The organism is Caballeronia sp. SL1002, assembly GCF_057814995.1.
Genome location: NZ_JBYMUW010000004.1, coordinates 512,341 through 627,683 on the forward strand (window position 1 = coordinate 512,341; position 115,343 = coordinate 627,683).

Here is a 115,343-nt window from a genome sequence, read left to right on the forward strand (position 1 = left end):
GTCCACGCGCTTCGGTCTATCTCCGCGTGCGCGGAGGAACCTCTACCCCTTAACTCCATGATCCATAAGACAAAACAGCCTTTCCCATCCGTTCCCGCAAGAGGCGAAACCCAACCCTAAAAACGAAAATCAAAACCGCGTCACCAACATCCCGTCGATCTCCACCAGCGTCCGCGGTGGCGATCCCAGATGCTTCAATCCCACGCCGCCCACCGCCTCCAAATCCCGCCAAACCATCACGACACTCCCACGCGGCTCGCGTCCATGCCAGTCCGCCAGCACGCCCCAAGCGCGCTCCCGCACGCCCGGACTCATCCGCGGCGAGATATAGACGCCGGGCGCTACCTCCAGCATCACCGACGCAATAAACCCGCGGAACCGATCCGCGACGTCACGCGTCACCATCATCACCAGCGCCACGGCCTTCCTCCAGTCGCAATACAGCCTTGATTCGGTCGATCATCGACGGAATGAGTTTCCGCTTCCGAAATACACGCGACGCTTCTCGCCGCACGAGCCTGTCGATCGTCTCCTCGCTGTCGGCCGCCTGCCTCGCCGCCGCGAATGCAATCGAGAGGGTGATGTCGTCGCGGAACAGGTCGGCGATGTCGAGCACGAATGCCTGGCCCGAATCCTCGTGGATAAACCCAAGCTGCGGCACGGCCGCGAGCGACTGCACGGCGATAGCCGCCGCGGCCTGCACGGCGGTCGCCGCGTGATTGATGGCCTGATTCACGATGTCCGTGGCGTCGGGGTTCGCGCGGTCGTATTTACGCCCCGCCCAGACGACGCCGAATTCCTGCGCGCGCAGCCGGTACATCGCCTTGACGCGCGAACCCTCGATACCGCGCAATGTGTCGAGATCGCGATGCGGTAGCACTTCGCCCAGCCGCAATGCATACATATGCCGCGCGACGCTGATGCGCCGTCGCGGATTGCCCCAAAGCTCGGCCTGCCGCCGCGCAACGTCGGAACGGTCGGGCAGCAGCGGCGGCGCGGTGTAACTACGCACGCCGTCCATGCCGACCGCCGCGAGCAACGTGCCGTGGCGCGCGAGCAGACGCAGCGCATCGTGCGTGACGCTGCTGCCCGGGCCGAGCAGTATCATCGACACAGCCTGATGCGGAATCTGGTCGAGTTCCGACGCGCCTTGGCCGCTGCCGCGCGCGAAGTGCAGACAACCGTCGATCACCCGCAACTCGCCGCGTTCCAGCCAGAGCAGACCGTGACGATCCGCGTGCGGAATACGCGCGGTTTCGAGTCCCAAGCGACCTTTCAGCACGGCGCTAATCCACGCTCGCCGCCGGTCTGAGCAGCAACATGCCGACGCCAAACGCCCGATGCCGTCCGATCCCGCGCTCGACTTGCCGCGCGAACGCCTCGGGATCGTCGATCTGCAAGTGTCCGGCAAACGTCGCATCGGGGCCGCACACGAAGCGGACCTTGCGCCCTTCGTCCGATCCCTCGATCGCTTGCGTCCGACGCAGCGCTTTCGTTAGCTGAAAACGCGTCATGCTCGCATCGAGCAGACGCGCCGCGCCTTGCGCGCCGAGTTGCTGCGCGAGCCACTCGCGATACACCGTCTCGCGATCCACCGCCGCGCGATCCACCGCCACGCGATCCACCGCCTCGCGATCCACCGCCACGCGATCCACCGCCGCGCGATCCACCGCCGCGTCGCGTTCCGCCTTCTCGATGGCGGGGAGAAACACATCCCGCTCGCGGCCATCGCGTGCGCGCCGCACCGGCCGCACGCGCACGCTGAAGCCGAGGATCTGGCCGGCCTTCCAGCTTTGCGGGAACGCGCGGGTGCGCAAACCCGCATCGAGTCCGAGCGCGCCCGCGACATCCGGCGGCGCGAGCGCGGCGAGTTCGTTCAATTCGTTCTGCGCGACGCGGGTGTAGGCGAGCAGGCCGATGCGCGTATCGGCGTAGCTAAAAGGCTTCGGCGCGTAGTCGCCGAACGCGGCCCGCAGCAGGCCGTGCAGCGCGTAGCCAAGATCGCCCTGCGGTCCAAGCAGATGATGTTTGGTCGCCCAAATGGTCAGCTGACGCGGATCGGGCTGACAGTGCATCAAATAAAACGGATTCATGCGCTGGCCTCCATGGATGTGGCCACCGAGAACGACGCCGCCACGCTGCCTTCGCGCACGGGCCGCCAACCGCCGTGCACGCCGCTCGTCCAGTTGCGTTCGTCGCAAGTATCGACCAGACGGTCGCCGGGCAAACGTCCTTCGCCTTCCGGCCATTGGAGACGCGAAGCATGCGCGGGCGTCTCGACGCTCAGCAGCGCCTGCAGCACGTTCTCCGCCTCGATCGTGCCGTCGAAAAGCCGCGCGCTCGGCACGCACGGCTTCCGGCCGATAAACAGCGGCCGCGCCGGCCGGTCCAGTGCGGCGGCGAGCATTGCGAGCGTGGGCGCTTCGTCGGCGGGTTCGAGGCGCAGCGCAACCCGCGCGTCGAGATCGGCGTGGTAATCGCGATGACGCAAGTGTGGGCTCTCGTACGAGTTCCCTCCGCGACCTTCCGGCCGACCCGACGTCGTCCAGCCGACATCGTTTTTCGCGAGCTGCGCCGTCTGGAAATCCGTCAGCCGGTGACCCGCGTTGTCGAGACGCGTGCCGATCCGCAGCCGCGCCTGCAGCCGGTCGTGCCGCGCGTGATCGCTGCGTTGCCAGCCGAGCGCGTTCGCGAAGAGGCCGGTGATCATCGAAAGCGCGGGAAAGTCGCGGATCACGCCGAGGTTGTCGATGCTTTCGCCGCCGAACGCTATGAGCGGCGCGCGTAGCCGCAGCAGAAGATGGTCGGCCATCTCACGCTCCTTGCGTGATGCGCGTCTGCACCCACTCGGCGAGTTGGGCGAGCGGCAGACGCTCCGCCTGCGGCACGTCCACGGCGTCGAGCGAAAGATAGCGCCGTTCGAGCGGCGTGCCGTAAGCGGCGTCGAGCTTGGCGATTTCTTCGGTGAGACGCGTCGCGGCGGCGACGCGCATCGGCGAACTGGCGAGCGGCAGCGCGTTCTGAAACGCGCCGGCGAGGCTGCGCGGCTGCCAGTCGCCGGTTTCGACGAGCACGAACTGCGCCCATTCGAACGGCGCCGTCGATCCGCGTTTCGCACCCGGGCTGACGGTCGCGATCAGGTGAAGAAGATGATGCACGACACGCGCCGCGAGACTGCGCTCGTCGGGTGACGCGCTGAAACACTGGCCGATCGGAATGCCTTCGAGATTCGCGACAAGCTGCGGCACGTCGATCACCACATAACCGTAATAAAGCCCCGACGCGAGTTCCGTATCGAAAATGCCCGCCGAGGCCTGCTCGCCGGTTTCGCGCAGCAAATCGTCGACGACGGTGAAATAGTCGTTCTCCGTCTGCGCTTCATGGACGGTGAACGCGTGCGCCACGTAGACGGCGGCGTCGCGCCCGCTGAACACGTCGGACGTGACCATCCGGCCGAACAGCGCGGATTCGAGGCCCGCACCGTGGCGAAGGGCGTCGATATTCTTCGCTTCGTCCTTGAGGAACGCGGCGACCGCGGCGCGCAGGTCTTTTTCCTCTGCGTGCGCCTGGCCGAGCGCGGTGCAGCGCGCCACCAGATAATCGATTTCCGCCTCGCCGAGCAGCACGGCCTGACCGGTCTTCGTGGCGTCCTCGCCTTTGCGCAGCTTGCCGCTTTTATCGACCAGCCCGCCTTCGCGCAACGCCTCGACGGCGGTCATCGCGGACTCCGCTGACAATCCCGCCTCGATCAAGCGCGTTCTGATGCGCTCCAGAATGCCGCGCGAGCGCACGGCCATCGGGACGCCGAGCGAGCGGAGGGAAAAATGATCGTCGGCGACGCGCCAGTGACGCTTGAGACACTGCGACGAGATGCGGGTGCGGATGGCGTCGCCGAGCGGGAGACGCTTGGCGAGGCCGGCGTCGTCGCGGTTGAGCAGCGCGGCGGGATAGCTGTGCAAGGTATGGATCTGGATGAAGCGGGGCAGCGACATGGGCATTCCTGGTTATCCGCCGAACGTGGCGAGTGAAGAGAATTCAATGGCTCGTGGCCTTGCGGGCCAGTGAAGAGAAGAAAGCGCCCGCGATACGCAGGCGCGCGCTTTCAGCGATTTGCTGGCGTGCGGTGTCGGCCGCGCTCTCGTTGAGAATCAGCGCGCCGAGTTCTTTCCAGTTCGGTTTGACCGACTTGCTCGCGAGCAGGCGCAAGAGGCGCGGCAATGCCTGAGTGAAGGCGTCGCCGCGTGCGGTCAAAAGCCGCGTAACGCGCGCTTCCGACACGCCTGCGTTCGCCAATTGCTCACCTAGCTGGCCGTTCTCGTGACCCGCGAGCGCGATGCCGTGCGCGATCAGCGCCCAGCGGCGCCATGTTTCGCGTTGCCAGCGCTCGGGTTCGAGCTTGGCGGCGAGCAGCGCGCGGGCCAGCGCGGCCAGTTGATGCGGCATCGGCGCGTCTGGGTCCAGGCGCGCGAGGGCGCTGCGGTCGGCAGTCGACGCGTGCGTGACGAACGTCTGGAGCGCGTAGTAACGGTCGAAAGGCTTGTCCGTCGTCGCGGCGGCATGAGCGTCAGTTATAGACATCGAATGTCTCCTGTGGAATTTTCGATTCGCTGCGCTCGCGATAAAGACGCGCGAGCGTTTTCAATGGCGATTTGTCGCTGCGCAGCGCGCGATCGAACTTGTTAAGCGCGCCGGATTGGGCCCGATATCGACGCATGCCGCTGCGCGGACCGGCGTCGAAGGCAGCGCGCAGAACGGCTCTTGCGCGCTCGGCGAGGTCGAGCAGCCAGCGCTCGTATTCGGCCTCGGGCGTCGCGGATTCGATCTGCAGAACGAGGTCGTCGAAAAAACGCGCGTCCTCGGTTTTTTCGAACGGCTCGGAAAATCGGCTTGCCTGCTTCTTGACCGAATCGGAGGCATCGCTCTCGCCATTGTTGAACAGCGTGCAGAGCGCCAGCCAAAGCTGCTTGCGGATTTCCGCGATTGCATCGATACGCTGCTGCGCAACCTCGGCCACTGCGTCCGTGTTCTTCGTTCGAAACGCGATCCGCATCTGGCGCGATATCGGAATGCGCCGCTCGTGATAGCCCTCGGTCTTGCATTCACCTCGCACGATGGTCCGCGCGAGCATGACGACGCCTTCGTCGCCGTCGTCGTCGAGCAGCGTCTGCGTGGCGGCTGGCCGGTACTTTTTATTCAGCAGCAACTCGCAGACGCCTTCGTCGCCGTCGTCGTCGAGCAGCGTCTGCGTGGCGGCTGGCCGGTACTTTTTATTCAGCAGCAACTCGCACGTGAGCTTGTAATCGAACCCCTCTGCGCGGACGGTGAGCGACTTCCCTTCGGCCGCATCGACCGGTGTCCACGGGTCGCCGGTCACGCCGTTGCGTTCCTTTGCCGCGATCCGCATTGCTTTGCTGGTGGTGCGGTACGCGATCAAATCCGCGCCGTTCAGAGCGAGCCGAACGCGCCTGCACACTTCGATATAGAACGGGTCGAGCAAGGAAAACGCTAGGCTGGTGGTGCCGTCCCACGCGGCGAGCCAGGTCAGCGCGATGCCATCAACTGCCTTCAACTCGTTCATCTCAGCGATTTTTTCGCGAGACTGCAGCAAAATGCGAATGTCCCGCGACCAGCGCCGGCCCCAGCCGCCCGTTGGCATGACGCCGACAGCGGGACGGTTTCCGCGGGCGCGGTTCATTCGCGAAACACCATGGTTACCCGAGCCAAAATAGCCATCCTGCGTCTGCAAGCTGACAAGCGCGAACAACCAGTCTTCTGGCGTAGCTCGCCGCATCCGCGCCGTTTTCAGATCGTGATTTCTCGACGTGACCAGCATGTCGAGTTCATCGGCGGCGAATATCGGGTCTTTCCAGCCGGCGAGATTTCCCGCCGGCACGGGCGGCTGCATGAAACCCGGCTCGCCAGGCGGCGCGACGAGACACCACGGCTCGCCGCCCGGATGCCCGGGCGTGAGCGCCAGCAACGCGCGCCGCCATTCGGACGCGGTCGGAAACGGCGTGGCGCGTCCAGCGGCGTGCATCGCGAGCGCGCCGAGTTGCGTCAGGAACGCGTGCCACGGATGCCGCTGATGCGGTCGCAGTGCCGGAAAGTCGCGCACGGCATCGGCGGCGAGTGCCGCGAAAAGCTCGGGCAAGGTCGCGGCTTCGGCGGCGCCGTGATGATCGCGATAACGAACGAGACGCTCGTCGAGTAACGAATAGTGCAGGCTCATGCAGTTCCTCCTGTCGGATGACCGCCTTCGATGCGTTCAAGGCCGAAGCGGTCATAGTTGAAGCGCGCGCTTCCCAAACTGAACTCGAATCCGCCGGGCGTGACGGCGACATCGGTGGCGCGCGTCTCGGCATCCAAGTCGGCGGGCACGAGGAAATGCCGGATAGCCAGTTGATGCACCGGGCTACCGAACGGCCCGGCGACGGGCGGGTCCAGTTCCACCAGCCGGTCGGCCGCGCCGAGCCGCGTGGCGATCTTGTTGCCGGCGTCGAACGGCAGCAACGCCTCGAAGGGTGTGTCGTAGGCGAGCGCGTGCAAGTGGCCGATTGCCCGCTTCGCGCCGCTTTCGCCTTCGAGCGTTTGCGCCAGTTCGGCCCACGCGCCGCCCAGCTCGGCCTCGATCGCGCGCAGGCAATCGGGATGCGTCGCGCGCTCGACCAGTTCGCGGTTATCGCGTGGAATATCTCGGGAGGTTTGCGCTTCGATCAGCCGCCGCGTGGCCTCGACGATCCGCAGATCCGCGTACACGCCGCCGCCGCCGCGCTGCAAGCCGAGACCGTGCTGCGCGCGCTGCAGATAGGCATCGAAAGTGCCGCTCTCCGGCATCAGCACCCACGCTCGCGCCTTGCTGAATTCGGCGGGTCGCTCAGCGGCCGCGCGCGCATGGCGATGCAGACGCCCGACGCGTTGCAGCAGCACGTCCATCGGACAGATATCGGTAATGAGCAAATCGGCGTCGATATCGAGGCTCTGCTCCAGCGTCTGCGTGCCGATCACGATCGCGCCGCCCACACTGCCGCGAAATTTCCCCATGCGCCGTTCGACTTCCGCATCGAGCAGCGGCCGGTCCTGCCGGCTAAAGCGGCTGTGGTGCAGCGTGCTCACGCCCTGGCCGCCGCCGACATTGAAAAGCCACGCCTTCTCGCGATCCCACTTCTGCGCCGCTTCGACCGCGCGAAGCGTGGCTGCGGCGGCCTTGACCGTATTGCGCACGACCAGAACGCGCGCGCCCCGGGCTGCCGCATCGAGCGCAATCCGGGCGATGCGTGCGGGGTCGTCGATGGCGGGCAGCGTCTGCCAATGCACCTTTTTTTGCGCCGGATTGCCTTTGAGCGCGTGCATGCGGATGCCGTCGGTAAGCGCGGGATAGGGCAGCGCGCAGGCACGATCGAGCGGTGGAACCGGGACGGGCGGCTTGTCCGCGCCTCGGGCGATGGATTGATAACGGGTTCGCGCGCGGGAGCCGAGCGTTGCCGAGAGCAGCAGCGCGTGACCGCCCGCGCCGAGATGCGCGCGCAACAGGTGCTCCAGCACGATGCCCATGTAGTCGTCCGAGGCGTGGACCTCATCCACGACGAGCAGCGCGCGGCTCAGCAACGCGTGCCGCAGATGCGCGTGGCGCACGGTCAGCGCGGCCATCAGCGCTTGATCGACCGTACCGACGGCGATGGTCGCGGCGAGGAAACGTTTCGGCGATTCGGCCGCCCAGCGTTTGGCGGCGGTCGAGTCGTCGGGATGGTCGGACCAGAGGACTTTGTAATCCGCCAGCGCGGTCTTGTCGTTGCCGTCCGCGCTCTCGTACCCGGGCAGCGCGCGCACGACGAGCGGAGTATCGACCGGCCAGAGCCGCGCGGCGAAATCCTGCACGCGGCGGTAGATTTGCGACGCCGCGACCCGCGTGGGCAGCGCGAAGTAGAGGCTGTCCACCGCGCCGCTCGCGAATAGCGATGCGAACCGCCAAAGCGCCGCTTCCGTCTTGCCGCTGCCGGTTTCGGCTTCGAGGATCAGCAACGGCCCGTGTCCGCTTTCGCCGAGCGCACGCTGGATCGGCCGGGCTTGCGGCACGCCGAACGTGGTGGCGAACGACGGCGGGCGATGGTCGAGAAAGGCGCGAAGGTCGGCGGTATCGAGACCGATTGCCGTGACCGCGCGGTTTGCGCCCGCGGTCGCCGCATCCAGACGATCCACGCCTGCGACGCCGTATTCGAAAAAGCGCTCGTCGGAGCCGAGCCAGTCGGCAAGCTGCAGCAGGCCCGCAAACAGATGCGCGAACGCGGGCGCATCGGGCAACGGCGCGCCGCCCGGCTCGAAGGCGAGCGGGAAATAGCGCTGAATCTGCGCGCCCATGTCATGCAGTGTTCGCGCCGGGCTGTAGCCCGCGACCGGCCGCCAGATGGCAGCGTCCGCGCTCAGTTGCTCGACGAGCGGCCGGCCATGATGGCTAAGGCTCGCGCGCCACAGATCCCAGGTGGACGCGCCCCATGTGTCCATTGCGTCGAGCGGCAGACCGGCCAGCAGGTGGTCGTCTTTTATTTTGAATGCCAGCAACGCCTCGCTGCCGTGACCCGCCGGCTCGGGCCAGCCGCGCGGCGCGTTGCCGTCGTTCCAGTAGCGGCGCTGAAAGCCGCAATTCGCCTTGCCCATGTCGTGCAGATAAGCGAGCACGGCAAGACGCGCCAGGTCGCGCGCATCGAGCGCGCGGCCGGCCGTTCGGTGCATCGAGCGTCGTATCGGCTGGCACTCGGCGATCCGAAGAAAGCACGCTGCGACGTCGAGCATGTGATCGCACAGCGGATGAACGCGCACGTCACCGCTGTCGTCGCGCTTCAGTTTTCCCCATGCATTAAAGCATTCCATGTCCGGTTTCCTGCCAGGTGTTGAACGGATCCGTAGCGCTAATGCCGTGTTAAGCAAGCTCGTAAAACCTTATCCGATTAATCCAGCGAAAACGAAAAACAGTTAGAAATCCGTAGTAATATTTTGACGCCGATCTAAAATTCCCAATCCCGCCGCCCCGTCCATCAGATCGTCATCCGTTTTATGATGTCCGGTCCCATGCAACACATCCCCCAAACCCCATGAGTTCCTCCACGCCGCCGCAACAGACCGCGCTGACCGGCAAGCTCGCCGAGTTGCGCCCGCTCCAGTCCGCCGACGCACCCAGCCTGCTCGACGCCGCCGCGGACGGTGAACTATGGAATATGAAACTAACGGTCATCCCCGGACCGGACACCGTCGATCAATACATCGCGAAAGCGCTCGCCGGGCGTGAGGCGGGCACGGTGATGCCATTCGTGATCGTTCGTCGCGATAACGGGCGCGTGGTCGGCAGCACGCGGTTCTGGAAGATCGATTCCGCGAACCGCAAGCTGGAAATCGGTCATACGTGGCTGAGTGAATCGGCTCAGCGCTCAGGCGTCAACACCGAGGCGAAATTCTTGCTGTTCACGCACGCGTTCGAGGCGATGCAGTGCGTGCGCGTCCAGTTCACCACGGACGAACTGAACGAGAAGTCGCGCGCGGCGATTCTGCGGATTGGCGCGAAGCAGGAGGGGATTGTCCGGCATGAGCGGATCATGCCGGACGGCCGGAAACGCAACTCGGTGCGCTTCAGCATCATCGATACCGAATGGCCCGATGTGAAGGCGATGCTGCAGCAAAAGCTGGCGCGGTAGACCCGCGCCGAACGTTCAGCCGCGATTCCGGAAGAACTCGGCCGCCGCTTCAAGCGCAAATTCCACGGCTTGCCGGTCCACGTCGAGATGCGTGACCCAACGCTGCTGCGTCGCGCCGTAAGCCGACGTCAAGCCGATACCCCGCTCGGCCAGATACGCGGCGAACGCGGCAGCGTGCTCGGCGGCGACATCGACGAACACGATGTTCGTATCCGGCGCGGCAACCGAAAGCCCCGGCAGCGCCGATAAACCTTCGGCCAGCGCGCGGGCGTTGGCGTGGTCGTCGGCGAGGCGCGCCACGTTGTGATCCAGCGCATACAGACCGGCCGCCGCGAGAATGCCCGACTGCCTAAGCCCGCCGCCGAGCATCTTGCGCAAACGCCGCCCGCCTGCGATCAGCTTCGCCGATCCCACCAGCACCGACCCGACCGGCGCGCCCAATCCCTTCGACAAACACACGGAAACGCTATCGAACGGCCGCGCGATCGCATCGATCGGCAAGTCGGCCGCGATCGCTGCGTTGAACGCGCGCGCGCCGTCCAGATGGCACGCGAGCCCGTGTTGGCGAGCGAGCGCCGTTGCCGCCTCGACGTACGACTGCGGCAGCACCTTGCCGCCGATCGTATTTTCGAGCGCGAGGAGCCGCGTGCGCGCGAAGTGGGCGTCGTCGGGCTTGATGGCTTCTTCGATCTCGGCGAGGAGCAGCGTGCCGTCGGGCTGATTCGTCAGCGGTTGCGGCTGGATGCTGCCGAGCACCGCCGCGCCGCCCGCTTCCCAGCGGTAGCAATGCGCCTTCTGCCCGACGATGTATTCATCGCCGCGCCCGCAATGCGCCATCAGGGCGATGAGGTTGGACTGCGTGCCGGAAGGCACGAACAGCGCGGCTTCCTTGCCGAGCAGTTCGGCCATGCGGGCTTCGAGGCGCGTGACGGTGGGATCGTCGCCGAAGACGTCGTCGCCGACTTCCGCCTCGGCCATCGCCGCACGCATGCCCGCGCTCGGGCGAGTGACGGTGTCGCTGCGGAAGTCGCTTCGGAAGTTTCGGGTCGTGGTGGTCATGGGTTCTCCGTGCATAAGCGCTGATGGTGACATGTCGTTATGTGCCGGCCTCTACACAACGGCGGCGAATCTGTTACATAACAGATTTTCCAGAAAAAGTGCCGACCATGCCCGCAACCGATTGAAGGGCGCGCTCCAGCAGCCGCGGCGAGCGCTGCGCGACGCGATCCTGCGCTATTTCCCCGACGGCACCGACATCCCCGACATCCCCGACATCACCGACATCACCGACATCACCGACATCCCCGACATCCCCGACATCCCCGACATCCTCGACATCCCCGACATCACCGATCCAGCGGGCGGCTTCGTAACCTGGGCGCGATTGCCGGGCAATGCCAACGGAAACACGCCCCGTCAGCACGCGCCCGATGTTCGAGGCGGCGCGCAGAAGGGATCGGCTTTGCGCCCGGCCATCCGTTCGGACTCGACGGCGCGCACGACGACTGTCTGCGGCTGGACGCGTGAAATCGAGGCCGCCGTCGAGCGGCTCGGCGAGTTGACGAAGATCGCGGTCACACGTACGCCGGTTACTTAACCGCCGGCTCGGCGTCGAAGCTCACATGAAGACGCCGCGCGCGGACCTGAACCCGCAGCCCGCGATGCCGGACGAGATAGCGGATACCGACCGCCGCCGCCGCGATACCCGACAGAGCCGCGACGCCGAGCGCCCAGCGCGGCCCGAACCGGTCGGCGACCCAGCCGACGACCGGCGCACCGAGCGGCGTCCCGCCCATCAGGATGGCAAGCAAAATAGCGACGACCCGGCCGCGCATCGCGGGTTCGGTCGATAGTTGCACGAGGCTGTTGGTCGAGGTGGTGAAGGTTTGCGTACACACGCCGATACACACCAGCACGACGCCGAACAGCCGGTAGTTCGGCATGAGCGCCGCGACCATGCAACCCACGCCGAACACGGCGGCGCTCCCGACCAGCAGCCCGAAATGCGGTCGCGCGCGCCGCGCGGCGAGCAGCGCGCCCGCGACCGAGCCGATCGCCATGACCGAGGTCAGCAAGCCGTATTCGCCCGCGCCCGCGTGGAACGCGGTGATCGCCATGGTCGAGATGTAGATCGGGAAGTTGAGGCCGTACGTGCCGACCAGAAACAGCATCACGAGCGCGGCCATCAGGTCGGGACGCCGCCAGACATAGCGGAAACCTTCGATAAAACTCCCACGCGTTCTGACAGCGGGCGTCTTTTGCTGCAATTCGCCGGTGCGCAGCATCCGCAGCGAGAAGATCACCGCGCCGAACGACACCGCGTTGATGAGAAACACCCAGCCCGAGCCGACCGACGCGATCAGCACGCCCGCGATGGCCGGGCCGATCATCCGCGCGGCGTTGAACGAGGTGGAATTGAGCGCGACGGCGTTCGACAGATCGTCCTCGCCGACGATATCCGCCACGAAGGTCTGCCGCACCGGCGAGTCGAACGCCGTGACGCAGCCAAGTAGAAACGCGAAAACGTAGACCTGCCACAAGCGCACGTGGCCCGCCACGGTCAGGACGCCGAGCGCGAGGGCGAGCGTGCCCATCGCCGCTTGCGTCGCGAGCAGCATCTTGCGGCGGTCGAGGTGATCGGCGGCGTAACCGGTCAGCGGCAGCAACAGAAGCTGCGGCCCGAACTGCAGCGCCATCACGATCCCCACCGCCGTCGCATTCCGATGCGTCAGTTCCGCGAGCACGAGCCAGTCTTGCGCCGTGCGCTGCATCCACGTGCCGATGTTGGAGACGAGCGCGCCGCCCGCCCACACGCGATAGTTGTAGTTGCGCAGCGACCGGAACGTACCTTGCACGATCAGCCGCGCGTGCTGCCGAGGAGCGCCGCGATCTCGTCGGCCGTGCCGGTCTCGCCGAGGCGCGGGAAGATGCGCGTGACGCTGTTCGTGTGCGCGTCGAGATTCATGTCGGTCATCGCGTCGACGGCGAGCGTCACGTTGAAGCCGCGCTCATACGCGTCGCGCGCTGTGGATTCGACGCCGATGCTCGTCGCCACGCCCGTAAGCACGATTTGCGTGACGCCCGCGCCGCGCAGATACGCTTCGAGGTCCGTGTTCGTGAACGCGCCCCAGGTGTGCTTCGTGACGCGTTTGTCGGCGGGCTGGGCGTTCAGTTCATCGACCAGATCCGACCAGCCTGCGGGCGGCGTGCCCGAATTGCGCACCTGGTTAGTCCTGCCCGGCGCGCCGCCTGCCACGTTCACGAGCACGACCGGCAAGCCGTGCGCGCGGAACGCGTCGGCGAGCGCGCGCGATTTGGCGATCACGTCGCCGACCGGATGCGCAGCGGGCAGCGCGACGATGCCTTGCTGCAAATCGATGATGACTAACGCGGTCTGAGCGTCGAGTGTAGTAAGTGCCATGGTGATCTCTAAGGAAAAAGGAAGGTGGCTCGCGCGTATTCGCGAAGCCGTTATCAAGGCTCGATAAGCCGCTTGAGGAGTTCGACCGTGCGCGCGAGGTCCGCCTGTTCGCCGGGCGCGAGTTTGGTGCGGATGGCGCGCAACAGCCAGTCGTCGCGAGCGGCGCGGGCCGTTTCGAGGAGTTCCCGGCAGGCGCCGGTAATGGAGAGGACGGTTTGCCGTCCATCGGAAGGATCGGGCGCGCCGCTCACCAGGCCCGCCGTTTTCAACGTGGAAAGCGTTTCGCCCATCGACTGCGGACGCACGCCCTCGGCCCGTGCGAGGTTCGTCACGGTAGCCGGCCCTTCGCGTTCAAGCCGCGCCAGTACTTGCGCCTGGGACCACGAAAGATCGCCTAAATGCACTTCTTCGCGCAGCCGGCGCTTGATCTGGCCGAGCACCACGCGAAGCTCGCTCGCAATGCCCGACGCCGCAAGCGCGCTTGCGGCGTCGGGATCGCTTCGTTGTTCGGACATGCTTACATCCCGCAAGGTAAGAAGGTAGCCTGCTAAGGCTACCTTCGTATCTGCGCCGATGTCAAGTTTCGCGCCGCATTAGCTTCTCAGCCTTGGCCGCCCGCGTGGTCCATGCTCGCGAGCACGTCGGCGAGTGCTTTCTTGCACGCGGCCGCGTCGGGCTTGTCGGCGCGCAACGCGTCGAGCGCGCGGTCGATCGCGTGATCGACCGTGTGCCAGTCGGCGGCGGCGCGTGGCTTGAGCGATGGCTCCGCTTCGTCCCACGACGTTTCGAGATCCTTGATGCGCGTCTTCGCGCCGGGCAGGTCGCCCTTGTTCACGAGCGCGCTCGTATCGAGCACGATCTTGCGGAACGGCGTCAGATCGCCGAGCTTCGACGGCGACGCAGCGTGCGCCGACGCGATCAGCGAGCCAGCATCGGGATAAGCGGCAAGGTTCATCGCGGCCATGGCAAACGCCGCGGCGATAAAGGTGAAACGAGGTTTTATGCGAGCTCTCCAGTCAGAATAAAAATCGCGATACAGCGTCGATCCTCACAGCGCGCCCGGCGTTTTCGCGCGGCGCGGCGCGAGGCTCACCCAGCCCACCAGCGCGACGATGATCGCGAGGAACGCGATGCTCGTGATGACGGTGCCGAGCCCGAGTCCGCCGTAATCGCGCGCTTGCGAGAGCAGATCGCCGAGCGACGCGCCGAGCGGCCGCGTGAGGATGTAGGCGATCCAGAACGTCAGCACGCGATTCGCGCCGAAGAGCGCGGCGACGCCGGTCATCGCGATCAGCGCGCCGAACGCGACGACGCCCACGCGGAAGCCCAAACCGAGCGCTTCGGTTCCGAGATCGCCGGCCGCGGTTCCGAGCGCGAAGGTCAGCAGAATCGCCAGCCAGTAAAAAAGCTCGCGGCGGCGCGTGATAATCGAGTGGATGGAGAGCGTGCGTTCGGCGCGATACCAGACGACGAACACCGCCGCGAGCGCTACGGCGAAACACGCGGTGCTGGCGTAGAGACTGACGCCGAGGCCGTCGGTGAGCGCGTCGGTAATCTGCGTGCCGACCACGCTCACGAGCACGACCGTCAGCCAGTATTTCCACGGAATGTATTCGCGCGCCCTGACTTGCGCGACGAGCGCGACGATCAACAGGCCGCTCATCAGCGACGCCGTGAGCGCGGTTCCAAGGCCCGCGTGAACCGCGAGATAATCCGCGCCCGTTTCGCCGACCGTCGTGGACATGATCTTGATGATCCAGAAGGCGAGCGTCACTTCCGGCACTTTGTTTTGCAGATAAAAGCGGGCCTTGCCCGTCGATGCGATCATGCGCGGTCTCCCTGGTCGCCCGTTCCGCACCACTATCGCGAGCACGACTTAGTGCGGTCTTAGCGATCCGCGCGCAGCGACCCCGATACGTTGCCGGATACAATTCGGCACGTTCGCTCCAGCGACCTCAACCCTCCATTCGCAATTTATGAGCAATCCAACCCGGGCCTTTCTTCTTGGCCCGCTCCTGAAGGGTGTGTCCCGTTCCTTCTATCTCACGCTGAATGTGCTGCCGGCCGGCATGCGCGACCCGATCGGCCTCGCGTATCTGCTGGCGCGCGCAGCCGACACGATCGCCGATACCGCGCTCATCGCGCCCGCGCGGCGGCTCGACCTGCTGCTGTCGCTTGCGAACCGGATCAACGGCGACTTGAGCGACGCAACGCTTTTGCAGCGCATCGCGGCGCAAGTCGCGGGCGAGCAGGCTCAGGTGGACGAGAAAGTTCTGCTCGAATCGCTCGAACCCGCGCTTGCCGTGCTCGCGCAACTGAATGCCGCCGATCGCGACGCGGTGCGCGAAATCGTATCGACGCTGATGAGCGGAATGGAATTCGATCTGCGGACGTTTCCAGACGAAACCTCGGGGCGGATCGTCGCGTTGCGCGAGCCGGCGGAGCTGGATCGCTATACGTATCTGGTCGCGGGATGTGTCGGCGAGTTCTGGACCAGGATGACCTACGCGCATATGCCGGGCACGCTCAAGGGCGACCAGGCGACGGCGCTGGAGCGCGGCGTGCGTTTCGGCAAGGCGCTGCAGATGACGAACGTGCTGCGCGATTGCGGCAAAGATCTGCGGATCGGCCGATGTTATCTGCCGGCCGCGCTGCTCGAACGCCACGGTTTGACGCCGGAAGCCTTGCTATCGCCGGAAGCATCGCGGCGCGCACAGCCGCTGCTGTTCGAATTGCTCCGTCACACGCTCGATCACTTCCGCGCAGCCATCGATTACACGCTCGCTATTCCGGCCACGTCCGTCCGCTTGCGGCTCGCGTGCGTGTGGCCGGTGCTGATCGGCTTGCAGACGCTCGTTCTGCTCGCCGGCAATGACGACTGGCTCGATCCGGCGAAGGTATCGAAGGTGAGGCGGAACGACGTGTACCGGATGGTTGCGTATTCGACGTGTCTCGTGATGTCGGACAGCGCGCTGCGCGCGTGGACGGGACGGCTGATTGCAAAAATCGAGGGGAAAATCGCGCGCTAGGAGCGCGGTGTATCGAGCACCGACCAGATCCGCTCGCACTCGTCGCCCGTGAACTGGCGGCCGAGCACCGTGCCGCAGTCGTCGCACCGATAATGTTCGAGCGCGAGCGAGCCGTTGCACTCGCCGACGCCGATCAGCGTCAGTCCGTCGAGCCGGTTCGCGTCGCAAGCGCAGCCGGCCACCGAGGTGCATTTATCGCAGACAAGCATCTCGATCTCCTCGAAAGCGTTTCGTCAAGGTTGATCACAAACGGCACCGCGCCGCGCGAGAAAGCGACGAACTGAACAGCGATTGCGTGAGCGCCTAGTATGCGGCGACAAAAAAACGCGCAGGCGGGTTGTGTCTTCTGTGAAACGCGCGAATTGCGTATTTTCACGCGGGATCTCTTAATTATTTCTTCCCTCTAGTATTATTAATCTTTAATGCGTTTTCCAATGCGCAGTTCATCTCACATCGCTTTTCCTTTAATCGAAAAACGAAACGAAGTTTCAAATTTAATTAAAAGTACGGTAATGCGGAAACGCGTTTTAGAAGCGCTGAATAAGCGTCTATTAATGCGAGTGCGCCCCGCGTCTCGCCGCGTATGGAAACGAGCTTTAATCCGATAAATGATGTCTGTGTGCATGACTTACGCTGGGCCGAAGAGAGAAGCCGTTCCATTCAAAAATTATTAGAAAGATCGTGGCCGAGCTCTGAAACGCTCCGCCGCGTTGTTTCGTTCGTGAAGATATTGAAGCTATGACATTTTCGTTTGCTGGAAATAAATTGCGCCCACTGGCGGGCGTGCGCGTCGGCGTGTGGGATCGATACGGTCTTCCGGCGGTTGCGTGGTTCATGCTGGTGACGGCGGGCATCGGCGCGGCGGGTATTTTCTGGCTGTATGAAAGCGACCAGGAAGCGTCCCGGTATCATCAGATTGCCTCGCGCCTGGCTGCTGTGCTCGCGCTCGCCGTGGATGCTGAAACCGCGCAGCGCGGCTATGTGATTACAGGCCGCGAAGAATATCTCGCGCCATATCACGCCGCATTGCCGAAGATCGAAAGCGAGTTGACCGAGGTCGATGCGCTCGTCGGCGCGAGCGACGTCCAGCACGAACGAATCGAGCAATTGCGCGCCCTGCTCGAACAAAAGGAAAGCGAACTCGGACTGGTGATCGCAGCGCGCCGGTCCAGCGGCTTTGCCGCCGCGCAAGACATCGTCAATCAGGATCGCGGCAAGCAGTTGATGGACCGTGCGCGCGTGGCCGTCGCGGACATGACCTCGGTGGCCGCCGCACGGCTCGCCGCGCGTCAGTCGCGCGCGCGCTCGGTGCGCAATTCGGCGGCGGTGGCGGTTTGCGCGTCCGGCGGACTGACGGTCCTGTTGCTGTTCCTCTTCGGCACCTCGACCCGGCGCACCATGCAGATGCGAACGCGCGCCGCCGAGCAGATCGCCGAGCAGAAGGATCTGCTGCAGACGACCATCTCGAGTATCGGCGACGGCGTGGTGGTGACGACCGTCGATGGCCGCGTGATCGTGCTTAATCCGGTCGCGCAGGCGCTGTCGAAATGGCAGGAAACCGCGGCGATCGGGCGGCGTGTCGACGATGTACTGACGTTTCGCCACAAACCGACCGACCGGCCGCTGGAGAATCCCGTGACCGTCGCGCTGCGGGAGCGGCGCAAGGTTGCGCTGCCCGCGCAGACCGTGATGATCGCGCGCGACGGCACGGAGACTTACGTGGAAGACAGTTGCGCGCCGATCGTCGATAGCGCGGGTCACGTGCGCGGCTGCGTGATGGTGTTTCGCGACATCACCGTCCGGCGACGCTTCGACGACGAACTGCGCGCGAGCGATCGCCGGAAAAGCGAGTTCATCGCGACGCTTTCGCATGAACTGCGCAATCCGCTGGCGGCAGTCCGCAGCGCGCTGGACGCCGTGAGGAACGAGCCGGAGCGCGTGCCGGCGAAGGACGGCTTGTTGTCGCTGATGGACCGTCAGGTACGCCACATGGTGCGCATGATCGACGATCTTCTGGACGTCGCGCGCCTTTCGCGCGGCGCGCTGCAACTGCGGCCCGCGGTGATCGACGTGGCGCGCGTCGTTCAGGACGCAGTCGAAACCGTTCAGCCGATGCTGGAGCGGCGTGCGCATCCGCTCGCGATCGACGTTCCGGCACGCGAACTTTATGTGCTCGCGGATTCCGCGCGGCTCGCGCAGGTCATCTCGAATTTACTGACCAACGCCGTGAAGTATTCGCCGATCGGCTCGCAGATCGCGGTCAGCGCCGCGCTGCAAGGCGAGACTGTCGTAATTTCCGTACGCGATTCCGGAATCGGCCTGACGCCCGAAAGCCTGGATGCCATCTTCGATATTTTCGTGCAGGTCGAACCGGCGGCGAACGAGATGAAGGAGGGGCTCGGCATCGGCCTGTCGCTCGCGCGGCAGATCATCACGCTGCACCACGGCAAGATCGAAGCGCGCAGCGCCGGGATCGGGCAGGGCAGCGAATTTCTCATCAAATTGCAGCGCCAGACCGCCGAAACCGGCGTGGAGCGCGGCGCGCCGGTCGAACCGAGCGTCCCGCGCAACGAAGTCCAGAGCGTGCTGATCGCCGACGACAACGAAGACGCCGCCGACGCGCTCGCGACCGTCCTGCGCCTGAGCGGCTTCGAGGTGACCGTGGCGTACAACGGCGTCGAGGCGAGCCGGCTCGCGAACCGGCTGCAACCGGACGCGGTGCTGCTCGATATCGGCATGCCGGGCATGTCCGGCTACGAAGTGGCCCGCTCGATCCGCGACGCCGCGTGGGCCAAGCGCGCGACGCTGATCGCCGTGACCGGCTGGGGGCAGGAAGACGACCGCAAGCAGGCGGCCGCCGCGGGTTTCGACATGCATTTCACCAAACCGGTCGATTTCAGCGTGCTGCAGAACGCCATCCTGACAGCAGGCGCGCAGCAGGAAGCCTGACGCGCGCTACGCGTTTTCCCGGCATGGCGCCCCCGCGCCATCAAGAATGCGCCCGATCGTGCCGATATCTTCGATACGTGCTCGGGGCGCAATCACGCTGATCTGCCGAAGGCGACTTTGCAGCCGCCACCCGACACTGACGCGCAGCGTTTTCGCGGGCCACGCGCCCGCTGCAAACGCGCGCCAATGATCGGTTAATCGCAATGCTGCCAACGTTCCTGACCTGTTTTTATCGATTTCGCCGGACCTCGCTCGCCGCCGCCCAGTGGACCCGGCGCGCCGCGAGCTTGCCCGTGCTCGTCGTGGGCATGGCGACGCTCGTCGATTTCGGCGTCTACCGGTATGTCGTTCAGGCGCAGACCGCCGCGCAGCGCGAGTTGGCGGCGGCGAACGGCGTCGATCAGACGCTCGAAGCCTTGCAATCGTCGCTCTTGATCGCGAACACGGCGGTCTCGACGAGTCTTGCCAAACCCATTCTCGTCGATGAATTCCGCCAGACCGACCTTGCCTTTGCGCACGTGCGCGACGCGCTGGAATCGGCTGCCATCCGGCTCGGCACCGCCGGAAGCGACCGCGAACTGAACGACGCGACGCTCTCGTATCTGGACGCGGCCGAGCTTGCAGCAGCGCAGTCGCGCGGGTCGATCGGCGTTCAGCAGGACGGCAATCTCGGGCTTTTGCGGCTCAATATCCGGCTGGGCATCGCACTCGGCACGATTTCCGATGCCTCCCGCTCCGCCAAAGCGCGCACGCTCGCGGCGAGCGAACGCGCGTCGTGGTGGGCCAATCGCGGCCTCGCGCTGCTGGCGATGTGGGTGCTGGTCGGCAATCTGGTGCTGTTCGTGCTGGCGCGGCGGATCGGCCGGGCCGTAAGCGACAAGACCGACGCACTCGATGCCGCGTCCGCGAGCGAGCGCCGCTATCGCTCGCTCTTCGACCATCATCCGTTGCCGATGTGGATTTTCGACGCCGCGAGCTTCCGGATCGTCAATGTGAACGATGCCGCGCTCGCGCAGTACGGCTACACGCGCGAACAGTTCACGGCGCTTTCCGCGCGCGATCTGCGGCCGCAAACGGCGTACGCGGCGTTCGACGCTTACGTTGCGGCGTTGCGCCCGCCCGCCGAGGGCCATTGGGACGCGGGCATCTGGGACCATCTCCGCGCCGACGGATCGATCATCAAGGTGCATGTGCATCAAATGCCGGTCGAGGAGGCGAACCGGTCGCTCACGCTCGTGATCGCCAAGGACGTGACGGATTTGCTGACCGCGCGCAAGGCCGAAGTCGATCTGACGGAAACGCTCGGCGCCGTGCTCACGCACATGCCGGTCGCGGTCGCGTGGAAAAGCGCGCGCGGCGAATATCACGGTGGTAACGCGCGCTTTGCCCGCAGCGCGGGTCTCGCATCGCCCCAGTTGCTGCGCGGCAAATCCGACGCCGACATGGCGTGGCGCGCGGTATCGGACGAACTCGCCGACGCCGACCGCCACGTCGCCGACACTGCTTTGCCGCACGTGTCCGAAATGATTATCGCGACCGACGAAGGCGCCGAGCGGTGCGTGCGGATCACGAAAGTGTCGATCCCGTCGCTCCTCGACGGCGCGACCGGGATTCTCGTGCTGCAGCAGGACATCACCGATCAGCGCGCGTCCGATCTCGAACTGCGTCTGCTCGGCCGCGCGTTGCAAGACAGCGCGAGCGGCGTGTTGATCTCGCGGAGCAGCGGGGCGCGCGACGCCATCCAGTACGCCAACACCTCGCTCGCGGCCATGACCGGGCGCACCGTGGACGACCTCAAGGGCCACAGCGTGACGAGCATCACGGGCCGCGCGATCGCCCGCACGGTCCGCGATGCCGTCAAGACCGGCGGCCGATACAGCCAGCTCGTCGAGTTGTGCACGGCGAACGGCGAAAGCCTCTCCGTGCAACTAACGGTCACGCTCGTCGCCGACACCCGACATACGGGTACTTACTACGTCTGCGTGCTGACCGACGTCACCGAGCTTGTCGTGTCCCGCGAACTGCTGCGTCGCCAGGCCAACTTCGACGCGTTGACCGGTTTGCCGAACCGGCATCATCTGATGACGCATCTGAGCGCCGCGCTCGACTTGCAGAATCCGGCGCACGCGCGCGGATTCGCGGTCCTGATGCTGGATATCGACGATTTCAAGCTGGTGAACGACACGCTCGGCCACGCAACCGGCGACGCGTTCCTGGTGGAAGTCGCCCGGAGACTGAACGCCGACGTCCCGCGCGAAGTGCTGGTCGCGCGGCTCGGCGGCGACGAATTCGTCATGGTGGTGCCGTCCACGTTGCTGCCCGAACTCGAAACGCTGTGCGCGCGGATTCTGCGGAGCGTCTCGCAGCCCGTCGCGATGGCGGGCGGCGAGCACACGTCGAGCGGGAGTCTGGGCGTCGCGGTGTTTCCGCAGCACGCGACGAGCGCGTCCGACCTGCTCCGTTGCGCCGATACGGCGTTGTATCGCGCGAAGGAGGACGGGCGCGGCTGCGTGCGCTATTACGACGACGAACTGCTGCGGCGCACGAGCCAGAAACTCGCGATCCTGCGCCGGTTGCGCGGCGCCATCAACGAATCGCAATTGTTCCTCGTCTATCAGCCGCAATTTTGCCTGTCGAGCGGCGCGCTGGTCGGCGCGGAGGCGCTTGTGCGCTGGCGCGACGCGGACGGACGGATCGTGATGCCAAGCGAATTCATTCCGGTTGCCGAGGAATACGGCTTCATTTCCGTGCTGGGCGAATGGGTGCTGGAAAATGCCGTCGCGCAGATCGCGCGCTGGGAGCGCGATGGCCTGCTGCCGCCGCCGGTCGCCGTGAACGTCTCCGCGCCGCAGCTTGCCACGGGAAATCTGCCGGAGATCGTGTCGGCGACGCTGGCGAAACATCGGGTTCCGGCGCGTCAGATTGAAGTGGAAATTACCGAAGGCATGCTGGTGAGACGGCCGGCTGCGTCGCGGGCGCAATTGTCGAGACTGCGCCGAATGGGCATTTCCGTCGCGGTCGACGACTTCGGCACCGGTTATTCGAGCCTTTCGTTCCTCGATACCTACGAGATCGACAAACTGAAGATCGACAAGTCATTCGTGGACGATATCGAAAACCGGCCGAGCCGCGCGGCCGTCGTGCGGGCGATCATCGCGCTTTCGACCGAACTGCACTATCGCGTCGTGGCGGAGGGTGTCGAGACGGAGCGCCAGCGCGACTTCCTGGCCGCCGCAGGTTGCCACTTCGCGCAGGGATATTTGTTCGCGCGGCCGTTATCGGCGGAGGATTTCGGCGAATTGATCGCGCGCTCGCGCGAACGCGTGGCCGACAGCGCGGCGAATATCCCCGACGCTATCGGCGTGGACGACTAAACACTTTCTGCGATCAAACCGCGTCGGCGGTGCGGGTTCCCAGCTTGGGCGCGCGCGCCTTCGTGCGCTTCCCTGCAACTTCATCCGAAACGCTCGCGCCCAACCCGGCGAAACGGCCGTGTTCCTGCACGCGCTGCGAAAACTCCGCGGGAAGCAGCGACCCCAGCAAGAAGGTCATGCCCACACCGCCGGCCAGCAACGCAAACGCGATTCCTATCCACATTGCGACGATCATGTTTTGCTCCTCAAGTTCGAAAAAGTTCGATACGGCTTACGCGGCTCGCGCCATATGGGACCGCAGTTCGCCGGTCTTCTGGCTCTTATTTAAGCAGCGACAATCTATAAGCACAAGACAAAGATATTGCGTGTTATAAGCAAATAAATTGATAATAAAAGTGCGTGATGAAGGCGCGTTTTTTCTCGCTCGTGGAGTCTCGTGGACCTCGAACTGGCTCGAACCTTTCTCAAAGTGGCCGAAGCGGGGAGTCTGGTCGCCGCTGCGTCGCGACTCCATGTAACGCAGACGGCCGTCACCGCCCGGATTAAAAATCTGGAAGAGCAATTGAAATGCCGCCTGTTCGAGCGAAGCAAGGCGGGCGCGCGGCTGACGCCCGACGGCGAGCGCTTCCTCGGATACGCGAAACAGATGATCCAGACCTGGGAAGCGGCGCGCCGCGATTTGCCGTTGCCCGCAGGCTACGACGACATGCTCACGTTCGGCGCCACGACGAGTCTTGCCAATCCGATGGTGCTGCTGTGGACCGCGCGCCTGCGCGCGGAGTTGCCGGCGTTCGGCGTGCGCGCGGAACTGGGCGACGATGCCACCGTGCAGCAAAAAGTGCGGAGCGGCGTGCTGGACGCCGCGCTCGTGTATGAACCCGAGTATGTGGCGGGCATCGTCGTGGAAGAGATCGTCGAGGAGAAGCTGGTGCAGATTCGGACTCCGCAGAAACCGGGGCCGTATGTGTATGTCGACTGGGGCGCGGGATTTCGCCGCCAACACGATTCCGCGCTGCCGGAATACGCGCGGTCGCCGCTCTCGTTCAACCTCGGGCCGCTCGCGCTGCAATATCTGTTGCAGTTCGGCGGATCGGGCTATTTCAGAACGCGCGTCGTGCGCTCCTATCTCGAACATGGCGTACTCGAACGCGTGCCTGAGGCGCCTGAATTTTCTTATCCGGTGTATGTCGTGTATCCGCGGTTCTCGAAGCGGCCCGCGCTCAAGGCGGCGATCGATATTTTGCGGGCGATCGCGCAGGAAGACGCCGACTGGTCGCAGCGCTGGGACGTGCTGATCTAGTTCGTGTTCGAGCGCGGATGCACCTTGTTTGCGCCGTCATCCCGGTTCGGAACGTGTATCGAGCGTGCGCCGTGCATACCCGCGTTCAAACGCTTGATCCTCCGATAGGCACAACAATTGCAGCTTTCAGAATGTTGTCGTCCAACCTGAGAGGAGTCTTATCGTGAGTATTTTTTCAAGCATTCTCAACAAGATCTTCCCGCACGACCATCCCGCGAATGCCGCATCCGGCGACGCCGCCGCGCCTGCAGCCGCCGCGCCCGCCGCCACCGCAGCGCCCGCGACGGCATCGACTGCCGCCGCTGCTGGGTCGCAACCGCCCGTCACGCCGATGCCCGTCGTGGATGTCGAAGCCGTGCTCACCGACATGCAGGCCAAAAGTAGCGAGAAGCTGAACTGGCAAACGTCGATTGTCGATTTGATGAAACTTCTGGGTCTCGACAGCAGCCTCGCCGCGCGGAAGGAACTGGCGACGGAGTTGCACTACACCGGCAACACGGACGATTCCGCCACGATGAATGTCTGGCTGCATAAGCAAGTGATGCAGAAGGTGGCCGAAAACGGCGGAAAGGTGCCGGATAGTCTGAAGGACTAAGCATCGCGATTGGACGCCGCCGCGCGCATCGCGTGACGGCCAAAAATTAACTTGGCGGGCGCATTAAAAAACGCAGCGCGCCTGCCGTTAAACAATCATGGCGATCGAATCAGCATTGAGGCCGGATCGCCGGATCGCCGGATCGCCGGAACGCCGGAACGCTCCACACCGTATTTGTGACGAGTTGTTGCTATTTTGCTGAACACTAGCCTGCAAAACGACAGACGGGCATAGAGTTAAAGTGCTTTCTCAAGTTCTGGTTGCAGTGCGGGAGACTGGGCATGAAACGTAAATCTAGCAGGGAACTCGTGGCGCAGCTTTCGGCGCTACGGCATCTCGCGCGGTGCAGCGCGTTGCGGGCATCGGCGGCGGCGGAAGTGATGGGTCCGAATGTCGTGACCCACGCAGAATGTAAGGCGGGACCGAAGCCCAGGCAGGAGCCGGTGCGGGAAATGGCAGGTATCGCGCTGGCGCAATACGTAATCGAGCAGGATCCGTATGTCGGAGCTGGACATGAAAGCCGCAAATAATTATTCGCTGCGCGAGCAAGTAGAAAAATGGCTCGCACCGGGGCCATCCACGCCGGTCCGCGTCACCGAATTCAGCCGTACGCGCCAGAGCGGCAGCCGCTATGTGCGTGTCGAGACGGCGCTGCCGGGCGGCCTTCGGGCGCTCCTTTTCTTCCGCCACGACGATGGTTGCTGGTGCGTATTTCCGCCGACACGCGACAATCGCCCCGCAACAAACGCGCGCTTTTACGATTTACTAGCGTAAGCGCGATAAGCGCAATAAGCGCGCCGCCGTCATCGTGGGCGAAGCTGCGCAAGCACCGTTTCACCCACTTCCACCGCCCGATCCACGACCTGCGTGGCAACCGCGATCTTTCGCTCTTGCTCGACCGCGTCCGCTCGCGCGGGGAGCCGGCGGATCATTCCCGCAACGATTGTCTCCGCGCGGCGGCAGGTCGCCGCCGCGCTGAGCAGCAAGTCGATCAGCGTGTGATCGCCGAGTTCGTTGGCGGTATCGAGCAGCCCGCGCCGGCTCGTCGTCGCGCGCTGCGACAGTTCGGTCAGCATCGCGCGAGTCGTGTCGAGCGTCGCCGCTTCGGACACGGAGATGCCGCGCGTTTTCGCGATCTCGCGATTGACGGATGGATTCATGGATCAGGACGCGAGCGGCGGCGGCGACTGGCCGGCCGCGGGAGCTGCGATCAACGGATCGGCCAGTGCATCGGGGATGGCGGTTTCCCACATTTCGAGCGCGCGTTTCAACGCGGCCGACGAGATGGGTTTGTGCAGATACCCGTCGAACGAGGCGAAATCGTCGCCGCGAAGATCGGTCCGACCGGTCACGGCGATCACGCACGCATCGCGCGAAGCGCCGGTCTCCCGCATCAGCCGACATAACTCGCGGCCATCCACATCGGGCAGTCCTACGTCGAAAAAGACGACATCGAAACTTTGCGTTTCCGTGATTTGCAGCGCGGTTTGTCCGTCGTAGGCCACGGTCACCGAGTGGCTGAGTTCCGATGCAACGGCCGCGAGCGCGTCGGCGGATTCTTGATGATCGTCTATGACTAACACTCGCATGGTGGTCTCCGGGACGCGGGTCGAGGCTTGAAACGGGAATCGCGCTGTCTGCGCCCAGTCAACTAAGCAAGCGAAATGCCAGGCGAGTGTAGGGATGCGTGCGCGGGGTGTCGGCGGCAGCGCGGCGATATTTGCATTTCTGACCGGCACACAATGTTCTTGTGACCGGACCGCTGCAAATCCTGCAAAAAAACGGCGTGATCGGCGCATGCTTGCCGGGCCGGTTCTCGCGCACGCTTACTGTGCGTCATCCTAAATGTCGGAAATGCTGAAAAGCCGGAAAACCCCAGCGCGCGGTCGCATCGCGACCTAAGATCAGACTAGTGCCACCGCGCAACGTGGCCGGGGCACGGCATTTGCAACGCCGTGGCTATCTTTCGACCAAAGAGGGTGATATGACAATTGAATTTACCGGACGCCGCGAAGTCGTGGCCGCAGCGCGTGTTGCATTCGAGGCCACCGTGAACGGGAACGATGTGTGGTGCAGCGTCTCGCTCGACGCTTTGTCAGATCATTTCGGCAACGAGGGGACGTCCTCTCACGATCTCGTCAGCACCTTCGAGGCGAATCGGGCGCAAATCGAAAACGCCGCGCGGCGCGTGCTGGAAAAGAACGGCGGCCAATCGGTCGAACTCGAAACAAACGACTTCCATTGAGCGGAGCGCGGCTGGAAATCTCCAGCCGCATTTACGCAATCATTCAATCGAGTTTTGCGAGGAACGCGAGTACGGCTTGATTAAAGGTGTCCGGCCGCTGCACGGGCGCGAAGTGACTTACATCGGGAAGCAGCAGGAACTCGGCGCCCGGAATCGTGTTCGCCAGATATTGCGCGTGGTCGAGCTTGATGAACTCGTCGTGTTCGCTTTGCACGATCGTGACTGGTACGCGTATTTTCGCCAGATCCTGTGCCGAATAATTGGGTTCGGTGCGCATCATCAGGCTGACTGCGCCGACGAACTGACTGAAATCGTCCGGCGTCGCCGACAAATCCGCGTAGTCCTTCGAATGCCGTTTGAAACACCGGTCGATCACCGGATCCAGCACGAAATCCTTGGTGCCACCCGGGTCCATGTTGCAGCCGAAAAAGAATACGCCCGCGACGCGCTCCGGCGATTGCGCGCCGAGAATCAGCGCGACACACGCGCCGTCGCTCCAGCCGACGAAAGCCGCGCGCTCGATGCTCAACGCGTCCATTACGGCGAGCACGTCGGATGCCATCAGTTCGTAGCTGTACGGACGCGCGTCACGTGTGCTGCGGCCGTGTCCGCGGCTGTCGATGAGCACGGCGCGATATCCCGCGCCGACCACCGCCGGAACCTGATGACCCCAGTTGCCGCCGTGACCCAAACCGCCATGCAGCAGGACCACGGGTTTGCCGTCGCCGAAAGCCGCGTAATGAATGCGCGCGCCGTCGTGTTCGACGTAGCCTTCGTCGGCGTCGGGCGGAAGCGGCGCTGCACCGTGCGCTTCAAAATTCGAGAGGTCGTCGTCGTTTGATTGCATGGCAATGGCTCCAGGCGGCGCGCGAGTGCTCTTCCTCGATCAGGTCTAGCCTGCTTGTTCGACAGGCGCCACCCGGTCGAAGTTTAACCGAGACCGCATGCAATGCCGGATCGATCGGCCATCGCGTGCTCGCAGAAGGAAGAACTTGCCGCAAGCGGTCTATTCATCAAGTAATAGCTGCGCAATCGAGTATTCGCGACAATCGCCCGCGTTCAAAAAGTGTTTCGCGGCGGCGCTTGCCACGAACCGCGGGCCGGATTTTAGTATGATAAAAACGGGGGAATCAGTTGCATCGAGCGGCTTGCTCCAATGAGATCAAGGCGATTCCCGCTCGGCTGTACGTTCGATGATTCAGAACCTTTTTAAAGGCGGAGATGGACCATTCGGAATCGAGCCCACCCGACGATGCGGGCCGGATCGGCGGCGAAGCGACGAGCATCGCCCACGCCGCTAGTCCGCCGGTTCTCACGGCCCGCTTGAAGTCTTCGTTTCTCGCGGCTATCAGCCTGTCGAGTTCGGATCTGCCGCTCGACGCTTACCTCGATCTCGTGTCGAGCACGCTTCTGGAAATGACCGCGGCGACATCCACCGTGATCGAATGGATCGAGGGCGGCGAGCTCGTGTATCGCGCGGCGAGCGGCGCGGTCAAACGCCACGTCGGCACGCGCATGGCTTTGGCGAACAGTCTTTCCGGCCTTTGCATCAAGGAGCGCGCGGTGCTCGTCAGCCCCGACACGAGCGTCGATCCGCGCGTGGACGCCGAGGCGTGCCGCAAGGTCCGCGCGGCCGCGATGGTGGTTGCGCCCGTGATTCACGAAGGCCATGCAGTGGCGGTGCTAAAGCTCATTTCCGACGTTCCCGTCAATTTCTCCGATACCGATATCCAGACGCTCGAAGTCTTTGCGTCGAGTATCGCGAGCACGATGGCGCGGCACCGTACGCGCAGCGAGAAGGAACGGCTGATCGAGGAACGGGCGACGATCGTCGCGGAACTGAACGCGCAAACCTCGTTGCGCGAGGCTTACGAAAGCCGTCTGAGCGACGCGCTTCAACGCCGCCGCACGATCCTCGAAGCCGCGAACGAGGCGTTCGTGTGCGTCGATGCCGACGGTCGGATCATCGACTGGAACCGCGCTGCCACGACCATTTTCGGCTGGCAGGCGGCCGACACGATGGGCCTGGAACTGGTAAGCCTGATCGTGCCGGCCCGCTTTCGCGAATCGCCCGGCCCGCACGGGCAGCACGTGCTCACGCGCGGCGCGTATCCGCTCGACCAGCGCGTTGAAACGGTCGTCAAGCGGAGCACCAGCGAGGAGTTTCCCGTCGAAATCACGATCAGCCGCTTCGATTTCGACGGCGAAATCCAGTTCGCGTTCTTCCTGCACGACATCACCGAGCGCCGCCGCATTGCGGATGCCGACGAGAAATTCCGGCTCATCATTCAGTCGGTGAAGGACTACGCGATCTTTATGCTGAACCCGAACGGAACCATCGCGACCTGGAATTCGGGCGCGCAGGCCATCAAGGGTTACGCGCCGACGGAAATTATCGGACAGCATTTTTCGACGTTCTACACGCCGGAAGATCTCGCCATCGACAAACCCGGTCGCGAGCTTGAAACGGCTGCGCGCGTCGGCCGTGTCGAGGACGAAGGGTGGCGCGTGCGCAAGGATGGATCGACGTTTTGGGCGAACGTCGTCATCACGGCGTTGCGCGACGCGGATGGCAATCTGCAGGGATTCGCAAAAGTCACGCGCGACATGACGCAGCGCCGGCGGCTGGAGGAACTGGAAGCATCGAGCCGCCGCATGAACGAATTTCTCGCGCTGCTCGCTCACGAACTGCGCAATCCGCTCGCGCCGATCCGCAACGCCGTGAGCATTCTGAAGGTGAAGGCGACCGAGGATATCGAGGTCATTCAGAGCCGCAATATCGTCGACCGGCAACTGGCGCATCTGACGCGGCTGGTCGACGATCTGCTCGATGCCGGGCGCATTTCCACCGGCAAGATTCATCTGGGCAGCGAGAGCGTGTCGATGACCGACGTCGTGCGCCTGAGCGCCGAGGGCAGCGAGCCGCTCATCCACGCGCGCGACCAGAAACTCACGCTGCGCTTTCCGGACGAACCGCTGCACGTGATCGGCGACCCGACGCGGCTGGCGCAAGTGTTTCAGAACCTCATCAACAACGCGGCGAAATTCAGTCCTCGCGGGACGGAGATTCTGCTGAACGTGCTCGACGAAGGCGGTTTCGTGGCGGTGCGCGTGGTGGATCGGGGCCGAGGGATATCGGAAGCCGCGCTCGGGTCGATCTTCGATCTCTTCGTTCAGGAACACGCGCCCGGCGCGAATCACGACGAAGGCGGCCTCGGGATCGGACTGACGCTGGCGCGCGCGATTATCGAATTGCACGGCGGGCGGATCGAGGCGGCGAGCCTCGGGCGCAATACCGGCAGCACGTTCACGGTGCGCTTGCCGAAAGCGCGCACGCCCTTGCAAACGTTTGCGCCGCTCGACCGGATGATGATGGAGCACAAGCAAGCGGTGCGCGTTCTCGTCGTGGACGACAACAAGGATTCAGCCGACAGCATGGCAGTCCTGCTCAACGTGCTCGGACACGAGACGCTGGTCGCTTACGACGCGCTGCAGGCGTTGTCGATCGTGCGCGATTTCGATCCGCACGCCGTTCTGCTCGACCTTTCCATGCCGACCATGACGGGTTTCGAGGCGATTGGCCGCCTTCGCGCCGCGACGCCGCGCACGGTCGTGGTCGCGGCCATGACGGGGCTTGGTTCCGACGACGACCGCGCCCGCACGCGCGCAGCGGGTTTCGACCTGCATTTGACGAAGCCGGTGGACCTGCCGGAACTGGAAGGACTTTTGAAAATGGCGTGCGAGGATCGCATGCAGTAAAGTCCGAGGTCCAAGTTCCGCGCAGTCCAACCTGAGACGAAAGGCTTCCATGAGCCGCTTTGCGAGCACGACGTGGGTGCTGGTCGCGACCATCCTCGGTTCGAGCATGGCGTTTATCGACGGAACCATTGTCAATGTGGCGCTCGCCGCGCTCCAGGCGGACTTTCACGCGACCGCTAGCGACCTGCAATGGGTCGTTGAAGCGTATGCGCTCGCGCTGGCTTCGCTGTTGCTGCTCGGTGGATCGCTCGGTGATCGCTACGGCCGGCGCAAAGTGTTTATCGCGGGCGTTTTCGTGTTCGCGGTGGCCTCGGCTGCGTGCGGCGTGGCGGGATCGGTCGATATGCTGATCGCCGCGCGCGCCGCGCAGGGCATCGGCGCGGCGCTGCTCGTGCCGGGCAGTCTTTCCCTCATCAGCGCGTCCTTTCCCGCCGATCAACGGGGCCAGGCCATCGGCACATGGTCCGGCTTCACGGCGATCACCGCCGCAATCGGTCCGGTCGCGGGCGGCTGGATGATCGAGCATCTGTCATGGCGCGCCGTGTTTTTCATCAACTTGCCGCTGGCCGCGGTCGTCGTGTGGAGCGCGCTCGCGGGCGTGCCGGAAAGCCGCAACGAATCGATGCCGCAAAAGCTCGACTGGGCGGGCGCCGTGCTCGCCTGCGCGGGCCTCGGCGCGGTGACGTTCGCGCTGATCGAGGCGTCGCGCGGCGGTGTGCTCATCGCGGCGACCGCGCTGGCGGGCGTGATCGCGCTCGGCGTGTTCGTCGCGGTGGAAGCGCGTTCCGCTTCGCCGATGGTGCCGCTCGCACTCTTTCGCTCGCGCACGTTCAGCGGCGCGAACCTGATTACGCTGTTTCTCTACGCGGGCTTGAGCGGGATGATGTACTTCCTGCCGCTCAAGCTGATCCAGGTCGAGCATTACACGGCGACTGAAGCGGGCGGCGCGCTGCTGCCGCTGATTCTTCTGATATTTGCGTTGTCGCGCTGGTCGGGCGGGTTGATCGCGATTTACGGTGCGCGGCTGCCGCTGGTCGCGGGGCCGCTGATCGTCGCGACAGGTTTTGGCTGGCTTGCATGGAGCGGCACCGGCGGCGGCTACTGGCGCACCGTCTTTCCGCCGATGACCGTGCTCGGCTTCGGCATGGCCGTGAGCGTGGCCCCGCTGACCACGGCCGTGATGAACGCCGTGCCCATCGACGATTCCGGCGCGGCTTCCGGCGTGAACAACGCCGTCTCGCGAATCGCCGGATTGCTCGCCATTGCGCTATTCGGCCTCGTGCTGTCGTTTCACTTCAATCGCGTACTCGACCTGAAGCTCGATACGCTCGCGCTCTCATCGAGCGCACGCCAGGCCGTCGATGCACAGCGCCCGCTGCTCGCCGCCATCACGAGCGACGACCCGCGCGTGCGGCGGGTCGTCGGCGAGTCGTTTGTTGCGGGTTATCGGCTGGTGTTGCTGATCGCGGCTGCGCTTGCGGTGGGCAGCGCGATCACTGCGTGGACGATGCTTGCAAAACCGGTGCCGGCGAAGCGGTGATGGCAACCGGAAGAAGCGTTCCGCGCACCGCCAGTCCAAGAGTCTTGACGATCAAGAGACCGATGATCGCGTTGCCTGCGATGAAAAGCGCTACCGCGAGCCATTCGATCGGACCGGTCGCGCCGCGCTCGACCATCCGCATCGCGAGCGTCGGCAGGGCGGCAACGCCGAAGCTGAACGCCCAGTACGACGGTGCGAACGCTTGCTGGCGGATCCACGGCAGCAGACGCAGCAGCATGAGCGCCTGATAAATCCCGTAGCCGAGCAGCAGATGCGCGAACAGGTCAGGACTGCCGCTCGTCAGACTCATGTACGTCACGCCACCGACGACCGGCGGAGCGAGCTGGATGCCGAGTATCGGACGGAAGCCTTCGGGCGTCGGGTCGTTCACGGCGGCACGATGCAGCAGGATCGATTCGATCGCAAGCCATGACAGCAGCCCCGCGCCGAAGAACCACATGCCCAGTTGCGGGAACCCGAAGGACGCGGCGGCGGTGCCGCCAACGAAACTCGATGCGACGGCGGGCAGGTAGATCGCGGGCGTGATGTGTTCCGGCTTGCGTCCACCTTGCCAAAGCGTGCCGTGCATGAAGACGCCGAGCGCGAGGGCGGCGAGCGCCGCCACGCCGAACACCGCGATTCCCACCGGGCGCGAATAGGGCAGGAGCGCTTGCGCGGCGAGCAGGCTCGACACCGGCAGCAGCGCGGTGAACGACGATTGCACCGGATGGGCGAACTCGGCGCGGGCATCGTCGGCGTGATACAGCCATTTGTGCGCGTAAGCGGCGAGCGCAACGAGCCAGAGGGCCAAACCCGCCAGCGTCATCAGCGTGCCGATTTCCGTCGATACCGGCCAGATTCTGCTGGCCACGCGCCACGCGTTAGCCAGTGCGAGCACACCTACGACGATGCCGAAATACGAGACCGGCATGGGACCGCGATTATTCGTCATCATCAAGCTCCAGTTAGTGTTCGGGCGTTTCTGCTCGTTGAAAGGAATTTACGTGCTGCACGCGTCGCCGAGAATGCTCGCGCGGCTCATCGAACCGCGCGATCGTCTCAAGCTTGGGCTCGAGTTTGGTGCGCGCGGATTCGTCCGATCGTTCGCGCACGCCGCTTGGAATGCGCCGAATCAGGCGGCATCGTTCGCAATCGCATCCATGACGCGCGCCGAATACACCATCGTCGCGCCTGCGTTCATCGCGATGGCGACACCGAGCGCCTCGGCAATTTCCTCGCGCGTCGCGCCGAGCCGGACGGCTTCGGCGCTATGCACCGCGATACAGCCGTCGCATCGCAGCGAGACGGCGAGCGCGACTGCGATCAGTTCGCGCGTCTTGTCGTCGAGGTGCTGTGTCTTCTTTCCGGCGTTGGATAAAGTCTGGTATCCCTTGACGGAATCGGGCGTCAACGCGGCGATTTCGCCAATCCGGCCAGACAGTTGTTGTCGATAAAGTTTCCAGTCCAGCATGGCATCATTCCTTGAAAGTCCGGTGGCCTGGATGGCCTCCGTTGAGAAGCAGTATCGGTTTCGATGGCCGCCGCCGCCACGTGCGGGCGTCTCGTTTCGCGATGCAATCGTCTCAACCGAAAACTTCAAGGTTCCGCCCTCGACCATGCAAGCACTCGACCGTCTTATTCAGCTTTCACGCGTGCAGGGCGCGCTCGACCTGCGCTGCCTGTTCCGCGGACCCGTCGAGATCGATCACGCGCCCGAGCCGCTGGGCGTCGCGGCGTACCACATCGTGCTCGATGGCGAATGTGCGCTGCGCCGCCCCGGTTTCGCCGATACCCAGTTGCGCGCGGGCGACATCGCGCTGCTCACACGCGGCGACGCGCACGTGATCGGCGTCGCGGGCAATGCGCCGCCGCATGCGATGCAAAGCCATTTCAACGGCGCGCTCACGGTGCGCAGCAATCACGGCGGCGAGGGCGCGTCGCTCGATCTGCTGTGCGGACGCTTCGAGTACGCGACGCCTGCGCTTTTGATCGATGCGTTGCCGGATTTCATTCATCTCTCGATGGACGACGCCGCGCTCGCGGCGCTCGTCGCCACCATGCGCCGTGAGTCGGAAGAAGTGCAGGCGGGCGCGCAGTCGATCGTGTCGGCGTTATCGACGGCGTTGTTCACGATGATCCTGCGCGCGTGGCTCACGCGCGACCCGTCGCTTGGCGGTGTGCTCGCGCTGCTCGCGAACCGGCGCGTCGGGCAAGCGGTGATCGCGATGCTCGAAAAGCCCGCCGAAGCGTGGACGCTCGAACGGCTCGCGAGTCTTGCGGCGATGTCGCGGGCCACGTTCGTGCGCGCGTTTTCCGCGCTTATCGACGACACGCCGCTCGTGCTGCTGGGCAAGATCCGCATGCAACTTGCGAGCCGGTTGCTCACGCACAGCACGAAGAGCATCGACGATGTCGCGGCCGAAGTCGGCTATCAGTCCGAAGCGGCGTTCAGCAAGAAATTCAAGGAGACGTTCGGTGTGGCGCCGGGCCGTTTCAGGCAAGGGAACGGACTGGCGTGAGGCAGTGAGGAAACTGCGCTCGCGGGTTTAGAAACTCATCGCGAATCCGAACGAAACGCCGTGGACGTTGCGGCCGAACACGTAGCGGACCATCGCGCGCGTGCGCGTGACGATCACCGGATATTGACTGCTGTCCAGTTCGAGGCCGACGCCCATCGACGTCAGATTGTTGAAGCCGAGCACACCGGCGCTGTCGCCGAAGTACTGCGAGTAAGCCGATTCGAGCACGTAACGCACCGGCTTTTGCAGCGCGGTCAGTCCCGTGGGCGCGCGCCACCTTGCCCACAAACTAAGCTGTTGCGCGCTCGACGATCCCTGCACGCCCGCTGTCGAACTGCCGAAGCTGCGCAGGTAGATATCGGTCGCGCGCAACTCGACGTCGATTTCGTATTTTTCCCGGTAGTGCTCGAAATCCAGCATCAGCGAGCCGCCGTATCCGTAGGCGTTGAGCGCGCCGTCCTTGAGGAACTGGAGGTTGGTGTCCGCCACGTAGTTGAGCACCGTTTGCGCCACGCGCAAGTCGCTTGCCACGCGGCCGATCGTGCCGTTGATGATCGGCCGGAACTTGAGTTCGTCGGTGATCGGAAAATCCCAGCCGATGCCGACCGTCGTGCTTGCCGTGTTCCACTTGACCGGCAAATACCGCTGTTCGGCGCCGTCGGTCGCGACAAACGTCGGATCATATCGGCTGAATGCGAGCGTGCCTTCGAGATAGAGCGGGAACGAACGGCTTAGCGTAAAGCCGCCGCCCAGCTGCGTTTGGCCGAAGCCCGGGTTTCCGGATGTACCGTTGTTGATCGAGAGCGAACTTGTCGTGACGTCTGGGACGGTGGTGTACGACATGATGGCGAGGACGCTGTTCGCCTGTTCCTGGACGTTCGTGTTGAGCCGGGCCTGGGGCGACAACGGCGGAGGCGTTTGCGCACGAGCGTGCAGTGTTAGCGCCGCGGTGACGATCGCGGCCATGGCCACGAAACCGATGGGCTTGTCCGGCGAGAGGTCTAGGCGTTTGACCATCGAAGTGTCGTGGACCTGCGGTTGGCTTTGAGTTTTTCGCTTTGCGCAGTACGCGCAGGATTTGATCAATACAGGAGAAAGAAGTCGACGCCAAGTACGGGGGGGGGTGCTGGCGCTTGGGGGGGGCGGTTGTTCTGCGCTTTCGAGGAACTTGCACGGGGTTTGGTTTGCTGGCGCTTTTGCTTTTGTTTGCCTGCGCTCTTTGGGAACTTGCTTTCGCGTAGGTTTATTCGCACGCGCGCTCTGTGCCGTCACTTTCTTTGGCTAGCTGCAAAGAAAGTATTCAAAGTAAGCACGGGATTCGGCGCCGTCGGGCGGCTTGGGGTGGATGGGTTACACCGTCTGATGCTCGGGCGCTTCTTGGGAACTTGCTTTCGTGTAGGTTTATTAGCACGCCGCTATGCGCGGCAGCAGTCACTTTCTTTGCTGCTGCAAAGAAAGTAACCAAAGAAAGCAGCTTATCCGTCTAAGTGTCCACCACGAACCATATCCGGGAGTGGTGCGCAAGCTGATTCGGCCATCGCACCATACAACAGAGTGGAACCGCTCATCCATCCCGGCAGGCACGAAGTGCCCGCCGGTAAGGCATAACCGAACAAGCGAAACCAACCAACGGTTTTCAGATATGCCCGACGTCCGAGCGCAGCGAGGATGGAACTGACAGGCGCTGTGCCAATTCGAATAACTGCGCGTTACCCGAATCAGCTTGCGCGCCTATCCGCAAGGTTATTCGAGGTGGACACTTAGGCGGATAAGCTGCTTTCTTTGGTTACTTTCTTTGCAGCAGCAAAGAAAGTGACTGCTGCCGCGCATAGCGGCGTGCTAATAGACCTACACGAAAGCAAGTTCCCAAGAAGCACAAGCAAACAAAAGCAAACGAGCGCCAGCAAGACCCAAACCTCGGGCAAGTCCAAAATCCCCCGAACCCCAAGCGCCAGCGACCCCTCAAAATCCCCCGAACCACAAGCGCCAGCGACCCCTCAGAGTCCCCCGAACCACAAGCGCCAGCGACCCCTCAGAACAGTGTTCCCTGCCCCGAAACAAGCACCTGAAACTCATCCCGAAGCATAGGCAAAATCGCATCGGCGATCGGCTGCAACTGCCGGCTCACATAGTGCTCGTAGTCGAGCGCCGACCGCCATGTCTCCAGCGGCTCCGGCCCGGCACCCGTCATCACGTAACTGATCCACCCGCCCCGCTGATACTGCAACGGCCGCCCGCGCTCGCGGTTGTAATCATCGGCGATACGCGCGGCCCGCACATGTGGCGGCACGTTGCGCTCGTAGGCATCGAGCGGACGGCGCAGCCGCTTCCGGTAAACCAGCAGTTCATCGAATTCGCCGCTCAACGTGCGGCGCACATACTCGCGCACGTAATCGCGGTACGGCTCGTCCCTGAAAATGCGCGCGTAAAGCTCCTGCTGAAACCGCTGCGCAAGCGGCGTCCAGTCGGTGCGCGCGGTTTCCAGCCCCTTATAGACGATCTCCTCGCGGCCGTCGGCCAGCACCGTCAGCCCCGCATAACGCTTCTTGCTGCCTTCCTCCGCGCCGCGAATCGTCGGCATGAAGAAGCGCCGGTAGTGCCGCTCGAACTGCAATTCGAGTGCGCTTTCAAGGCCGAAACGCGCGCGGATGTCCTCGCTCCAAAAACGGTTGATCTGTTCGACAAGCGTCCGGCCGATACTCGCCGCGTCTTCTTCGCTATGCGCGTGTTTGAGCCAGACGAAGGTCGAATCGGTGTCGCCGTAGATGACCGCGTAGCCCGCGGCTTCGATCAATTCGCGCGTGCGGTGCATGATTTCGTGGCCGCGCATGGTGATCGACGAGGCGAGGCGCGGGTCGAAAAAGCGGCATCCCGTCGATCCCAATACGCCATAGAACGCATTCATGATGATCTTCAACGCCTGCGACAACGGCGCGTTGCGCTCGCGCTTCGCCGCTTCGCGCCCGGCCCACACTTCGCCGACGATAGCGGGCAAGCTATGCCGCGTCCGCGAAAAACGCGCGCCGAGAAAGCCGGGAACGGACATCGCATCGTCGGGCGTGCGCAGACCTTCCACCAGTCCGACCGGATCGATCAGGAAGGTGCGGATGATCGATGGATAGAGACTCTTGTAGTCGAGTACGAGCACGGAATCGTAGAGCCCCGGGCGCGAGTTCATCACGAAGCCGCCCGGGCTCGCGGCGGCGGCTACGTCGCCCAGGTTGGGCGCGACGAAACCCTGCCGGTGCATTCTCGGCAAGTAGAGATGCGTAAAGGCCGCGACCGATCCGCCGCTGCGATCGGCGGCCAAACCTGTGACGGTCGCGCGCTCAAGCAGGAACGGGAGGATCTGCGTCGCGTCGAAGATGCGCGTGACGAGTTCGCAATCCTTCAGGTTGTAGCGGGCGAGGGCGGGCTTGTCTTCGTCGAAACGGCGCTGGATTTCGTCCATCCGGCTGTAGGGATCGTCGATCGCTTTGCCTTCGCCCAGCAAGGTCTGCGAAACGTGTTCGAGACTGAACGACGGGAAGCTCCAGGTTGCCGATCTAAGCGCTTCGATGCCGTCGATAATCAGACGTCCCGCCGCCGCCGCGAAGAAATGACCCTGTTTGAGACCGTGCTGTCGCCACTCCATGACGCTGCCATCGCGGCCGAGCCGCAGCGGAATGCCGAGACGTTCCGAATGCGCCTGCAGCACGCGCAGATCGAACTGGATCACGTTCCAGCCGATGATCGCATCCGGATCGTGCTGCGCGATCCATGCGTTCAGCTTGTCCAGCATCTGCGCGCGGGTGTCGCAATAGTCGAGCTTGAAATCGATCGGCGCGGCGTCGCCGTTCGGCGGGCCGAGCATGTACACCTGCCGCTCGCCGCAGCCTTCGAGCGCGATGGAATAGAGATCGGTATTCGCGCTCGTTTCGATATCGAGCGAGACGAGGCGCAAATTCGGACGGTAGTCCGGCGCGGGTTTCAGCACGCCGTTCAGCAACGCGCTGCCGTCAGGATTGCCGTGAAACGAGACGGGCGCGGTGATGAAGCGCTCCATCATGTAGCGCTCGGGCGGGACGATATCCGCCTCGAACACATCGATTCCATCTTGCCGCAAGCGCTTGGTCAACGCGCTCAACTGTCGATACTGCTGGCAATAAAGGCCCATGACGGGCCGGTGCCGGAAGTCGTTGAGCGCGAGCGGGCGCAGTTCCGCGCCGGATTCGCCGCGCATGGCGGTTTCTACGCGCTCGCGCGCGTCGGCCGGCACGAACGCCACGGACGGTTGGGCACGCACGCGGATCTGGCGCGCGCCGTCGTCCGTCGCGAGCCAGAAATGGATCTCGGTGCCGCTGGCGGTGTCTCGCCAATGGCGGGTGAGGATGAAGCCCTGCTGATCCCCAGTCAAACGAATACCTTTAGGCCAAAACGGATCACGCGATTTTAAAGGACGCGCAACGCTTTAAGGCGCGGGCCCGGTCGAACCGCGCTCGATCAATTCGACATCGAGCATCGGCGGGTCGTTGCGGCTGCGTCCCGCCAGACGGTCGATCAGATAATCCGCCGCCAGTTCGCCGATCTGCCGGTCGGGGACGCGCACTGTAGTGAGCGGAGGCCGCGTGTGCGCGGCGATTTCGATGTCGTCGAAGCCGCTCAGCGAAAGCGCGCCCGGCACGTCGATCCCCATCTCTTGCGCCTCGAACAGCGCACCGACCGCGAAAATATCGTTGCCGCAAATGATGGCCGTCGGCGCGGGACTCTGGCCCATGATCTTGCGCAAGCTGGCGCGCGCGAACGGAATGCGGCCGACGTTGGAGTTGTCGCTCATCAGCGCGACGTGCGCGGGCCGGAGCGCGAGGCCGTTCTCGGCGAGCGTGGCGCGGATTGCGGCGAGCCGCGCTTCTACGCGGCTGTTCTGTTCCTGCGACTGAAAAATGATGCCGAACCGCGTGTGGCCGAGTTCGAGCAACCGGCGGGTGACGAGCGCGAACGCGTGGCCGTGGTCGAATCCCGCGCACGGGTGATCGCTGCCGACGCGTTTGCCGAACGTCACGACATAGGGCGTACTTTTGGCGCGCAAGTGATCGAACAGGGCGTCGGGATAGTCGTCGCCGAGGAGCGCGATGGCGTCGACGCCGCGCGCCAGCATCCCGCGCGCCTGTCGATACCCTTCTTCGGGATCGTAGGACGAGCACGCCACGAAAACCGCCAGCCCGCGTTCGCCCAGCCGATGCTGGAACGCCTGCAACTGTTGATGAAACTTCTCGTGTTCGAGCGTCGGCACGATTGCGCCGACGGCATAGGAACGCCGCGAGACGAGCGAACGCGCGGCGGCGTTCGGCACCCAGTCGAGTTGCGTGATCGCCGCCTGAACCCGCGCGCGGGTTTTCTGCGTGACTTTTTCCGGCTCGTTCAAAAATCGCGAGACGGTGGCGGTCGATACACCCGCGACACGCGCGACGTCGGCTAGTACTGGCTCGGCCGGAAAAGGCTCGGCCGGAAAAGGCTCGGCGGTGGCGTCTGACGCGGAAGTGGGAAGGTCGGGCATCGTTTGGGCGCGAATGTAAGCGGTACGCTGACGGTAGGTGTTTGCCCGTAATTAGTCAATCGTGGATTGACCGTAGGGCTCCTCTTGAGCAAATATGTAAGCGCTATGCAAATGGACGAATAGGCTTTTAAATAAAGGACAGTGGTTCGAAGTTGAAATGCTCATCGGACCACTCTAAAAAGTCCTGCATAGCGATTACATTCAAGGAGACGCGAGCGTGAACAGCACAACGGCAAATCAATCCACCCCCGCACGGATACGGCACAGCCAGACCGTCGCGCTCGCGCTGCTGATGGTGAGCGGCGTGGTCAACTATCTGGATCGCGGCACGCTCGCGATCGCCAACGACCTCATCCGCGCGGACCTCGGCTTGTCGCTGGGTCAGATGGGCGTGCTGTTGTCGGCGTTCTCGTGGAGCTATGCGCTGTGCCAACTGCCGGTGGGCGCGCTCGTCGACCGGATCGGGCCGCGCTGGCTGCTCGGGATCGGGCTCGTGATCTGGTCGCTCGCGCAAGCGGCGGGCGGATTCGCCTCGACCTTCGGCTATTTCGTGATCGCGCGGATCGTGCTCGGGATCGGCGAGGCGCCACAGTTTCCGTCGGCGGCACGCGTGGTCAGCAACTGGTATCCGCTGCGCTCGCGCGGCACGCCGACCGGCATCTTCAATTCAGCTTCGCCGCTCGGCGTCGCGCTTGCGCCGCTGTGCTTGTCGGTGCTGATCGCGCATTTGAACTGGCGCTGGGCGTTCTTTATCACCGGCGGCGCAGGGCTCGTCGTGGCCGTGATCTGGGTGGCTTTCTATCGCGATCCGGTCCGCTCGACAATGACCGAAGCCGAGCGCGCGTATCTCGATCAGGACGCGCAACCCGCCGCGAAACAAGCGCCTAAACTCACGTTCGCCGAATGGCGCGCGCTCTTTTCCTACGGCACGACGTGGGGCATGCTGATCGGCTTTTTCGGCTCCGTCTATCTCAACTGGGTCTATCTGACATGGTTGCCCGGCTACCTGCGGACCGCTCGGCACATGAGCCTGGCGCTGACCGGCGTGGCGGCGGCCGTGCCGTTCTTCTGCGGATTCGTCGGCGCGCTGCTCGCGGGCTGGGTCTCGGACCGCATCACGAAACGCAGCACGTCGCCGGTCGCCGGCCGCCGTAATTCGGTCGTGGTCGCGATGCTCGGCATGGTCGCGTTCACGATTCCGGCGGCGCTCGTCGATAGCAATACGATCGCGCTCGCGTGCATCTCGGTGGTCATTTTTCTTGCGAACGCGTCGTCGGCGTGTGCGTGGTCGCTCGCGACCGCCGCCGCGCCGTCGAGCCGGATCGCGTCGCTCGGTGCGATCCAGAATTTCGGCGGTTTTCTCGGGGGTGCGCTCGCGCCGATCCTGACCGGCTATATCGCGCAGACCTGGTCGTTCGTGCCGGCGCTGCTTACGGGCGCGGGCATCGCGCTCGTCGGCGCGCTGGCTTATTTGCTGCTGGTCCGCGCACCGATTCCGGAAAACGAGCCAGCCGTTCTGGCCGCGCCGAAAGCGGCTTGAGTCGTTCTAGCCAAGCGGACGCGCATTCATTCCACGGAGAGATTCCATGAGCAATTCCACCCAATCCAAAACTGTCGTCGAAGGGATTATCCCGGTCATGCTGACGCCGTTCGACGACAACGGCGCGATCGATTACGGCGGCGTCGAGCGGTTGATCGAATGGTATTTGCAGCACGGCAGCGACGCGCTGTTCGCCGTCGCGCAATCGAGCGAAATGCAATTCCTAAGCCTCGCCGAACGCGGCGAACTCGCGCGGTTCGTCGTGGATAAAGTGGCGGGGCGCGTGCCGGTGGTCGTGTCCGGCCACATCAGCGACGACCCCGACAAACAAGCCGAAGAACTCGGCGTCGCGGCGGCATCCGGCGCGCAGGGCGTCGTGCTGGTGACGAACCGGCTCGATCCGAAACACGAAGGCACGGAAATGTTTCTCGGCAATCTGAAACGCCTGCTCGCACGCTTGCCGTCCGACATGCCGCTCGGTCTTTACGAATGCCCGGCGCCGTATCGGCGGCTGCTGTCCGACGATGAACTGAAGGCGTGTATCGACACGGGCCGCTTCGTCATGCTCAAGGACGTGAGTTGCGATCTCGCGACCGTCAAGCGCCGCGTCGCGCTCGCAGAAGGTTCGCCGCTCAAGATCCTGAACGCGAACGCGGCCATTGCGTGGGACGCGATGAAGGCGGGATCGGCCGGTTTCAACGGCGTGTTCACGAACTTTCATCCTGATCTGTACCAGTGGCTGCGCAGCCGCAGCGCAGACGATCCCGCGCTCGCGGAGGAACTCGCCGCGTTTCTGGTCGTGGCGGCGGTGTCGGAATCGCTCGGCTATCCGGCGTTCGCCAAGATGTATCACCAGCGGATCGGCACGTTCAATTCCATCCGCTGCCGCGTGATCGATTACGACGTGCGCGAGCGTTTCTGGGCGCTCGATGCGGTGCTCGACAAGATCGTCGCCGGGACCGAGCAGTTCCGCGCGCGCATCGCGGCGCTGTAGAACGGCCATGTCCAGCACTCGCGTCATCTGTCTCGGCTGCGCGCTTTGGGACACCATTTTCAGCGTCGAACACATCCCGTCGAACGGCAAGGTGCTGCCTTCAATGGCGGTGCAGGCGGCCTCGGGCATGGCATCGGCGGCGGCGATCACGGTCGCGCGTCTCGGCGGCGCTGTGAGCCTCTGGACGCGCGTGGGCGACGATACGACGGGCCGGATGTTTATCGACGATATCGGGCTGGAAGGCATCGGCGCGGAAGGCATCCGCCAGATACCGGGCGTGCGGACGCCGATTTCGACGATCCTCGTGGACCGCGACGGCGAGCGCCTGGTCGTGCCGTATTTCGATCCCGCGCTCGATCCCGATCCCGCGTGGCTGCCGCTGCACGAGATCGAAACGGCGGGCGCGGTGCTGTGCGACATGCGCTGGATGGAGGGCGCGCGCGCGGTTTTCGCGAAGGCACGGCAGCACAACGTGCCGACGATTCTCGACGCGGACGTCGCGCCCGTCGACGATCTGCGCGCGCTGATTCCGCTCGCCGATCACGTTCTGTTTTCCGAGCCGGCGCTGCGCTCGCTGGTCGATGCGCCGACGCCGGAAGAAGCCGTGTTGAAGATCGCGGGCGAGATCGGCGCGCGGGTGATCGGCGTGACGCTCGGCGAGCGTGGATCGGTGATCTGGCAGCGCGACGCTGCAAATCATTCGGCCAGACAGTTACGTCATTTCCCGACGCCCCGCATTCGCGCCGTCGATACGCTCAACGCCGGCGATATCTGGCACGGCACTTATGCATTCGGATTGGCGCACGGCTGGGATCTCGCGCGGACCGTGCGAGCCGCGAGCGTGGCCGCCGCGATGAAATGCGAAGTGTTCGGCGGAAGGCAGGGCGCGCCGCGCATGCCGCAATTACTCGGCCGGCTCGCGGCGTGGGATGCCGAGAACCAGGCGGCGCTTTAATCTTCGAGCGGCGCGAACGCTTCCAGCGGCACCGGTTTCGCGGGCGCGAGCTTGATGGCGGGCACCAGCAAGAGCAGCACGACCACGAAAATCCCGATCACGAAGATCGATAGAAACGTCAGGTGCAGCGACTGATGCAGCACCTGACGGATCGCGTCGCTGCCGTCGAGCGCGCCGCTCTGATTCTGCAGCAACGCCTTCAACTGGTCGGAGGTGACCGCCGCGATATTGCCGGAATGGCTCAGGCCGAAGTTCAGGACCGCGCCGAACAAGGTCGCGCCGAGCGTGCTGCCGAGATTGCGCGAGAACAGATTCGAGGCGGTCGCGCTGCCGCGCTGCGCAACATCGACGATCTCCTGAATCAGCACGAGCGAACTCACGCTCGACGTGCCCATGCCGAAGCCCATGATGAGCGACCCGAGCGCCGCGATGACGGGCGAGCTTGTCGGCGAAAGCACGATCAGCATCACCGCGCCGAGCGGTATAAACGCGCTGCCGCCGATCAAGATCCGCCGCAGCCCGAACTTCACGAAGGTCTTCGCGGCGACAGTCGCGCCGACCGGCCAGCCGACCATCATCATCGTGAGCGCGAGACCGGCCACGACCGGCGAACGATGCAGCACGCCCTGCACGTACATCGGCAGGAACGTGGTCGCGCCCATCAGGATCATGCCGGACAGCACGGTCGCGGCGTTGCACGCGGCGATCGGGCGGCGGCTCCAGAGCGCGAACGAGATCATCGGGTCGGTTGCGCGGCGTTCCTGCCACAGGAAAAGCAGCAGGCACACGACACATGCGCCGGCCGCGATGGCCGCTTTGACGAGGTCGTCGTTGCCGAAGTACGTGAGCGACATCATCAGCGCGGCGATCGCGGCGGTGAACAGCGCCGCGCCGGCGTAATCGATGGACGGGCGCGCGTGGCGTTCGGATTCGCGCAGGAACAGGATGAAGCCCGCCGCCGATGCAAGGCCGATCGGAATGTTCATCCAGAAAATCCAGGCCCAGGACATGTCGTGGATGATGAACCCGCCGACCATCGGGCCGACCACCGCCGAGATGGCCCAGACGCTCGCGAGATAACCTTGCACCTTGCCGCGTTCGCGCGCCGGGTAAAGATCCGCGACGATGGTGAGCGTGACCGGCTGGATCGCGCCCGCGCCGATGCCCTGAATGAGCCGGAACGCGATCATCGCGGGCATCGAGGTGGCGAACCCCGCCAGCACCGACCCCGCCAGAAATATGGCGATGCCCACGAGCACGACGGGCTTGCGGCCGTAGAGATCGGCGAGCTTGCCGAAGATCACCGTCATCGCGGTCTGCGCGAGCAGGAACGACGAGAAGACCCAGCTATACAGATGCAGGTCGCCGAGTTGCGCGACGATCTGCGGCATGGCCGTAGACACGATGGTGGCTTCGATGGCGACCATCGCCATTGAAGCCATGACCGAGGCAATAACGAGAGGACGCGACGTTTGGGAGTTGCGTGACATGGGGCGGTTCGTTGGGGAAATGTCGGGTGCGTCACGGGGTTTGGACGGGCCGCACCGCTGGATATTTTCTGGAGTATGGACCCGGCGGCAAATGTCCGCTCAAGTGGGGCGCATGGAGGGCGCGTTGCGGCCGTTCATAAGGCGCGCCGATGCTAACATGTCGGCGCGTAGACGATCGGTAGTCAACGCGTTATCGAGACTTTCAGAGGCCAAAAAAATGAAGCGTGTTGCCGATGACACCGAGCTGCCCGACGAGCGATCCGGCAAGTCGCTGCGGGTGCTCGCGTACCAGAATTTCACGCAGAAAATTCTCGATGGTCATATCAAGCCGGGGCAATTCGTGTCTCAGCGGGAACTCATGGCGCTGACCGGCATGCCGCTCGGGGCGATCCGCGAGATGGTGCCGCGTCTGGAATCCGAGGGTCTGCTCAAGACCGTGCCGCATCGCGGCCTGCAAATCTGTCACGTCGACTGGAAGCTCATCCGGAACGCGTTTCAGGTGCGCGCGGTGCTCGAACGCGAAGCCGTCGCGCACTTTGTCCGCGTTGCGTCGGATCAGGAAATCACGCAGATCGAGCGCGCGCACAAGGACATTCTGCGGCGCGCGGCCGCCCGGAAAATAGACGATCAACTGCTCGACGACGCCCAGACCGTCGATTGGGGACTGCACGACCGGATCATCGATTCGCTCGGCAACGACATCGTTTCGGATATCTACCGCGTCAATAGTCTGCGGATTCGGCTGATCCGGCTGGAGAACACGGTCCTCACGCCGGAAGCGCTCGCGCCCGCGATGCAGGAGCATCTGGAGATCATCGGCGCAATCAAGCGGCGCGACGCCGACGAAGCCGTGCGCGCGCTGTCCGCGCATATCGAGAGCGCCAAGCAGCGCATGCTGGGCAACGCAACGCCCGGTCACTGAATGTCTTAGCAGATACCCTGAACGTCCTCCATTTTGTTTGCCGCCTTGCGCGCGCGTTGATAGTATGACCAACATGTTAGTGCGTAGACGGTGCGATTTCCACCTGGACGCACGCACGTCCACGCTTGCGCCAGCGATCAAAACAATCTGGAGAAACGATGTCGTTCAAGGAACAAGGAATTTACGCCGCGGTCCCGACGCCGCTCGATGCCGACGGCCGCGTCGCCATCGAGCAGTTGAACGCCCACGTCGTTCGGATGCGGTCCGCCGGACTCGACGGCATCGCGCTATTCGGCACGACAGGCGAGGGCCCGTCGTTCACGGTCGCGGAACGGCGTGACACGCTTGAATCCATGTTGTCGCACGGCGTTTCGACCGATCGCGTGATTCCCGCCACGGGCGCGGCGGCGCTCGGCGATGCGATCGAACTCACGCGGCACGCGCTCGCTAGCGGTTGCGCGAACGTCCTGCTGTTGCCGCCGTTTTTCTTCAAGGGCGTGACGAGCGAAGGCGTGGCCGACGCCGTGAGCCGCGTGATCGATGCGGCGAACGATCCCGCGCTACGGGTCATTCTGTATCACATTCCGCAAGTGGCCGGAGTAGGCTTCGACGACACGTCGATCGCGGTTTTGCGAGAGCGCTATGGTCCGGTTATCGCAGGGATCAAGGACAGCGCGGGAAGTGCTGCGCACTCGCTGGCGCTGATAAAAAATCATCCCGCGCTGAATGTGTACGTCGGTGCCGAGAACACGATCGCGGCGGCGACACAGGCGGGCGGGGCCGGGTCGATTTGCGGTCTCGCGAATATCGTTCCGAAGCACATCGTGTCGCTGTACGAAAGCAACGACGCGGCCTCCGCCGCAGTGGTCGATGAGTTGATCCGCCATCTCGCGGACAAGGCGTTCACGTCGGAACTGAAGTCGTGGCTCGCGGACACTTACGAACATGAAGCATGGCGACGCGTACGCGCGCCGCTCGTCGCGAGTCGGAGCAGAATCCCGGTCGTGATTTAGGCGCTGTACCCATAAAAACATAACGGAGACGAGACATGGATGTTACGACTGCGGTTCGCGCCACGCCGCCGCGCATATTGCGAAGCCAGACCGTGGCGCTCGTGCTGTTGATGGTGAGCGGCATCATCAACTATATGGATCGCGGCACGCTGGCCGTGGCGAACGAATTGATCCGCGGCGATCTGGGCCTGTCGCTCGGCCAGATGGGCATCCTGCTTTCGGCGTTCTCGTGGAGCTATGCGCTGTGTCAGTTGCCGGTCGGCGCGCTGGTCGATCGGGTCGGGCCGCGCTGGCTGCTCGGGATCGGCTTGGTCGTGTGGTCGATTGCGCAGGCGGCGGGCGGATTGGCTTCGTCGTTCGGCTACTTCATCGTCGCGCGGATCATTCTGGGCATCGGCGAAGCGCCTCAATATCCCTCGGCCGCGCGTATCGTGAGCAACTGGTTTCCGATGCGCTCGCGCGGCGTCCCGACCGGTATCTTCAATTCGGCGTCTCCGCTGGGCACGGCGCTGGCGCCGCTCTGTCTGTCGATATTGATCGTCGCATTCAACTGGCGCTGGGCGTTCTTCGTGACGGGCGCGGCGGGACTTGTCGTCGCGGTCGTGTGGATCGCGCTGTATCGCGATCCGGTCAAGTCGCGCATGACCGAGGCCGAGCTTGCCTACCTCAGCGACGATGAAAGCGCGTCGCGCGCACCCGCACCGAAACTGACCTTCGCGGAATGGCGCAAATTGTTTTCCTACGGCACGACGTGGGGCATGCTGATCGGCTTCTTCGGTTCCGTGTACCTGAACTGGGTCTATCTCACGTGGCTGCCCGGCTACTTGCGAACCGCGCGTCACATGAGCCTCGCGCTGACCGGCGTCGCCGCGTCCGTGCCGTTTTTCTGCGGCTTTTTAGGCGCGCTCGTGGCCGGGTATCTCTCGGACCGCATCACGAAACGGAGCAGTTCCCCGGTGTCCGGGCGCAGAACGTCGCAAGTCATTTCGATGATCGGCATGGTCGTGTTCACCGTGCCCGCCGCGCTTGTGGAAAGCAATACGATCGCGCTCGTCTGCATCTCGATCGTCATCTTTCTGGCCAATGCGTCGTCCGCGTGCGCGTGGTCGCTTGCCACCGCCGCCGCGCCGCCTAGCCGGGTCGCGTCGCTCGCGTCCATTCAGAATTTCGGCGGCTTTCTTGGAGGCGCGCTCGCCCCTATATTGACGGGCTACATCGCGCAGACGTGGTCGTTCGTTCCGGCGCTTTTGACTGGCGCGGGTATCGCGTTGATCGGCGCAGTGGCTTATCTGTTGCTCGTTCGCGATGCCATTCCCGAGTATGAGACGGATGCCGCGTCGGTGCGGTTACATGCATAGGCGCGTGCGTCGCCTTACGGGTTGCTCGTGAAATAAGCGGGCAACCGGAAGCCGTCGTAGAAGTGATTGTTGCGAATGACTTGCTGGAATTCACCCGACCGATACGCCGCGACGATATCCTGCGTCGCGCGCGCGTCGCGGTTCGCGGCCTTGACGACGAGTTGGTTGATGTAGGGCGGCGTCATCTGTTCGAGCGCGAGTGCGTCGGTGAGTTTGTAGCCGCTGAAGATCGCAAAGTTGCCCTGGATGGCCGCGAAATCGACGTCATCGAGCGCACGCGGCGCTTGAGCCGATTCGAGCGGTACGATGCGAATATGCGCCGGATTGGCAATCACGTCGCGTTCGGTGACATCGACGGGATTCGTGCTCGGACGAATTTTGATCCAGCCGATCTGCTGCAGAATCTTGAGCGCGCGTTCGAGATTGACGGGGTCGTTCGGAACCGCGACACGTGCACCGCCCTTCACCTCGGCAAGCGAGCGGTGCTTCTTCGAATAGAGTCCCATGGGCGGCGTAGGCACCTGAACCACGCCGACGAGATCGGTTGAATTACGATCGTTATAGGACTTCAGATAGACCTCATGCTGCATTACATTGGCGGCGATCTCGTTGCGGTACACGGCTTGATTCGCTTCAAGGCCGGTGCTGAATTCGACATACTTGACCGTATAGCCTTTCTTCTTCAATTGCGGCTCGACGCCCAGACGGAATTCATCGGCGTAGGGTCCCGGCACGAAGCCGATCTTCAACTCGGACGCAGCGTTCGATTCATTCGCGCGGGCGCCGAGTGCGGTGAGCGTCGAGAACGCGAGCAACATCACGGAAAGTAACGCGGCGATTCCCTTGGGCATGGTGGCTAGGCGCGGCAGTGGCTAAAGGAATCGAGTATAAGAATAGCCTTCGCGATATCGCCAATAACGAATTGGAAGATCCTTAGCGCGTTGGTGCGGGATTCGATTTCGATCGCGTCTCATAAGGTAGCGAACCAGAGTGCGGATGGGTAGTCGTATTGTCGATAATCCGCTCTACGTCCGCTGTTTTCGCTAGTTCATCAAGGAAGCGCGCCGCATCGAAATCGGGCGAAACGCAGCCTTGCACGTAGATAAAGCGTCGCTGAATCATGATCCATAGCGACGTTTTCTCGCGCCATGTCGTGATCGCAGCGATGCCAGCCAGCCGCCGCTTTAGCGACTCTGCTATTTCCGGATCGTAAAGATAAGCGTTGGACAAACGGCAGCGCCCTTCGATCCAGCAGCTATTTCCACGCTCGATACGATAATGCGCTTCGTCGAGCCATTGCTTTCGTGTCGTAAGCGGTCCTAGCGGCGCGGGACACTGCGCGATGGATTGCGATATCTGGAAGAACGGATCGTTGCCGCGGTTCAATAGTGATTCGTCGGCGCGCGCGATGTTGCTTGCTATCGTGGCGAGCGCGCAGTATAGGCAGGTTCTAAGGCAGGCGTGCATCGATGCCTCCGAAAATTGCGGATCGTTCGGTCCCGGCCGTAGAAATACCACCGCTCGACGCTTCGATTACGACGTGACAGGAACAGGAAATGACGGACAAAGCCGCTATCGATGACAGTAGTGAAGCGATTTTCGTCGGAAAGAACGCGACGTATTATCTAAACGAATGGACGCGTGTCGATCGACGTACGCACAAGATGTCGTGGAACTGGGCGGCGTTCTCCCTTGGCCCGATCTGGCTCGTCTACCGGAAAATGTACCGGCAAACTCTGTTTTTCGTGGCCGGTTTCGCGCTGCTCTGCTGGGTTGCGAGTTTTGTGGGCCTTGCGGGTTTTGTCTCGGAGAGTCTGTCCTATTCATCGAGCATTGCGTTCGGAATCTTCGGCAATCTCCTGTACAAGACGCACGCTGAACGGACGATTCAGCGGATCGAGTCCGACGCGGCTCCGCGTTCCGAGATTGCGGCGCGCTTGCGTCGAAAAGGTGGCACGAGTTGGTTGGCCGCGCTCTTGTTGACCGCTGTCAGCATCGTTATGGTGTATGCCTTTGTTGCTGTGCCCGAAAGTTATATTGGGTGGCTTCCGGTTTAACGGTGAAAGCGCGCTTCCCGGCTTCCAACGCCGTGCGCGCACCCCATACTGCTCAGCAGCGGAGCGGTTTAGCCCGACTGACCCGCAACGCGGGTCACCAGGTCCACGATGACCAGTTCAAAATCGGGCTGCCCTAAGGTCGATGAACGCTACAAGGTTTTCCCCGGCTCCAGTTTGCTCCCGGTGGCCTCGTTGTAGCGCCTCACATAGTCGTCCATCAGCGAGCGTATCGCCCGGCCAATCTGGCGATAGTCCGACTCGTTCAGGTTCGCGAGCGAAATCCGGCCGGAACGGTGCTGGGTTCCGAATCCAAGACCCGGCAGCAGCACGACACGCGCTTCCTTCGCGAGCTGGAAGAGCAGTTCCGACGGTTTCGTGTTGTCTTCGAGCCACTTGACGAACTCAGGTCCGTAGGCACGTCCGCCCAGATAGTTGAGGTCGAGTATGGTGTAGTAATCGACCTGATTCGGGTCGTTATCCTCGAACGAGATGCCCACCTCCTCGAAGAGCGCTCGCTTTCTCGCGCGAATCACACGCTTGAGCGCCGCTTTGTACGCGTCCGGCGTGTCCATCAGCGAGAAGAGCGAAAAGAGGACCATCTGGACCTGTTGCGGCGTCGAGAGGCCCGCCGTGTGATTCAGCGCGACGGTACGGCTGTCAGCCACGAGACGGTCAATGAACTTCAGCTTGTCCGGCTCCGTCGTGATCGACTCGTAGCGATGATGAAGTTCGGCCTTCTTGTCTTTCGGCAACTGAGCGATCAGCCGGTCGAGCACGTTGTCCTTGTGAGTCGCGACCGTACCAAGGCGCCAGCCCGTCGCTCCAAAGTATTTCGAGTACGAATAGACCAGAATCGTGTTCTGCGGCGCGAGCGCGAAAAGCGATACGAAGTCGTCCGCGAACGTGCCATAGACGTCGTCCGTCAGCAGGATGAGGTCGGGCCGTTCCTTCACGATATCGGCAATGTACTGAAGGCTTTCGTCGCTGAGCTTGACCGAGGGCGGATTGCTCGGGTTAACCAGGAAGAAAGCTTTGACCTTCGGGTCGCGGAGCTTGTCCAGTTCTTCGTTCGAATACTGCCAGCCGTTCGCGACATCGGCGTCGAGGTTCACTACGTTGAGCTGGTAGTCGTTGAGCGTCGGAATCTCGATGTACGGCGTGAAAATGGGCCGCCCTAGCGCAATCGTGTCGCCGGCCTTGATGAGGTGGTTTTCCTTCATCGTGTTGAAGATGTAGGTCATTGCGGCAGTGCCGCCCTCGACCGCATAGATGTCGAAGTCGCCGACGAACGGATGCTTGCCGATCATCTCGCGCCGCAAGTATTTCCCGACGATGATTTCGGATAGCTTGAGCATGCGATCCGGAACCGGATAGTTAGAGGCAAGAATGCCCTCGCACATTTCGTAGAGAAAATCGGTCGCCGATAGCCCCAACTGGTCGCGCACATACGAAACGGCGCCAGCCAGAAATTTGATGCCCGGCACGTCCTTGTTTTCACGCACAAAGAGCTCGAACCGTTCCGTAAGCCCCTCACGCTTCGGAAAGCCGCCGAGGCCTTCGGGCATGTAGGCAAATGAGCGCTCGGACTCGCGCATGGCGAAAAGCCCTAGCTGCCAGAAGCCATGGCGCGGAATCGTCGCCAGAAAGTTTGGATTGCCCCGGCCGGCGTTGAGCATTGCGGCGTTCGCGGGCCGGTCGACCGCACTGCCTCCAGCGGCCTTGATCAATTCGTCCTTGAGCTCGAACGGGCTGAGCGACCCGAGCCCCGCTGCGGGTCCAGATTCCTTCTCATGCTTGTCATGTTTCTCGTGCTTGGCCATCGATAACCTCCGCGATTGATTCAGATGAGTGGAGCCGCGTGAGCGCGCTACGAAAGAAGCATGACGACCACCATGCCCCATATGGTCAAAAGGGTATTTCCCACCGCGTAGGTCACGGTGTATCCGAGCCCCGGCACCTGGCTCTTGGCGGCGTCCGTCAACATGCCGAGCGCCGCCGTCGTGGTCCGGGCGCCCGCACAAACGCCGAGCAGAATGGCCGGGTGAAAATGAAATACATACTTGGCGATAAACATTCCCAGGATGAGCGGAACGGTGGTGCAGACGATGCCCCACAGGAAGAGGCTGATGCCAAGTTGCTGGAGGCCCGTGACGAAGCCGGGTCCCGCCGTGATGCCGATGACCGCGATGAATATGTTCAGGCCGACGGAGTTCATGAACCAGACCGTTGGTTCGGGAATCCGGCCGAAGGTCGGATGGATCGCCCGGAACCAGCCGAATACGATGCCTGCGATCAGTGCGCCGCCAGAGGTCGAAAGCGTGAGCGGGATGGCGCCGACCCTCAGAACCAGGGAGCCGATGAGCGCACCCGCAGTGATAGCCAGGGCGACGAACGCAACGTCGGTCACGCTGGTCGCCCGGTCGATCACACCGAGCGATTTCGCGGCGGCCGTCGTGTCCTGGGTACGGCCGACGATCGTGACCGTATCGCCGCGGTGCAGCACTGTCTTCGGTAACACCGGAATCGGCGTTTCAGTAGGGCCGCGCTTTATTTTCCGGAGGAAAACTCCGCGTGCGCCCGGCAAATGCGCGAGTTCCTCGAGCGTCTTCCCGTCCACGGCTTTTGCGGTGATATACACATCCACGCCTTCTGCAGGAACCGCGAGGAGCTCGGGGTCGTCGACTTCCGCCCCCCTGCTTGTGAACAGAGCGACCAACTGTTCGCGGCGGCCGCCGACCGCAGCGATATCGCCCGCTTTCAACTCCATATCGAGCGTGGCCTCGTGGATCGTTCCTCCCCTGCGGATTCGCTGAATAAAGAGCCGCGTGCCTGTCGGGACGCTTGCTTCCGCGGCGGCGACCGTCATGCCCACGGCGGGGCCGTCCGGCGCAATCCGGTACGCACGAAGCTCGAACTGATGCCAGGCCTGTCCAGCGCCCCCCAGCTCCTGGCCGCCGCTCAATTGCAGTTCGTACTCTTTACAGGCAGCGACAAGGTCGATGCCGAGCAGCTTGGGTCCGAGCGTCGCGAGAATGACCGCCGACCCGATCGTGCCGAAGATGTAAGTGACCGCATAAGCGGTCGGCATCGCATTAAGCAACTGCTTCGCTTGGTCGGGCGGGAGTCCTAGACGATTGATGGCATCGGTCGCAAGCCCCATTGATGCGGAAATAGTCTGAGAACCGGCGAAAAGGCCCGCAGCCGACCCGATGTCGTACCCGGCGATTTTCGCGGCGGCAACTGGCACCGCGAGGCACAGAACGCACTGGATTACCGCAAATAAGGCCTGAGGCAACCCGTCTTTTGCGATACCCCGGACAAATTGCGGACCCACACCGTAGCCCACCGCGAACAGAAACATGAGGAAGAAGACGGATTTGACGTTAGGCGAGATCGTGATTCCCAACTGACCGATGGCGATTGCGGCAAGCAAGGTTGCGGTAACCGCCCCCAGGCTAAAGCCCTTAAAGCTCTTGCCGCCGACCCAGTAACCAATCCCCAGCGAGAGAAAGACTGCAATTTCCGGATACTGCCGTAGTGTTTGTGCAAGCCAGGACATGCGCGCTCCTTTTACGAGGAGGCGGCGAATCGCCGCCGGGGCTTAGACCAAATGAGCATTGCTACAGGTTTGCATCGCCTGCGTCGAAAATCCCACACCTCCGGACAGGAAAGCGATGTTTCAGAGGTCGGGCGGCGTCTATGACCAATACTCTTTTCTGGACCCAAAATGAATATGGGCGGAGCGGATTAGTTGTAACGTCGGTTTTGGGTCGTGAACGCCACGGGTTTCGAAAAGAGTCGCTAGGCCGGAAAATCACTAGCAATTGGGAGAAGCGACTTAGCGCTTTTCGTCATATCGGAGAAACGGCCCTGGACACGCTTACGGGCGGCTGAGGGTGGCCTTTACAAACCCAGCCGACTGCGATATCTAAAATAGCTGCGGCTGAAATTTTTCGCAGTAAGCCCCGCAAAGTTTCGATGACATGGACATTGGAGGCCGCTCGGGATGAAAGTGTTACTCGCATTCTTGGCGGCGGTTTTGTTGTCTTCCCCCTTGAATTCATACGCGCACGCTTCGAGCAAGACCGTCGATACAATTGCCGACTGGCTGGCGATTTTCGTGATTGTCGTCGTCCCTATTGCAGGCATCGCAATCGTATTGATGATCCACGTGTTGCCGGAAAAGATTGCGGAACGTAATCATCATCCGCAGAAAGCGGCAATCCAGATGTTGTGTTTTCTCTCGCTGGTATTCGGCGGCCTCTTATGGCCGCTCGCGTGGCTTTGGGTCTCTCTGAAACCGCTCGGCTATCGAATGGCCTACGGCACCGACAAGCACGACGATTTCTTCATCGAGGCGAGAACCAAAGCCCGAGAAGGAAAGATTACAGCCGATGAACTCGGCTACGTCCTCGGCGAGCTGGACGCCATTGCCGCGCGAAGAATCCTGCCACCCGAATTGCAGCGTGTGCGCGACGAACTGCAGCTTTTGCTGGCGACCGCGCCCGCCGCGATGAGTGCGAGCAAAGGAGCGACCTGATGGAGTTGCTTCTCGTCGGCATTTACGCTTTTATCGCGTGGCTCATCTTCTCGAAGTACAAACTGCTTCCCTGGAACATCGTGACCGGGTCGATCACGATCGTGTTGCCGATTATCGGGCTGACGGTGCTCGTGCTGACGCTGAATGTGATCGCGCCGGCGTCCGAGGACGTGCGCGTGATTCGCTATGTCGTGCAGGTGGTGCCCCAGGTGCGTGGCCGTGTGATCGACGTGCCGGTTGCGGCCAATACGCAGGTGCATAAGGGCGACGTACTCTTCAAGATCGATCCGACACCGTTCGCGCTGCAAGTGAAGGCGCTCGAAGCGCAACTCGTCAATGCGCAAGGATCGGCCAATAAACGCACGCAGGATCTTGTCGCGGCACGCTCGAAAAGCGATGCGGTACGCGCGCAAATCGCGCTCGCGAAAAAGCGTATTACCGAAAACCGCGAGCTCGTCGCGCACGGTGCGGGCGATCGCTTCGCGCTCGAACAAGCCGAGATGAGCCTCAAATCACTGGAGGCCGATCTTGCCGGCGCACGTGCTCAGGAGGCGCAAGTTCGCGCCTTGCTTGGCGCGACAGTAGACGATGATCAGGCCGAGGTCGCTCAAATCCGCGCGCAACTTGAATCGGCGCGCTGGGACTTGTCGCAGACGACGATGTTCGCGCCCGCTGACGGCGTCGTCGTTAATTTACAGCTACGGCCCGGTTCCGTGGCTTCACCGCTCGTACTGAATCCGGCGATGACTTTTGTCGAAAACGACTATCAGGTGATTGCGTTGTTCGACCAGAACGAGTTGCGCATGGTGGCGCCGGGCGACGAAGCGGAAATCTCTCTTAAAACGATTCCGGGCAAGGTAATCAAGGCGCAGGTCAGGTCGATCATATGGGCGCAGGGGCAGGGCCAGTTGACCCCGACCGGCACGCTTCCGCTGACCGGCACTGAGCCGACGCCGCCTGGTCGCTTCGCGGTGAGACTGGATATCGCGCCGGAGGAGCGCGAGATATTTCTGGCTGCTGGCGCGCGCGGCCACGCGGCTATCTATACCGATCATCTCGAAGAGATTCAAATCCTTCGCAAGGTGATTATTCGCGTGAACGCGTATATCAATTATCTCGTGCTGAAGGTGTGACGATGCGCGCGTCGCGGCTAGCCCCTCGCCTTGCCGGATATCTGCTGATGACGTGCGTGGCCGCTTGCGCACTGAAGGATCCGCCTTCGCCCGCCGATCTTCAGCGCGACAGCCTGAGTCATGCGCGATTGCCCGCTAACTGGTCGGCCGACAGTGCCGCGGAGGGTAGCGTGCAAGATGGCTGGATCGACGCGTTCGGTGATCCCGAGTTGAGAAAGCTGGTCGACGAAGCGATTGCGTATAACGCCAATTTGCGTCTCGCGGCGGCACGCGTCGAAACGGCTGCGGCCTATGTTCGTGTTGCGGGCGGTGCGCTTTATCCCGCGGCGAGCTTCCTTGCCCGGCCCGGAGGAAAGCTGGGCGGCGACGGTTCGGGCCTCAAGGGATGGATCGTTTCCGCGTCGTGGGAACTGGATCTCTGGGGCCGCGTGCGCTACGGCGCGCGTTCCGCCGAGGATCAATACGCGTCCGCGCTGGCCGACGCGCAATACGCTCGCCAGTCGATCGCGGCGCTCGTCGTAAAGGGCTGGTACGGCGCGATCGAAGCGCAGTTGCAGTATGACCTGGCGGTGCAGATGATTCAGGAGGCAGATCATCTCACCGAGCTTGCGCGCCATCGGCTAAGGATCGGCGCAGGCTCCGAGATCGACGTAAGTACGGCGGCCGCGGCCGCCCAGAATTATCGGGATGCCGCGCGTCAGTTGAAGCTGGTCCGCGACCAGTCGCTAAGAGCGCTTGAACTGTTGGTCGGTCGCTTTCCTTCCGCGGAGTTGACGTTAGCCGTCGGTTTTCGCCCGCTGCCTGAGGCGGTTCCCGTTGGCGTGCCGGCTGATCTGCTTGAACGGCGTCCCGATGTGCGGGCGGCCGAGCGGCGCGTCGCGGCGGCGTTCGATCTGGCTCGGCAAGCCGACGCGGCGCGTCTGCCTCGCGTCACGCTTAGCGCAGGGCTGCTGAGCGTATCGAGCGAATTATTTCTTCTCGCCGATCGCGACAACCCGACGTGGAGTCTCGGTGCCGGCATTTTGCTGCCCCTCTTTCAAGGCGGTGCGTTGAAAGCCCAGGCTGACGTTCGTTCGGCCGAGCAAAACCAGGCGCTCGCCAGTTACGGACAAGTTGCGATCCAGGCATTCGGCGAGGTGGAAAACGCGCTGTCTGCGCGCGTTGCGCTCAATGAACGCGAGAGCATCCTCACGCGCGCCGTCGCGGAGAATGCTCGGCTGTCCGAACTGCAAACAGTGCGTTTCAAGGTGGGTTCGGGCGATCTCCGGGCGATTGCGCAACAGCAACTGGTGTACGCGTCCGCACGTTCGACCTTGCTGCGCGTTCAGAGTGAGGAACGGATGCAGCTCGCGAATCTGTACCTGGCTTTGGGCGGCAACTTCGACGTCGCACCCAAAGAAGACGTATTGCCAGAATGAAGGGCGACGGTGCCGAACTTTGCGTCCAATGCGTGCGGCCATGGTAAGGCGCAGGAAAAACTTATTCGTCGTAGCGTCGGGCATGCTAAGACTATTTCGGATGCGGGCCTTGGGTGCGGTGCTGGCACCGATCATCCTGACGGCTCGCGCCCGCATTCGTTCGACGCTAGTGGCGAGCTGACGGCCGCGATCCGGATAGCACGGCCGCAGCACACTGTGTTCTTCGGCGCGCTGGATGACTGCAGTGTCCTCGATGAAGAGCGTCTGGAAGCCAGGATTGATACCGCCTGAGCGTTCGAGAAAAGCTCGATGGACGTGGGTCTGACACTCCGTGAACGTGAACGCTCGCTTGCGGACTTTTCGATATGACGCTTGCACGTGAAGCGCAGAAGCTGGTGCGATACGGCTGGTCGTCCGCGGTCTCGGTATCGAGGGCGAGGTCTCGGTATCGAGGGCGCGGGCGAGAGCGCTGCGGCGATCTATGGAGACTCAGAACCTTGCGTTCCACCTTCTCGATACCAACTACGTCGTACCCGAGGATCGAGGTCGTTCCGCTTATCCACGAATTCCTGGACCGCATGGTGGCAGGCACGTAGGAAACCGGCTCCGCGCGTTCGTTCGCAATCGACCAGCGGGCTTTCCGGTGGAAACGCCGCGCGCTTGCCCGAAGGCAACGCGCGTCGGTCGATATCCGGTTTTTATTGCGCGGCGAGCGCCGGGTGCTTCATCAAGGTAGCGGCAGCGGACGATGACGATGCCGGATTTTGTCCGGTGATGAGGAGTCCGTCGGTGACTACGTAGGGTGCCCAGTCATCGGTCTTCGTATAGATGCCGCCCTTGGCCTTCAGTTCGTCTTCGACGAGGAACGGCACGATTTCGGTCAAGCCGACTGCGGCTTCTTCCGAATTCGTGAAGCCCGTGACCTGCTTGCCCTCGACCAGCGGCTTGCCGCCCGGGGTGGTGACGTGGCGCAACACGCCCGGAGCATGACATACCAGCGCAACAGGCTTGCCGGCAGCGATGAACGACTGGATCAGCGCGATCGAATTTGCGTCTTCGGCGAGATCCCACAGCGGGCCATGACCGCCGGGGTAAAACACCGTGTCGAAGTCCGCCTGCGAGATGCTGTCCAGACGCACCGTCGTTGCGAGTTGCGCCGTGGCGGCAGCGTCTTGCTCGAAGCGATGCGTCATGTCCGTCTGATTGGCCGGCTCGTTGCTCTTGGGATCGAGCGGCGGCTGACCGCCTTTCGGCGAGGCCAGCACGATCTCGGCGCCCGCGTCCTTGAACGCGTAATAGGGCGCGGCCAGTTCTTCCAGCCAGAAGCCGGTCTTGCGACCGGTGTCGCCCAGTTGATCGTGTGAGGTCAAAACCATCAATACTTTCATGTCGTTCTCCAGGGAGTAAAAATTAAGATGAAACCAGTAGACCAGTCGTCTAGACAAAACCGCTGAAAAAGTGGCACTTTGCCGAGAGTGCCCCTTGCACACTGCTATGCGTTACGAATTAAGACCAAGAAGTTGCCGTGTGGTGGCCATTGCGTTCTCGAATGGTTGAAGGTTGCGCACTATCTTGACCATCACACTCGCGCCCAGCCACAGCTCATACAGACTTAGAGCCATTGTCGAAGGATCTTCGCTCACCGCTAGCGATCCGTCCTCGGCACCGCCCTGGATCGCGCCTGCCAACCGCGCGACGATACCGGACGTGCCGCGGTTCAGCGCGGCACGCATCGCCTCGGACATATCCGCGACTTCCGCACCCAGCTTGACCGCGAGACACTTGCCCTGACAATCGGAGAACGACTGGGTCTGCTGCCAGATGTCCCAGTAATTCATCAGACGCTGCGCCATGGTGAGATTCGGCGTGGCGAGCGTGTTATCGAGGTCGGCCAGGTACTCTTCAAAGTAACTTTCCAGGATCGCCACGCCGAAGGCATCTTTGGAGCCGAAGTAGTGGTAGAACGAGCCCTTCGGCACCCCCGCGCCGGACAGAATCTCGTTCAGCCCCACGGCTGAAAAGCCCTTTGCGCCTATGATCTTTTGCCCCACGGCAATGATGTTCTCGCGAACATCGGCTGATTCGTATGTGTTTGCAGTAGCCATGGATTGAACTATAAGGGCTAGTAGACCAGTCGTCTACAAGTTTTTCAATCTTGTTACTTTTTACGCGATGGCGGTTCGCTAACCGCGCAAGCCCGCCGAAACTTTCATTTTGTTGCCAGTACCGAAGTCGCAAACGTTTGCGCACATTCGTCAATTCATTCAGACTGCTTCCACTAACTGTCTTAAACCGTCGATTTTCTGCATGAAGTATTTAGCTATAAGGAAGGCGGCGATGCGTGTGCAGCAAAAGACTTCCCGTAAAACGAAGAGTCCAACCGAGATTGCCAATTACGAGCGGCTAGGGAAATGGTTCTCGACGTTTGCCAGCCTGGCCCACTCGCCCTTGCCGCTGGATGCGTATTTGCAGGCCGTTACGGATTCGCTGCGCACGGCCGCTGATGTCGATTCGGCGGTAATCGAGTGGATCGACGGCGACGAACTGGTCTATTGCGCAGCGAGCGGTGCGGCGGCGAGGCTGATCGGAACGCGGCTCGCCACGACGGGAAGCCTTTCCGGTTTATGCGTCGCGCGTCAGCGCGCGCTGATTTGCCGTAACACGGCAACGGATCATCGAGTGGACCGAGTGGCGTGCGAGGCCGTGTCCGCCGTCTCCATGGTGGTGGCCCCCGTCGTGCACGAAGGCCGCTCCGTCGCGGTGCTCAAGCTGATTTCGCGCGAGGCGGATCATTTTGGTCCGACCGACGTCAGCATTCTCAATGCGTTTTGTGCATGCATCGCCGTGACGATCGCACGAGAGCAGGTCGCCCTCGAAAACCAGCAACTTTTGAAAGACAAAGCGGCTGTTTCCGCCGACCTGAATGTCGAATCGTCGCTGCGTATCGAATACGAGAAGAAACTCGACGACGCCTTGCGCCGCCGGCGTACCGTCCTGGACAACGCCCATGAAGCGTTCATCTCGATCGACGAAGGCGGCTACATCGTGGATTGGAACGAAGCCGCGACGAACCTTTTCGGCTGGCGCCGGCGGGAGGCGCTTGGACAGGAACTCGCACAACTCGTCGTCCCGCCGCATTTGCGCGATGCTCATCGAACCGGCCTGATCCGCTACCTCGCGACCGGCGAGGCGCGCATGATTAATCGTCGCGTCGAAGTGCCCGCGATCCGGCGCGACAACGTCGAATTCCCCGCGGAAATGACGATCAGCGAGGTGTGGTTCGAGGGCGAACGCCAGTTCGCGTGTTTCCTGCGCGACATCACCGACCGGCGACGCGCCACCGAAGCCGACGAGCGGCTTCGCCTGCTGATCAATTCGGTGCGCGACTACGCCATCTTCATGCTCGACACCGACGGCTATATCCGGTCATGGAACGACGGCGCCCGCAGCATCAAGGGATACGAAGCGGAGGAGGTCACCGGAAGACATTTTTCGATGTTCTATCCGCCCGACGATTTGGTGGCGGGCAAGCCCGGAGAGGAACTCCGGCTTGCAGTGGAAAACGGCCGCGTGGAAGACGAGGGCTGGCGGGTTCGAAAGGACGGCTCCGTTTTCTGGGCCCACGTCATCCTGACCGCGCTGCGCGACGGCGCCGGCCAGCAACAGGGTTTCGTCAAGATTACCCGCGACATGACGTCCCGGCGGCGCCTGATGGAACTCGAGGCGTCCAGCCGGAGAATGAACCAGTTTCTCGCGCTGCTGGGTCACGAGCTGCGCAATCCATTAGCGCCGATCCGCAACGCCGTCAGCATTCTGAAGCTCAAGGCGTCCGACGACGATGAGGTCATTCGCAGCCGCCAGATCGTCGACCGGCAACTGGCGCATGTGACGAAACTCGTCGACGATCTGCTTGAGGCGGGACGTATCACGTCGGGCAAGATCCGCCTGAGCACGGAGAGTGTCGATCTCGCCGATGTCGTTCAACTGAGCGTCGAAGCGATCAACCCCTTGTTCGAAGCGCGCAGCCAGCGTCTCGTCGTGCAGTCTGACGACGCAACGCTTTATCTGAACGGCGATCTGACAAGACTGGTTCAGGCGCTGAGTAATCTGCTCAACAACGCGTCGAAGTTTAGTCCGGTCGCGTCCACGATCCGTCTTCAGACGGGTACAAGCGACGGATTTGTCTTCCTGCGCGTCGCCGATGAGGGGCGGGGTATCGGGCAGGCGGCGCTTGGCAGTATCTTCGATCTGTTCGTTCAGGAGCATCCGCCAGGTGCGCATCTCGATGAAGGGGGACTCGGCATCGGGCTGACGCTGGTTCGCGCGATCGCCGAATTGCATGGCGGACGTGTGGAAGCCAGGAGCGCGGGCGAAGGACGCGGAAGCGCTTTCAGTATCTGGCTGCCCCGGGCGCCGACGCCGTCGGGCCAGTTCGTCGAACGGGTGGTGAAGGAGCCCAGCGGACAGGCTGAGCTGGACGTGCTCGTGGTCGACGACAACCGCGACTCGGCCGACAGCATGACGCTTCTGGTCAGCCTGCTCGGTCATCGGGTGCGCGCTGCCTACGACGGTGCGAGCGCGCTGCGGTTATTCGGCGAACGAAGGCCCGACGTGGTGCTGCTCGATCTTTCGATGCCCGGTCTCACGGGCTTCGACGTGATCGTTCGCATGCGTTCAGGCGACGGTGAGGCGTCGATTATTGCGGCCATGACCGGGCTGGGTTCCGACGAAGACAAGGCGCGCACCAGTGCCGCCGGGTTCGACGCGCATCTGACTAAGCCCGTGGAGTTGTCGGAACTCGAGGTTGTGTTTTCGATCGCGGGACAGCGGGTGCAAAGGTAGCCGCGTGTTTCTTGCGGGCCGGCCGAGCGGCTCGAGCCCGGTGCAGCCGACGCGGCAGATGTCTCGCACGGTGCGAACCGGGCGGTCTCGAAGATACGAATATTGCGTCGCGAGCGCTATCACACATTGTTATTCGCATTCCGTGCTGCTGAAACACGACATCGAGATATTGCTGCTACGACTAACAAACCAAATCAAAAAGTTGATACATTGCATTATGTAAATTCTCATATCCCTAAGATCAACTTCAACACCAAGCACCTCAACAACACCCCCGCCAAGCGCCTTTAAACAAAACGGCCCCAGATCCCGCCAGCGTACGAAGCGCGCCGTGCAAGTCGCCCGCCAGTGCGCGAGCGTCAAGCGACGCATCAGCATGCCGCAACGTATCGCGGATCATGAGAATCCACTAACCTTGTCGATGCAAAATCGCTACAAGGCGACCCGGCACCCGAAATATCGCTGCGTCCGTGACCGGGCTTCTCAACGTGTCGAGCGTCTTCATCTCATGCAAAACGACCTCCCGGAATCCCAGGCTGTTTGCAGTTCCATTACCCGCAGCGCCATCTTCGTCGTCGCGACGCTTAACGCCGGTGGCGAACATGCGGACACGGTGCGCGCGTTGTGCCCCGACATCGCGGCCCTCGTTCGCGCCGTCGGCACGCGCGTTCCATCCGGCAACCTCTCGTGCGTATGCGGCTTCGGCTCGGACGCATGGGACGCCCTGTTCGGCGCGCCGCGCCCGGCCGCACTTCACGCGTTTCGCGAAGTCGGCGAAGACGGGCGGCGCGCCGTGGGTACGCCGGGCGATATCTTGCTGCACATCCGTGCCGACCACATGGACCTTTGTTTCGAACTCGCCACGCTGTTGATCCGGCGGCTAGGCGACGCGGTCACGGTGGCCGACGAAGTGCATGGCTTTCGCTATTTCGATTTGCGCGACATGGTGGGCTTCGTCGACGGCACGGAAAATCCACGAGGCCGTGAAGCCTTCGATTACGCCATCATCGGCGATCTGGATCCCGCTTTCGCGGGCGGCAGCTACGTGATGGTGCAGAAATACCTGCACGACATGACGGCTTGGGATTCGCTTTCCGTCGAGGCTCAGGAACGCATTATCGGCCGCAAGAAACTCTCCGACGTCGAACTCGACGAAGCGGTCAAACCGTCGAGCTCACATAGTTCGCTCACGACAATAGAAAAGGACGGCAAAGAGCAAAAGATCCTGCGTCACAACATGGCGTTCGGCCGGCCCGGCGCGGGTGAGTTCGGAACCTACTTCATCGGCTACGCGAGCTCTCCCGAACCGATCGAACAGATGCTCGAAAACATGTTCGTCGGGCGGCCGCCCGGCAATTACGATCGGCTGCTCGACTACAGTCGCGCGGTCACCGGTGGCTTGTTCTTCGTTCCTTCCGCGCCGATGCTCGACGCGCTCGCGGACCGTCGACCGGCGGCTTGATGCTCAACCGGGGATTTCAGGCTCGACCAGCCGCGCCAATTGAATCAGCGACTCCTGCCACCCGAGGTAGCACATCTCCAGGGGAATGACTTCGGGTACGCCCTCTTGCACGATGGTGAGTTCGGTGCCGCACGACACCTGCCGCAAGGACACGGTGACCTGCATTTCGCCGGGCAGGTTCGCGTCGTCGAAGCGGTCCGTGTAGCGGATTTTCTCGAACGGCGCCAGTTCGAGGTACTCGCCGCCAAAGGAATGGCCGTGTCCGCTGCCGAAGTTGCGGAAGGACATCTTATGGGTTCCACCGACGATCGCTTCCATGTGGTGAACCTGGCAGGTAAATCCATAAGGTGGCAGCCATTTCGCGATGGCATCGGGTTCGAGGAAAGCGCGATAGACGCGTTCGGGCGTCGCGCGCAAGACGCGGTGAAGGTGAACGGTTCCGGTACTCATGGGTGTGTGCTCCGCTTTGACAGAAGAATTGAACATACCGCAACGACGATCGGGGCACGGCGATATCGACATCGTTTGGGTCGGGGAAAACCCTTTAGCTAAGGCTAGCGTTTCTTCGCGACCGCTTTAAGCACGACATTTCGTTTCGGTTATCCGTGCGGGCATAATCACCTTCCTTATTTCCTGTCCGAGACATGCATGCTTAGTCATACCGGCGGTCTCGTTCTTCTCGCCGCCCTGCTCCACGCCAGCTGGAACGCCATGCTCCACGGCAACCGCGACCGGTTCCTGTCCATCACGTGGATGAGCATCGCCATCGCGGTGGTCGCGACATTCGTCGTGATCTTTATGCCGTTGCCGTCGCGCGCGGCGTGGCCCTATATCGTCGCATCGGGACTCGTGCATATCGTCTACAACGTCAGTCTCGTGTGGGCGTATCGGCGTGGAGATTTGGCAGAAGCGTATCCGATTGCCCGCGGGTCGTCGCCGCTGCTCGTCACGCTCGGCGCCGCTCTCTTTGCGCATGAAGCGATCGGCGCGTTGCACGCTTTCGGCATCGCGCTGATATCGGCCGGCATCGTGGCGATCGCGCTGCAGGGACGCCGCGTGTCGCACACGAGCGTGCTGGCCGCGCTCGCGACCGGCGCGACGATTGCGCTCTATACCGTGATCGACGGCATTGGCGTGCGCTTATCCGGCGGCGAGGCGCTCGCATATACCGCCTGGATGTTCTTCTTCTATTGGCTGATGCCGGTGCTTTTTATCGCGGTGCATGGCGTCGGGGCGCTCTGCTCGCCAGTGCGGACGATGCCGGCAACCGTCGCATCGTCGCTCGGCGGCGGACTGGTGGCCATCGCGGCATACGGCATCGTGATCTGGGCGTTGCAGTCGGGCGCGATGGGCGCGGTGTCGGCGCTGCGCGAAACGAGCGTGGTGTTCGCGGTGCTGATCGGCCGGCTGTTTCTGCGAGAAAAGGTCAACGCGCGGCGGTGGATCGCATGTGTGATCGTCGCGGCCGGAGCCGTCTGCCTCGGGCTTTGACCATTGAGATATCGAGCACGGCGCAAGGCTTATCGGCTTGTTCAGCTTGACGAAACACCGTGCCCTTAAGGTTCGAATGCCGCAACGATCGCTTCGGCTCGAACTGCATGCTGCTGCGCGCCCATTCTTCCTGTGTCACCTCTTTATCCGAATGCACGGCGGTCCTCGTCTGCGAAGCGTTATGGCCAGAACGTTTTCCGCCAACGCCGACCCTCATAGCGTAGCGATCGGGCCGTTCGACAGATACCGAAAAACGTCGAAAAACGCGTCGGTGTGCGCCGGTTCTTTGCCTCTTTATCGAGGGCTAAAAGACCGGTTCGGCACCGCGCAACAGCGACTCAAACCCCTATCTCTAAAAGTTTTACGAAAAAACCGGAACCTCGAAATCGTGCGGATCCAAGTGTATGAAGTTACGACTTACTTTCCCAAAGGGGTAGTTTTTCCCAATTCTCAGGCATTCCTCTGATGATCCGTTTCTTGGCAGTGGCGTTCTTAAACTTCGTTCATTCGAACTTAATCGTCACTTTCAGCCATGAACTCCTCATCAACCCCCACCGACAGGAATAATCTCCTTGATCTAGCTAAGTCAGTAATTGCCGGAAAAGTCCTGCCGCGCAGAACGTTCCTCTCGATCGCCGCCGCCGCTGCCGGAAGCTTCGCCCTCGCCGCATGCGGCGGTGGCACCGAGGCTGACTTCGATTCCGCTGGTCGCGCCACGGCAAAAGCCGCACTGCCCCCTTCCGTGAATGGCGCATCGATTCCGCCGCAGACATCGCTCGTCGATTCGAACGGCGCCACATGGACGCTGGTCAGTGGCGTGGTCTACAAGAACGGCGCGCCCGCACTCAATACGCATAGCGTCACGCTGCTGCTCTGGCTCAATGGCAAGATCTATCACTGCGGCACGAACCACCAGTTCTATTGCTGGGACGCGAACGCATGGACCAAGTGCAGCGATCCGCAAGACGGCGAGACCGTTCCCCCGCTTCCGTCCATCACGGACCGCGACAACGCATGCTGGACCGTCGCCAATGGCGTGATCTACAAGAACGGTTCGAAGGCCGGTAACACGCACTCGGTCACACTGCTCCTGTGGCTCAACGCCACGATTTACCATTGCGGTTCGAACAACCAGTTCTATCGGTGGGAAGACAACGCCTGGTCCAAGTGCGCCGATCCGCGCACCGGAACGCCCGCAAAGCCGGGCAAGCGCCTCTTTTACGGCATCAACGGTCATATGGCCTACAACAGCGGCATCTACAGCACCGTGCCGGTCGCGACTCAACTCGCTTTGCTGAAGGACCTGGGCGCAACGGTTTATCGTTGTGACGTAGCAGGCGCCGGCATGTCGCAACTGCTCGCCGACGCGCTGCGCGGCGAGTTCAAGGATAGCGGTGTCGTCATCATGCCGGTGCTCAATCCGCGTTCCGCGCACTGGGATCCGAACAGTTCGGAATCCGATGCCTACACGCTCGGCTACAAACTCGGCGTGGACTGCGCGACGGTGCTGAAGGGCCTCGTCACGCATATCGAATGCGGCAATGAACTCGATTCGGTCGGCATCAAGATCGGCGGCAACGGCAGTCAGTTTCAGGACTGGAGCCCGACGCTGTGGCCGTCGTATCGCGGCGTGCAGCGCGGCATGATCGACGGTGTGAAGGCGATCGACCCGAGCATCCAGTGCGGCATCAACATCGGCATTCCGCTTGCTTACGCTGCGTTGCAGATGCTGTGGAACGGCATCACGCCGGACGGCACGGCGACCGGCAAGTCAGGTGCGGCGTCGCTGCGCTGGGATTACACTTCATGTCACTGGTATAAGAGCTACTACAATATTCAGGCAGCAGGTCCGAAGGCAAATATCGACGTGTTGCAGATCCTTAAGGATTCGTTCGGCAAGCCGATATGGATCACGGAATTCGGCTGGTCGGGCGCGGCGGACACACCGGATTCGGCGGCGACGTATCTGACGAAGGCGCTCACGCAGTACAGGTCGATCAAGGACCAATACAACATCGAGTCGATTCAGATGTACTGCATCATCGACAAAGCCTACGGCCTGATTCAGGCCGACGGTGTGACGAAACTCCCCGCGTATGCGGCGTACAAGACCTTCGTGGCGCAGAATCCCGTGTGACGTTCAGTGATCCGAAACGCAGAAGCCGTTAAGGTAATCAATCGAGAGGTGGTGAAATGGGTTCGATAAGCATTGCACATTGGGCGATCGTTCTTCTGATGGTCGCGCTGGTGTTCGGCACGAAGAAGTTGCGCAACATGGGCGGCGATCTGGGCGGCGCGATCAAGGATTTCAAGGCCGGCGTGAAGGACGGCGACGCCGGATCGGCGAGCACTGCGCGAAACGTGCCCGATCGGGCGCGTTGAACGGACCGCATGATGCCGACAAGCCTTTCCAGGCAAGCGGACTGCCCGCACGGGTTATCGCCGACGCACTGGCGCGCGGCGGTGCGCAGCGGGAACCGGGCGCTGCGGCACGCTCTGCAGGAGGTCTCCCGTCAGGACGGACCGGGTCCCGAGACGAACGATCATTGCCGCAGGACGCAGCGTTACGTGCGCCGTCTGGCGCAAGCGGTGAAGGATCATCCACGCTTTGCCGAGCGTCTCGCGGGCGATGCGATCGAATTGATTTGCGCGGGTGCGCGACATCACGACATCGGCAAGTCGGCGATACCCGCTCATATTCTGCTGAAGCCGGGAAAGTTGACGCCAGCGGAATACGAAACGATGAAACGGCATCCCGCGATCGGACGCGATATCGTCGACCGTGCGCAGGCGCTTCAGGGCGCACACAACGCGTTTCTGCGCTATGTCCGGGAGATCGCGTATTGCCACCATGAGCGCTGGGACGGAAGCGGCTATCCGCGCGGCCTGGCCCACGACGCCATTCCCCTTTCGGCGCGGCTGATGGCGATCGCCGATGTCTACGATGCCATCGTGAGCCGCCGCGTTTATAAAGATCCGCACAGCCATCAGGAGGCTGCGCGGTTGATCGCCGATGGACGCGGGCGACATTTCGATCCCGATCTCGCGGACGCGTTTCGCCTCGTCGCGGACGATTTTCTTGCGATCTCGTGCGGCGGAAAGATCGGTGGGCGGGCCGCTTGAGCGAGCCGATGCAAGCGTTTTGCAGACATGCCACACTGCTGTCCTACGGTTTTTCTTTACTGATCGAGGACACCGCCATGCAACGCGAAGCATTCACCCGCGCCCTCGCCGACGAGGGCTTCCCCGAGGCGGTCGTCGTTACGCGCGAGGCCGGCGTAATGGACGATCACACGCATTCCTTCGAAGCTAAAGCGCTTGTGCTTGCCGGGGAGATTTATATTCGCGTCGGCGACGAGGAGCGTTTGTACGGGGTGGGGGATGTGTTTCATCTTCCCGCCGGCGTGGCGCACGCCGAGCGGTATGGGGCGGAGGGGGTACGGTATCTTGTTGGACGGAGGTGATTCAATGGGTTTGCAGTTTGCTAACGCCCTATGCTTTTGCTTGCTTCGGCTTCTGGGGAACTTGCTTTCGTGTAGGTCTATTAGCGCGAAAGCAAGTTCCCAGAAACTACCGGCAAACAAAAGCAAAAAGCGCCAGCAACCCACGGGCAAGCGGAAAGCTTCTGCTAAGCAGGCTCGCCAGCAGGCGCCTCCCCCGGCGCATCCAGCCCAAGCACAGTAACCCCCACATCCACGCGATGCGATCCACCACCAAGTATCAGCCCTCTCAACAGCGACACATCACTGTAATCGCGACCAATCGCAAGCGTGATGTGATCGAGATCCGCGAGGACATCGTTGGTCGGATCGAGATCGATCCAGCCGCTGCCCGGGCAAAACACCGACACCCACGCATGCGACGCGTCCGCGCCAATCAGCTTGACCTGTCCCGGCGGCGGATCGTTACGCAGATAACCGCTGACATAGCGCGCAGGCAACCCGAGCGCCCGCATGCAGCCGATCATCACCTGCGCGAAATCCTGGCACACGCCGCTCTTCAAATCGAACGCCTGATGCGCGGGCGTATCGTAGGACGTTGAAAGCGGGCGATACGCAAAGTCCGCATGAATGCGATGCATCAGGTCGATCGCGCCCTCGGCAAGCGGACGCCCGGCCGGAAAACTCGCCGCGCCATATTCCTTCAGTTCCTGCCTGAGCCCGATATTCGGCGACGCAAAGCAGAATTCCGTCTCCGGCAAAAACGGTGCGCCTGCGCAGAACCGCGTGCTCGCCGCGACGGTTTCCCAGGCAGGCGTCGCGGCGGGATCGAGCGAAGCCCAGCGCGGCGTGAGTTCCACGGTCGTCTCGCTTAACATTTGCAGCGAGCGATGCGGCGACTCCAGCGAAAAGTACAGGACGTCGTTGCCGAACGCATCGACGCGGCTGTTGATATACGACGGCGCAGGCTCGATGCTCTCCTCATGCACGATCACTCGCTGCCACGCGGTGTTCTGCGGACGAATGGTCGCGAGATGCTGCGCGGTCTCGACAAAAGTCGAATAGCGATAAGTGGTCCGGTGCGAGACCGACAGCACGGCCTTTTCTATCGTCACGACGACACCTGCAGCGATTGCGTCTTCGCGTGGCTGAAAAAGCGCGCGCTGATCTCGAACGCCGCCGCGCTCACATGGCTTTCGAGTTCGTCGCACACGCCGATGAGTTCGGTGTAGAGGCCGTTTTCGTCGGTGGTGCAGAGGCGTTCGAGTCCGCGCAGCGACGCGGCAAGACGCATCGCCTCGCTGAAATCGCTGTGCGCGGCGCGCCCGGCTCCCTGCGATATCTCCGCGAGTTTCGAGCACAACCGCCGATAAACGCCGTAAAGACCGCGCGGATTGGTCGGCTCGACCACCAGCAAGTCGATCAGCGGCGGCACCTCGAAGCGCCCCGGATACAGCGCGCGGTAGGTCAGCGTGCTGTCGAAGAGTTGCAGCAGCAAATCGAATGCGGCGGGCGTCGAAATCTGCCCGTGCTTCGCCGCCGTGCGCAGGTACGCGGCCATCGTCGCGACACGTTCGATATGGCGTCCCGCGAACACGAGCCGCCACGCTTCGTCGCGTGTCATGCGGTCGCCTTGCGCGCCGCTGATCGCCTGCAATTGATTGGCGAGCGTCTCAAGCGTGCGCGTGAGCAGCACGCGGTCGTAGCGTTCGACGCCGCGCGCCGGCTGCAATGCGGCGATCGCCACGCGGAAATCGTTGCGCGCCGCGAGCACGGTGCGCCAGTGATCGGTTGAGAGCCGTCCGCGAATTTCGCCGCTCGCGCGCGCCTGGCTCGCAAGATTCTGTCCGACGCTCGCGGCCCCGCTGCTCTCGCCCAGGTTCGCCACCAGCATCCGTTCGAGCGACGCCGCCGTGTAGCCGCTCCGCGGTGCGCCGGGCGGCAGCAAGCCCGACTGCAACGCGAGATCGACCATCGTGTCGAGCGTGCCTTCGGCGTCGTTGCTTTCCAGCGACGAGAGAATCACGCGCACCAGCCGCACGTTGTTCTCCGCGCGCTCGCCGTAGCGCCCGGCCCAGAACAAATTCTCCGCCGCGCGGCTCGACACCGTGCGGTGTTTGCGCACGAGGTCGGCGGGCGTCATCGGCGTGGGCAGGAGCGAGAACGTGGAGCTCGGCTGGCTCGACAGCACCCACGTGTCCACGCTGCTGCTGCCGTATTGCATCGATACCGACGGCTGACGCTCGCCGCCGAGGCGCGTGAATCCGCCCGGCATCACCGACCAGCCGCCTTCCATATCGGCGATCGCGTAGACGCGCAGCACGCACGAGCGCCCCGCGATCGTGCTTTCTTCATAGCGCGGCGCGTGCGAGCCGGGAAACAGTTCCTGAACCGTGAACGCGTCCGGCATCGCCTCGATGCGCGTCTTCCAGTTGGCGAGTTTCTGCACGCCGTCGCCGAAGCCGCGCGGGCTGCGCCCGTTCATGTCGATGCCAGGCCAGGTAGGAATGACGAACGCTTCGTCGAGTGTCTTGAGCGCCGACTCGCGCGCGGCTTTTTCGCCGCACCACCACGTCGGCACGCTCGCGAGTTCCAGCCGTTCGCCGAGCAGCGAGTGAGAAATGGCCGGCAAAAAACCATGCAGCGCCGGCGATTCGACGAATCCCGAACCCGGCACGTTCGACACCATGACGTTACCCGCGCGCATCACCTGCAATAGACCCGGCACGCCGATACTCGAATCGGCGCGCAGTTCGACGGGATCGCAAAATGCATCGTCGAGACGGCGCAGCAGTACATGCACGCGTTCGAGGCCCGCGAAGGTCTTGAGAAAAAGCTTGTCGTCGCGCACCGTCAGGTCCTTGCCTTCGACCAGCGTCACGCCGAGATAACGCGCGAGAAACGCATGTTCGAAGAAGGTTTCGCTGAACGGTCCGGGCGTGAGCAGCGCGATATGCGGCGAGCCTTCTTCGCCCTGCATCACCGCGCGGCCGCCCTGCACCAGCGAAGCGACGAGCCGCGAATAGAACGGCGCGAGCCGCTGCACGCGCATCGAGCGGAACGGATCGGCGAATACGCCAGAGACGATCAGCCGGTTCTCCAGCGCATAGCCGAGCCCCGAAGGCGCCTCCGTGCGATGCGCCATGATGGCCCACGCGCCGCTCGGCTCGCGCGCGAGATCGACGGCGACGAGTTGCAGATATTGGCCGCCGGGCGGCGTAAAACCTTTCACCGAACGCAGATAACCCGGATGCCCGAACACGAGCGCGGGCGGCAGAAAGCCGTCGTGCAGCAGCGTCTGCGGGCCGTAGACGTCCTTCACGATCGCATTGAGCAGCTTCGCGCGCTGCTTCACGGCGCGCTCCAGCACCGTCCACTCGGCCTCGTCGATGATGAACGGCAGCAGGTCGAGCGCCCACGGACGCGGCTCGCCGTTATCCGCGTAGACGTTGTAGCTGATGTCGTTGTCGCGCACCTGCTGCGCGACCGACTCGACCGCGTGATCGAGCCCGGCGATCCCCTCGTCGCCCAGCAGGTCGAAGAACTGCCGCCAGGTGTCGCGAAGGTGGCCGGACTCGTCGCGAAGTTCGTCCCAGTGCCCTTCCCTCACCGGAAGCGCACGCAATGGCGACGACACCTTCGCGCGGTCCGCGACTTCTTCGAAAGGGAGTGAGGTTTGAACGGCCAAGTTTGACTTTGCTGGTGATGGAAACCGTCGCGGCGAAATCAGCGCCTCAGGCGCAGATCGAGCGTGAACGGAAATTCGAGGCTGCGCGCGGGCGCGCCGACGTCCATGCGGCCGGGCGTATGTCCGGTCTTGAAGAAGCGCGCGCGCCGCCGGCTCTCCGCCTCGTAGGCATTGACCGGGAACGTCGCATAGTTGCGCCCGCCTGGATGCGACACATGATACCGGCATCCGCCGATGGAACGGTTGCTCCATGTATCGACGATATCGAACGTGAGCGGCGCATCCACGCCGATCGACGGATGCAGCGCCGACGATTGATCCCACGCGCGAAAGCGCACGCCCGCGACATGTTCGCTCGCGCGGCCGGTCGGCTGAAGCGGCAGCGGAACGCCGTTGACGGTCACGACGTGGCGGTTGTCGTTAAGCCCGAGCACATGCACTTCGAGCCGTTCCACCGACGAATCCACGTAACGCACCGTGCCGCCCGCAGAGCCTTCCTCGCCCATCACGTGCCACGGTTCGAGCGCGTTCCTGACCGTCAATTCGATGCCGTTCGCGAGCACCGTGCCGACCAGCGGGAAGCGGAACTCGAAATGCGGCGCGAACCATTCGGCATCGAACGCAAAGCCGGCCTGATTCAGATCGGCGATCACGTCGTCGAAATCCATGCGGATGAAGTTACCGAGCAGGAAACGGTCGTGCAGTTCCGTGCCCCAGCGCGTGAGGCGCGTCGTGTACGGCTTCTCCCAGAATCGCGCGACGAGCGTGCGCAGCAGCAGTTGCTGCACGAGACTCATGCGTGCGTGCGGCGGCATTTCGAACCCGCGCAGTTCGAGCAAACCGAGGCGGCCGGTCGGACCATCGGGCGAATAAAGCTTGTCGATGCAGAACTCGGCGCGGTGCGTGTTGCCGGTTACGTCAATCAGCAAGTTGCGCAGCGTACGGTCGATCAGCCACGGCGCAATCTTCGCGCTGTCCCGGCCGCCCAGCAAATCGAGTTGCCGTTGCAGTTCGTTGAACGCGATTTCCAGTTCGTAGAGCTGGTCGTTGCGCGCTTCGTCGACGCGCGGCGCCTGGCTCGTCGGCCCGAGAAAGAGACCCGAGAACAGATACGACAGCGACGGATGGTTGATGAAATACGCAATGAGACTCGCGAGCAGATCCGGACGCCGCAGGAACGGACTGTCGGCGGGCGTCGCGCCGCCGAGCACGAAGTGGTTGCCGCCGCCGGTGCCGGTGTGGCGGCCGTCGGTCATGAACTTCTCGGTGCTCAGATACGTTTCGTGCGCCGACTGATACAGATACTCGGTGTGATCGACGAGTTGGTCCCAGCTTGCCGCCGGATGAATGTTCACCTCGATCACGCCCGGGTCCGGCGTCACCTGCAGCATCTTGAGGCGCACGTCGCGCGGCGGCGGATAACCTTCGACGATCACCTTCATGCCGAGGTCTTTCGCACTCGATTCGACGGCGGCGAGCAGATCGAGATAATCGTCGAGTTCGGTGAGCGGCGGCATGAAGACGTGCAGCAGGCTCTGGCCGCTGCCGAACGCCTCGGCTTCCACTTTCGGTCCGGCGGCGCGCGCCGGATCGCGCGTTTCGACGCACAGCGCCGTGCGGCGGATCCACGCAGCGGATTCGCCTCGCACGGGCGCGCGGTTTTGCGATGCGAGGTCGGCAGATTCAGCCGCGTCGCCCGGTGCGCGCGCGGCCGTTTCGGTTCCGCCCACGCCGGTCCAACCCGCTGCGGCGTGCGTTCCGGGCACGCTCCCCGCTAGCGTTCCACCGCCATATTGCTGGCGCAATTCCGCCGCCGATCGCAACGGCGTGGGCGGCGCGAACGGATCGTGCGGATGTTGATACGGATAATCGCCCTTGCTCACCCACGGCAGCGATTCGAGCGGCAGCCGATAACCCATCGGCGAGTCGCCGGGAATCAGATACATGCGGTCGTCGCGGAAGAACCACGGGCCGCTCACCCAGCGCGGCGACTGCATCGGCACGTCGCGTTCGCGCGTGATCGGCAGCACGTAGCCCGTCACCTTCGACAACCCCGCGTCGAACACGCGCCGCAAACGCACGCGCTCCAGTTCGTCGTCCAGTTCGGACTCGAACGGATCGACGTTTACCGGCAAGCGGCGCTCGCGCCACAAATAGTAGAACGTGTCCTCGTAACCCGGCTGAATGTGTTTCGTATCGAGCGCGAGTTTTTCCGTCAGATGCGTGATGAAGCGATGCGCGTCGTCCGGCGTGTACGCGCCGGGATCGCGCTCATCGGCGAAAAGCGCCGGGTCGGACCAGACCGGCTCGCCATCCGCGCGCCAGTACAAGGACATCGCCCAGCGCGGCAGTTGCTCGCCCGGATACCACTTGCCCTGCCCGATATGCAAAAAGCCGCCAACGCCGTAGCGCGCGCGCAGCTTGTCCATCAGTCCGACCGCGTAGCCGCGCTTGGTCGGCCCGAGCGCATCGGTATTCCATTCGGCTGCATCGCGGTCGCCCACGGCGACGAAGGTCGGCTCGCCGCCCATCGTCAGGCGCACGTCCATCGCGTCGAGCCGCTCGTCCACAAGCGCGCCCATCGCCTGAACTTCGGCCCATGTTTCTTCGGTGTACGGCTTCGTCACGCGCGGCGTTTCCAGCACGCGCTGCACCGACATCAGATGCTCGAATTCAACCTCGCTTTCATCGACCGCACCCGAAATCGGCGCGGCGCTGCCCGGTTCCGGCGTACACGCAACCGGAATGTGGCCCTCGCCCGCGAGCAATCCCGAAGTCGGATCGAAGCCGATCCAGCCCGCGCCCGGCAAATAGACTTCGCACCACGCGTGGAGATCGGTGAAGTCGGTTTCCGCGCCGCTCGGACCGTCGAGCGAGCGTAGATCTGGCTTCAACTGGATCAGGTAGCCCGACACGAAACGCGCCGCGAGTCCGAGTTGGCGCAGCGCTTCGACGAGCAGCCAGCTCGTGTCGCGGCACGAGCCGAGCGCTTTCTCAAGCGTCTCCTCGGGCGTCTGCACGCCCGGCTCCATGCGGATGATGTAGGCGATTTCCCGCTGCAGCCGCTGATTCAGCGCGACGAGAAAATTGGTGGTGCCCATCGGCGTAAGGTCGATGCTCTCGACGAACGCTTTGAAACGCGGCGTCATTTCGCGCTTCACGAGATAAGGCGCGAGTTCCTCCGCGACATGCGGTTCATACTTGAACGGAAACTCTTCGGCGCTCGGTTCGAGGAAGAAGTCGAACGGGTTGTACACCGCCATTTCAACGACAAGATCGATCGTGATCTTGAACTCGCGGGTCTTCTCCGGAAACACGAGCCGGGCCTGATAGTTCGCGAACGCGTCCTGCTGCCAGTTGATGAAGTGTTCGGCCGGCTCGATCCGCATGGAGTACGAGAGGATCGGCGTGCGGCAATGTGGTGCAGGCCGCAAGCGGAGAACTTGCGGACCGAGCGCCACGAGGCGGTCATAACGGTAGTGCGTGATGTGGTTCAGCGCGACTCGGATCGACACACCTGACTCCTTCAACGAATAAGATCATTGGCAACGATGCCGTTGCCGTCTTCGCGGATTGTACGTGCCATCAGGCAGCGGACAATTTAGCGACTGAATAAAGTCGCCGGCAATGTCGCGCCGTCGACACTCCAAGGCACGTCACTTGCTGTCTGCTTCCGATGCGCCACGTTTCGTTCCGCCCCCATCCAACTGTCTACCATGAAAACATTTCACTGCGATCGCTGCCAACAACACGTTTTCTTCGAAAACGTGAAATGCGAGTCCTGCGCCGCGCTGCTGGGCTACGTGCCCGAGCTCGGAGAGGTATGCGCGTTCGAGCCGGCCGACGAGGGCCTGTGGAGTAATCTCCACAAGTCGGCGGGGGGCGCGCTATACAAGCAATGCAACAACTACGCGCTGGAAAACGTGTGCAACTGGATGCTGCCCGCCGATTCGCCCGACGTCCTGTGTCCCGCGTGCAGCCTCGGCCACACGATCCCGAATCTGTCCGTGCCCGAGAACCGCGTGTACTGGTATCGGCTTGAAACCGCCAAGCGGCGTCTGCTCTACGCGCTCGCCGCGCTCGGCCTTCACGTTGAATCGCGCAAGACCAATCCCGAAGGCGGCCTCCAGTTCGAGCTTCTCGAAGACAGCGGCGTCGGCGAGAAGGTGCTGACGGGACACGACAACGGCCTCATCACGATGAACATCGCGGAAGCCGACGACGCGCATCGCGAGAAAGTTCGCAAGGAGATGGGCGAGCCTTATCGCACCTTGCTGGGGCATTTCCGGCATGAAATCGGACACTACTATTTCGACCGCCTTGTTACCGGTACAGAATGGGAAGAGCCGTTTCGCGAACTCTTCGGCGACGAGCGCGCCGATTATGGCGAAGCGCTGAAGGCTCACTATGAATCCGGTCCGCCCGCCGATTGGGACCTCTCCTACGTGAGCGCCTACGCGACGACTCATCCGTGGGAAGACTGGGCCGAGACCTGGGCGCATTACCTTCACATCGTCGATACGATCGATACCGCCGCCGCCTGCGGCCTCGAACTCAAGCCCGACGCTAAGAACGAGCCGACGCTGACCGACAGTTCGCCGATCGAAAGCGAGAGCTTCGATAACCTGATGAAGCGCTGGTTTCCGCTGACCTATGCGCTCAACAGCCTGAATCGCAGCCTCGGCCTCGCCGATGCTTATCCGTTCACGCTCGCGCCGAAGGTGATCGAGAAGCTGCGCTTTGTTCATAAGGTCATCGCCCACGCGGGAGCGACATCGCACGAACCGATGCCGAAGCAGATCAGCGATCCCGAGGACGCGTTGAACAACCCGCAAACTTCCGCGCCCGAGCCAACTGCGGTCGAACCAACCGCGTCTGAGCCGACTGCGTCTGAGCCGACCGCGTCCGGTGGAACAGCTATTGCTTCGTAATAGCAGCGCAGCAAACAACAGCGGCTGCTGACTTTCTGATCGTTCCAATGCTGTATCACCGAAATAAGGTCCTTTGATGAGACTTCGCGTTGGATACGAACTGGTTTTTGAGTGTCCGCAACCCACTCCGATGTTGCTGATGCTGAACACGCACTTCTCGCGCGCGCAGGACATGGTCGTGCCGGACCACATTTACACGGACCCGCATGTCCCGCTCACGCAGTATCAGGATTCGTTCGGCAACCTGTGTACGCGCATGACCGCACCGCCGGGCATCCTGACGCTGTCGGCGCGAGGCGTCTTCGAGGTGCCTCCGCACCACGAAGTGCCCGAAACGAACGGTTATCAGCACAGCATCGAGGAACTGCCCGACGAGTGCATGATGTTCATGCTCGGCAGTCGCTACTGCGAAACCGATCTCCTTTCGAACGCCGCGTGGCAGATGTTCGGCCATACACCGCTCGGGCGCGCTCGCGTGCAGGCAATCTGCGATTTCGTGCATAACCACATCCGCTTCGACTACAACTGTGCACGGCCGACCAAAACCGCCTGGGAAACGTTCCAGGACGGCGCGGGCGTGTGTCGCGACTACGCGCATCTCGCCGTCGCGCTCTGCCGCGCGATGAACATTCCGGCGCGCTACTGCACGGGCTACATCAGCGATGTCGGTCTTCCTCCGCCCTACGCGCCGATGGACTTCTGCGCGTGGTTCGAGGTCTACCTCGGCAACACATGGCAGACCTTCGATCCGCGCAACAACGCGCCGCGCACCGGCCGCATCCTGATGGCGCGCGGCCGCGATGCCGCCGACGTCGCCATCAGCAATACGTTCGGCACATCGCTGCTGAACCGGTTTCTGGTGATCTGCGAGCCGGATTACTGAGCTACGCGGCCGGCGGGACCGGCTGCGCGGGTTCTTCCATCGGCGCCATCGGCGCCATTGGTTGCATCGGCTGCAGGGTTTGCGTCTGGCCGTCCTGCGTTTGCGTGGCGGCGTCTTTGGGCGCGAGCGGCACCAGAAAATCGCGGCTGATCCGGCCCGCGAGATCGTTCACGCGCGCGAGGAAGCTGACCAGATACGCGTGAAGCCCGCTCTTCATGATGTCCTGGATCCTGCCCTGCGCCAGTTCTTCGCACAGTTCGACCGCGAGCCGCGAAGTCTCGCTGCTGCGCCCGTTCATCACGCGCCCGATCAACTGCTGCACCTCCGCGATACTCGCCGCGAGCGAACGCGGCCAGTCGCCGTAAAGAATCAGGAGGCCCGCGACGCGCTCCGGCGTAATCACATCGCGATACACCTTCCGGTACACCTCGAAGCCCGATACCGAACGCAACACCGCGGTCCAGTGGTAGTAATCGAACGGCTGAGCGGAGGTATCGGCGCGCTGCTCCAGCATCTCGAACTTCACGTCGAGAATACGCGCGGTGTTATCGGCGCGTTCGATGAACGTGCCGAGCCGCATGAACCAGAACGCGTCGTCCTTCACCAGCGTGCCGAGCTGTACGCCACGCGACAAATGCGAGCGGAACTTGACCCATTCGAGAAACTCGTAGGGATCGCGCTCCAGCACGCCATCGGCAAGCAGCCGCTGCGCGTCGAGCCACGTCGTGTTCAGGCTCTCCCACAACTCGCTGTTGGTTGAACTGCGCACGGCGCGCACGTTCTCGCGCGCGGCGCGAAGGCAACTCATGATCGACGACGGATTCGACAGATCGCGCGCCATGAAGTCGATCACGTCGCGGTTTTTCATGCCCTGATGGCCGGCGGCGTAATCGCCGGAAAGCTCGGAAATCGACAGCATCGCGCGCCAGCCCAGTTCCGCGTATTCGTCGGATTGGGGCAACAGCGACAACTGGTAGTTCGCATCGAGCATCCGGGCGGTGTTTTCGGCGCGCTCGGTATAGCGCGCCATCCAGAAGAGATGATCGGCGGTACGGCTCAGCATGGGTGCTCCGGTCCTCTTGTTCGACTCTCGTTGAATGTTCCGACGTGTCCGTCAGCGTGTCCTTCGGCGTGTTCGCTCAACTCGTTCTTGTCAGCGTTCAAGTACCCAGGTGTCCTTCGTGCCGCCGCCCTGCGATGAATTCACGACTAGCGACCCTTCGCGCAACGCCACGCGCGTGAGTCCGCCCGGCACCATCCGAACATCGTTACCGGATAGCACGAACGGCCGCAAGTCGATATGACGCGGCGCGATGCCCGCCTCGACGTAAGTCGGGCAGGTGGACAGCGCGAGCGTCGGCTGGGCGATGTATTTGTCGGGATTGGCGATGAGCGCCGCGCGGAACGCCTCGATCTCCGCCTTGGTCGACGCCGGGCCGACGAGCATGCCGTAGCCGCCCGCGCCGTGCGTTTCCTTCACGACGAGTTCTGGCAGCCGGTCGAGCACCTGCTTCAGGTCGTCGGGCTTGCGGCACATGAAGGTCGGCACGTTGTTGAGGATCGGCTCCTCGCCGAGATAGAAGCGCACCATGTCGGGCACGTAGGGATAGACCGATTTGTCGTCGGCGATACCAGTGCCGACCGCATTGCAGAGCGACACCTTGCCCGCGCGATACGCCGCGATCAGTCCCGGCACGCCGAGTGTCGAGTCGGAGCGGAACACGTTCGGATCGAGGAAGTCGTCGTCGAGACGGCGGTAGATCACGTCGACGCGCTGCGGCCCTTGCGTGGTGCGCATGTACACATGGTCGTTATCGACGAAGAGATCCTGCCCTTCGACCAGTTCGACGCCCATCTGCTGCGCGAGAAACGCGTGCTCGAAGTAGGCCGAGTTGTACATGCCCGGCGTCAGCACGACGATCCCGGGGTTATCGACACCATCCGGCGCCGCGGCGCGCAAGGTATCGAGCAGCAAGTCCGGGTAATGCGCGACTGGCGCGACGCGGTTGCGCGCGAACAGGTCCGGGAAGAGGCGCATCATCATCTTGCGGTTTTCGAGCATGTACGACACGCCCGACGGCACGCGCAGGTTGTCCTCCAGCACGTAGAACTCGCCCTGCCCGGCGCGCACGATATCGATACCCGCGATATGCGCGTAGATATTGCGCACGACGTTGACGCCCTTCATCTCCGGGCGGTATTGCGCGTTGTTCAGAATCTGCTCGGCCGGGATGATGCCCGCGCGGATGATGTCCTGGTCGTGATAGACATCGTGAATGAACCGGTTGAGCGCGTTCACCCGCTGTCGCAGGCCGCGCTCCAGCGCCTTCCATTCGGCGCTCGGGAAGATGCGCGGGATCACGTCGAACGGAATGGTGCGCTCGGCATCGACGCCGGGTTCGTCCTTCGCGCCGTACACGGCAAACGTGATGCCGACGCGGCGAAAGTTCAGGTCCGCTTCCGCGCGCTTGTTGCGGATCTGCTGCTCGCTCTGCGTGGCAAGCCAGCTCATGAACTCCAGGTAGTGCTTGCGCGGATCGCCCGCACCGCTGAACGCCGCCGGCGACACGCCGCTTGCCTGCAGTTCGGCGCGCTCGAACATTTCATTGAAGAAAGCTTGCGTCATAAACCCGTCGTCCATGTGAAGTGCATGCCGGGCTCGACCCCGGCTTTTTTGTGCGTGCGTTCGCTGCTTGCGATGCGGCCGCATGGAGTCGACACACGCGCGAGCGCTACCCGCATCGATACGCGATGCGGTCATTCTCCGCTCGCGCGGCCAGCGCGAACGTGCGATGCGCAACGCCTGAATTTCTCCCGACGCGCACCCGCGAAAAGTGAACGGGTTAGTTAAAGCAACAAGTACGCCAAGTTGCGCCACAACGCATCGGGATTGTCCGGGACGCGCGTTCCTCAGCGCGGAGCGTACAAGGGACATATGACACTACATAATGAAGCCGCGGCAAGAGGACAAAACCCGAACGCATTATTGGCGTACACGCACCAATGCTGGGCATGATCGGCGCACGGTCGCACGGTTTAGGGCAGTCGCAGAAAAGAGGGAAGCGGCCGGTCACAATCCGCAGGCATGATGCATGGGCGCGTTTCTCGGGACAAAACCGCGCCCGCGCGAATTTTGCCCGTGTAGCCTGTGCGCCCAGACCGCGTCGCATCGCGGGCCTCAATCGCAGACTCACTTAGAACAAGAAGGATTCGAACACATGAGCTTCGTGCACTTTATCGGCGGGGAAAAAGGCGGCGTGGGTAAATCGCTCGTCGCCCGCGTGCTCGCGCAGTATTTCATCGATCGCAATCTGCCCTTTCTGGGCTTCGACACCGACCGGTCCCACGGCGCGCTCTTGCGCTACTACGCGGGTTTCGCCGCGCCCGCCACGCTCGACGGCCACGACAGTCTCGACCCGATCATCGAACATGCGCTCGAACAGCCCGGCCGCCGCATCTTGGTCGATCTCGCGGCGCAGACCCAGCAGTCGGTCTCCAAGTGGTTCGACGACGCCGACGTGCTCGGCATCGCGCAGGAAAGCGGCATCGCGCTGACGTGGTGGCACGTCATGGATGCGGGCCGCGATTCGGTCGATCTGCTGCGCCAATGGCTCGACCAGTTCGGCGGCAAGTTGCGGCTCGTGATCGTGCTGAACGAGATTCGCGGCGACCGTTTCGAATTGCTGGAAGCCTCGGGTGAACGACAGCGCGCGGAAGCGCTGGGCGCGAGCATTGTTTCGCTGCGCCATCTCCCCGACGGCACGATGCAGAAAATCGATCAGAGCAATTCCAGCTTCTGGGCCGCCGCGCATCATCCGGATCGTGCGACCACCGGCCTCGGCATGCTGGAACGCCAGCGCGTGAAGGTCTGGCTCAATCGTGTATACGATCAGATCGACAAGGTCGCGCCGTAGGTTTTCCCGTCACGCGCGCGGACTCATTTCGGGTCCGGCGTGAATCTGACCGCTGCGCCATCTCGACGCCAGCATCCCGTCACGGTCTGAGCAATACACTGAGCCTCGTCGTGTTTCGCGCTCGACGAGCGCGGATCACGCCCATTTCCCACCGCTCAGGAGCTCACCATGAAGACATTGATCCGTGCCGTAGTCGTCGCCCTAGCCGTCTCGCCGATCGTCGCGATGGCGCAGTCCGACGAACAACCCGTGACGCGGGCTGAAGTTCGCGGCGATCTCATCCAGTTGGAAAAGGCGGGCTACGAGCCGGCCGAGCGCGACGCGCAATATCCGAGCAAGCTCCAGGCCGCCGAATCCAAGGTGCAATCCGAGAACATGGCGGCCAAGCCGGGCATGACGAGCTACGGACCGTCGGCGGAAGGAACGTCGAATTCCGGTCCGGCTGCATCGGGTAACTAGCGTTAAGTTTCGCCTTCGTTTCCCTGCAAATCTTGCCCCGCTCCGAGCCCGCGCGCATTCCCGGTTGAACCGACCGGACCCGCGCGCTCGATGAGCACCGCGCATTTCGTCCTTTCCTGACCGTTCTGCCATTTTCGCGTCATGTTGGCGTTGGCACCGGCACACTAAGATGGTGTCCGGCTCGCGCGAGACTCGGAGGATTCAATTTCCCTCGCGCGGTCATCGTCAGCGGACCGCAGCCATTGCGCACCCGCGCCCGACGATTCCCCGAGTTTTCCGAACACTGGCGAAGCGGCCCGATCCGGCTTCGCCGGTCCCTTATCGCCGGATGCATCGAGCACGCCTGAATGTGGATAGTCAACGTTGCGCTCAAGAGGCCATACACGTTCATCGTGATGGCGATCATGATTCTTCTGGCAACGCCTTTCGTGTTGCTGACCACGCCTGTCGATGTGCTGCCGGATATCAACATTCCGGTCGTCAGCATCATCTGGAATTACACCGGGCTTTCGTCGGAGGACATGGCGAACCGGATCACGTCGGTCAATGAGCGCAGCCTCACGACGACCGTCAACGACATCGAACATATCGAGTCGCAGTCGCTGCCCGGCATCGCGATCATCAAGCTGTTCCTGCAGCCAACCGCCAACATACAAACGGCGATCGCGCAGACCGTCGCCGTCGAACAGGCGCAGTTAAAGCAGATGCCGCCGGGTGCAACGCCGCCGCTCGTCATCAGCTATTCGGCGTCGAGCATTCCGGTGATCCAGCTTGGCCTGTCCAGCCAAAAGCTCTCCGAGCAGGACCTGAACGACACCGCGCTCAACTTCCTGCGCCCGCAGCTCGTCACGATTCCGGGCGCGGCCGTGCCTTACCCGTACGGCGGCAAGTCGCGCCTCATCTCCGTCGATCTCGATACGCGCGCGCTGCTTGCCAAAGGGCTCACGCCGTCGGATGTCGTCAGCGCCGTCAACGCGCAGAACCTGATCCTTCCAACCGGCACCGCGAAAATCGGGCCGAAGGAATACACGATCAACATGAACGGTTCGCCCGCGACGGTCGAAGGTCTCAACGACATTCCGGTGCGCACGCTCAACGGCGCGACCACTTACCTGCGCGAAGTCGCGCACGTGCGCGACGGTTTCTCGCCGCAGACCAACATCGTGCGGCAGAACGGCAATCGCGGCGTGCTGATCTCGATCCTGAAGAACGGCAGCGCTTCCACGCTCTCCATCGTCAATACGCTGCATGATTTGTTGCCCGGCGCGCGCGCGGCGTTGCCGCCGGACCTCGACATCACCGCCCTCTTCGATCAATCCGTGTTCGTGAAGGCCGCCGTGCAGGGCGTGGTGCGCGAAGCGCTGATCGCGGCCGCGCTCACGGCCGCGATGATCCTGCTCTTTCTCGGCAACTGGCGCAGCACCTGCATCATCGCAGTATCGATTCCGCTGTCGATCCTGTCCTCGCTGCTCGCGCTTCATGCGCTCGGCCAGACCATCAACATCATGACGCTTGGCGGCCTCGCGCTCGCGGTCGGGATTCTGGTGGACGACGCGACGGTCACGATCGAGAACATCGAGCGGCATCTGCATCTCGGCACCAATCTGCACGACGCCATTCTCGACGGCGCGGGCGAGATCGCGGTGCCCGCGCTCGTCTCGACGCTGTGCATCTGTATCGTGTTCGTGCCGATGTTCTTCCTGACGGGCGTCGCGAAGTTTCTTTTCGTGCCGCTCGCGGAAGCGGTCGTGTTCGCGATGCTCGCGTCCTACGTGCTGTCGCGCACGCTCGTGCCGACGCTCGCCATGTTGCTGATGGGCCACGCGCACAAACCGAAACCCGGCGCGAAGGACGGTCTTTTCACGCGGCTCTACAAGCGTTTCGATCGCGGTTTCGAACGTATGCGCGCGGCTTATATCGTCATTTTGAGCAGCCTGCTCGTGCGTCGCCGCGTGTTTGCGAGTTTCTTCCTCGGCTTCTGCCTGCTGTCGGCGGGGCTCGTGTTCGTGCTGGGCGAGGACTTCTTCCCGAGCGTCGATGCGGGCGATATCCGCATGCACATGCGCGCGCCGACCGGCACGCGGATCGAGGAAACGGCGCGGCTCGCCGACGAAGTCGAAAAGGTGGTGCGTCAGGTCGTCCCGCCCGAACAACTCTCGACGATCCTCGACAACCTCGGCCTGCCTTATAGCGGCATCAACCTTTCGTATAGCAACGCGGGAACGATCGGCACGCTCGACGGCGAAATACAGGTGGCGCTCACGCCGGACCACGAGCCGACGCAAACCTATGTCGACAAGCTGCGCGAAATCCTGCCGCAGCGTTTCCCCGGCGTCGATTTCTTCTTCCAGCCCGCCGACATCGTCACGCAGATTCTGAACTTCGGCCTGCCCGCCGCCATCGACATTCAGATTTCCGGCACCGATCAGCGCGGCAATTTTCAGGCGGCGAGCAAACTGCTCAAGCAAGTGCGCATGATTCCCGGCACCGTCGATACGCACATCCAGCAGAAGCTCGACGAACCGGCGATCAATCTGCAGATGGACCGCACGCGCCTGCAACAGCTCAATCTGAGCGCAAGCAACGTCGCGCAGAACGTGCTGATCTCGCTCTCCGGCAGCTCGCAAACCGCGCCCGGCTTCTGGTTCAACAGCAAGAACGGTGTCGAGTACAACCTCGCCGTGCAGACGCCGCAGTATCAAGTGTCGTCCATCGACGAACTGCTGCGCACGCCCGTATCGGCGAGCGTCAACGGACCGACGCAACTGCTCGGCAACCTCGTGCGGCTCAAGCCGCAAAACCAGTTCGCGGTCGTCACGCACTACAACATCAAGCCGGTGATCGACTTGTACGTCAGCGTCGAAGGACGCGATCTCGGCAGCGTGGCACGGCAGGTCAACGCGCTCGTGGGCGAGGCGCAACACGCGTTGCCGCGCGGCAGCCAGATCGTCGTGCGCGGTCAGGTGCAGACCATGCAGAGCTCGTTCTTCGGCTTGGGCGTCGGCGTCGCGATGGCGATTGTGCTGGTGTATCTGCTGATCGTCGTGAACTTTCAGTCGTGGATCGATCCGCTCATTATCGTGAGCGCGCTGCCCGCCGCGCTCGCCGGTATCATCTGGATGCTGTTCCTGACCGGCACGCACCTGAGCGTTCCCGCGCTCACCGGCGCGATCATGACGATGGGCGTCGCTACTGCAAACAGTATCCTGATGGTGTCGTTCGCGCGCCAGCGGCTGACCGCCGGCGCGCCGCCGCTCACGGCCGCGCTCGAAGCAGGCGCGAGCCGCATCCGGCCCGTGCTGATGACCGCGTTCGCGATGATTATCGGCATGATTCCGATGGCGCTCGGACTCGGCGAAGGGGCGGAACAGAACGCGCCGCTCGGGCGCGCGGTGATCGGCGGGCTGCTGTTCGCGACGGTCTCCACGCTCTTTTTCGTGCCGGTGATCTTCGCGAGTATCCATAGCCGCCTCGCGCGCCGCGAAGCGAAGCGTCGAGAAAACGAGCCGCACGACAACGAGCCGCACGAAGATGACGGCAAGGACAACCATGAAGCAACTCCCAACGGCTGACTGACATGACCGAGAAAACTCACGCATCGCTAGCGATCCCGGCCCGCGACCCCGACGAGGGTCATGCATTGCCGCCTCGCCAGGTGGAGTGGCGGCGCGCGAAGATCGCGCTTCTGATCGTGCTCGTCCTGCTCGCGATCGGCGCGGCGCGCACGGTGATCTTCAACATCCTGCACAGCCGGTCGGTGGCCGCGACCACACAGCAGAACGCCAAGCAGTACGTCAACGTCGTCACGCCGACGCAGACCGAGAACGGCGGCGAGACGCTCTTGCCCGGCACGTTGCGCGGCTTCGTCGAGTCGCCGATCTACGCGCGGGCGACGGGTTATCTGCTGCACCGCTACGTCGATATCGGCGCGCGCGTGAAGCAGGGCCAGTTGCTCGCCGACCTCGATACACCCGAGATCGATCAGGAACTCGCGCAAGCCGTGGCGCAACGCGAGCAGGCGGATTCGAGCCTCGGCCTTGCCAAAAGTTCGTTCGCGCGCTGGCAGCAACTGCGTCAACGCGATGCGGTCTCGCAACAGGAACTCGATGAACGGCAAAGCGCCTACAACCAGGACGTCGCCAATCTCGCCGCCGCCGATGCCAACATGCGCCGCTTGCGCCAACTCGAATCGTTCAAGCGGATCGTTGCGCCGTTCGCGGGTGTCGTGACGCAACGCAACGTGGATGTCGGCGATTTGATCGACGCGGGCAGCGGCGCGAGCCGCGCGCTTTTCGCGCTGGCGCAGTCGGATCCGTTGCGCGCTTACGTGCAGCTTCCGCAGGCATATGCGCAGAACGTGAGCGTCGGCCAGCAAGTCGTCGTCTCGCAGGCGGAACTTCCGGGCCAGCAATTTCACGGCACGATCACGCATCTTTCCGGCGCGATCGACGTGCCCACGCGGTCGCTGCAAGTCGAAGTGACGTTGCCGAATCCCGATGGCCGCTTGCGGCCGGGCGCTTATGTTCAGGTCGCGCTGCCGGCGGTCGCGCACGCTCGCCTGCTCGTGCCCGGCAACGCGCTTCTGTTCCGCTCGGAAGGGCCGCGGCTCGCCGTGGTCGATGCAAACGGCAATGTTCAGTTGCGCAAGGTCGATATCGCGCAGGATCTCGGGCAATCGCTCGAAATCGAGAGCGGGATCGAGGCGAACGACCGGGTCATCATCAACCCGAGCGATTCCATCGCGGACGGCGATCACGTGCTGATCGCCGCGCCGAAATCCAAAGAGAAGAAGGCATCATGACGCGCGCATCCACGGCGCTGAGCGTGTTGAGCGTGTTGAGCGTGTTGAGCGTGTTGAGCGTGTTCGCGTTATCGGCCTGCACGCTCGGTCCCGATTACCACGAGCCGCACGCCGATACGCCGCCCACGTGGAAGACCGATTCGTACTGGCGGCTAGCCGAGCCGTCGCACGCGCCGATCGCCGCCGACTGGTGGCGTGCATTCGAAGATGAGCAACTCGATACGCTCGAAACGCAGGCGCTCGCGCAGAACCAGACGCTTGTCGCCGCGAGCGCGCACTACGCGCAGGCGAAGGCGACGCTCGCGAACACGGCGGCGCAGCGCGTGCCGGAACTCGATTTATCGGCGGATGCATCGCGCGCGCGCATTTCGAGCAACCGGCCCGTGACGAGCTACACGCTGCCGAATCATTCGACCGTGCAGAACGATCTGCGCTTGGGCCCCGCGATCAACTACGACACCGATCTTTTCGGCCGCATCTCGCGACAAGTCGAAGGCGCGACGGCATCCGCGCAGCAGTCCGGCGACGATCTCGCGAACGCACGGCTCATTCTCACGACCGACCTCGCCACCGATTACTTCTCGATGCGCGAACTCGACGCCGAGATCGACGTATTGAATCGCTCGGTCGCGCTGCAGACGAAAGCGCTCGACTACGTGAAGTCGCAACACGATCTGGGCGCGGTGTCGGGTCTCGACGTGCTGCAACAGCAGTCGCTGCTCGATACGACCCGGCTGCAGGCGCAATTGCTGCAAACGCAGCGCGCGCAATTCGAGCACGCGATCGCCGCGCTCGCTGGGGTCCCTGCGCCGCAGTTCTCGATCGAACCGAAAGTGGTGACGAGCGCCGTCCCGCCGATCCCGCTCGGTCTGCCGAGCGATGTGTTGCAGCGCCGTCCCGATATCGCATCCGCCGAGCGCGCGATGGCGGCCGCCAACGCGCAGATCGGCGTCGCGAAGGCGGCGTTTTTCCCGAGCCTCACGCTTAACGGCAACATCGGCTGGGAGAGCACCGAATTCGCGAACCTGCTGTCCGCACCGAGCCTCTTGTGGACGCTCGGCACGATGGCGAGCCAGGTGATCTTCGACGGCGGCCGGCGTTCGGCCAACGTGGACTTCGCCAACGAAGGCTACAAGGCAGCCGAGGCGAATTATCGTCAGACGGTACTCAATGCATTCGAGCAGGTGCAGGACGGTATCGCCGGGTTGTCGGTGCTCGACGGTGCCGCCAAGCAATCGCACGCGGCCGTGGACGACGCGCAACGCCTGCTTTCGCTTGCCAACGACCGTTATTCGGGCGGCCTCGTCGCGTTTCTCGACGTCATCACCGCGCAGCAGTCGCTCCTCACGAGTTTGCGCCAGGACGTACAGATACATGGACAGCAAATGACGCTCTCCGTGTCGCTCGTGAAAGCGCTGGGCGGCGGCTGGCAGGTCACGAGCGAGCAAGCGGCGCGCTAGTCGCAGAAGCACATCGCGCTTAACGCTCGTATAGTAGAAGTCAAAAGTATGAAGCGGACATAGAGGCTGGCATGAAAGTCCTGATCGTGGAAGACGAACACAAGGTGGTGGATTACTTGCGCTCGGGCTTGACGGAGCAAGGCTGGGTAGTCGATGTCGCGCTCGACGGCGAGGAAGGCACGCATCTCGCCGTCGAATACGACTACGACGTGATCGTGCTGGACGTCATGCTGCCCAAGCGCGACGGCTTCGCCGTGCTCAAGGCGCTGCGCGCGCAAAAATCGACGCCCGTCATCATGCTGACCGCACGCGATCACATCAACGACCGCGTGCGCGGCTTGCGCGAAGGCGCCGACGATTACCTCACGAAACCCTTCTCCTTTCTCGAACTGGTCGAGCGTCTGCATGCGCTCGCGCGGCGCACGCGTTCGCAAGAGTCGACGCTGATTTCGATCGGCGATCTATATGTCGATCTGATCGGCCGACGGGCGACGCGCGATGGCGTGCGGCTCGATCTGACCGCCAAGGAATTCCAGTTACTCAGCGTGCTCGCGCGGCGCCACGGCGACATTCTCTCGAAGACCGCGATCACCGAACTCGTCTGGGAAGTGGATTTCGAGAGCCACACCAACGTAGTCGAAACCGCGATCAAGCGGCTGCGCGCGAAGCTCGACGGCCCGTTTCGCACCAAGCTCCTGCACACCGTGCGCGGCATGGGCTACGTACTCGAAGTGCGCGACATTCGCGAAATTCGCGAAGATGCGAGGACACCATGAAGCACTCGATCTCCCGGCGCCTGGCCGCGATGTTCGCGGTGGTCGCGCTATTCGTGTTCACGCTGGTGGGCACCGGCCTCTTCCTTGTACTGCGCTCGCAGCTTGAACATCATCTGCGTGAATCGCTCGATACGCGCGCCGAGATCGCGCGGCTCATCGTCCTGCACGCGTACACGCCGGACAAGTGGAAGATGGCGAAGGAAAAGCTCGCCGACATCACGCCGCGCGACCGCTCGACGCTCTTCGCGGCATCGAGCGACGACCCGCGCTTCACCTACGGCACGCCGCTCACCGGCAGCGTGCAAAAAAATCTTCCCGGCGGCTACGTGCGGATGCGCCCGACCGGCCGCAAATACGACATGCTGCTGACCGCCGTCACGATTCCCGCCATCGGCGAGCGGCCGCCGCTGCAACTTCAGATCGCCATCGACTGTTCGCCCAACGTCCGGACGATGCGTGTCTTCGGCTTCGCGCTCGCCGCTCTCACGGCGCTCGGCACCATCACCGTGTTGCTGCTGAGTTACTCGGTCGCGAAGATCGGGCTGGCGCCGCTCACGCAACTCACGAAGGACGCGTCCAATGTAAGTCCCAACAACCGCTCGCAGCGGCTCAACACGCGCTCGCTGCCGTATGAACTGGCCGACCTCGCGAAGTCGTTCAACGGCGCGCTCGAACGTCTCGACGGCGCTTATGCGCGGCTCGAATCGTTCAATGCCGATGTCGCGCACGAATTGCGCACGCCGGTCACGATCCTGATCGGGCAGACCGAAGTGGCGCTGACACGCGACCGTTCTATCGACGAACTGCGCCATACGTTGCAATCCAACCTGGAAGAATTCGAACGCGTGCGCGCGATCATCAACGACATGCTGTTCCTTGCGCGCGCCGATCAGGGCGAACGCGCGACGGGACTCGTCGAAGTGTCGCTCGCGGCCGAAGTCGCGCGCACGCTCGATTTTCTGGAGATGCCGCTGGAAGATGCGCAGGTGCGCGCGGTATCGACGGGCGATGCGCGCGCTTTCGTGAACACGTCGCTATTCGGCCGCGCGCTGACCAATCTCGTGATGAACGCCGTCCAGCATTGCGCGCCGGGCACGACCATCTCGGTTTCGATTGCGCGCGAACGCGGGCGGATCAACATCGCGGTCGCGAATCCGGGCGAGTCGATCGAGCCTTCGAAGCTGGATCACCTGTTCGACCGCTTCTATCGCGCCGAGAGTTCGCGGACCAACAGCCGCGAGAATCACGGGCTCGGACTCGCAATCGTGAAGGCGGTAGCGGAGATGCATCGCGGCGGCGTATCGGCAACAAGCGCGCACGGCGTGAATACCTTCATGTTTTCGGTAGCCCGCTTCGGCACCGAGCAACGCGCGGCAACGCCGCCTCCCGCATCGCCGCTTCAGGCATCGACCGCAAGCCGTGCGATGCGGCAGGGCTCGGTGGGATAAGCCGCGCTCAAGGCTCGCGCCGTCCGGCCTGCTCGCGAACCGCGGCGACGAATGCGTCCGTAGTCCACTGCGCCGCCAGCGCGCGGCGGAACAAACCCTGCTGGCTCTCTGGTGCAAGGCCGCCTTGCGGCGGATCGCGGTCGAGATTAGTCGGGAACGGATAGCCTTCGGCGCACGATGCAATCACCGCGCCGGCGTCTTGCCCGGTGATGTCCAAAGCACGCATTCGATCCAGCAGAACCGGATACAACGTCTCGCACATCGCGGTGCGGTCGAGGGACTCCATCGCGCGGCCGTACGCCGACGAAATCTGCAGCAGGTTTGCCATGCGATTCACATCGGCGGTCCGGTTCGACCCCGCTGCGTGAAAAAGCGCGGGATTGAAGAACAGCGCATCGCCCTTTTCGAGCGGCAACTGCACGTAATGCGACTCGAAGTAATCCCGAAAGTCCTGACGACGCCACGCGAGATAACCCTCCGCATAACGCTGCGAAAAGGGCAGCAACTTGGTCGGACCGCTTTCGACCGGCATGTCGCTGTGCGCCACCGCGCCTTGCAGCGTGAGAAACGGGGACATCGCGTGAACGTGCGCGGGATAGCGCTCCGCCTCGGCCACTGTCTGAAATCCGAGGTGGTAATCGCGATGCGCCTGTTGCGCCTGGCCGCCGGGCCGCACCACATTGACCTGCGACGTGACCTGAAAATGCGGACCGAGCCACGCCTCCGCAATCGCGCCAAGCACCGCACTCGAAAAATACCGCGCGAACACGGAAGGCGCCCGCAGACACAGCTTTTCCTGCGCATTCCAGATGCGGTCGTTCGCGCCCGCCTTCGCGAAATGATCCGCTGCCGCACTGCCCGCCTCGCGCTCCTCGCGGATGATCGACTCGAAGACCTGCGTGGCTTCGTCGATCGGCGCGGTGTCGGAGTACACGTGTTTCAGCACGAGCACGCCCGCGCCGGTATTCAATACGCTCGCCCACTCGGCGAGCAAACCGGCGCGCTGCGATGCGTCCGCGAGAATCGCGGTGAGTTCGCGGCAGTCGTAGAGCGGAACGTGATCGACCGTCGCGGAGGCATGGCGCGGCCGCACATCGTCGCGACGAGGACGAAGCGCGTCAGCGAACGCCTCGATCGTGCAGTCCTCTTCGCGATACCCGTGGCGCGGCCGCGCGTCCTGAGGGGATTCGATTGCGCTCATGGTGTCTCCTTCTGTTGTTGCCACAACAATAGCCCGCAAGGGCGCGCCTGCGTTACCATGAAAACCTCAAAAACACATCAATCGGAGACGCGGCGGCGGTGGCTCATCGATTTCTCATGAAGGAAATCGCCCTTCAGGCCGGGCTCGGACTCGCTACGGTCGATCGGGCGTTGAACGGACGGCAACACGTTCGCGAGCACACGCGCCAGCGCGTTCAGCACGCGATAGAGGAACTGGAGAAGCAGCAATTTCAGTTGGCGACCAACGGGCGCAAGCTCGTGATCGATGTTGTCGTCGAAGCGCCGCGCCGATTTTCGGACGAGGTGCGCGAAGCGTTGGAGGCGGAACTGTCGGGCCTGCAACCGGCGGTGTTCCGGCCGCGCTTCCTGATGCAGGACACGATGACGACGGCCGATGTCGTGGACGCGCTCAGGGCGATCGGCCGGCGCGGCAGTCACGGCGTGTTGCTCAAGGCGCGCAATGTGCCCGAGGTCGCTGGCGTGGTTGCCGAACTGCAGCAGCGAGGCACGCCCGTCATCACTATCTTTACGGACATTCCGCAGTGTCCGCGTGTCGCGTATGCGGGGCTGGATAATCGTATGGCCGGCGCGACCGCTGCGTATCTCATCGGCCAATGGCTCGCGCGTCGCGAAGGCGACGTCCTCATCACGATGAGCAACGAGCGATTCAGGGGCGAGGAAGAGCGCGAGATCAGCTTTCGCGAGGCGTTGCAGCGGCAATATCCGAAGCTCGCCCTCGTCGATGCCAGCGGCGGTCACGGTCTCGACGCCCAGACGGAGGAGCGGGTCAGGCGAGCCGTCGGATCAGACCGGAAAATCGTGGCGGTGTATTCGATGGGCGGCGGCAACGCGGCAATCCTGCGGGCGCTCAAGTCGATGGGGCAGACGCCGAAGTGCTTTATCGGCCATGATCTGGACCGCGACAACGTCGCGTTGCTGCGCGAGGGGAAACTCAGCGCCGTCCTGCACCATGACTTGCGGCAGGACATGCGCGCCGCGTGCCATCACATCATGCATTTTCATAAGTTGCTGCCCGCGTCAGCGGTCGGCCCGTCTTCGTCGGTCGTCGTGGTGACACCCGCGAATATTCCGCAATCCGTCGAGCAGCGATTCGGCAAGCGGACCTGACGGCCGAGCCTTTAGCTTAAGATTTCCCGGACGCGTTGGACCGGAGATACGTTACATAGCCGTTCTGGGTCTTGAGAATTTTTTCGGCGCACTCGTCGAAGTCCGACCCTTTCGCGTCTTCAGCGCCGTACATGCCACGGCATTGCGCGAAGAGCGTGATCGTCGCGCCTTCGCCTTTCGCAACGCGCGTCGCGGAATACGCGGCGCTGCCCGAACCGGATGGCACGTCGGTGTCGATTGCGACCGCGTCCGCGCGCGTCACGTGCGTCTCGGAATGCTGCTCGATATAACGTTTCGTCAGCGCCCAGGCGGTATCGCAATTCGTCGCGTCGCATTCGACCGCAGCATTGCGTTGCGCTGTGACCAGACTGTTTTGATTATGGATGAATTGCTGTGCTCGCTCCGCCTCGGTTCCGGTGGACGAGCAGCCGGCGAGGACGAGCGCAGTCAGCGCAAAGGCAGCGATTTTTTTCACGAATAGACCTTCCGTTAGGCATGTTCGTGCGGATTATAGCTGCGCGCTCCAAACGCTCACGGAATTGCGCTTCACTCCGGCGTCGCACTGCACGGAACCACGGCGGCTTTCGCCCGCGTCTCTTGCGTGCCGATGCTCGCGAGCGCCGCCAGGCCGAGTAGCGCAAGCCCGCTGCCCAGCAGGAAATCGGCGGGAATGCCGAGATGATCCACCACGGTTCCACCGACAAACGATCCCGCTGCAATGGCGACCTGAATGATGCTGACGAACAACGCCGATCCTGCTTCCGGCTGCTCGGGCGTCGCGCGCTGAATCCATACGCTGAAGCAAAGCGGCAGCGCGCCGAACGCGATGCCCCACGCGAGCACGACCGCGCCCACCGCGAATCCGGAATGGCGCAGGATCGGCAAGAGCAATAACGAGAACATCATGAGCGACACCATCGCCGCGACCGACAATTTCAGATTGCGGACCACCGTGGTCGATGCCACGAAGTTCGAGAAGAAACCGATGATGCCGAAGCCGAGCAGCAGCGAGGTGATGGTCGACATGTCGAGGTGCGCGTCGCCGAGCAGGAACGGCGTGACATAGGTATAGGACGAGAAGTGAGCGCCGAATACGAGCGCGACCATCAGCAGACTCCGGCGCGGATGCGCGTGCCGCAGCAGCGCGGTCAGGTCGGCAAGGCGCAACGCTGCGGCGGAAGGAAGCGACGGAACCAGGAATAGCTGCGCCACGAGCGCGATCGCCACGAGGCCGCCGGTCGCCATGAACGAGACGCGCCATGACGCAAGACTGGCGATGAACGTCCCCAACGGCACGCCGATCACGGTGGCGCAAGTCACGCCGGTCAGGATCACGGCCATCGCTCTCGCGGCGTCCCGAGGTTCGACGAGCCGCCGCGCGGCGGATGTCGCCAGTGTCCAGAATCCGCCCAGCGCGGCGCCCAGCAACGCACGTCCGATCAGCATGACGCCGAAATTCGGTGCGAAAGCGGACAACAGATTGGACGCCAGAAGGACCGTCGTCAAAAGCAGAAAAACATAACGCCGATCCATCCGCCCGGCCCCGAGCATCAAGGCCGGCGCCGAAATCGCCGCGATAATGCCGGGCGTCGTGACCATCAGCCCGGCCGTGCCCGACGAAATATCCAGTTCGCGCGCGACATGCGGCAGCAATCCGACGGGCAGGAATTCGGTCGTGACGAATGCGAATGCGCCGACCGTCACCGCGGCCACGGCGAGCCATTGACGCAGTGACGAAGCGTTGTCGGTAGCGCTTGCGGGCAGCCCGTTATCTTCCGTGAGCATGTGAATTTGCGAGGATCTGAAGGATTAAATATCGTGGCAGCGGAAAGCGGTGCGTGCGTCGATGCACCGTGACTCCGATTCTTGCCGCAACATAACATCGCTTACGATCTGCTGCAGAACTCACCGGCCCGGTGAATCGCGCGCCCGGAGAATCGAGCAATCCCGCAACGCGCATTGAATGAACGCAATGGCGCTAAAGTTGCGCTTCGATCGCGGCCTTATCGATAATCGACCATACGTTCTGAATCTTTTCGCCCTGAAATTCGTAGAAGACATTCTCCGAGAAGGTCACCCGCTTGCCATGAACCGGCAGTCCGAGAAATATCCCTTTGGGCGCGCAGTCAAAGACTAAGCGGCTTGCAACGCCGGACGAATCGGAAATCAGCAGACGAATGTTGAAATGAAGATCTGGAATCTGATCGAAATCCTTCACCAGCATGTCGCGATACCCCGATAAACCAATCAGCTTGCCGTTGTACGTCACGTCGTCGCCGACGAACTGCGCGAGGTTTTCCCAGTCCTGCTTATTCAGGCAAGCAATGTAGCCTTGATACACGCTCGAAAGATCGATTTTATTCACGGCACTATCCTTGTTAAGCAGGTCTTTCAGCTGTCGAAAATTAAAAGACACTCAGGCGATCAATGAACCGCGTGGCCGACGATTCGTGCCCATGCCAGCCGAACGCGCCGCGCGCGGTCTTCAAGCAGATACGAACCCGCCAGCGTCAGCATTCCCGAAATGCAACCGGTCACGAAGGCTTCCGCAAACGGAATGCCGTAGTGATTCACGTGCGAGTAGGCATCCCCGACGCAAGTCAATGCACCGACCATCAGCGCGTTGCCGTACCGGTTCGTATAGAGCCTTGCCGCAGGCGTGAAAGTTAGAAGCAGCGCCAGAATTCCGGTGAACAGGCCCGTTTGCAAGGCCGTCATCCAGTGGGCCCAACTCATGATATTGCCCCAGCTACCCGGCATGCACGTCATGCAGGCGCTCGTCGGCTGCCAGAAGCGCTGAACGAATATTCTGACGCGACGCTTCCAGTCGATTGACATCGTGTGCTCCCCATTCGCCGACGCCGCGGCCACGAAATTCCCGGTGCGGGCGTCTTTCGCATAGTAACGCGCGGCCCGTCCTACATCGGCTATCGAAAAACCATGGCCACGCGATGGCGCGGCGGTATTTCACAAATCTCTCGAACCATTCGTCTTGAGGATTAGACGAGCGTTTGCAGTTTGTAGTTAAGCAAACCGCTAAACCAGTTTGAATCGGCACACGGTTTCGCGGGAACACTGACCTTCAGGAGCGGCGATCATGCTTTCGCTGTCCAGCGCAGTACGGTATCGAATCCAACGTGGCGCTCGGCAATTTCGCGGCGCGCTGCTGACAGCGGGTCTGCTTGCCGTCGCGCTCGTCTCGCCGTGTCAGGCGGCATCGGATGCATCGCCAGCTTCCGAAACCGCACGAATACTTGCCCAGGCGCGCCGCGACTTCCCCGGCGCCGCGCGCGCGCCGAGGCCAAATTCGGACGCCGCGCCCCACGACCCGTTCGAAAAAAATGCCCCGCTCGATGAAGCGGGCGGCGGCGTCACAGCGGGCGGCGTCACCTTGTATCCGCGAACCGAAGCGTGCTTTCCCACCGAGACGCGGAATATCTTCAGCGAGGTCGACAAGGTCATGGTCGGCGACGACAAGACGCCGCGCCCGATCGACTTTTTCGACGGCAAAGCCGTGCCGAACGATGCACGCGATGCCATTCGCGGACAGAACACGTGGATGCTGTGGGGTGAAGGTAACGAAGCATTCTGGGGCTGGGTGCAGGAACACGGCTACGGCATCACCGACTTCCTGATCCTGCTGGATTCACGCAAGCGCGACAGCCGCTTTTCCGACGCGGGTCTGATCAACCAGCCGGGCATGTCGGCACGCAAGACACCGCTCGCCGGACTCGGCCTCTACCTCGATCAGGGCAAAGACGCGCTCGACGCCCCGAAGACCGATATCGACGCGCGCACGGGCAAGCCCGCCGAGCAGGTCAAGCCGCCGCAGGATCATCAGGGCAGCAGCTTCCAGACGTTCTTCGAAATCGGCGACGTGAAGTTCTACAACGACGCCATCCAGCAACTCGGAAACGACGGCGTCGACCCGCAGGTGTACGGCTATCCCACGGGCGTGGTCGGATTGCGGCTCTATCCGAACCCGGACTTCTTCGGCAAATCGACCGCTGCCGAGAACGCGCGCCGCTACTGGCAGGAGCGCGTCGTCAAGGACGGCGGCCGCGCCTACTACAGCAAGACGGACGACACCGTTCACGCGGACCCGATGCTCGTCCGGCCATTCCGAGTCGCCATGACGTGCGCGTTCTGCCATGTCGCGCCGCATCCGCTAGCGCCGCCCGACGATCCGAACCATCCGCAATGGGGCAACTTGTCGAGCACGATCGGCAATCAATACTGGCGACCCGAGAAAGCGTTCTCGAATCTGAAGCAACCGCACAGTTTCCTCTGGCAGTTTCTCGCGAGCCAGCAGCCCGGCACGATCGACACGTCGCTCGTGAGCACCGACCACATCAACAACCCGAACACCATCAACGCCATCTTCGAGATCAACGCCCGCCTCGCGCGCGCGGCGGTCAATCCGCCCGAGCAGCAGAGCGCCGAGAATCTGCGCATACGCGGTATCGAGGACGGCCCCCTGTTCAGCCTGAATCCGCGCCACACGCCGCGTGTGCTGCTCGACGGCGCGGATAGCATCGGCGTGGAAGGTGCATTGGCGCGGGTTTATCTCAACATCGGCGCGTATTCGGAGCAATGGCGAAAGGTCCAGAACACGATCGTCGGCTACGCGGCACCGCGTCCGTTCGAGCTCGCGACGATCCAGGAAAAATCGGTTTACTGGCGCACGTCACAGCGTTTTCGCATTCCCGAGCTGGAGCGCTTCTTTACCTACGTGACCCAATCCGGCGCGACCGTCACGCAGCCGATGAAACTCGACGCCACGCCCGAAGGCCATCAGATCGTCGAGCAGAGCAAAGCCGACGCGGCACTCGGCAGCAAGGTCTTCGTGAACAACTGTGTCGTCTGTCATTCGAGCAGGCAGCCGGCGAACCAGCGTCTGAATTTCTCGCGCGACTGGCGCGCGGCCAGCGCAAGCAGCGTGCTGACATTGCCGATGGATTTCGCCGACTGGAACGACTTCAAGCTGAGCCGCCCGTATCTCGACTACGTGGAGCGCTTCAAGCACTTCATGGATCAGGAACCCGATCGCGGACGCGATATCTTTACGGCCCACAACTACCTGTCCACCGACGTTCGCGTACCCATCACGCTGGCCGGCACCAACTCGCAACGCGCGGTCGCGACCAACGCGATGCGCGGACAGGTCTGGGACAACTTCTCGTCGGAAGACTACAAATCGCTGCCTGCGGTCGGCGCGGTCCACTTCTTCAATCCGTTCAAATCGACCGGCGGCGTCGACGAATGGGGCAACAACGACAGCTATGCGCCACCGGGCGGCGGCCCCGGCTACTATCGGCCGGCATCGCTCGTGAGCCTTTGGGCGACAGCCCCGCTGCTGCACAACAATTCGCTTGGACATTACAACGGCGACCCTTCGGTCAAGGGCCGCCTCGCCGCCTTCGACGACGCCATCGACAAGCTGCTCAACAACAAAACACGCGCGGGCGGCAGCGGCCTTCCGGGCGATTTCCGCGCGAATTTCTCGCGGGTTTCCGGCCTCGCCGTTAAACCGGGCTTCGACGACACCGGCTTTATCTATCGCACGACCGAGCGCTCCTTCATCGATTTTCGTGCGCCGTTCATTCGTCCGCTGCTGGCCGGCGTGCTCGGTCCCAGGACGATCTCGTTCCTTACCGGCTATCTCTGGCTGATCCTGGCCGCGATCGCATTGGTCTTCGTGTTCGTCGGACAGGCGCGGCTCGCGGGAAGCCTGCTCGCGCTCTTCGCCGCCGTGCTGGCGACACTGTTGCGCGCCTCGGCAATCGATACGCTCTATCCGTGGCTCTGGGCCATCCCCGTCATCGCGCTCGCCGGCGCGTGTCTCTTCTTCATGCGTCCGCGCGCTCGCCGCGCCGCGCAAGTGCTGTTTTTCGTGAGCGCCCTCGCGTTCTTCGGCGTCGGGCGGTTTGTCGGTGCGTTCGTCGATGGCCGTGTCTCGGACATCAGCATCGGCCCTATTCCACAGGGAACGCCGGTGAACCTCATCATGAATCTCGATCCCGACGCGCCGCCGCTCGATCTGTTCCGCGCCGTATCGGGACTCGCGCGCGGCGTGCTACGGGTCCGGCAGTACGAGGCGCAGCTGGCGAAAGAACATCGCACCGACGACAGCTTCGGCGCGCTCGCCGCGTTTCAGGCGGAAGCCGGTCCGGCGCTGCTCAAGGCCAGCAAGTGTCCGGACTTCGTGATGGATCGCGGGCACTGGTTCGGCGAAACCCTCTCGGCCGACGAGAAGAAACAATTGAAGGCTTTCCTCGAGACGCTCTGATGCGTCGCGTTCGCTGACCGGGCCTCTGCCATGACCGACAATGCCGCGATGTCCCCCCGCGACGAACTGCTGAAACTCGCGCAAGACGCGGGCGCGACGCCGTTCGATTACGTGATCGTCGGATCGGGCGCGGGCGGCGGACCGCTCGCGGCGCGTCTCGCGCTGGGCGGGCGCAAGGTCTTGCTGATCGAAGCGGGTGTGGACCCGGCGACCGGGCAGCCCGCGACGGAGCCGATCGCCAGCGGCACGACGAAACCCGCGCGGCAGGTCTACGACGTGCCCGCATTTCACGCGGCCGCGACCGAGGACCCGGAGATGAGCTGGACGTTCTCGGTGCGCCATTACGCCGATGACGTGAAACAGCAACAGGACACCAAGTACAACGCGTCAAAGGATGCGTCGGCGGGCGGCAGCGGCAGCAGCGAACGCGGCGGCATTCAGTACCCTCGCGCGGCGGCGATCGGCGGCTGCACCGCGCATTACGCGATGATCATCATTCGGCCCAACGACGCCGACTGGGACCGGCTCGCCGCCTACACCAACGACGACTCGTGGCGCTCCGAGAACATGCAGGGCTACTTCGCGAAGATCGAAAACTGCCTGTATTACGCGGTTTATCGCGGATTCGGCGGAAATTTTCTGCGCTGGATTCGCGCGGTTGCTGTGCGGCTCGATCCGCGCGGACAACTCAATCCCGGCGGCCACGGCTTCAAGGGCTGGCAGCCGACCAGCTTCATCAATCCGATCGTCGTCGCCGGTATCGTGCGTGGCGACCGGACCTTCCTGCGCGTGCTGCTCGACGTGGTCTTCTCGGCGCTCGCGAAACGCAGCGAACGCTCGACCATCGGCCGCGCGATCCTTCGGCTGCAAGTCCTCAAGTTCCTCGACCCGAACGTGCGCTCGCCGCTCATCCCGGACCGCGATCACCTGTCGCTCATTTCTATCGGCACGGACGGCAAGCGCCGCTTCGGCCTGCGCGATCATCTGCTGGATGTCGCGGCGCGCTATCCCGACCGCCTCGTCATACTGAATCCCGCCCACGCAATGCGCGTGCTGTTCGCGCCCGGACACGACGCGCCGCGAGCGGTCGGCGTCGAACTGATGCTGGGCGAGCATCTCTACGACGCCAGCCCGATGGTGACGAAGCCGACCGACGCCGCCGCGCGCACGAAGGTGTTCGCGAAGCGCGAGGTGATCGTCTGCGGCGGCGCGTTCAATACGCCGCAACTGCTGATGCTGAGCGGGATCGGCGACAACGTGGACTTGCGCGACAAGGGCGTCCGGGGTCTGCTCGATGCCGACGGAAACCCGGTTGCGCCCATCGTGCATCTGCCGGGCGTCGGGCGCAATTTGCAGGATCGCTATGAAGTCAGCGTGATTACCGAAGCAAAGCGCGATTTTTCGACGCTCCAGCGCGCCACCTTCACGCCCGACGATCCCAACGATCCAGTGCTCAAAAAATGGGTGGCCGACGGGAGCGGTCTGTACGCAATCAACGGCGGCGCTGTCGCGATGATGCTGTCATCGACGATCAACACCGAAGATCCGCCGGCACCCGACCTCTTTATCTTCGGGGTGTCGGCGGCGTTCCGGGGCTACTACTGGAACTGGTCGAAGGAACTGTTGAGCCGCGTGAAAGGCGCGCCGCCCGACTCGCGCAATCTATGGAGCTGGGTCGTTCTGAAAGCGTATACAAGCAACGATCGCGGCACCGTCCGCTTGCGTTCGGCCGACGCGCTAAAAGCGCCGCAGATCGACTTCCATTCGTTCGACGACCTCCCCGACGACGACGGCCGCTGCGAGCGCGACGTAACGGCGCTGTGCGACGCGGTGAAGGCCGTGCGCCAGATCAACGACACCGTCACGGTCTTCCCCAAGGCGGAAGTGCAGCCGGGCATGGCGCGCGCGAACGATTCGCCCGAGTTGCGTCAATGGATCAAGAACGAAGCGTGGGGACACCACGCGTGCGGCACTTGCCGGATCGGCCGCGACCGCTGGCGCGCGGATACCCGCGACCTGAACGATCGGGACGCCGTGCTCGACAGCAGCTTCCGCGTGCATGGCGTGCGCAATCTGCGCGTGGTCGATACCTCGGCCTTTCCGCATATTCCCGGCTACTTCATCGTCACGCCGACATTCATGATCAGCGAAAAAGCGGCCGACGTGCTGCTCGCCGATTCCCCCGACTATCCGCGTCTCCTCGAAGAACGGGAAGCCGCCGCGATCCGCACTCGGCGCGAGGCGGCCGGCGTTGCAACCCTGGGACGCGTCGCCGATCACGCGAAACTGCCGGAAGACGCCGTCGGCCTCGCGCTTTCGGGCGGCGGCATCCGCAGTGCGACGTTCTCGCTCGGCGTGCTTCAGGCGCTTGCAAAATGCGGGCGGCTGCGCGATATCGACTACGTGTCGTCGGTTTCTGGCGGCGGCTACGCAGCGTCCTTCCTCGGCCGTCTGTTCACGCAGCAGCCCGATTTCTCGAACGACGAGACCGCGCGCGTCGAGTCGATCCTGTCTGACCCCGCATCGCCGGAAATAGGCTGGCTGCGGCGTCACGCGCAGTACATCGACGGCGGCGGCCGTCGCGATACTTTGTTCGATATCGCCGTCGTGCTGCGCAACCTCGCGTCCGTTCATTTGTGGATCGGTACGCTGATGTTCGCCGTGTTCGGCCTGATCGACTGGCTCGCGCTGTGCTGCCCGCGCATCGCGCAATGGCCGGTGCCGCGCGAATTCGAATGGCCGACGATTGCCGGCGTCACGCTGTCGGTCTGGTGGTGGCTTCCTGTCGCGGTCTTCGTGCTCGGCGTATTGCCATCGGCCATCGGCTATTGGCTGACCTTCTTGGGCAACCCGCGCGGCAACGTGCGCGCGTGGTTGCCGTTTTTATTGTGGCTGGTGCTGCTCGGCTGCGCGATTTGCGCGCTCTCGGTGCCGGGCATCGAGGACTGGGGCGCGGCGGCGGTCGGCGTGCTGCTGCTCTCGTGGGCCGCACAAGCCGTCGCGGGCTGGCGGGTGCCGCCGGAATCCTCGCAGACGCAATGGGGCAAGCCGTCGTCTACGGATCCCACGAACCCCGCGGCCAGCAACACGATCGTGCGCAACCGGCTGACGCGATTGCTCGGCGTCGCGCTGTTCGGCCTGCTCGCCGCCGTTTTGTGGGTCGTGCTGGACACCGCCGCGCGGCTGATCTACGAACATACGCTGCCGAAGATCGGCTGGTCGGCGATGGCCGCCGTTCCCTTGCTGCCCCTGTTGCGCGGATTCGCAGTGAATCTGCTGAAGGGCGCGCCAAAGCCCGGCACCGCGCCCGCGACCGGACTCTGGCTGCAGATCCTGCTTGGCGCGCTCGCGTTCGTTCTCGTGTTCGCGCTGCTGCTTTATCTCGACATGCTCGTCTATTTCGCGTTCGGCCATGGACGTCAGGTGGGTCAATGGTGCGTGGTGTCGGCGCTGTTGGCATCGGTCGTGGTGGGGCGCACGCTCCTGTTCTTGAATCTGTCGTCGCTGCAGCAGGCTTACTCGCAGAAGCTCGCGCGGACGTTTCTCGGGGCATCGAACAATGCGCGCGTTCATCCGACCGGCACCGATACGCCCGTGCCCGTCAACGTGAGCGATCTCCACGACGACATCGACTTCGACGAGTACCACCCCGAACACTCGGGCGGTCCGCTGCATCTGATGGGCGCGTGCGTGAACAACACCGTCGATCCCCTGTCCGGCAATCAACTGCACGACGACAAAGGCATGCCGGTGTGCGCGGGACCGGCCGGGATCAGTGTCGGAAGGCGCTTTCACGCGCTCTGGGACCCGCGCACGCAGGACACGCCGACCCGGCTCGCGCCGGTCAGCGCAGTGCGCGTCGAGCCGGATCCTCACGAGTTCCACGTCCTCGCGCGCGCCGACGACGGACCGGTGCAGGTGGAACGCCTGCGGCTCGGCCAATGGATGGCGATCTCCGGCGCGGCCTATACGACCGGCGCAGGACGCAGCACGCGGCTCGCGCAGTCGCTGCTGCTCGGCCTGCTGAACGTGCGGATCGGTTACTGGTGGAACAGCGGCATTCCGGGCGGCCGCCGTCCGGGCCGCTATCCGCCCGGACCGTGGCGCTGGTTCAAGTCGCTGCCGTCCACGCTCTTCACGCTTCAGGCGACCTTGCTCAACGAATGGCGCGCCTATTTTCCGGGGCCCGCGGAACGCCTTTGGTATCTGAGCGACGGCGGCCACTTCGACAACACCGGCCTCTACGAACTGATTCGCCGCCGCTTGCCGGTCATCATCGCGGTGGATGCGACCTCGGACCCGGCCTATCTGTTCGACGATCTCGCGTTGCTCACGCGTCAGGTCCGGCTCGATTTCTGCGCGACGATCGACTGGCTCGATCCGACCCATGCACGCGCGCGCGCCGGCAACCCGGCCACCGGCTGGAGGGCTTTTACTGCGACGGGAGCGGGCGCGGCGCAGACGCCGCCCGCGTGGCTGATCGACCATGTCCATGCGGACCGGATCGGCGCGTTCGAAAATTTCAAGCGCAGCGGCCCGTCGAGCGCGGCGCTGGCGCGCATCACCTATGCGGACGATCCCGAGAAAACAAGCTGGCTGCTGTTGGTCAAGCCGTGCCTGATCGACGAATTGCCCACGGATCTGCGGACTTACGCGGCCTTGCATGAAGCGTATCCGAACCAGACCACGCTCGACCAGTTCTTCGACGACAACCAGTGGGAAGCCTACCGCATGCTCGGACAGTGCGCGGCGGGAAAGCTCTTTCACTGAGCCGGGCGGCGCGCCGCGCCGCCGCTCACCGCACCGGAGCCATTCATGGCCGACCACAACGACCCCAACGCGGTCAACACCATCTTCTCCGACATCGACGTCAGCGCCGCCGATCTCTACGACCTGTTCGGCTGGCCGAGCGACGACCCCGAGGGCGGCGAGCGCGTGCTGATCGCGCTGACCTTCGCCGCCGTCCCGCAAGCGGGCACGCTCGACACCGACATGCTGTACCGCGTACAGATCGCGCCCGCGCCGCGCGCCGTCTGGCCACACGGCGACGACCGCAGCCTCAAGACGCTTCTGCGCTACTTCGACGCCGTCAAGTCGAAGTATCTGGGACCGTCGAGCGCGTCGGAAATCCGCGTCACTGTCGACGAATCGCAACGCGCCACCGTCCGCTTCTTCAACTTCCCGTGCGGCGACTTTGCGACGACGGTGGACATCGACCGCGTTCTCACCATCGATACCCCCGACGGCCACGCCATCAAGACCTTCATCGGCGGCCGCGACGATGCGTTCTTCAACGACCTCACCGGCTTTTTCCGCTCGATCAACTACGCGCCGCAGTTCTATCACGTCCCTCACACCATGACGGACATGCGTGAATTGCCGATCCCTAAGACGCTGATCGAACTGGAAGGCAACACGCTCTTCAACGCCGATCCCGCCGATCCCGACTGGGGCTATCACAACGTACACGGCCGGCCCAACGGCTCGAAGCGCGACCTGCCGCCCGGCCCGCACACCTGGAACGGCGACCGCTTCCGCAAGGACGAAAACGGCGATTACCGCCTCGTCTACTCGGGCTATGACTGCCAGCAAGGCAAGAACATCAACGCGATCGTGCTGGACATCCCGCTCGCCTTCCTCACGCGCAATCCGGCCGCAGACCGGATCGTCAACGTATGGGGCGAAAGCTGGGTCCGCAAGGCGTCCAACAAGGTCGAAACGATTCCCGATCATCCGTTCTGGCTCGATCATCCCTTGTCCGTGTTCGATGCCTTTCGCGTCGATGACGAACTCAAGCGCTACAAACTGGTGGACACCGACGGCCAGCCGTTCGCGGACGCCGGGTTCAGCGAGCGCGAAGACAGCCGCCAGTTGGGCGCAAACAATTTCTGGCTCGCGCCGACCTTCATCAAGCGCGCCGCGCATCTCGGCTGGGGCTTCGGGCCGTCGCTCACCGCGCTGGGTCTCGCGACCTGCTTCGACCACGACAACTCGCCAGTCTCCGTTCATCGCACCTACGAACTCGTCGCGGCCGCGTTCCCGCGCGTGCAGAAACTGCTGTTCCAGCCGCTGAACATGCCCGACGACTCGTGGAATCCGAAGGGACTCGACATCCCGCTGCGCCGCGCGGTCGAAATTTTCATCCCGAACGTCTGCGCGATCGACATGGATACCACCGGCACCTGGCCTTACGGCCGCCGTCTCGAAGATCAGGTCGCGAATCGCTTTCTCTCGCTCTTTCTCGATATGGATGCCGAGTTCAACGGCCGCAAATATCACATCGAACTGCTGAGCGATCCGGCGCTATGGGCCGCCGCGCCGGTACAGCCGAAGACCTCGCCCAATCCGATGAGAAACGACCGCGACTTCCTTCCCGATTTTCCCTATCTGGCGCCGCCGTGGCCTTGAGTGTCGAAAACACAATGGCATCTTGCATAACGTGACACGCGCCGGAGAACCCGCATGACACAACACACCGACTATCAAGCCGAACTCGCGCGCATCGAGGCCGAACTCGCGACACTCGATTCCGCGCCGAGCGGGAGCGACGCAGGCATGGAGCGCGCGAAACGCACCGTCTACAAGCGCTATCAGCATGCGTCGCTGCGCGGCGATTTCGCGGCGTTGAGCGCGGTCGGCGACGCGATCGAGAATTTGATCCAGCCCGTTCGCGCCGATCCCGACTTGTGCTATCTGAAGGCGAACGTCGCGTTCAAGTTTCATCGGCTCGACACCGTGCAGCGCGCGCTCGAATCCAGTCCGGCGCTCGACGCCAGTCTGGCAGGCCGCGCCCTACGCGCCGATCTCGACACGCAGGCGGGCCGTTACGCGCAAGCGGGCAAGGCGTACCGCGCGGTGATCGATGAAGAAAGATCCTGGGATAATCTCGCGCGCCTCGCACACCTCGAATTCAAGATGGGCGAATTCGACGCGGCTCATCGACACTTCGAAGAAGCCGAAGACGAACTGACCGTCAAGGAAATGCGGCACTATGCGTGGATCGAGCTTCAGCGCGGCCTGCTCGAACTTTCGCGCGGCCGTCATGCCGAGGCGCAAACGCATTACGACCGCGCAGATCGCGCTTATTCCGGGCACTGGGTCGTCGCCGAGCATAGGGCGGAACTGATGGCCGCGCGCGGCGAATGCGAGGCCGCCGCGGCGCTGTACGAACGCGTGGTCGCGGAGGTTTCGCGCCCCGAACTGATGCAGGCGCTCGGCGAACTCTACGCGTTCATGGGACGCCGCGACGACGCCGAACGCTGGTTCGCCTCGGCGAGCGACGCCTACCTTCAGTCGGTCGCGCGAGGCGAGATCCACTATTTGCACCACCTCGCGGACTTCCACGCCGACGTGCGGCTCGACGGCAACGAAGCCATCCGATGGGCCGCGGAAGACCTCGCATTGCGCGAAAATCACGCGACGCTGGCTGCCTGGGCGTGGGCGTTGTACCGCGCGGGCCGCTTCGAGGAAGCCATCGCGCCGATGGAACGCGCGCTCGATTCGGGCGCGGTGGACGCACACTTGCTGGAACGCGCGGCGACCGTCATGCGAGCCGCCGGGCGTTCGAACGACGGCGATGCGCTTGCCCTGCGCGCGCACCGGATCAATCCCCACGCGACGGGTTTTCACGTCCATCGCTGACCGGTAACGGAGATAAATCAATGCGTGCAGGACTCATCCTCGGACGAGCAAGTCTCGCCATTGCGCTCACCGTGCTGGCTTCGTGCAGCCTCTACAACGCGCCTTATCGCACCGCTCAGGTGCAGAAGCCCGGCGACGAATACACGCTGCAGTACATCGAAGCGGACGACCGGGGATGGTTCTGGCATCCCGAGCAGGCCGACGCCGCGCTGGCAAGCGTGAAGAAGGAGACCGCCGAGGGTGATACGCTGGTCGTTTTGTTCATCCACGGCTGGCATCATTCGGCAGCGTGCTACGACGACAACGCCGAGGCGTTCAAGCAAGTGCTGCATCGCCTCCACGACGAACTGCAACAGAAGATGTACCAGACGGCGCGCGAGACCTTGCATGGCAACGCGCCGTTGCAGCCGGTCAAGATCGTCGGTATTTATGTTGGATGGCGCGGACGCTCGCTGCCCGGGTTGATCGACTACACCACGTTCTGGGGACGCAAATCCGCCGCGAAACGCGTGGGCGAAGGCGACCTGCAGGAGTTCATGGACCGGCTGCAGCGGCTCTACAACGACCACACCGCGACACAGACTCCGAGCGCCGATCCGAAACCGTTTTTCGGACTGGTTTCGATCGGCCACAGCTTCGGCGGCGCTGTGCTGCTCGCGGCGACCTCACGATACTTCGAGAAGGAACTGGAGCGAGCGAGCCCCGACAAAAGCGGCTTTCTGCGTGCGCGAATCGCCGCGCCCAAAGACACCGAAACGCCTGTCGGCGGCGACGCGAATGCTCCCCCGCTGCAAGGTTTCGGCGACCTCGTCGTGCTGGTGAATCCCGCCGTCGAGGCGGCGGCCTACGAGCGTATCAACGTCTTGTCGCGCGGCGTCACGTACGGCTCTGCGCAGATACCGCTGCTCGTCACGTTCTCAGCCAGGAACGACCAGCCGCGCAATACGTTGTTCAAACCGGGGCGGATCGCGGGTGAATTCTTCACGAGCGCGGCAAGTATCGACGACGACCGCGAGCGTGCCGCCGAGCGCGAAGCGCTGGGCGTATACGACTTCGATGGAACGGGCTTGACGCATCGTCTGATGCCGATGTCGCCGCATAAGCTGATCGCGACCGAGATGCACGAAGATCCCGATTCGCAATGCGCGGGCGAGACGCCCGGCACGTTCGAATGGTGGCGCTGGGACGACGAGAAGCCGGCGACCGGGACCCGTCAGGAGACACTGAACGTGGCGGAAGACTTCAACCCGCAGGCCGCCGCGCTCGCATCGTTCGATTTTGCGAAGGACATGCGGCTATCGGATCTCGAAATGGAGCAGATGCCGCAACCGCTGGCACCGTGGCAGCCGTTCCTCGTGGTGTCGGTGGATCCGCAGGTGATCAACGGTCACAACGGGATCTTTTCGGAGCCATTCATGCGATTCCTGCTGCGCTATATCGGATTTGCCGAGGCGAAAAGATACTTACTGGCCGCCGAGGGGAAAAGTCGCTGAATTCGGCGGCGTTCAGCCCGCACCGAGTTCCTGCTGACGACGCGCGCGCGCGTCTTCTTCGAGGCGCGTGTCTTCGAGTTCCTGCAGCACGCTATCGAGATCGACCGGCCGCGTGTCGAGTTCGATACGGCCCGTCAACTCGGCGTCGATATGCAGCGCGCCCGCTTCGAACAGCCGCCAGATTTCCGTTCCGTAATCGGCGTCCAGGATCTGCGGCGCGAAGCGTCCGAAATAGGCAGCGAGGTTGTCCACGTCGCGCTTGAGCATCGCGGCGGCTTCGTTGTTGCCGGCGGCATCGACCGCTTGCGGGAGATCGATGATCACGGGACCATCCGCCGCGAGCAGGATATTGTATTCGGACAGGTCACCGTGGATCACGCCCGCGCACAGCATGCGGACGACCTGATTGAGCAGGAACGCGTGCAGTTCGAGCGCGCGCGTCTCGGTCATATCGACGTCGTTGAGGCGCGGCGCGACATCGCCCGCTTCGTCCGTCACCAGTTCCATCAGCAACACGCCGTCGGTGCAAATATAGGGTTGCGGCACGCGCACGCCCGCGTTGGCGAGGCGGAACAGCGCGTCCACCTCGGCGTTTTGCCAAAGCTCTTCTTGCATCTGGCGGCCGTATCGCGAGCCTTTTTCCATCGCGCGCGCTTGCCGGCTGTTCTTCACTTTGCGGCCGTCGCGATACGACGAAGCCTGGCGGAAGCTGCGTTGCTTCGCGTCCTTGTAGACCTTGGCGCAGCGCGTCGAGGTGCCGCTGCGCACGACGTAGACGGTCGCTTCCTTGCCGCTCATTAGCTGGCCGACGACTTCGTCGATGAGACCTTCGTCGAGAAGCGGTGCAAGGCGTTTGGGAATTTTCATCGGAGGTGGCACGCTGTCGCGCGGGGGATCCGGGAATTGGCCATGGGCGCCGTGGGGCGGTTTACTGCGTGGGAGCGTAGAGAATTCATGCTGGATTATAAAGCGGACACGGGGTTAGGGTTTGGTTTTGCTGGCGCCCTTTTGCTTTTGTCCGCGTGCGCTTTTTGGGAACTTGCTTTCGCGTGGGTCTATTTGCACGCCGCTGGGCGCGGCAGCAGTCACCTTCTTTGGCTAGCTGCACAGAGAGTAATCAAGGCAAGCAGCACGGGATTCGGCGCCGTGGGGCGGCTTGAGGGTGGTCGGGGTTGCACCGTCTGATGCGCCCGCGCTTTCTGGGAACTTGCTTTCGTGTAGGTCCATTAGCACGCCGCTATGCGCGGCAGCAGTCACTTTTGCTGCTGCAAAGAAAGTAACCAAAGAAAGCAGCTTATCCGGCTAAGTGTCCACCTCGAATAACCGCGCGGATAGGCGCGCAGGCTGACTATGGCAACTCGCATTCGCTGGTATTGGCACAGCATCTGTCAGGTCCATCCTCGCTGCGCTCGGACGACGGGCGCTTCAACAACCAGCGGTCGGTTTGGTTTGTTCGGTTATGCCGTTCCGGCAGGCACTTTGTGCCTGCCGGGGTGGATGAGCGGCTCCACTCTGTTGTGTGGTGCGATGGCCGAATCAGCTTGCGCGCCTATCCGCTAGGTTATTCGTGGTGGACACTTAGGTGGATAAGCTGCTTTCTTTGGTTACTTTCTTTGCAGCAGCAAAGAAAGTGACTGCTGCCGCGCATAGCGGCGTGCTAATAGACCTACACGAAAGCAAGTTCCGAGGAAGCACAGGCAAACAAAAGCAAACAGCGCCAGCAAAACCAGACTCCGCGCTACGATAGACCCACCAGCCAAGCCTCAAGGAGGCGATATGAGGGACACCTTGCCGACGCCCCCTCAAGCGCCGACACCCAATTTCGCCGAAATTCGCCGGGTCCTTCGTGTGCTGGTCGCCGTGTCTCTGTTGGTTCCGCTTCTGTGCCTCATCTCCTACGGCTACTACGACCTGCAGCGAAGGCTCACCGACGCGGGCGATCACGTCGACAGGCTGGCAAGAGTCGCCGAGGAACACGCGGTGAAGGTGCTCGATCTGAACCACGAGCTATCCGAACGCGCGATCGAATTTCTCGACGATAGCGACGACGCTCAGATCAAATCCCATCAGGCGCAAATCCACGGACGGCTCGACGCTATCGCGGCGTCGTTCGCCCAAGTGTCCGCGATCTCCGTTTTCGGCATCCAGGGCGACCTCCTCGCAAGCAGCCGCTTTTTCCCCGCGCCCACCACGTCGGTGCCCGAACGCGACGACTTTCAGGCCGCCCGACGCCTTCGCCCCGCAGCCTACATTTCGCTTCCCGCGCGCGGTGGCGTGCTGTCCGATGTCTTCACGACCAATGTCGCCCGTGTCTCGCCAACCGGAAAGTTCATGGGCGTCGTGTCGATCGCGCTAAGGCGTCCGTATTTTTCGGACTTCTATCGCGAACTCGCCGATACCGACGCGTCACAAGTGATCGGCCTCTTCAAGCCCGACGGTGGCATTCTCGTCCGGTTTCCGGACACGCGGCCCGATGTCGTCACGGCGTCGAACAAAACCGTGGACGCCGCCATCGCCGTGAACCGGCGCGCGGGCCACCTTCCCTACACCTCGACGGTCGACGGCGTCAGACGGCTGCTCTCATACCGGCGCGTGTCCGGTTATCCGCTGTACGTGACGGCGGGCGTCGGGATCGACGGTATCTATCGCGGATGGCGGAACAACCTGCTGGCGCTCGCCGCGATCATCGCCTTGCCGACGCTCTCCGTCTGCTTCGTCCTGCTCTATTCGCTGCGCCGTCTGTCGGCGGAAGAACTGGCGTGCGAACGCTGGCAATCGGAAATGTCGATGCGCCTCACGGCCGAAGCATCCAGCCGGCAATTGCGCCGGATGGGCGCGCTCGGAAACCTCGTTGCAAACGTGGCGCACGACTTCAACAACCTGCTGATGGTCGTCACGTCGAACATGGAACTCGCGCGCCGGAAAAGCTATAACGGCCTGGAGAACGAGGTGAAAGCGGTCCAGCGGGCGGCGAGCGGCGCACAAGGTCTGGCGCGCCGATTGCTGAGCGTCGCGCGAAAGCAACCGCTCAAGCGCGAACTCGTGGACGTGACGACGTGGATCAAGGCGGTCGCCGGCATCTTGAAGACGGCTGTCGGCGATAATATTTCTGTCGCGGTGGACGTCGAACCGGACGTCGGAAGCGTGCTCGTCGATCCTCTCGAACTCGAATCGGCCGCGCTCAATATCGCGGTCAATGCGAAGGACGCCATGCCGCAGGGCGGCGAATTTTCCATACGCGCGCAACGCGTTTTCTTGCCGGATCGTCAGCACGGACTCGATCCCGGAGAGTACGTGATGCTGTCGTTTTCCGATAACGGCGAAGGCATGTCGCCCGAGGTGCAGGAGCGCGTGTTCGAGCCGCTCTTCACGACCAAGGCGGAAGGCGCGGGCACCGGTCTCGGTCTCGCGCAGGTGCTCAGCGCATGCGAACAGGCGGGCGGCACGGCGAGCGCGCATAGCATCAAGGGATCGGGCGCGACGATACGCCTGTACTTCCCGCGTCATGCCGCACGGCCCATCGATACATCCGTGCACGAGCCTGCCGTGGCGGACGAGCCCGCGAGCGACGGCGTGGCGTCGGTGCTGCTGGTGGAAGATAACGAAGACGTGGCCGCGGGAATCGCCGCCGTGCTGGAAATGCTCGGCTGCCAGGTCCAGCACGAACTCACCGCCGATCGCGCGCTCGCCGTACTGGAGTCGGAAAGCAGCTTCGACCTCATCCTGTCCGATATCCAGATGCCCGGCGCCCTGAGCGGGATCGACCTGGCCGAACGCGTGCGAGCCCGATGGCCGAAGCAGAAAATCGCGCTGATGACCGGCTACGCGGGCGAACTCGAACGCGCGAACGTCGTGGGCGTCACCATCCTCGCGAAACCATTCGATATCGAAGAACTGCAGGCGCTCATGCGAGAAACCCGCAGCCGCTAGCTTAGGCGAAGCTCGGGCCCCGGCCCCGCCGTCCGCGTCGCGACGTGGACCCGTTGCAGCAGTTCCTGAAGGTCGTCGATATTGAAGGGCTTGGACAGAATCGTCACGCCGACATGCTTCGCGCGCTCGAATTCATCGGCATAACCCGTCATCAGCGCGATTTCCTGAAGCGGCCAGAAGTGACGAACCTTCTCGGCCACGTCGATGCCGTTATTCGTCCCGGGCATCTGGATATCCGACAGGATCAGGTCGAACCGATGTCCTGCGTCGAGCAGCGCGAGCGCGGCGTCGCCGGTCAGCTCGTGGCGCGCAGTCCAGCCGAAAACTTCCAGCACGGCGGCGAGTCCGGCCGCGACTTCCTCGTTATCTTCGACCAGCAGCACCGAACCCTGGCTCCCGGCGCCGGTCGCGGGCGCCGCCTGGACCGAAGGGGGCTGGACCGAAGGCGGCGGCGTCTGCGTCGCCTGCCCTTGCCACTTGGGAAGATAGAGGCGGATGGTCGTGCCTTTTCCCAACACGCTATCGATGCGGGACGTACCGCCCGCCTGTTCGCACATCGCGAAGACCTGCGCGAGACCCAGCCCCGTTCCCGCGTTCGCGGCCTTGGTGGTGAAGAGCGGCTCGAACGCGCGCTGCACGACCGATTCCGGCATGCCCGTCCCGCTGTCCGAACACGCGATCAGCACATACTCGCCCGGCGTCAGTCCACCCGATGCCTTGGCGAGCCAAACGTTTTCGCAGCGAATAACGAATTCGCCGCCTTCGGGCATGGCGTCCTTCGCATTGACCGCGATATTGATGATCGCGGACTCCAGTTCGGTCGCATCCACGTAGGCGGGCCACACGGTTTCCGATACATACATTTGCAGCGCGACGTGTTCGCCGATCGAAGTGCGAAGAAGCGATCCGACGTCGTCGAGCCACGGCTTCAACTGGGTTGCCTGCAGCCGCAGCGGCTGCTTCCGAGCGACGCTCAGAAGCCGGCGAGCGAGCCCTTCCGCGCCCGCCGACGCACGCTCGACGGCGGTCACTTCCCGCTCCAGGTTGTTAAACCCTTTGCGGCGAGCGAGTTCCATGTTCGCCTTCACCACCATCAGCAGATTGTTGAAGTCGTGGGCCACGTTCGCGACGAGATTGCCGAGCGCACCCATGCGCCGCATCTGGCGGCTCGTCGCCTCGGCGGTCAGACGCATGCCGACTTCGGCGCGCCAGCTTTCCCACGCCGACTGCTCCTCTTCCAGCCTGCGCAGCGAAAACACCACGAGGAACCAGATGCCGAAACAGGGAACAAGGGTCGCCAGCGCGACCAGTCCGTACTGCTGGAGCCATCGGTTCGTAATGGCGGACACCGCATATCCGGCGGTCACGTAAAGCGGATACTCGCCGACCTGGCGGTACGCCAGCAACTTGTCGACGCCATCGAGCGTCGAGTCGATCCGGATGCGCCCAGAAGGCGTTCGTCCGCCAATTGCGTGAGCCAGCGGCAGGTTTCTCACCGGCGCGGGCTGTACGCGCGGAGGCGGATATCTGATCAGAATCCCGCCGTCACGACGATAAAGCCCCAACGTGAGCGCATCGTCCGTCGCGGCCAGTTCCTTGTAGAAGGAGAAGAAATACTCGCGCCGCAAAGAGATGCCGATCACGCCGAGAAATTGCCCGTCGGCGGCGCGACGCGTGGTGGTCGTGTTAAATACGTCGGCACCCGTCACCGCGCCACGCAGCGGCAACGAGATAGCGGTGTCCGCGCCGTGTTCCCGGGCGGCTACGAAGTCGCTGCGGCCACCGATCGAAACGCCCGGCGCCGGATAGAAGCGGCTGCTCACCAAGAGCTCGCCGTCGCGGCCGAAAATGGAAATGGCGGCGATCTGCGGCAGCCGTTCGGCCATTTCGTTTAGCGTCCGGTGAATGTCCTCCTGACGTCCGCGAATACTTTCATCGCCGTCGAAGCCCAAGACGCCGGTAATCCGCGACGACATTTCCCGATTCAGATCGAGCACCTTGGTCGCCTGTTCTTCGGTCACGCGCGCGAGACGGTCGATTACCTCAGACGAATCGGACAGGCGGCGCTGATAGCCGATCGTGCCGTAAGCGGCAATAAAAAATAGCGGCGTCACGATCGACGCCGCGAGCACGATGATCAGCAGGCGACGCGTTGCACCGAAATCCCGTGGCGGAATAGGAATTTCGAGCGCCGTACTATCCAGCGCCGATACTTTTTTAGGGTCGATCATCACGCGTCCTGCACACCTCGGAACGCGAAGATTATCCAGACAGTTAGGGCGCGTCAAACCTGTTCTGAGCCGGTAGGGAATACGCGCGATCCGAGCAGTCCGCCCCTATTTTTTCACAGCGATCCGTAAGGCGTTTTCGGCATGGCGAACGTTGCAGTTTTCTCGCGTTCGTCGAACCAGGTCATGCTTCGCGCCGCTATTCCTCAACGAATAACGAACAACGTTCTCTTCGCCCGAGCCGGACAGGCCGCGTTTAACCAGCACCTCTCGCGTCTCGACACCACGCAGTTGCCGCGCGCATCGATCCGTCATGGCCTGTAAGCCATTTGCAGGGCGAAGTAACAAAGCATTGCCGCTCTATCACCCTGAACGGAATCGTCATAAATTCCCCGGAATCGCGTCGCGGAAAGCAATGCGGATACTTAGAAAGACGGAGACCACAAAT

General features: G+C 63.1%; 93 protein-coding genes (1 of these 93 running past the window's edge). 49 read left to right on the forward strand and 44 right to left on the reverse strand.

The features are described 5' to 3' along the window. Positions 1-129 precede the first annotated feature (129 nt). From cas2e to cas3, 8 genes are read right to left on the reverse strand one after another with little or no spacing between them, the layout of a single operon-like run. Positions 130-420: a type I-E CRISPR-associated endoribonuclease Cas2e gene (cas2e, locus tag AC3D25_RS23845; RefSeq protein ID WP_488890932.1), complete on the reverse strand. Its 291-nt coding sequence runs from the start codon at positions 418-420 to the stop codon at positions 130-132. After that, positions 392-1,282, reverse strand: a complete 891-nt coding sequence (gene cas1e, locus AC3D25_RS23850) for a type I-E CRISPR-associated endonuclease Cas1e (protein ID WP_488890933.1) — start codon at positions 1,280-1,282, stop codon at positions 392-394. The genes cas2e and cas1e overlap by 29 nt, the downstream gene beginning before the upstream one ends. Before the next feature lie 4 nt (positions 1,283-1,286). Then, positions 1,287-2,093, reverse strand: a complete 807-nt coding sequence (gene cas6e / locus AC3D25_RS23855; protein WP_488890934.1) for a type I-E CRISPR-associated protein Cas6/Cse3/CasE — start codon at positions 2,091-2,093, stop codon at positions 1,287-1,289. Then, positions 2,090-2,812, reverse strand: a complete 723-nt coding sequence (cas5e, locus tag AC3D25_RS23860; protein WP_488890935.1) for a type I-E CRISPR-associated protein Cas5/CasD — start codon at positions 2,810-2,812, stop codon at positions 2,090-2,092. Before cas5e ends, cas6e begins: the two co-directional genes overlap by 4 nt. A gap of 1 nt (position 2,813) precedes the next feature. Further along, positions 2,814-3,992 (reverse strand): type I-E CRISPR-associated protein Cas7/Cse4/CasC, encoded by a 1,179-nt coding sequence (cas7e, locus tag AC3D25_RS23865; RefSeq protein ID WP_488890936.1) that lies wholly within the window; start codon positions 3,990-3,992, stop codon positions 2,814-2,816. A gap of 43 nt (positions 3,993-4,035) precedes the next feature. After that, positions 4,036-4,578 (reverse strand): type I-E CRISPR-associated protein Cse2/CasB, encoded by a 543-nt coding sequence (locus AC3D25_RS23870; RefSeq protein ID WP_488890937.1) that lies wholly within the window; start codon positions 4,576-4,578, stop codon positions 4,036-4,038. Further along, the gene (locus AC3D25_RS23875) at positions 4,565-6,229 is read right to left on the reverse strand and encodes a type I-E CRISPR-associated protein Cse1/CasA (protein ID WP_488890938.1); all 1,665 of its coding nucleotides are present in this window, start codon (positions 6,227-6,229) and stop codon (positions 4,565-4,567) included. The genes AC3D25_RS23870 and AC3D25_RS23875 overlap by 14 nt, the downstream gene beginning before the upstream one ends. Then, positions 6,226-8,865: a CRISPR-associated helicase Cas3' gene (cas3, locus tag AC3D25_RS23880; RefSeq protein WP_488890939.1), complete on the reverse strand. Its 2,640-nt coding sequence runs from the start codon at positions 8,863-8,865 to the stop codon at positions 6,226-6,228. The genes AC3D25_RS23875 and cas3 overlap by 4 nt, the downstream gene beginning before the upstream one ends. A 221-nt stretch (positions 8,866-9,086) precedes the next feature. On the opposite strand from cas3, the gene AC3D25_RS23885 reads away from it, so the two are divergent. After that, positions 9,087-9,683 (forward strand): GNAT family N-acetyltransferase, encoded by a 597-nt coding sequence (locus AC3D25_RS23885; protein ID WP_488890940.1) that lies wholly within the window; start codon positions 9,087-9,089, stop codon positions 9,681-9,683. 15 nt (positions 9,684-9,698) lie between these two features. Here the strand turns inward: AC3D25_RS23885 and ltaE are convergent, their stop codons facing one another. Next, on the reverse strand, positions 9,699-10,742 hold the full coding sequence (gene ltaE, locus AC3D25_RS23890; RefSeq protein ID WP_488890941.1) for a low-specificity L-threonine aldolase: 1,044 nt from the start codon (positions 10,740-10,742) through the stop codon (positions 9,699-9,701). Positions 10,743-10,773: 31 nt separating this feature from the next. Here ltaE and AC3D25_RS23895 point away from each other — a divergent pair, with 31 nt between their 5' ends. After that, positions 10,774-11,280, forward strand: a complete 507-nt coding sequence (locus AC3D25_RS23895; protein ID WP_488890942.1) for a hypothetical protein — start codon at positions 10,774-10,776, stop codon at positions 11,278-11,280. Here the strand turns inward: AC3D25_RS23895 and AC3D25_RS23900 are convergent. From AC3D25_RS23900 to AC3D25_RS23920, 5 genes are all read right to left on the reverse strand, one after another. Then, entirely contained in the window at positions 11,273-12,538 is a 1,266-nt protein-coding gene (locus AC3D25_RS23900) for an MFS transporter (protein WP_488890943.1), read from the reverse strand. The two genes, AC3D25_RS23895 and AC3D25_RS23900, sit on opposite strands and share 8 nt — an antisense overlap. Before the next feature lie 2 nt (positions 12,539-12,540). Then, positions 12,541-13,104 (reverse strand): isochorismatase family protein, encoded by a 564-nt coding sequence (locus AC3D25_RS23905; protein WP_488890944.1) that lies wholly within the window; start codon positions 13,102-13,104, stop codon positions 12,541-12,543. 53 nt (positions 13,105-13,157) lie between these two features. Beyond that, complete coding sequence (locus tag AC3D25_RS23910; RefSeq protein WP_488890945.1) at positions 13,158-13,619, reverse strand: MarR family winged helix-turn-helix transcriptional regulator; 462 nt, start codon at positions 13,617-13,619, stop codon at positions 13,158-13,160. Positions 13,620-13,705: 86 nt separating this feature from the next. Continuing rightward, positions 13,706-14,068: a histidine kinase gene (locus AC3D25_RS23915; RefSeq protein ID WP_488890946.1), complete on the reverse strand. Its 363-nt coding sequence runs from the start codon at positions 14,066-14,068 to the stop codon at positions 13,706-13,708. Positions 14,069-14,152: 84 nt separating this feature from the next. After that, entirely contained in the window at positions 14,153-14,899 is a 747-nt protein-coding gene (locus tag AC3D25_RS23920) for a COG4705 family protein (protein WP_488891071.1), read from the reverse strand. A gap of 181 nt (positions 14,900-15,080) precedes the next feature. Between AC3D25_RS23920 and AC3D25_RS23925 the strand changes: the two genes are divergently transcribed. Next, positions 15,081-16,133 carry a phytoene/squalene synthase family protein gene (locus AC3D25_RS23925; RefSeq protein WP_488890947.1) on the forward strand — a complete coding sequence of 351 codons (1,053 nt, stop codon included), beginning with the start codon at positions 15,081-15,083 and terminating at the stop codon, positions 16,131-16,133. Here AC3D25_RS23925 and AC3D25_RS23930 read toward each other — a convergent pair. After that, the gene (locus AC3D25_RS23930; protein WP_488890948.1) at positions 16,130-16,342 is read right to left on the reverse strand and encodes a hypothetical protein; all 213 of its coding nucleotides are present in this window, start codon (positions 16,340-16,342) and stop codon (positions 16,130-16,132) included. The two genes, AC3D25_RS23925 and AC3D25_RS23930, sit on opposite strands and share 4 nt — an antisense overlap. A gap of 556 nt (positions 16,343-16,898) precedes the next feature. Between AC3D25_RS23930 and AC3D25_RS23935 the strand changes: the two genes are divergently transcribed. Both AC3D25_RS23935 and AC3D25_RS23940 read left to right on the forward strand, forming a co-directional pair. Further along, on the forward strand, positions 16,899-19,082 hold the full coding sequence (locus AC3D25_RS23935; protein ID WP_488890949.1) for a hybrid sensor histidine kinase/response regulator: 2,184 nt from the start codon (positions 16,899-16,901) through the stop codon (positions 19,080-19,082). Between the two features lie 203 nt (positions 19,083-19,285). Further along, a complete protein-coding gene (locus AC3D25_RS23940; protein ID WP_488890950.1) occupies positions 19,286-22,456 on the forward strand; it encodes a sensor domain-containing protein in 3,171 nt (1,056 codons plus the stop codon). A 13-nt stretch (positions 22,457-22,469) separates the two neighbouring features. Here the strand turns inward: AC3D25_RS23940 and AC3D25_RS23945 are convergent, their stop codons facing one another. After that, a complete protein-coding gene (locus tag AC3D25_RS23945) occupies positions 22,470-22,691 on the reverse strand; it encodes a hypothetical protein (protein ID WP_488890951.1) in 222 nt (73 codons plus the stop codon). 201 nt (positions 22,692-22,892) lie between these two features. Here AC3D25_RS23945 and AC3D25_RS23950 point away from each other — a divergent pair, with 201 nt between their 5' ends. The 4 genes from AC3D25_RS23950 (at position 22,893) to AC3D25_RS23965 (ending at position 25,125) form a co-directional block, all read left to right on the forward strand. Further along, positions 22,893-23,756, forward strand: coding sequence for a LysR family transcriptional regulator (locus AC3D25_RS23950; protein ID WP_488890952.1), 864 nt, complete (start codon positions 22,893-22,895; stop codon positions 23,754-23,756). A 163-nt stretch (positions 23,757-23,919) separates the two neighbouring features. After that, the gene (locus tag AC3D25_RS23955; protein ID WP_488890953.1) at positions 23,920-24,351 is read left to right on the forward strand and encodes a DUF3597 domain-containing protein; all 432 of its coding nucleotides are present in this window, start codon (positions 23,920-23,922) and stop codon (positions 24,349-24,351) included. 281 nt (positions 24,352-24,632) lie between these two features. After that, the gene (locus AC3D25_RS23960) at positions 24,633-24,881 is read left to right on the forward strand and encodes a hypothetical protein (RefSeq protein WP_488890954.1); all 249 of its coding nucleotides are present in this window, start codon (positions 24,633-24,635) and stop codon (positions 24,879-24,881) included. Further along, positions 24,865-25,125: a hypothetical protein gene (locus AC3D25_RS23965; RefSeq protein WP_488890955.1), complete on the forward strand. Its 261-nt coding sequence runs from the start codon at positions 24,865-24,867 to the stop codon at positions 25,123-25,125. Before AC3D25_RS23960 ends, AC3D25_RS23965 begins: the two co-directional genes overlap by 17 nt. Before the next feature lie 29 nt (positions 25,126-25,154). Here AC3D25_RS23965 and AC3D25_RS23970 read toward each other — a convergent pair whose 3' ends face one another. Further along, positions 25,155-25,511 (reverse strand): hypothetical protein, encoded by a 357-nt coding sequence (locus AC3D25_RS23970; RefSeq protein ID WP_488890956.1) that lies wholly within the window; start codon positions 25,509-25,511, stop codon positions 25,155-25,157. A gap of 3 nt (positions 25,512-25,514) precedes the next feature. Continuing rightward, positions 25,515-26,090, reverse strand: coding sequence for a response regulator (locus tag AC3D25_RS23975; protein ID WP_488890957.1), 576 nt, complete (start codon positions 26,088-26,090; stop codon positions 25,515-25,517). 245 nt (positions 26,091-26,335) lie between these two features. On the opposite strand from AC3D25_RS23975, the gene AC3D25_RS23980 reads away from it, so the two are divergent. Next, the gene (locus tag AC3D25_RS23980) at positions 26,336-26,596 is read left to right on the forward strand and encodes a DUF1488 family protein (RefSeq protein WP_488890958.1); all 261 of its coding nucleotides are present in this window, start codon (positions 26,336-26,338) and stop codon (positions 26,594-26,596) included. 43 nt (positions 26,597-26,639) lie between these two features. On the opposite strand, the gene AC3D25_RS23985 is transcribed toward AC3D25_RS23980, so the two are convergent. After that, positions 26,640-27,443: an alpha/beta fold hydrolase gene (locus tag AC3D25_RS23985; protein ID WP_488890959.1), complete on the reverse strand. Its 804-nt coding sequence runs from the start codon at positions 27,441-27,443 to the stop codon at positions 26,640-26,642. 374 nt (positions 27,444-27,817) lie between these two features. Between AC3D25_RS23985 and AC3D25_RS23990 the strand changes: the two genes are divergently transcribed. Both AC3D25_RS23990 and AC3D25_RS23995 read left to right on the forward strand, forming a co-directional pair. Next, on the forward strand, positions 27,818-30,355 hold the full coding sequence (locus tag AC3D25_RS23990; RefSeq protein ID WP_488890960.1) for a PAS domain S-box protein: 2,538 nt from the start codon (positions 27,818-27,820) through the stop codon (positions 30,353-30,355). A 49-nt stretch (positions 30,356-30,404) separates the two neighbouring features. Continuing rightward, the gene (locus AC3D25_RS23995; RefSeq protein ID WP_488890961.1) at positions 30,405-31,895 is read left to right on the forward strand and encodes an MFS transporter; all 1,491 of its coding nucleotides are present in this window, start codon (positions 30,405-30,407) and stop codon (positions 31,893-31,895) included. On the opposite strand, the gene tehA is transcribed toward AC3D25_RS23995, so the two are convergent. Next, on the reverse strand, positions 31,849-32,847 hold the full coding sequence (gene tehA / locus AC3D25_RS24000; RefSeq protein WP_488891072.1) for a dicarboxylate transporter/tellurite-resistance protein TehA: 999 nt from the start codon (positions 32,845-32,847) through the stop codon (positions 31,849-31,851). The two genes, AC3D25_RS23995 and tehA, sit on opposite strands and share 47 nt — an antisense overlap. A gap of 180 nt (positions 32,848-33,027) precedes the next feature. Next, a complete protein-coding gene (locus AC3D25_RS24005; RefSeq protein ID WP_488890962.1) occupies positions 33,028-33,366 on the reverse strand; it encodes a carboxymuconolactone decarboxylase family protein in 339 nt (112 codons plus the stop codon). Between AC3D25_RS24005 and AC3D25_RS24010 the strand changes: the two genes are divergently transcribed. Continuing rightward, a complete protein-coding gene (locus tag AC3D25_RS24010; protein ID WP_488890963.1) occupies positions 33,365-34,414 on the forward strand; it encodes an AraC family transcriptional regulator in 1,050 nt (349 codons plus the stop codon). The two genes, AC3D25_RS24005 and AC3D25_RS24010, sit on opposite strands and share 2 nt — an antisense overlap. 27 nt (positions 34,415-34,441) lie before the next feature. Here the strand turns inward: AC3D25_RS24010 and AC3D25_RS24015 are convergent, their stop codons facing one another. The 3 genes from AC3D25_RS24015 to AC3D25_RS24025 form a co-directional block, all read right to left on the reverse strand. Then, positions 34,442-35,380 (reverse strand): hypothetical protein, encoded by a 939-nt coding sequence (locus AC3D25_RS24015; protein ID WP_488891073.1) that lies wholly within the window; start codon positions 35,378-35,380, stop codon positions 34,442-34,444. A 1,066-nt stretch (positions 35,381-36,446) separates the two neighbouring features. After that, positions 36,447-38,810, reverse strand: a complete 2,364-nt coding sequence (locus AC3D25_RS24020; RefSeq protein ID WP_488890964.1) for a DNA polymerase II — start codon at positions 38,808-38,810, stop codon at positions 36,447-36,449. Positions 38,811-38,864: 54 nt separating this feature from the next. Beyond that, a complete protein-coding gene (locus tag AC3D25_RS24025) occupies positions 38,865-39,950 on the reverse strand; it encodes a LacI family DNA-binding transcriptional regulator (protein WP_488890965.1) in 1,086 nt (361 codons plus the stop codon). A 217-nt stretch (positions 39,951-40,167) separates the two neighbouring features. Between AC3D25_RS24025 and AC3D25_RS24030 the strand changes: the two genes are divergently transcribed. Genes AC3D25_RS24030 through AC3D25_RS24040 form a run of 3 tightly spaced genes read left to right on the forward strand, consistent with a single transcriptional unit; the run spans position 40,168 to position 43,439 of the window. Continuing rightward, entirely contained in the window at positions 40,168-41,490 is a 1,323-nt protein-coding gene (locus AC3D25_RS24030) for an MFS transporter (protein ID WP_488890966.1), read from the forward strand. A gap of 46 nt (positions 41,491-41,536) precedes the next feature. After that, entirely contained in the window at positions 41,537-42,484 is a 948-nt protein-coding gene (locus AC3D25_RS24035) for a dihydrodipicolinate synthase family protein (RefSeq protein WP_488890967.1), read from the forward strand. A 7-nt stretch (positions 42,485-42,491) separates the two neighbouring features. Further along, positions 42,492-43,439, forward strand: coding sequence for a PfkB family carbohydrate kinase (locus tag AC3D25_RS24040; protein ID WP_488890968.1), 948 nt, complete (start codon positions 42,492-42,494; stop codon positions 43,437-43,439). Here AC3D25_RS24040 and AC3D25_RS24045 read toward each other — a convergent pair. Further along, positions 43,436-44,929, reverse strand: coding sequence for an MDR family MFS transporter (locus tag AC3D25_RS24045; RefSeq protein ID WP_488890969.1), 1,494 nt, complete (start codon positions 44,927-44,929; stop codon positions 43,436-43,438). The two genes, AC3D25_RS24040 and AC3D25_RS24045, sit on opposite strands and share 4 nt — an antisense overlap. Before the next feature lie 217 nt (positions 44,930-45,146). Here AC3D25_RS24045 and AC3D25_RS24050 point away from each other — a divergent pair, with 217 nt between their 5' ends. The 3 genes from AC3D25_RS24050 (at position 45,147) to AC3D25_RS24060 (ending at position 48,222) form a co-directional block, all read left to right on the forward strand. Beyond that, entirely contained in the window at positions 45,147-45,851 is a 705-nt protein-coding gene (locus AC3D25_RS24050) for a GntR family transcriptional regulator (protein WP_488890970.1), read from the forward strand. A gap of 158 nt (positions 45,852-46,009) precedes the next feature. Beyond that, entirely contained in the window at positions 46,010-46,864 is an 855-nt protein-coding gene (locus tag AC3D25_RS24055; protein ID WP_488890971.1) for a dihydrodipicolinate synthase family protein, read from the forward strand. Between the two features lie 35 nt (positions 46,865-46,899). Continuing rightward, positions 46,900-48,222 (forward strand): MFS transporter, encoded by a 1,323-nt coding sequence (locus AC3D25_RS24060; RefSeq protein WP_488890972.1) that lies wholly within the window; start codon positions 46,900-46,902, stop codon positions 48,220-48,222. 14 nt (positions 48,223-48,236) lie between these two features. Here AC3D25_RS24060 and AC3D25_RS24065 read toward each other — a convergent pair whose 3' ends face one another. Together AC3D25_RS24065 and AC3D25_RS24070 are read right to left on the reverse strand one after the other, a co-directional pair. Beyond that, a complete protein-coding gene (locus AC3D25_RS24065) occupies positions 48,237-49,040 on the reverse strand; it encodes a MetQ/NlpA family ABC transporter substrate-binding protein (RefSeq protein ID WP_488891074.1) in 804 nt (267 codons plus the stop codon). Between the two features lie 115 nt (positions 49,041-49,155). Beyond that, positions 49,156-49,689: a hypothetical protein gene (locus AC3D25_RS24070; protein WP_488890973.1), complete on the reverse strand. Its 534-nt coding sequence runs from the start codon at positions 49,687-49,689 to the stop codon at positions 49,156-49,158. Positions 49,690-49,778: 89 nt separating this feature from the next. Here AC3D25_RS24070 and AC3D25_RS24075 point away from each other — a divergent pair, with 89 nt between their 5' ends. Continuing rightward, positions 49,779-50,279, forward strand: coding sequence for a DUF2628 domain-containing protein (locus AC3D25_RS24075; RefSeq protein ID WP_488890974.1), 501 nt, complete (start codon positions 49,779-49,781; stop codon positions 50,277-50,279). Positions 50,280-50,428: 149 nt separating this feature from the next. Here the strand turns inward: AC3D25_RS24075 and AC3D25_RS24080 are convergent, their stop codons facing one another. Then, positions 50,429-52,099 carry a bifunctional aspartate transaminase/aspartate 4-decarboxylase gene (locus AC3D25_RS24080; protein ID WP_488890975.1) on the reverse strand — a complete coding sequence of 557 codons (1,671 nt, stop codon included), beginning with the start codon at positions 52,097-52,099 and terminating at the stop codon, positions 50,429-50,431. 47 nt (positions 52,100-52,146) lie between these two features. After that, complete coding sequence (gene aspT / locus AC3D25_RS24085; protein WP_488890976.1) at positions 52,147-53,838, reverse strand: aspartate-alanine antiporter; 1,692 nt, start codon at positions 53,836-53,838, stop codon at positions 52,147-52,149. Positions 53,839-54,285: 447 nt separating this feature from the next. On the opposite strand from aspT, the gene AC3D25_RS24090 reads away from it, so the two are divergent. The 4 genes from AC3D25_RS24090 to AC3D25_RS24105 are packed head-to-tail and all read left to right on the forward strand — an operon-like array spanning position 54,286 to position 57,661. Beyond that, positions 54,286-54,819 carry a DUF3302 domain-containing protein gene (locus AC3D25_RS24090; protein ID WP_488890977.1) on the forward strand — a complete coding sequence of 178 codons (534 nt, stop codon included), beginning with the start codon at positions 54,286-54,288 and terminating at the stop codon, positions 54,817-54,819. Continuing rightward, on the forward strand, positions 54,819-55,952 hold the full coding sequence (locus AC3D25_RS24095) for an HlyD family secretion protein (protein WP_488890978.1): 1,134 nt from the start codon (positions 54,819-54,821) through the stop codon (positions 55,950-55,952). The genes AC3D25_RS24090 and AC3D25_RS24095 overlap by 1 nt, the downstream gene beginning before the upstream one ends. 2 nt (positions 55,953-55,954) lie before the next feature. Then, positions 55,955-57,370, forward strand: coding sequence for an efflux transporter outer membrane subunit (locus tag AC3D25_RS24100; RefSeq protein ID WP_488890979.1), 1,416 nt, complete (start codon positions 55,955-55,957; stop codon positions 57,368-57,370). 9 nt (positions 57,371-57,379) lie between these two features. Further along, positions 57,380-57,661, forward strand: coding sequence for a hypothetical protein (locus tag AC3D25_RS24105; protein WP_488890980.1), 282 nt, complete (start codon positions 57,380-57,382; stop codon positions 57,659-57,661). A 407-nt stretch (positions 57,662-58,068) separates the two neighbouring features. On the opposite strand, the gene AC3D25_RS24110 is transcribed toward AC3D25_RS24105, so the two are convergent. Both AC3D25_RS24110 and AC3D25_RS24115 read right to left on the reverse strand, forming a co-directional pair. Then, complete coding sequence (locus tag AC3D25_RS24110; RefSeq protein ID WP_488890981.1) at positions 58,069-58,758, reverse strand: type 1 glutamine amidotransferase domain-containing protein; 690 nt, start codon at positions 58,756-58,758, stop codon at positions 58,069-58,071. Between the two features lie 111 nt (positions 58,759-58,869). Next, positions 58,870-59,475 carry a TetR/AcrR family transcriptional regulator gene (locus AC3D25_RS24115; RefSeq protein ID WP_488890982.1) on the reverse strand — a complete coding sequence of 202 codons (606 nt, stop codon included), beginning with the start codon at positions 59,473-59,475 and terminating at the stop codon, positions 58,870-58,872. Between the two features lie 232 nt (positions 59,476-59,707). Here AC3D25_RS24115 and AC3D25_RS24120 point away from each other — a divergent pair, with 232 nt between their 5' ends. Beyond that, complete coding sequence (locus AC3D25_RS24120; RefSeq protein WP_488890983.1) at positions 59,708-62,212, forward strand: hybrid sensor histidine kinase/response regulator; 2,505 nt, start codon at positions 59,708-59,710, stop codon at positions 62,210-62,212. A gap of 508 nt (positions 62,213-62,720) precedes the next feature. After that, positions 62,721-63,674 (forward strand): Dyp-type peroxidase, encoded by a 954-nt coding sequence (locus AC3D25_RS24125; protein WP_488890984.1) that lies wholly within the window; start codon positions 62,721-62,723, stop codon positions 63,672-63,674. Between the two features lie 3 nt (positions 63,675-63,677). On the opposite strand, the gene AC3D25_RS24130 is transcribed toward AC3D25_RS24125, so the two are convergent. Continuing rightward, on the reverse strand, positions 63,678-64,124 hold the full coding sequence (locus AC3D25_RS24130) for an SRPBCC family protein (protein WP_488890985.1): 447 nt from the start codon (positions 64,122-64,124) through the stop codon (positions 63,678-63,680). A 198-nt stretch (positions 64,125-64,322) separates the two neighbouring features. Here AC3D25_RS24130 and AC3D25_RS24135 point away from each other — a divergent pair, with 198 nt between their 5' ends. The 5 genes from AC3D25_RS24135 (at position 64,323) to AC3D25_RS24155 (ending at position 68,629) form a co-directional block, all read left to right on the forward strand. Further along, entirely contained in the window at positions 64,323-65,165 is an 843-nt protein-coding gene (locus AC3D25_RS24135; protein WP_488890986.1) for an EamA family transporter, read from the forward strand. A 742-nt stretch (positions 65,166-65,907) separates the two neighbouring features. Continuing rightward, positions 65,908-67,302, forward strand: coding sequence for a glycosyl hydrolase (locus tag AC3D25_RS24140; protein WP_488890987.1), 1,395 nt, complete (start codon positions 65,908-65,910; stop codon positions 67,300-67,302). A gap of 56 nt (positions 67,303-67,358) precedes the next feature. After that, positions 67,359-67,547, forward strand: a complete 189-nt coding sequence (gene tatA, locus AC3D25_RS24145; protein ID WP_488890988.1) for a Sec-independent protein translocase subunit TatA — start codon at positions 67,359-67,361, stop codon at positions 67,545-67,547. A gap of 9 nt (positions 67,548-67,556) precedes the next feature. After that, on the forward strand, positions 67,557-68,288 hold the full coding sequence (locus AC3D25_RS24150) for an HD-GYP domain-containing protein (RefSeq protein WP_488890989.1): 732 nt from the start codon (positions 67,557-67,559) through the stop codon (positions 68,286-68,288). Beyond that, positions 68,285-68,629 carry a cupin domain-containing protein gene (locus AC3D25_RS24155; RefSeq protein WP_488890990.1) on the forward strand — a complete coding sequence of 115 codons (345 nt, stop codon included), beginning with the start codon at positions 68,285-68,287 and terminating at the stop codon, positions 68,627-68,629. The genes AC3D25_RS24150 and AC3D25_RS24155 overlap by 4 nt, the downstream gene beginning before the upstream one ends. Positions 68,630-68,793: 164 nt before the next feature. Here AC3D25_RS24155 and AC3D25_RS24160 read toward each other — a convergent pair whose 3' ends face one another. The 3 genes from AC3D25_RS24160 to AC3D25_RS24170 are packed head-to-tail and all read right to left on the reverse strand — an operon-like array spanning position 68,794 to position 75,808. After that, a complete protein-coding gene (locus AC3D25_RS24160; protein WP_488890991.1) occupies positions 68,794-69,720 on the reverse strand; it encodes a transglutaminase family protein in 927 nt (308 codons plus the stop codon). After that, positions 69,717-72,293: a circularly permuted type 2 ATP-grasp protein gene (locus tag AC3D25_RS24165; RefSeq protein ID WP_488890992.1), complete on the reverse strand. Its 2,577-nt coding sequence runs from the start codon at positions 72,291-72,293 to the stop codon at positions 69,717-69,719. The genes AC3D25_RS24160 and AC3D25_RS24165 overlap by 4 nt, the downstream gene beginning before the upstream one ends. A gap of 38 nt (positions 72,294-72,331) precedes the next feature. Further along, on the reverse strand, positions 72,332-75,808 hold the full coding sequence (locus AC3D25_RS24170; protein ID WP_488890993.1) for a transglutaminase family protein: 3,477 nt from the start codon (positions 75,806-75,808) through the stop codon (positions 72,332-72,334). Positions 75,809-76,009: 201 nt separating this feature from the next. Here AC3D25_RS24170 and AC3D25_RS24175 point away from each other — a divergent pair, with 201 nt between their 5' ends. Both AC3D25_RS24175 and AC3D25_RS24180 read left to right on the forward strand, forming a co-directional pair. Next, positions 76,010-77,224, forward strand: a complete 1,215-nt coding sequence (locus AC3D25_RS24175; protein ID WP_488890994.1) for a zinc-binding metallopeptidase family protein — start codon at positions 76,010-76,012, stop codon at positions 77,222-77,224. Between the two features lie 76 nt (positions 77,225-77,300). Next, the gene (locus AC3D25_RS24180) at positions 77,301-78,107 is read left to right on the forward strand and encodes a transglutaminase-like domain-containing protein (RefSeq protein ID WP_488890995.1); all 807 of its coding nucleotides are present in this window, start codon (positions 77,301-77,303) and stop codon (positions 78,105-78,107) included. Between the two features lies 1 nt (position 78,108). Here AC3D25_RS24180 and AC3D25_RS24185 read toward each other — a convergent pair whose 3' ends face one another. Continuing rightward, on the reverse strand, positions 78,109-79,170 hold the full coding sequence (locus AC3D25_RS24185) for an alpha-E domain-containing protein (protein WP_488890996.1): 1,062 nt from the start codon (positions 79,168-79,170) through the stop codon (positions 78,109-78,111). Positions 79,171-79,260: 90 nt separating this feature from the next. Further along, positions 79,261-80,733, reverse strand: coding sequence for a circularly permuted type 2 ATP-grasp protein (locus tag AC3D25_RS24190; protein ID WP_488890997.1), 1,473 nt, complete (start codon positions 80,731-80,733; stop codon positions 79,261-79,263). A gap of 592 nt (positions 80,734-81,325) precedes the next feature. Between AC3D25_RS24190 and AC3D25_RS24195 the strand changes: the two genes are divergently transcribed. The 7 genes from AC3D25_RS24195 to AC3D25_RS24225 all read left to right on the forward strand — a co-directional run bounded on the left by AC3D25_RS24195 (position 81,326) and on the right by AC3D25_RS24225 (position 90,965). After that, positions 81,326-82,021: a nucleotide-binding protein gene (locus AC3D25_RS24195; protein WP_488890998.1), complete on the forward strand. Its 696-nt coding sequence runs from the start codon at positions 81,326-81,328 to the stop codon at positions 82,019-82,021. Between the two features lie 168 nt (positions 82,022-82,189). Further along, positions 82,190-82,480 (forward strand): DUF4148 domain-containing protein, encoded by a 291-nt coding sequence (locus AC3D25_RS24200; protein WP_488890999.1) that lies wholly within the window; start codon positions 82,190-82,192, stop codon positions 82,478-82,480. Positions 82,481-82,827: 347 nt separating this feature from the next. Beyond that, positions 82,828-86,052, forward strand: coding sequence for an efflux RND transporter permease subunit (locus AC3D25_RS24205; RefSeq protein WP_488891000.1), 3,225 nt, complete (start codon positions 82,828-82,830; stop codon positions 86,050-86,052). A gap of 5 nt (positions 86,053-86,057) precedes the next feature. Next, positions 86,058-87,281 carry an efflux RND transporter periplasmic adaptor subunit gene (locus AC3D25_RS24210; RefSeq protein ID WP_488891001.1) on the forward strand — a complete coding sequence of 408 codons (1,224 nt, stop codon included), beginning with the start codon at positions 86,058-86,060 and terminating at the stop codon, positions 87,279-87,281. After that, complete coding sequence (locus AC3D25_RS24215; protein ID WP_488891002.1) at positions 87,278-88,741, forward strand: efflux transporter outer membrane subunit; 1,464 nt, start codon at positions 87,278-87,280, stop codon at positions 88,739-88,741. Before AC3D25_RS24210 ends, AC3D25_RS24215 begins: the two co-directional genes overlap by 4 nt. Before the next feature lie 71 nt (positions 88,742-88,812). Continuing rightward, positions 88,813-89,517 carry a heavy metal response regulator transcription factor gene (locus tag AC3D25_RS24220; protein WP_488891003.1) on the forward strand — a complete coding sequence of 235 codons (705 nt, stop codon included), beginning with the start codon at positions 88,813-88,815 and terminating at the stop codon, positions 89,515-89,517. Continuing rightward, positions 89,514-90,965: a heavy metal sensor histidine kinase gene (locus AC3D25_RS24225; protein ID WP_488891004.1), complete on the forward strand. Its 1,452-nt coding sequence runs from the start codon at positions 89,514-89,516 to the stop codon at positions 90,963-90,965. Before AC3D25_RS24220 ends, AC3D25_RS24225 begins: the two co-directional genes overlap by 4 nt. A gap of 7 nt (positions 90,966-90,972) precedes the next feature. Here the strand turns inward: AC3D25_RS24225 and AC3D25_RS24230 are convergent, their stop codons facing one another. After that, a complete protein-coding gene (locus AC3D25_RS24230; protein WP_488891005.1) occupies positions 90,973-92,166 on the reverse strand; it encodes a phytanoyl-CoA dioxygenase family protein in 1,194 nt (397 codons plus the stop codon). A gap of 116 nt (positions 92,167-92,282) precedes the next feature. Between AC3D25_RS24230 and AC3D25_RS24235 the strand changes: the two genes are divergently transcribed. Further along, positions 92,283-93,314: a LacI family DNA-binding transcriptional regulator gene (locus AC3D25_RS24235; protein ID WP_488891006.1), complete on the forward strand. Its 1,032-nt coding sequence runs from the start codon at positions 92,283-92,285 to the stop codon at positions 93,312-93,314. A 16-nt stretch (positions 93,315-93,330) separates the two neighbouring features. Here the strand turns inward: AC3D25_RS24235 and AC3D25_RS24240 are convergent, their stop codons facing one another. The 4 genes from AC3D25_RS24240 to AC3D25_RS24255 all read right to left on the reverse strand — a co-directional run bounded on the left by AC3D25_RS24240 (position 93,331) and on the right by AC3D25_RS24255 (position 96,152). Further along, entirely contained in the window at positions 93,331-93,789 is a 459-nt protein-coding gene (locus tag AC3D25_RS24240) for a hypothetical protein (RefSeq protein WP_488891007.1), read from the reverse strand. Positions 93,790-93,860: 71 nt separating this feature from the next. After that, the gene (locus AC3D25_RS24245; RefSeq protein WP_488891008.1) at positions 93,861-95,099 is read right to left on the reverse strand and encodes an MFS transporter; all 1,239 of its coding nucleotides are present in this window, start codon (positions 95,097-95,099) and stop codon (positions 93,861-93,863) included. 193 nt (positions 95,100-95,292) lie between these two features. After that, positions 95,293-95,679, reverse strand: coding sequence for an ester cyclase (locus tag AC3D25_RS24250; RefSeq protein ID WP_488891009.1), 387 nt, complete (start codon positions 95,677-95,679; stop codon positions 95,293-95,295). Between the two features lie 59 nt (positions 95,680-95,738). Continuing rightward, on the reverse strand, positions 95,739-96,152 hold the full coding sequence (locus AC3D25_RS24255) for a hypothetical protein (RefSeq protein ID WP_488891010.1): 414 nt from the start codon (positions 96,150-96,152) through the stop codon (positions 95,739-95,741). A 259-nt stretch (positions 96,153-96,411) separates the two neighbouring features. Here AC3D25_RS24255 and AC3D25_RS24260 point away from each other — a divergent pair, with 259 nt between their 5' ends. The 5 genes from AC3D25_RS24260 to AC3D25_RS24280 are packed head-to-tail and all read left to right on the forward strand — an operon-like array spanning position 96,412 to position 108,737. Then, on the forward strand, positions 96,412-99,603 hold the full coding sequence (locus AC3D25_RS24260; RefSeq protein WP_488891011.1) for a hypothetical protein: 3,192 nt from the start codon (positions 96,412-96,414) through the stop codon (positions 99,601-99,603). Between the two features lie 30 nt (positions 99,604-99,633). Continuing rightward, positions 99,634-104,373 carry a GMC family oxidoreductase gene (locus AC3D25_RS24265; protein ID WP_488891012.1) on the forward strand — a complete coding sequence of 1,580 codons (4,740 nt, stop codon included), beginning with the start codon at positions 99,634-99,636 and terminating at the stop codon, positions 104,371-104,373. A 45-nt stretch (positions 104,374-104,418) separates the two neighbouring features. Next, the gene (locus tag AC3D25_RS24270; protein WP_488891013.1) at positions 104,419-106,011 is read left to right on the forward strand and encodes a DUF4331 family protein; all 1,593 of its coding nucleotides are present in this window, start codon (positions 104,419-104,421) and stop codon (positions 106,009-106,011) included. A gap of 54 nt (positions 106,012-106,065) precedes the next feature. Then, complete coding sequence (locus AC3D25_RS24275; RefSeq protein ID WP_488891014.1) at positions 106,066-107,244, forward strand: tetratricopeptide repeat protein; 1,179 nt, start codon at positions 106,066-106,068, stop codon at positions 107,242-107,244. A 20-nt stretch (positions 107,245-107,264) separates the two neighbouring features. Then, positions 107,265-108,737, forward strand: coding sequence for a hypothetical protein (locus AC3D25_RS24280; protein WP_488891015.1), 1,473 nt, complete (start codon positions 107,265-107,267; stop codon positions 108,735-108,737). A 12-nt stretch (positions 108,738-108,749) separates the two neighbouring features. On the opposite strand, the gene AC3D25_RS24285 is transcribed toward AC3D25_RS24280, so the two are convergent. Continuing rightward, a complete protein-coding gene (locus AC3D25_RS24285; protein ID WP_488891016.1) occupies positions 108,750-109,604 on the reverse strand; it encodes a PA4780 family RIO1-like protein kinase in 855 nt (284 codons plus the stop codon). Between the two features lie 909 nt (positions 109,605-110,513). Here AC3D25_RS24285 and AC3D25_RS24290 point away from each other — a divergent pair. After that, complete coding sequence (locus AC3D25_RS24290; RefSeq protein WP_488891017.1) at positions 110,514-112,667, forward strand: hybrid sensor histidine kinase/response regulator; 2,154 nt, start codon at positions 110,514-110,516, stop codon at positions 112,665-112,667. On the opposite strand, the gene AC3D25_RS24295 is transcribed toward AC3D25_RS24290, so the two are convergent. Beyond that, positions 112,664-114,898: a hybrid sensor histidine kinase/response regulator gene (locus AC3D25_RS24295; RefSeq protein WP_488891018.1), complete on the reverse strand. Its 2,235-nt coding sequence runs from the start codon at positions 114,896-114,898 to the stop codon at positions 112,664-112,666. The genes AC3D25_RS24290 and AC3D25_RS24295 overlap by 4 nt on opposite strands. A 141-nt stretch (positions 114,899-115,039) precedes the next feature. Between AC3D25_RS24295 and AC3D25_RS24300 the strand changes: the two genes are divergently transcribed. After that, positions 115,040-115,219: a hypothetical protein gene (locus AC3D25_RS24300; RefSeq protein ID WP_488891019.1), complete on the forward strand. Its 180-nt coding sequence runs from the start codon at positions 115,040-115,042 to the stop codon at positions 115,217-115,219. Positions 115,220-115,341: 122 nt separating this feature from the next. Beyond that, positions 115,342-115,343, forward strand: a 2-nt sliver of a protein-coding gene (locus AC3D25_RS24305) for a sugar-transfer associated ATP-grasp domain-containing protein (RefSeq protein WP_488891020.1). Its footprint extends 1,051 nt past the window's final position; just 2 of its 1,053 coding nucleotides fall inside the window; its start codon straddles the right edge of the window (only 2 of its three bases are visible, at positions 115,342-115,343); its stop codon lies off the right edge, out of view.

What these genes read in the sequence shown, in the direction of transcription:
- AC3D25_RS24215 (WP_488891002.1), top strand. Translation starts at nt 87,278, where the DNA reads ATGACGCGCGCATCCACGGCGCTGAGCGTGTTGAGCGTGTTGAGCGTG.
- AC3D25_RS24235 (WP_488891006.1), top strand. Translation starts at nt 92,283, where the DNA reads ATGAAGGAAATCGCCCTTCAGGCCGGGCTCGGACTCGCTACGGTCGAT.
- AC3D25_RS24070 (WP_488890973.1), bottom strand. Translation starts at nt 49,689, where the DNA reads ATGCACGCCTGCCTTAGAACCTGCCTATACTGCGCGCTCGCCACGATA.
- AC3D25_RS23960 (WP_488890954.1), top strand. Translation starts at nt 24,633, where the DNA reads ATGAAACGTAAATCTAGCAGGGAACTCGTGGCGCAGCTTTCGGCGCTA.
- AC3D25_RS24055 (WP_488890971.1), top strand. Translation starts at nt 46,010, where the DNA reads ATGTCGTTCAAGGAACAAGGAATTTACGCCGCGGTCCCGACGCCGCTC.
- AC3D25_RS23895 (WP_488890942.1), top strand. Translation starts at nt 10,774, where the DNA reads ATGTCGTTATGTGCCGGCCTCTACACAACGGCGGCGAATCTGTTACAT.
- AC3D25_RS24260 (WP_488891011.1), top strand. Translation starts at nt 96,412, where the DNA reads ATGCTTTCGCTGTCCAGCGCAGTACGGTATCGAATCCAACGTGGCGCT.
- AC3D25_RS24015 (WP_488891073.1), bottom strand. Translation starts at nt 35,380, where the DNA reads ATGGCCGCGATCGTCACCGCGGCGCTAACACTGCACGCTCGTGCGCAA.
- AC3D25_RS24190 (WP_488890997.1), bottom strand. Translation starts at nt 80,733, where the DNA reads ATGACGCAAGCTTTCTTCAATGAAATGTTCGAGCGCGCCGAACTGCAG.
- AC3D25_RS24045 (WP_488890969.1), bottom strand. Translation starts at nt 44,929, where the DNA reads ATGTCACGCAACTCCCAAACGTCGCGTCCTCTCGTTATTGCCTCGGTC.
- ltaE (WP_488890941.1), bottom strand. Translation starts at nt 10,742, where the DNA reads ATGACCACCACGACCCGAAACTTCCGAAGCGACTTCCGCAGCGACACC.
- AC3D25_RS24230 (WP_488891005.1), bottom strand. Translation starts at nt 92,166, where the DNA reads ATGAGCGCAATCGAATCCCCTCAGGACGCGCGGCCGCGCCACGGGTAT.
- AC3D25_RS23940 (WP_488890950.1), top strand. Translation starts at nt 19,286, where the DNA reads ATGCTGCCAACGTTCCTGACCTGTTTTTATCGATTTCGCCGGACCTCG.
- AC3D25_RS23925 (WP_488890947.1), top strand. Translation starts at nt 15,081, where the DNA reads ATGAGCAATCCAACCCGGGCCTTTCTTCTTGGCCCGCTCCTGAAGGGT.
- AC3D25_RS23875 (WP_488890938.1), bottom strand. Translation starts at nt 6,229, where the DNA reads ATGAGCCTGCACTATTCGTTACTCGACGAGCGTCTCGTTCGTTATCGC.
- AC3D25_RS24125 (WP_488890984.1), top strand. Translation starts at nt 62,721, where the DNA reads ATGCAAAACGACCTCCCGGAATCCCAGGCTGTTTGCAGTTCCATTACC.
- AC3D25_RS23965 (WP_488890955.1), top strand. Translation starts at nt 24,865, where the DNA reads ATGAAAGCCGCAAATAATTATTCGCTGCGCGAGCAAGTAGAAAAATGG.
- AC3D25_RS24205 (WP_488891000.1), top strand. Translation starts at nt 82,828, where the DNA reads ATGTGGATAGTCAACGTTGCGCTCAAGAGGCCATACACGTTCATCGTG.
- AC3D25_RS24245 (WP_488891008.1), bottom strand. Translation starts at nt 95,099, where the DNA reads ATGCTCACGGAAGATAACGGGCTGCCCGCAAGCGCTACCGACAACGCT.
- AC3D25_RS24210 (WP_488891001.1), top strand. Translation starts at nt 86,058, where the DNA reads ATGACCGAGAAAACTCACGCATCGCTAGCGATCCCGGCCCGCGACCCC.
- AC3D25_RS24135 (WP_488890986.1), top strand. Translation starts at nt 64,323, where the DNA reads ATGCTTAGTCATACCGGCGGTCTCGTTCTTCTCGCCGCCCTGCTCCAC.
- AC3D25_RS24195 (WP_488890998.1), top strand. Translation starts at nt 81,326, where the DNA reads ATGAGCTTCGTGCACTTTATCGGCGGGGAAAAAGGCGGCGTGGGTAAA.
- AC3D25_RS24090 (WP_488890977.1), top strand. Translation starts at nt 54,286, where the DNA reads ATGAAAGTGTTACTCGCATTCTTGGCGGCGGTTTTGTTGTCTTCCCCC.
- AC3D25_RS24080 (WP_488890975.1), bottom strand. Translation starts at nt 52,099, where the DNA reads ATGGCCAAGCACGAGAAACATGACAAGCATGAGAAGGAATCTGGACCC.
- AC3D25_RS24265 (WP_488891012.1), top strand. Translation starts at nt 99,634, where the DNA reads ATGACCGACAATGCCGCGATGTCCCCCCGCGACGAACTGCTGAAACTC.
- AC3D25_RS24025 (WP_488890965.1), bottom strand. Translation starts at nt 39,950, where the DNA reads ATGCCCGACCTTCCCACTTCCGCGTCAGACGCCACCGCCGAGCCTTTT.
- AC3D25_RS23885 (WP_488890940.1), top strand. Translation starts at nt 9,087, where the DNA reads ATGAGTTCCTCCACGCCGCCGCAACAGACCGCGCTGACCGGCAAGCTC.
- AC3D25_RS24200 (WP_488890999.1), top strand. Translation starts at nt 82,190, where the DNA reads ATGAAGACATTGATCCGTGCCGTAGTCGTCGCCCTAGCCGTCTCGCCG.
- AC3D25_RS24065 (WP_488891074.1), bottom strand. Translation starts at nt 49,040, where the DNA reads ATGTTGCTCGCGTTCTCGACGCTCACCGCACTCGGCGCCCGCGCGAAT.
- AC3D25_RS23915 (WP_488890946.1), bottom strand. Translation starts at nt 14,068, where the DNA reads ATGGCCGCGATGAACCTTGCCGCTTATCCCGATGCTGGCTCGCTGATC.
- AC3D25_RS24220 (WP_488891003.1), top strand. Translation starts at nt 88,813, where the DNA reads ATGAAAGTCCTGATCGTGGAAGACGAACACAAGGTGGTGGATTACTTG.
- AC3D25_RS24225 (WP_488891004.1), top strand. Translation starts at nt 89,514, where the DNA reads ATGAAGCACTCGATCTCCCGGCGCCTGGCCGCGATGTTCGCGGTGGTC.
- AC3D25_RS23905 (WP_488890944.1), bottom strand. Translation starts at nt 13,104, where the DNA reads ATGGCACTTACTACACTCGACGCTCAGACCGCGTTAGTCATCATCGAT.
- AC3D25_RS24275 (WP_488891014.1), top strand. Translation starts at nt 106,066, where the DNA reads ATGACACAACACACCGACTATCAAGCCGAACTCGCGCGCATCGAGGCC.
- AC3D25_RS24175 (WP_488890994.1), top strand. Translation starts at nt 76,010, where the DNA reads ATGAAAACATTTCACTGCGATCGCTGCCAACAACACGTTTTCTTCGAA.
- AC3D25_RS23995 (WP_488890961.1), top strand. Translation starts at nt 30,405, where the DNA reads ATGAGCCGCTTTGCGAGCACGACGTGGGTGCTGGTCGCGACCATCCTC.
- AC3D25_RS23945 (WP_488890951.1), bottom strand. Translation starts at nt 22,691, where the DNA reads ATGATCGTCGCAATGTGGATAGGAATCGCGTTTGCGTTGCTGGCCGGC.
- cas7e (WP_488890936.1), bottom strand. Translation starts at nt 3,992, where the DNA reads ATGTCGCTGCCCCGCTTCATCCAGATCCATACCTTGCACAGCTATCCC.
- cas6e (WP_488890934.1), bottom strand. Translation starts at nt 2,093, where the DNA reads ATGAATCCGTTTTATTTGATGCACTGTCAGCCCGATCCGCGTCAGCTG.
- AC3D25_RS24270 (WP_488891013.1), top strand. Translation starts at nt 104,419, where the DNA reads ATGGCCGACCACAACGACCCCAACGCGGTCAACACCATCTTCTCCGAC.
- AC3D25_RS24075 (WP_488890974.1), top strand. Translation starts at nt 49,779, where the DNA reads ATGACGGACAAAGCCGCTATCGATGACAGTAGTGAAGCGATTTTCGTC.
- AC3D25_RS23980 (WP_488890958.1), top strand. Translation starts at nt 26,336, where the DNA reads ATGACAATTGAATTTACCGGACGCCGCGAAGTCGTGGCCGCAGCGCGT.
- AC3D25_RS24295 (WP_488891018.1), bottom strand. Translation starts at nt 114,898, where the DNA reads ATGATCGACCCTAAAAAAGTATCGGCGCTGGATAGTACGGCGCTCGAA.
- tatA (WP_488890988.1), top strand. Translation starts at nt 67,359, where the DNA reads ATGGGTTCGATAAGCATTGCACATTGGGCGATCGTTCTTCTGATGGTC.
- AC3D25_RS23870 (WP_488890937.1), bottom strand. Translation starts at nt 4,578, where the DNA reads ATGTCTATAACTGACGCTCATGCCGCCGCGACGACGGACAAGCCTTTC.
- AC3D25_RS23970 (WP_488890956.1), bottom strand. Translation starts at nt 25,511, where the DNA reads ATGAATCCATCCGTCAATCGCGAGATCGCGAAAACGCGCGGCATCTCC.
- AC3D25_RS23985 (WP_488890959.1), bottom strand. Translation starts at nt 27,443, where the DNA reads ATGCAATCAAACGACGACGACCTCTCGAATTTTGAAGCGCACGGTGCA.
- AC3D25_RS24280 (WP_488891015.1), top strand. Translation starts at nt 107,265, where the DNA reads ATGCGTGCAGGACTCATCCTCGGACGAGCAAGTCTCGCCATTGCGCTC.
- AC3D25_RS24050 (WP_488890970.1), top strand. Translation starts at nt 45,147, where the DNA reads ATGAAGCGTGTTGCCGATGACACCGAGCTGCCCGACGAGCGATCCGGC.
- AC3D25_RS24095 (WP_488890978.1), top strand. Translation starts at nt 54,819, where the DNA reads ATGGAGTTGCTTCTCGTCGGCATTTACGCTTTTATCGCGTGGCTCATC.
- AC3D25_RS24120 (WP_488890983.1), top strand. Translation starts at nt 59,708, where the DNA reads ATGCGTGTGCAGCAAAAGACTTCCCGTAAAACGAAGAGTCCAACCGAG.
- AC3D25_RS24005 (WP_488890962.1), bottom strand. Translation starts at nt 33,366, where the DNA reads ATGCTGGACTGGAAACTTTATCGACAACAACTGTCTGGCCGGATTGGC.
- AC3D25_RS24110 (WP_488890981.1), bottom strand. Translation starts at nt 58,758, where the DNA reads ATGAAAGTATTGATGGTTTTGACCTCACACGATCAACTGGGCGACACC.
- AC3D25_RS24035 (WP_488890967.1), top strand. Translation starts at nt 41,537, where the DNA reads ATGAGCAATTCCACCCAATCCAAAACTGTCGTCGAAGGGATTATCCCG.
- AC3D25_RS24130 (WP_488890985.1), bottom strand. Translation starts at nt 64,124, where the DNA reads ATGAGTACCGGAACCGTTCACCTTCACCGCGTCTTGCGCGCGACGCCC.
- AC3D25_RS24255 (WP_488891010.1), bottom strand. Translation starts at nt 96,152, where the DNA reads ATGTCAATCGACTGGAAGCGTCGCGTCAGAATATTCGTTCAGCGCTTC.
- AC3D25_RS24100 (WP_488890979.1), top strand. Translation starts at nt 55,955, where the DNA reads ATGCGCGCGTCGCGGCTAGCCCCTCGCCTTGCCGGATATCTGCTGATG.
- AC3D25_RS24290 (WP_488891017.1), top strand. Translation starts at nt 110,514, where the DNA reads ATGAGGGACACCTTGCCGACGCCCCCTCAAGCGCCGACACCCAATTTC.
- AC3D25_RS24010 (WP_488890963.1), top strand. Translation starts at nt 33,365, where the DNA reads ATGGCATCATTCCTTGAAAGTCCGGTGGCCTGGATGGCCTCCGTTGAG.
- cas5e (WP_488890935.1), bottom strand. Translation starts at nt 2,812, where the DNA reads ATGGCCGACCATCTTCTGCTGCGGCTACGCGCGCCGCTCATAGCGTTC.
- AC3D25_RS23990 (WP_488890960.1), top strand. Translation starts at nt 27,818, where the DNA reads ATGGACCATTCGGAATCGAGCCCACCCGACGATGCGGGCCGGATCGGC.
- AC3D25_RS24300 (WP_488891019.1), top strand. Translation starts at nt 115,040, where the DNA reads ATGGCGAACGTTGCAGTTTTCTCGCGTTCGTCGAACCAGGTCATGCTT.
- tehA (WP_488891072.1), bottom strand. Translation starts at nt 32,847, where the DNA reads ATGACGAATAATCGCGGTCCCATGCCGGTCTCGTATTTCGGCATCGTC.
- AC3D25_RS23910 (WP_488890945.1), bottom strand. Translation starts at nt 13,619, where the DNA reads ATGTCCGAACAACGAAGCGATCCCGACGCCGCAAGCGCGCTTGCGGCG.
- AC3D25_RS24180 (WP_488890995.1), top strand. Translation starts at nt 77,301, where the DNA reads ATGAGACTTCGCGTTGGATACGAACTGGTTTTTGAGTGTCCGCAACCC.
- AC3D25_RS24150 (WP_488890989.1), top strand. Translation starts at nt 67,557, where the DNA reads ATGATGCCGACAAGCCTTTCCAGGCAAGCGGACTGCCCGCACGGGTTA.
- AC3D25_RS24185 (WP_488890996.1), bottom strand. Translation starts at nt 79,170, where the DNA reads ATGCTGAGCCGTACCGCCGATCATCTCTTCTGGATGGCGCGCTATACC.
- aspT (WP_488890976.1), bottom strand. Translation starts at nt 53,838, where the DNA reads ATGTCCTGGCTTGCACAAACACTACGGCAGTATCCGGAAATTGCAGTC.
- AC3D25_RS23930 (WP_488890948.1), bottom strand. Translation starts at nt 16,342, where the DNA reads ATGCTTGTCTGCGATAAATGCACCTCGGTGGCCGGCTGCGCTTGCGAC.
- cas3 (WP_488890939.1), bottom strand. Translation starts at nt 8,865, where the DNA reads ATGGAATGCTTTAATGCATGGGGAAAACTGAAGCGCGACGACAGCGGT.
- AC3D25_RS24040 (WP_488890968.1), top strand. Translation starts at nt 42,492, where the DNA reads ATGTCCAGCACTCGCGTCATCTGTCTCGGCTGCGCGCTTTGGGACACC.
- AC3D25_RS24060 (WP_488890972.1), top strand. Translation starts at nt 46,900, where the DNA reads ATGGATGTTACGACTGCGGTTCGCGCCACGCCGCCGCGCATATTGCGA.
- AC3D25_RS24285 (WP_488891016.1), bottom strand. Translation starts at nt 109,604, where the DNA reads ATGAAAATTCCCAAACGCCTTGCACCGCTTCTCGACGAAGGTCTCATC.
- AC3D25_RS24115 (WP_488890982.1), bottom strand. Translation starts at nt 59,475, where the DNA reads ATGGCTACTGCAAACACATACGAATCAGCCGATGTTCGCGAGAACATC.